This is a genomic window from Peribacillus sp. NPDC046944, assembly GCF_050272735.1.
In the GTDB taxonomy this organism is placed as follows: Bacteria; Bacillota; Bacilli; order Bacillales; family DSM-1321; genus Peribacillus.
In genome coordinates, this window is sequence record NZ_JBNNML010000002.1 from 392,846 (window position 1) to 508,188 (window position 115,343).

Genomic DNA, 115,343 nt, shown 5'->3' on the forward strand with positions numbered 1-115,343 from the left:
TACTTATTAAGGAAGACAGCTTGATCGGATGAAAAAACCAGGTTTCCATGAACTGTGCCCCATAAAATGGACAGTCTAAAAAAAGACCTATAGTTTAAACAGCTAAACGATGACTCCTGTATTGTGCAGGAGTCATTCTAAATTTAGCTCCATTGGTACGATTTGTATTGAAATTCCTCTAAGCATAACTCCTCAATTTGAACAACTATAAGTGCTAACTGTGATCTAGAATGAAGGAATTATCGACTAAAGGGAAGTTTACTGGCATGGATCTCGACTCTCTCTTTTATTGTTCAACAGTTAGATATGGAGGATGAAGATATTGGGCCCGTTCATGATCCAGATATTGTGTATCTAAAAAGATAAGGGCTTTTTGATTTTTCAAAAGTAATCTCTCCGATGGATACCTTGAAGAAAAACTGAAGAGCATAAGGGATTTTTGCTATCACCGAGGGTGCTAGGTTAGGCAAAGCCTAACAAAACCGTGATAGCACGAAAATCGCATGTGCAATACGTTTGCAATACACAAGCAATACATTTGTAATACACTTTTCCCTTACGTGCAATACATTTGCAAGCATGCTTGCAAATGTATTGCAGCGATATAAATGACCTTAAAATTCAAGAATACATAAACCGATAAGTTGAATTATGTTAACTAGACGGTCATTTTGCCCTCTCTTCCACTAACGGGGCAGGTTAGTTGTAGAAGACGATAGAATATAACGTTGAGGTTAATTCTAAAGAGGGGGGAGTAATATGAAAAAAAAGATATTGATATTGATAATGTTAGTTTTTATATTCGTTATAGGATTTAATATGTTTTATAATGGGTTTTCGAAAATTGAAAGTATAACAATACAAAAATATGATGAAGCATTTGAAGATGGAAAAACTACAACTGATAAAGGAAAGATAGCTACTATTAGAGGTATCTTGAATAGAGCAAATCACCTAAATGCTGAGTACAAAATTGCAACTGAACCAAGATACAAGATTCAACTAACCTACAAAGATAAATCTACGGAGGTTATTGACGTCTTCGAAGAATTTGGTAAGAACAAGACTCTTCTAAGCAGTAATAAGAATGGTTATTATGAAATAAATGATAAACAAACGAAAAAAATATTTGAACTCTTGTTGAACTAACGGGTGCGTTAGTTGAACAAGGAGACATCTTAAAGGTCCAAAAAGTGGTCCTTTTTTCTTTGTTAACGAACAACATGAATGAATTTGAGTCTTAGTGAAAGACACTAAAGGTTCTCAAGACATTATGCGTTTCTTCTTCGATAATACCGATAATAGAGGTTTATGTGAACTAGCTGTTTACTTTTGAAGTAGCATTGAATTTTATCCACGAACTAACTCTGACTCACAATAAATACCTTATTTTGCAAGTTTATATAATTACATAAATGTAATATACTTCTTAAAATAGATACTATTTAACTATAAAGGAGCCACTTACTTTGTGCGAAATTAAATTATATAGAGATTTAGAACTAAAAATAAAACATCTTAGAAATATCCTTATTGAAACTGGTGTTCAAAAAGGTCTAAATCATAGGGAAACACTGACATGTAGTCAAAGGCTGGACAAGTTGATTTTGAAACAATTTCTAATAAGTAAGCAATAATTAGTGAAAGACACTAAATGTTTTCAATACGTTATTCATTTCTTCTTCCGTAATGCCGATATAACGCAGGGTGACAGAAGGGTGAGAATGATGTAGGATTCGCTGCAACATGGCAATGTCCTTCGTTGCTTTGTAAAACCAGTAGCCAAACGTTTTCCGTAACGTATGATTGCCGACATGCTCCACTCCAGCGAACTCTGCCGCCTTGTTTAGCTGCCTATAGGTACTTTGCTACTGGAGGGGAATCATTTAAGCCAGAACCAGAAAAGAAAGCCGGGGAATTGATTGCGGAAGAATTAAAAATCATACGTGAAGAAATGGCGGCATTTAGGAAAGAAAATAAACAAATGAAAGAACAGTTGGATAACCAAGAAACTTTTAATAAAGAGTTTGTTATCCCAGGTATCCAACAAATAAAAGGTGAAGTATCTAGCATTAGAGGAAGTATAGAACGAGATAAAGAACTGGATGAATCCAATAGGGCAGCAAAGGAAGCTAAACAATTAATAGCAGCAGCCAATGAAAATCCGGATACTAACCTGGATAAACAAAAAAAGGGCTTCTTTGCTCGACTTTTCGGAAAGTGAACAAAGAAACTCAGTTTAGACCTCCGCGTCACCACGAACACCCTTGTCTTAAAACTAACCGTTACTAAAACCGGAGAAGAGGTTTTAATAAAAAAATTATTTAGTACGCTTATTCATTCTCTTAATTTTGATGATTTTGTATATAAGAAATCCTATTGCAACTACAAGAGCTACAAAACCAATTTGATATACCGTATCAAACCAATTAATACTAGACTCTGTGGTACCCATACTAATTCCCCTTTCTTAATGCTAATATTTAATAGTGTATGTTACTGACTTTTGATAACCAACAGGTTGTCCAACAACATTTACTCCATATAACTTTGAACCCTTTGCATAAGCTTTTCCACCTGTTTTAGTTGAATTCATTTCATAATAAGAAGCATTATCATTAGGAGTATATGTAATCCCCATGAGAACGCCTGTTTGCTCACTCTATATCTTCACGCCAGATACTTTTTTAGTAGACTTATTTTTTGTAAACCTAACATTAGATGTAATTTTACCAAAACCACTTTTTTCTACGTAACTATTTGTTAACGTCTCGGTAGTTGCAAATAAAGAAATTTTGTTAGTTTCATCCTCAATCATAACATTTTCATCTTCAAAAGTACTTGGATCTTCCTGAATGAATTTTTCAAATTCTTCTATTGTATCAAAATTCAATCTTTGATTTTCAGGAATCAAATTAGGATCAACTAGTTCTAAATTGTTATTTTCAATAATATCCTCGATTTCAGACATAGTATCTTCATTGTTTGTTGCAGCTGAAACTTTAAAACCATTAAATCCAAAAGATACAAATGAAACCAGTAAAACAAAACTAATTAAATACATCAATTTTTTACTCATTAAAAATCCCCCAATATTCATATTCAGTGTCCAATATGGGGCTTTAGCTCAACAAGGATTTCAATAATAACCAACCTATTTACAACACAACGGGTCCCCGAATAGTTATTAACCGATGCATACGAAAAATCCACTCTTAGGTAATAGAGTGGATTTTTCGTATGCATCTATTTCTCGTCTTTTACATTCAGCAGGTGTAACAGACGCATTATTGTCTTGTTTATTTCACCCAGTTCCTTTTTACTCATACCAGAAGCGTCGAATAAGGATTGAGGAACGCACGATGCCTTCTCCTGTAGAGCTTTGCCTGCTTTAGTAATGAGAATGTTCACGACGCGTTCGTCCACTGTGTCACGGCGACGCTCGATGAGACCGGCAGCTTCCATACGTTTGAGTAGAGGAGTCAGTGTACCGGTATCAAGATTAAGCGCTTCACCTAGCTCTTTAATTGTGCTTTGTTGCTTCTCCCACAACGTAACTAAGACCAGATATTGAGGGTAAGTGAGTTGAAGTTCATCTAGGTAAGGGCGATAAAGTCGTAATATAGCCCTTGAACAGGCATACAACGAGAAACATAAGTGATCCTCTAAGTTAAGATTATGCGGGTTAGTCTCCATGGTTGCACCTCGAATAATCAGTATTTTCTTCATTAATATTTTAACATAACTCGTGGACAATAAAAAATGTTTTGCAAAATTAAATTGTTGACAATATTTTGTAAAAAGACTATGATAAATTCACAAATTATATTTTGCAAAATATAATTTTGTAAAATATAAAATACTGATAATGGAGGAATTTATAATGAGTAATATTACAGTTGGATTTGAAAATGGTGCACCTATTGAGCTTCACTACGAGGATGTAGGATCTGGAAAGCCGGTCGTGTTGATTCATGGTTGGCCACTCAGTGGAAGATCTTGGGAAAAGCAAGTTCCTGCACTTGTGGAGGCTGGTCACCGAGTTATTACGTATGATCGACGAGGGTTCGGACAGTCTTCTCAGCCCTGGAATGGTTATGAGTACAATACGTTTGCGGCTGATCTGCACAAACTGCTGGAGCATCTTGATCTTCATGACGTGACTTTGGTTGGATTCTCAATGGGTGGCGGTGAGGTGGCTCGTTACATTGGCACCTACGGAACGGATCGTGTATCGAAGGCTGTGTTAGCGGGGGCAGTTCCACCATACCTTTACAAGGCTACAGATAACCCCGATGGAGGATTTGATGATGCAGTGATCAAAGGCTTACAAGATGGGGTTAAGGCGGATCGACTTTCGTTCCTCGATACGTTTACAACTAACTTCTTCGCCTCCGGGGACAGAACGGATCTAGTGAGCGAAGAATTCCGGTTATACAATCGTGGCATTGCAGCATTCGCGTCTCCAAAGGGCACGCTTGACTGTATCTCAGCGTTTAGTCAAACAGATTTCCGAGGTGATCTAGATAAGTTCGACTTGCCGACACTTATTCTTCATGGGGATGCGGATGCAATCGTTCCGGTCGAAATCAGTGGCCAGAAGGCACATGAGCGCATTCCTAACAGCCAGCTTGTGGTGATTAAAGGTGGTCCGCATGGATTTAATGTGACGCATGCTGAGGAGTTCAACGCGGAACTCATTCAATTCTTGAATACTACTGAATCAGATTCTATATAACTGCTATTCTTAAAGCAAACAAGGAAGGCACCCAATTGTTAAATTAAGATATTAAATCATAGGATAGTTAGTCCATTCTGAGGGCTAATTATCCTTTTTTATTTACATATTGTATTAAGAAAATAAAGGTACTCAACAAATGATTGCTAACGCTGTATATTATGCAATTAAATCAGCAGATTGGTTGTTTCTATGAGCTTTATAGATATTTCTAACATAAATGAAGAGATTCGTAGTGTTATTTACGAAATTCTTGCCACTTATAACCTAATATTACTTGATAGAGGCGTGAGCCCTTACTGGATGTAATAAGAAAAGATTATAGACATATGGAAATTCTGGATTTGAATGATAAAGAATTGTAAAGCAAGTTATCATCTTTATTTAAAATCCAATGGGATGTTTCGTTAGAAGAGGTCATTAAAGAATGTAAGAGGATGACGTATTATCAGAGATTACTAACACTCCAACTTTTCGTCTTATATTTAATCATTAAAATCTTCTTCAACTGACTGTCCTTTAGTAGTTTAAGTACAATCCACCACAATGTTATCTATGCTTTAATATTTGCTTACCTTAAAAAGTTACTCCATTAAATGGCCCGTTTGTGTAATAAAAAAATCCTATATATCAACAAAGGATTTTTATCAAATTTTTTTATAAACATCGGAAGTTTATTACAAATCTACATCTATGGGACATTATCATCTGCCTATCGTTCAGTATTTCGAGAAAAGAGGATATCTGTTAATCATTATGAATCCACTCATTTCTTACAAAGCGAAAAGTTCCAGTTTACGCAAAGTCAAAGCAGACATAATTGATGCCCACCTTCTCTGCGAGCTATATTATAAAGAGGATTTACAACCCTATAAAAAGCGTAGAATCCAGCTTTTGAACTTGCGTAATCTGATGAGACAGCACGATAATATACGGACTCACAAAGGGTTCCAGAGGCAGGTCAGCTTTTCTTCACTGCTACTATAAAAAAGTAGCACAAACCATGGCCTAGGTTTGTACTACTGATGTTAGTATGTTTTGTATGTATCAGTTAAATAGCTATTCAGGTATTCGCTGGGTTGTGAAAATTTTGGCTATTTCTCTTAGTTTAAAAAGAAAACGGAAAAACTCATGTTAATCAGCTCTAGCCCCAGCGTGCCGGTTTTGTTCCACTACTTTTCTTAGCAAATACCATTATCAGGATTTTCTTATTAATTGTTTTAGGAACGATTATTCTTTATCAAATGATCTTCCTTTAGTGCTTTTTGCACCGGTTCCATTACTTATGGCATTGAAGCCACGGCAAAGTAAATATCGTGGCATGCGATACAGATCCGATCAGGCAATCGGCGTTCCATTTTTGACAGTTTCATCCGGTTTTAAAAGCACGACATCGCCTTCTTCCGGCACACCTCCGATTACCAATACTTCTGATTCAAAACCAGCGATTCGCCGAACGGGAAAGTTTATTACTGCAGCAACTTGACGGCCGATAAGCTGCTGAGGTTCATACCTTCTCGTAATTTGAGCGGAAGAGCGTTTGATGCCCATCTCGCCAAAATCAATCTCTAACTTTAATGCAGGTTTTCGAGCTTCCGGAAACGGTTCTGCCGTTATTACAGTACCGACCCGAATGTCCAACTTCAAAAAATCTTCAATTGTTGTCACAGTAATCCCCCGTTTCAATTGTTCATACCAAATTGTTTTAAATAATAAATATTATACCATTTTTCTCCAGATCAATGAGCGATGCGTTACATGAAAAAATGGACCCTTATAAGGGAGGACCCTGAAAAATATACGTTTTACGTGAAGCAGCGTCTCCGTTTGCAACTAACCTACTTGCCCACTCACGCTCGCTCTTCAAATTGTGCCCGACAACCCGAACGCGCCCGGTATGCGGCGATTTTTTTGCCCCCACTCTATGATTTCGAGCCGCGGATATTCCACGCCCAGCAAGAGAATCGGGTCGAATAAAATTTTAAGAAGAATGCTCCAGACAACGGATTAAAGCCGTCCAATCCATTTCATCATAACCATGGTTCATTCCTTCAGCAATAGTTATGGATCAGTTGGCCCACAGGCAGAGGAGCATAGACGGACTGCGCAACCTTTATAGTCAGTTCAATGTTTTAAAACCGGTCGGTCCAAAACGTGTTCTGTCATTATCGATTCATAGTTCTGATTTACCGGAGATTGAAAAAGAGCATCCACGACACGCTAAGACTTCCCAATCGCAGACTTAGGATAGAAACTCTTTTCCCCATACTCTTATAGAATCGATGATGCTCGACAATTTATTTCCTTGTTCAGTGAGGAAGTATTCTGTTTTGGGTGGCACAGTGTCATCTACCACCCTCTTCACAATTCCATCCGCCTCGAGTTCCCTGAGCTGTAATGTCAGCATTCGTTGTGAAATCCCCGGTATTAAGCGTCTAAATTCATTAAATCTGACCGATTTTTTGGATAGAATGTCGATAATGATTCCCTTCCATTTGCCTCCTATCATATGTAAAACTATTTCAACAGGGCAGGCCCTTATAACCTCTTCACTACAATCGCCATAATTTTTTAATCCATATCCCATATTTCCACTCCATTCTTTAAGTTACAAAAATGTGCCTACTTACAATTATCAATTTTTTCCATTATATTAATTATATCAAAAATGAAAGGAGTTCATATCATGATTACATGTACATATAAAAGGCCGGGACAAAGATAAGAAGTAAATATGTACTCGTAAGTACAGGTTTTAGAAAAATAGACTAGGGAGGCAATTTTATGAATAAATCCAAGATCGTATTAATTACAGGTGGAAACAAAGGTATTGGTTTTGAGACAGCAAGACAATTGGGAAACATGGGGTATGAGATTTTAATAGGAGCAAGAAACGAAAAAAAGGGACATGAGGCCGTAACGTTATTGGAAACGGAGAAAATTAAAGCTAAAACAGTGCTTCTTGATGTCACGAACCCCAGCTCTCTTCTCTCCGCAGCAGATTGGATTGAACAAGAATATGGATTGCTTGATATCTTGATTAATAATGCAGGCGTGTTTTCGGAAGGTAACATACCTCCAAGTGAACTGGAACTGTCCGTTCTAAAGAGCACATATGAAACAAACGTTTTCGGCGTATTTTCTGTTACTAAAGCAATGCTTCCATTGCTCAGAAATTCTTCTTCTGGAAGAATTGTTAATCTTTCCAGCGGATTAGGTTCCTTAACCTTGAATTCAGACCCAGCTTCGGAATTTTATAATGTGAATTCGCTCGCCTACAATAGCTCCAAAACGGCTGTGAATGCTTTAACTGTTTTCTTTGCTAAAGAATTAAACAATTCTCCTATTAAAATCAACTCAGTTTGCCCTGGATTTACAGCTACCGATTTAAATGGTAATAGTGGCTATCGTTCAGTCGAACAAGCAGCTTCCATTGTAGTGAAGCTTGCCACAATAAATAGTGATGGTCCAACTGGTGGCTTTTTTGATGACAATGGAGTTGTGCCTTGGTAAAACTGAAGGAATAAGTTAGCTTTAATGTCCAAAGCATCTGGATAAAAAATATTTCCTCATACATTATCTTATCCATTTTCTGCACGAGTGAAATACTACTATATATTTTAGCAGTTATATCCATTTTCTATGGATATAACTGCTAACTCTGTTACTTCTTACACTTCCCTACACTCTTGTTTTTCAACCTCATAGATGAGTTGATAATCCCCTTTCGTATTCTCTTTAAGATTTATTATACTTGTTTTTTTCTTTATAGACCCCAAGATTTACGTTCATTTTAATCAATTGTTACATGTAGATCGCCATAATCCACTTTTCCTGACGACCTACCGTGTGAGGAGTTCTGACCAAAGCTATTCAGCGTTTTGACTATCTATTTAGCAACAACAAGTATCAGATTTTGGTTCGGATACGGAATATGTGAATCAGGAGTAATTGGGCGAATAAACCATATTGTGGAACAGTCCCCAAGTGGTCGGTTTCTTAAAGAAACGGATGGATTTCGGGGAAATACGTCAAAGCGGGTTCGCCCATAGCATAGTATAATTACTTATATGAATAATTGGAAAGGGGCGCTTACAGTGGCAAGAACGAAGGCCTTTGATTCGAAAGAGATTCTGCATAAAGCCATGTATATCTTCGGGAATCGTGGCTATGAAGGCACCTCGTTGCCTGATTTAATCAATGGGCTGGGCATTGCCCGCCAAAGTATATATGATACTTATGGAACGAAATGGGATCTGTTTTTTACAGCTGTCCAACATTATATGGAACAGAAAAATCAAGAGTTGAAGAGACTTTGCGATGGGCCGGGAACGGTAGTTGACAAGGTAGAACTAGTATTTACTACAATTGTTAAAGTCCTTATAGACCCTGAGCTGCGTCTAGAGTGCTTCATTATTAGCAGCGCTATTGAGCAGGCGCCTCACAATGAGGAGCTGGCAGCTTATCTGCAGACGAACACCGAACTGTCGGAGCAAATCTTTTACAATATGCTGGAACGCGCGGTGAAAGAAGGGGCAATAGGCCCGGAGGTGAATATCCGAGATCTGGCCCGGTTCCTGGTACATGAGCGAATCGCCCTGATCACGTCAGCCAAGTTGGGAATGGATGAGCCGAGGCTGTTTGCCATCTCAAATATGGTACTAACGGTCTTTCGGACTATACAGGGCAGCCAAGCGAAAGATTTCATATAAATGTGGACATCAAAAGGCTCTCCTATGGTCATCTTAAACGGTGATGACTGGAGAGCCTTTTATCTTAAAGTACCTCTTAGTTAATTAGACGGAAACCATGTTTATGCTGCAAAATGAATTGCTCTAGGTAACGCGGCTCTCGGCCGGCTACTCGAAATACCGTGTCTGTTATCTGATTCTCCATTCCTTCGAGACAAATACGAACATCCATTCCGGCTAGGTATTCGGCATAGTTATCCGGCAAGCCGGCTGCCTTATGCCTCTCTGTAAGTTGCTCCGGTGTAACACGAATATGCTTGGCTTCCAGGCCGGTAACGCTGCGGATCACTCCGGCCACATCATCATAAGTGAGGGATTCTGGGCCAGTAATGATATGCTCCCGGTTATGGGGCTCCTTGTCGGTCAGGGCATGAAAGCCGACAGCTGCAATATCATCTGCGTCGACGAAGCCTACCTTGCCGTCTCCTGCAGCAGTATAGATGTGCCCGCTGTGGCGTAAGGAGTGCCCGTGACCATGGCTGGGCTCCGTGAAGTTCTGCATGAAATAGGAAGGGCGCAGGACGGCCCATTCGGGGGCATGGTCATGCAGGTAACGGTGAACTCCCCCGAAGACGGGGCCATCCTCCGGAATCGAGGCACTGGATAACAGGACGAAGCGCCTAACTGAAGCGTCAAGTGCTCTGCGGATAAAAGGAATCATGGCTTCTTCAGGATGCAGACTTGCAGGTGCAACCAAATATACGGCATGGACGTCCTGCAGGACGTCATCATGGTTAGAGTCATCGAACCAGTCGAATGGTATGTGTTCACCGACTTGTTCATCCCCGGGCTTGGGAAAACTGCGTCCGGCTCTCCGAATCAGATAGCCCTGATCTTGTAGCAACTGTGCAATGCGGGAGGAGGTCTTGCCCTGTCCTCCGGTTAGTAGAATACGAGTAGAGGATTGATTTTGCATACGATTATCTCCTTTAGTTCTTATTTATGTCATGTTTTAAGTTGACTGCTAATGGTTTCCAGTAGTCCTGATAGCGGATAATCCTACCATTTTGAACTTCTGAACTTCGACTACGGATATATAGCTTTGTTCGTAAGATCCGCCTGTGACTAGGATTTTTCCACTTGCTTTGAACTGAGCGAAGAACACGGGGGCATCGGCTGCTATATGAATGACCGGTGTGGTGAATGAAGTGATTTTAAGCACATCCTCTAATTCTTCCAGATATTGCTACAGCACCGCCTTCCCATCCAGTCGTTTTGGATTTGTTTCCTGGGCATAAGGAAATTCGAAGACGATATCGGCAGCAAACAAATCTAGAAATGTAGCATACTCCTTACGAATATAACGGTCTGAGAAAAGTTGAATGAGCTGCTCAACTTGATCATAAGACAAGGTACTCATTTCAGTTGCCTCGCTTTCTTGAGAGAATGGATGGATGGAAAATGGTGGAATTTCTAAGACTACTATATCACTTTTCGGACCGAACAGGGGTCATCTTTTTTAGGTTCCATTGGTGTCTATAGTAATGTAAGCTTCATCCTTAAAGTGGCCAAAGAAGGCCTCCTGAGGGGCATTATCCCAACCGTTTCCTCGTCTAGACATCGATTGATGTAATCCTAATTTCTTCACTAACTTTTGAAAGTCGGGGTGTGTGTAGTGGGTACCTTGATCCGAGTGTAATAAGGCACTTTCTGCTTTTTTATATCATCGATTCTTCTTTAGCTTCAGAAGGGTGTCTATAGCTAAATCCATGGTGATTTGGTCTGATACGTGGTAGGCCAAGATTTCATTGGTCGAGCCATCTTTAATGGTAGACAAATAGGCTTTGTGGCCCGTTCCGTAAAATAAATATGTGATATCGGTTAGGAGTACTTTTCCGGGGATATCTTGCTTAAATTGTCGCTTTAATAGGTTTGGCATGACCCTATGTTCTTGGGTTACTTTCATCATTCTCCGATAGGGATTTGCTTTTCTAATGGGGCAGACAATCCCATACTTCTTCATTATTCTTCGGATCTAATCCCCTTTCGGCTAATCCCCTTAACATAAGGATTCTTTGATAAGGCCTTCATTTCTTATTCTGTAAAAGTCTTGTTACTCATTTTGATGTATCTCCAATCCCATGTATCTTCTTTATACATAAAAGTACCCTACAGAGAGACTTTTTTTAAGTGTCTACTCTATAGGGTACATTCTACCATTATAGGAACCTGGTTTTTTCTTTATCGTTTTAAAGGTACGGGATGTACGAGTGTTCGAGACTTCTTTTGAGGTGTGGTATTTTGACGGTGTAGAATCGCATTGATTTCGCCGCCGAGCATTAAGATCAAACCGGTCAGGTACAGCCATAACATTAAAACGATGACGCCCCCTAAACTGCCGTACGTGGACGAATAATTAGCGAAATTGCTGACATAAAAGGAAAAACCGATGGAGATGACAAACCAGAGTATTGTGGCCGTAATTGCACCCGGAATGACGTGTTTGAACGGGAAGTTCTTATTCGGTGCGTAACGGTATAGAATGGCTAGCACGAAAGAGATAACCGCAACGGCGATCACCCATCGCAATATACTGAATAGACTTTGTGTTTCTTCTGGAAGGGACACGACTTGTTCCATTAAATCGATGAGTACTTTCCCAAAAACGGGAAGAACCAGCATCACGATAAATGCAAAGACCAATCCTAATGTTAACAGGATGGAAATGAGGCGAGCCTTGATGAAGCTGCGCGTTTCTTCCACATCATAGGCAATGTTCATCGAATGAATAAATGCATTCATTCCATTCGAAGCGGACCAGATGGTACCAAGGATACCAAAGGTCAGCAAGCCGCCATTCCGTTCATTCAATATCTTGATGATATTCTCTTCGATGGTTTTCATCGTTTCCGATGGCATGAATGTCTTTAACGTATCCAAAGCTGTTTGCGTATCGATGTTCAAGTATGGCAAAATCGACAGCAATAAAATGAGCAAAGGGAATAGTGCGAGGAGGTAATAGTATGCTTGTTCAGCTGCCAATCCTGTGACACGATCCTCCTTGACTTCCTTGATGAGTTTCTTGCTAAAATCAATCGACTTATTCAATCGGCATCACTCCTGAAAAGTTTCTTCGTTTATCTGCTTCTTTTCCCTCAGATCGGGTACCTTAACCCTCCTGAGAGGAAATATTGTAAAGCAGTTACCCATTTACTATTCGAAAATCTCTTCCAACATGTCGATGGGATGGAAAATAAGAAGGGATGACTGGGTGGAAGGAGACACATATAGCAGGCTATCAATCTAAGTAACTCTGAGAATATCGAAAAAGGTCCAGACGTAGGTGTCTGGACCTTTTTCGATTAGCCTTCTTTTTGTTGTTCTTTTTGGACTTTTGGCGGCGTCCATTTGAAGATTTTATTGAGGATATTATATATATGCTTGGATTCTTTCGTAAGGACTGGTCCAAGAATCGCTAATGTCAGCACATATAATGCCGCAAACGGGGTTAGGATAGGCATCAAACCGCCGGCAATGCCTAGGTTTGCGAGAATGATGGAGAATTCACCGCGTGAAACGATCGTCAAGCCGATATTGGCTGAGGCTTTATGTGACAAACCGGATTTACGTCCAGCAATCATACCAGCAACGAAGTTACCGATAATGGTAATGATGACGGCTCCAAGAACCATCCAGACTGCTCCACCAAGCGTCGTCGGATCGATACTCAATCCAAAGCTGAAGAAGAATATGGCTCCAAAGAAGTCCCTGAAAGGAATGACAAGTTTTTCGATGCGGTCACTATGTTCCGTTTCAGAAAAGACGAGTCCGAGCAGTAATGCGCCGATTGCTTCTGCAACATGAATCGTTTCAGAGAAACCTGCGATAAAGAACAGTAAGGCGAATACGACAATGATGAAAATCTCATCAGAGGTAATATTGAATAATTTGTTGAGGAAACCGGATGCTTTTCGAGCGATGACGAAAAATAATAGCATATATCCGATTGCGATAAACGTAGATAATAATGTTCCCCAGACTGAACCGGATGAGCTTAATACCAATCCTGATACGACGGATAAATAAACGGCAAGGAATATATCTTCAAACATGATGATTCCCAGGATAAGCTCCGTTTCGTTATTACCGGTCCTTCTTAAATCAACAAGTACTTTGGCTACAATGGCACTTGATGAAAAGCTGATGATCCCGGTTAAAATGAGGACTTCTTTCAGTGGAAGACCCATGAGGAAACCATAAGCCATCGCTAAACCAACGTTTATGACAATATAGATGGATCCGCCTGTCACGATGTTTTTTCCGGATTTCATCAATTTTTTAACGGAAAATTCAAGTCCTAAATAGAATAGAAGGAAAAGAATACCGACTCTTCCGAGGAAGGCAATGATCTCTTCACTTTCGATGAAGCGTAAATCAATCATTCCAAAATGCGGGGCATGAGGTCCTACCAACATGCCGACGATAATTAAGATGGGTACATTCGATATTTTGAATTTCCCTGCTATGAGAGCTGCGGCTGCAACCAATAATAGGGCCGTTCCTACTTCGAAGACTAAGTGATCCATATGTACTTAGTCACTCCTTTCGTCGGTCAGTAATTCTCTAATCAGATTTTTGATGTCTTTTCTTTCACCAGAGATGACCAGCGTGTCGCCTGCAGCAATGATTGAATCAGGACCTGGGTTATTCAGTTGTTTTTTCCCTTTTTTCGAATGGGCGATAACCGTCACGTTGTAATTGTTACGAATGTCAATGTCGCCAATCGTTTGGTTGATCGCTTTGGAACCTGGTTCCACTTTGAACCATTCGATGACCAAGTCACCTAATGACATTTCGATTGTTTCGAGTGCCTGTGGTTTATAAATCATACCGCCGATGATGGACGCCATTTGACGCGCTTCCTGATCATTGAGTGTGATGCTTGAAATAACATCCTCATGATCGGTATCAAAGTGGTATAACTCCCTACGGCCATCATCGTGAATGACAATCACTAATTTTTCATCATTTCTCGTGATAATCTCGAATTTCTGGCCTATACCAGGAAGTTCGCTTTCTCTAATTTTCACTTGAATTCCTCCTTAAAATGGTGGTTTGAGATTACAAAAGATAGAAATATGCTATAAATTCACGTCGATGATCGTCTTGAATTTACTCTCCTTGGAGATGCCAATGTACTTCAGTGTCTCGGATGGACTAGAATGATGGTAATGCTTTTGGATCAAGGCGAGGGAGACCCCTTGCTTATAGGCGTGATATCCAAATGTCTTACGCATTGAACTGGCCCCATATTTACCAATCAATCCGGCACCTTCCACGGCATCATGGATGATTCGGTGTGCCTGTTGGCGTGTGATCGGTTTTTTTGTCTTAGGTGATAAAAACAAAAATTGGCCTTCCATCACTTTCGAGTCTTTGATGTATTCTTGTAAAGCTGTCCGGACTTTCTGATTCAAATAGATTTGAGTGGCCTCGTCATTTTCCAAGCGGTGCTCATAAAACTCTTTAACTTTACCCGTTTCATCGAGAACGCTTGCCACGGTCACTTCCAACATCTCATTGATTTTCATTCCCGTATTGATTCCTAAAACAAATAACAAATAATCGCGGCTGGAGTGAGATCTCAAGTAACTTTTGATCTTGCTGATTTCATTGACATCCTTAAAGGCTTCTACATATTCCATAATTCTTCTCCTCTTACCAATGTAACTTAATTATATTATAACACAAGTTATGTTACATTGCATCCAATGATGCTTGTTACTAAAACTCTGTTTTTTGGCGTTGCCCTTCATGGTCTTGAAAATGCTTCGTGGCAAGTAGTGAAATCAGGAGGATGAGTTCAAATCCGTTCATGTACGCATCGCTTTTGATGGGGAGAGGAACGGCGCTACCGATGGTCATGATGACCGTACCTAGCAAATACCATATCCATTTTTGTTTTCGCCAGATCAAGAACCCCGAAATAATCAGTACGAGGGAGATGATCAATACCATGATGGGCGGTCCGCTCGTCGGCTCTGAACTGGTATAACTTAAAACCTCATACTTCCAATCGGCCTCCAGTTTAAGCCCAAGCGTTTCAGTGAATAATTCAAAGCATATTAGGGCGATCACCAATACGTAACTGATATACTTGGCAAGTTTTCTTTGGGCCCACGCGATGTCGGCCTTTTTCAGGGAATCCCAAGCAAAGAGAACTAATGTGGGCGTGAAGAGGGCATGTCCCCAAAAGCGGGCATAGCTGATTGATTCCAGAAAGTGCCCCGTTCCGATATACCGTCCGAGTGCGAGCAGGGTGTTATCCACGATTAGCCCGAAAATCACGAGTAAGAGAACGTTGGAAGCAGAGAGCCATCCGTATTTATTAGCGAGGGTGATTCCCCAAATGAAAAGGGCCACATATCCGGCTAGATAGAAGAAGTAAAGAAAAGTATCCAAATTCTGGCCTCCTTTTTTTATGTATTCTTTACTGAATGGAAAAGAAATATATCTGGCATGGCTAAATAGCTTTTTAGGCATGAAAAAGAGGGAACCCCCTAATAAGGATTCCCTCTCGCATACTATCAATAAACGGCTTTTTGTAATTTGGTAATGATCTCGAGTGAACGACCTGTCCCAATGGCAACAGATTCAAGCGGACTATCGGCAAGCTCGACGGGCACGATGAGTTCTTTCATCAACCAATCTTGCATCCCGCTAAGCAAGGCTCCGCCCCCGGAAAGGACCACGCCTTGGTCGACGATGTCCCCACTTAATTCAGGAGGGCATTCTTCCAACGTGGAACGGATGGCTTCTAAAATATGAAGCAAGGATTCTTGAATGGCTTCCTGAACTTCCAAGGACGTAATCGTAATGGGCTTTGGAAGACCCGTCACGAGGTCACGCCCCCTGACTTCCATGGTCAATGGAGAATGGTCGATGAGCGCGTAGCCGATTTCCATTTTTATTTGTTCGGCAGTTCGTTCCCCAATCAATATGTTATGTTTTTTTCTTACATATTGACAGATATCCTCATCCAGTTGATCGCCACCGATACGGACCGAATTACATGAAACGACTCCACCATACGAGATGATCGCTACCTCAGTCGTACCGCCACCAATGTCGACGATGACATTCGCGACCGGTTCTTCTACAGGAAGTCCAGCTCCTATGGCAGCAGCAACGGGCTCTTCGATCAGATGAACCTGTTTGGCTCCGCAATTTTTAACCGCATCCTGAATGGCCCTTCTTTCAACGGATGTGGAACCGGATGGCGTACATACGACCACATTCGGTTTACGGATCGATAAGCCGATCGCCTTGCTAGCTTTTTTCATGATTTCTTTAAGCATTTGTGCGGTCACATCGAAATCCGCAATGACCCCGTCTTTCAATGGGCGGATGGCGACGATATGGCCAGGTGTCTTCCCAATCATATTCTTCGCTTCCAGGCCGACTGCCAACACTTTATTAGTCACTATATCTATGGCCACTACAGATGGCTCATTGAATATGATTCCTTTGTTTTTACTGTAAACGAGTGTATTTGCCGTTCCTAAGTCTATACCAATTTCTGTATTTAACATCTAGTCACCCCTCCATAAGAGTTTTGACCCCTATATAATGATTCTACCTCTAATGGTAAGTTTATGGGGGTAGGAAATGGAGTTAGATTATGGAATCTGGACTTTCGCCTTTTCATACAGGGAAAACATGATGAAATATAGAACGGCACTCAAGACGGCCAGCATACTGATCATGAGGAATGTCCCATTATATCCAATCCACCCTGTCATCGGTATGGCTAGTGGAGCAAGCATTCTACCGATGGTGAAACGTAAGCTTGATGCAGCGAAATACTGGCCACGCATATGTGCTGGGGCCAATTTCGAAACAAATCCTTGCTGGATGCCGGCCGTTAATAGCTCGGCGATGGAAAATAGGGCGATGGCGATGAATAATCCCCAAACCCATTGGGTCGCACCAAATAAAATCATGGAAAAACTGTATATCAGAGAAGAGATGATGAATATATTTCTTTCTTTATACATGGATGCCCATTTCGTGACGGTGATGGTTAAGAGGGCCACGAATAATCCATTTTCCGCAAGCAAGAACCCGAAAATCTGCTCTTCCTGCAGTGTGATCGAAAATATGGATTGCGGATCGACCATTTCATTAATATAGACAGGGAACAAAAGGTCGAGTTGCATGAACGTTTGATAGACCAAGACGCCTGCGATGATGAAAAGTAGAAACACCTTATCACGGAAAATGACTTGATAGTCTCGTAGTTGGTTCAGTAAAAAAGAGAATCCGTTAACCCTTTTTCCCAATCCCTTTTCCTGAATGGATAGGAGAGCCGTTTCTTTGACCCATGTTTGCAGGATGAAACCTAACAGGATATTGATGATGGCAGCAAGGGCTAACAGTTCGAAACGGTGGGTCGCATAAAAAATCCCTCCCAAAATCGGACCTATGACCACGGCAATATTGATGGATGTATAAAATACGGCGAAGACGCCACTGCGGTCTTTTTCTGGAATCACATCAGCGACCATTGCCTGGCTGGCAGGGTTATAAAAGGCGCTGAATATGCTGACGGCGGTGAAGCTGATAAACCCGATGCTGGGCGAATCCAGCCAAGGGGAGCTCGCCCATGCAAAGAATATGTAGGCAATGCCTTGGCCGAAGGTGGAAATGACCATCATCCGCTTTCTTCCGAATCGATCAGCACAATATCCCCCGAATAAATTGGCCACAACCGCAAAGAACTGCGAGAAAATCAGCAGTAATCCAGCAGTTGTTTTCCCGAATGATTCGGAGAAGTAAATCGCAAGGAACGGAAAAAACATCCAAAATGATATATTGACGACAGATTCCCCGGCAAGGCGAATCTTTAAGTTCGTATCCCAATCTCGTAAACGCATAGTAGAATTCCCATACTTTCTGTTATTTTCCCCATCATACTCTGAGTTTGAAATGAAGACAAGACAAGGGATAAATTCCGTCAAATAAGTTATGGTACTATGTAAGTGGAATTTTTATAGATAAGAAGGTTATGGAATTGAAGACATTCATATCGGATCATAAGAGTTTAAGAATGACTTTCACAGCTTTACTGGCGTTTCTAGGAGGGTACCTGTTCGACAAACTTGGCATCTATTTACCATGGATGCTCGGACCGTTATTTGTGGTGATGATCGCAAAAATCAAATGGGGACACTCGATGTTGTGGTCGAGAACGCTAAGGAGCACAGGACTGATCATCCTCGGCTTACAACTGGGCAGTTCATTTACGAAACGATCGTTACATGAAATGAGCGAATATTTGCCCGTCATGCTTTTTACCACGGTGGTGCTGATTTTGTTCACCGTAGTAACAGGCTTGTTCGTAGGAAAAAGAATGAACTTATCGATGAGCACCTCGCTTCTTGGAAGCTTCCCAGGAGGCCTGTCTCAAATGGTGATCCTGAGCGAAGAAATGAAAGATAGTGACGAAACGGTTGTCGGCTTCATGCAGACGCTTCGGGTCATTCTCGTCATATCGATCGTACCTTGGCTCGTCACCCATGTCATGTCTGTGGATTCCGAAGCAACGGCGACGATGGCAAAAGGGCCGTTCTTTATGTTTGATTATGACGGGACCTTGGCACTCCTACTGATTGCAGCTCTGGCGTTATTCATTTTCATTGCCATAAAGGTTCATTTCCCACTTCCTTTCCTTTTAGGCCCACTCATTGCGGCGGCTCTGTTCAATTTGACAGGATCTGAAGCACCACATATTCCTGGCTTCTGGTTGAACTTGTCCCAGGTTCTGATTGGTGCCCATCTGGGATTCACATTGAAAGTCGATAATCCACGGCTTTTCAGGAAGATGTTCGCGGTGGTTTTCGTGAGTAATGTTTTGCTAATCGGTTTTTGTTACTATCTTGCGGCTTACTTTTCACCAGTCCTATCCTTGCCGGCCAATGAATTGTTTTTAAGCATGGCCCCCGGTGGTGTGGCAGAAATGGCGGTCACGGCCATGTCCGTTTCCGTTGATGTATCCGTGGTCACAAGCTTTCACTTATTCAGGATTTTATTCATCTTGTTTTTAGTGTCGCCACTCATCAAAGTGCTGGATCGGAGACAGGGAAGACAGAAAAGGCGGGAGTGAGGGCTCCGGTCTTTTCCGTCTGCCTCAATGAAAAAGTTATCATCCATTGGTTTTAATTTCGTAAACGTCATGTGTTCATGATAAGATAAAAAAATTACATACTGGTAAGGTAGGATGTAGTCAGCCAAACCTGCCGCCATCTTTCCTTTTGGCCACCTGATATATGGAGATTTTTTTTTGAACATTATCACAAATACAGTTAAAAAAATCGGTTACAAGAAAGTTTGGGTGTACATCATCATTGCCCTTTGTTTTGTCGCTTCCGTTTTCTTTGTGACTCACAATTATTCTTTCTATGAAGGCCCTATAGCCAAAGTCATCAAGACAAATCTGGAAAGTACAACGGAAATGGATGATATGTATCTCAATGAAGATCGGCTATTTACACAGAGTATCGTAGCCCAATTGCAAAATGGAGAAGAAAAAGGGCAGCTTATTACGTTAAAGAATGAATATTCCTCATCTGGTGCCTATGATCAAGAATACAAAGTTGGAAATGATTTATTCGTTTCGATCGACGCAAAAGATGGAGAGGGCCCGGAATTAGCCGGAACGATTAAAGATGTCAAACGTGATAAATATGTGGTGATTGTGGCATGGGTGTTTATTTTTACCCTCCTGATCGTTGGTAAAAAGCAGGGGCTGCTTTCCGTTATAAGTTTGGTGGTCAATGCCGTTTTGTTGTCCTATGCCCTGGACTTTTATATGAGTACATCAGGCATCAGCCTGGTCTGGATATGCGGCATAGCGATCATTCTATTTACGGTTCTTTCCCTCTTACTCGTTAACGGTTTTAATGAAAAGACATACGCAGCCATCATTGCGACGCTCCTAGGGACTTTTTCCTCGTTGTTCATTACCTATCTTGCTATGTGGGTAACGGGAGAAAGTGGCCTCCGATATGAAGAAATGCAATTTCTCACCAGGCCTTATAAAATGGTGTTTTATGCAGGCTTGTTTATCGGATCTTTAGGAGCTGTGATGGATATAGGGATTACCATGTCTTCTTCGATCTTTGGGTTGTATGAAAAGAATAATGACATATCCGTAAAAGCCCTGAAAGCCTCTGGATTGGAAATAGGGAAAGATATTATGGGAACCATGACGAATATTTTGTTTTTTGCCTACATAAGCGGTTCCATCCCCGTGATTCTTTTGTATTTGAAGAATGCTTCCACGTTGGGATTCACCCTTTCCATGAACCTATCATTAGAATTGGCCCGTGCCCTTGCCGGGGGGATTGGCATCGTGTTAACGATTCCGATAGGTTTATATATTTCGATCTATTTCGTTAATCGAAGGAAGGGAAGAACATGAATGTATTGGTATTACTAGCAAGCATATTATTTATCTTGATGATCTCGATCGGTGGTAAAAAAGGAGCACGTTCATTTTTTGCTTTATTCTTGAACTTTGGTGTGTTGCTTTTTGCCATCTTCTTTATGAAAAATCCACATAATGATCCGTATATCGTCACATTGATTGCATGTACGGTGATTAGTTATATCACGTTGTTCTTTATTAATGAAGTAAACAGTACGACCAAGACAGCCTTCGTTTCTACGCTCATCACGATTGTCATCGTCCTCTTTTTTATCGTCGTGGTGACGGAACGTGCGATGATCCAGGGGTTTGGTGAAGAAGAAATTGAAGAGCTTAGCATCTTTTCCCTTTATATAGGTGTGGACTTTTTGAAGGTAGGCGTTTCAGTCATTATCATGAGTACGATTGGCGCCATTATCGACACAGCCATGGCCATTTCGTCTCCCATGCGGGAAATGTTTCTCCACCATCCATCCAGCACCAGGAAAGATTTATTTAAATTTGGAATGAGCATTGGGAGGGACATCCTGGGAACCAGTACGAATACATTGTTCTTTGCTTTCTTTGGTGGCTATCTGGCATTGCTTATCTGGTTTAAGGACTTAGCTTATTCTGTTGGAGAAATCGTCAATTCGAAAATATTCAGTGCTGAAATGATCACGATATTTTGTGCGGGAACGGGTGTAGCCCTTGTGATTCCTATTACAGCATTGATAACGGCTTACTACTTAGTGAAAAAAAGGGGGAAGGTAAAGGTCGTGTAGTTTCCTAGGGTCCTAATGAAAAACGAATAGAGTGGAGAAGGCCGCCAATCTCAACGGGTGGCCTTTTTGCTGTTGTGACGGCTCCAGAAAGGGCATATGACAATCCTTATTCATCATACCTATAGAAAAAAAGATGAAAGTATGTGATTGGTTGACTACAAAAAAACAACATCAAATTGTATTCTATAGCATCAAAGGATCATCCATCAAAAACTTTTTAATCATCGATCTCATAACGGGTACTGGGATTTTTTACGCGGTCAAAATTATTTCTGCCAGCGTAATAATGGGGATGGTAGGAAGTGTCATTGGAACGGAGGGCATCAAATGGGTACCTAAACTTTGGAGAAACAAGTGAACTCATCCAAAGGGAAGGGATAAACACGACTGTTTAAAATAACCGTTTCTTCCCTTTTTGTCATAAATTGTCCCTATATTGCGAAATATGCGATAGAATGGTTGCTGTATAAGGATGAATATAGGGAGACTTTGTGAAAAAAGATAGAATTTTTACATTCAATCTATCGGAATAGTAAAATAATCCTCACTTTTTCCGAACTTTATCCGATATAAGGAGCAGACGAGATTTTATATGAATGGGTGAGTATGATGGATATAACATCGGTTGTAGGTATAGTTCTTGGTATAGTGGCTATTTTAGTGGGAATGGTTCTGAAAGGCGTAAGCGTAACGGCGCTGATTAACCCGGCAGCTATCATGATTATCATTGTGGGAACAGTGGCTGCGGTTGTAACGGCTTTTCCTTTATCTGAATTGAAAAGATTGCCAAAAATATTGAAGATCCTTTTCCTTGAACAAAAGCTGACAAAGCCTGAAGAATTGATTAAAACCTTTTCCGAATGGGCGGTCATCGCCAGGAAAGAAGGGTTATTGGCCTTGGAAACCATATCGGATCAGGTGGATAACACCTTTTTGAAAAATGGGTTGAACCTTGCAGTGGAAGGTCAGAGTGCTGATTATATTCGAGATATATTGGCTGAAGAAATAGAGGCAATGGAAGAACGTCACCACAGTGGAGCGGCCATCTTTAGCCAGGCAGGCACCTATGCCCCGACGCTTGGCGTGTTGGGTGCTGTTATCGGGCTGATTGCGGCATTGGGTAACATGGCTGATAGCGAGGCATTGGGGCATGCGATATCTGCCGCTTTCGTTGCGACCCTTATGGGGATTTACACAGGATATGTGTTATGGCATCCCTTTGCGAATAAGCTGAAACGGAAATCGCAACAGGAAGTCCGCATCAAGGAAATGATGATTGAAGGGATTTTGTCGATCATCGAAGGAGAAGCGCCAAGGACGATTGAACAAAAACTAACATCTTATTTGCCTGCTGGAGATCGTAAAAAGTGGTTAGAAGGCGATGTGAGAGAAGATGGCTAGGCGGAAAAAGAAACAAAAGCATGACGAACATATTGATGAATCTTGGTTGGTCCCCTATGCGGATATATTGACGCTGCTTCTGGCTCTTTTCATCGTTCTATTTGCATCAAGTTCGGTGGATGCAGTCAAATTCCAACAATTGTCCAATGTGTTTAACCAAGTGTTCACGAGCGGAACGGGATTCATGGAATACCCGAGTGACTCCCCCAGTAATAATCCCACGTCCCCTGAACAAATGACAGGGATTAAAGGGACGAAGGGGCAGGGTAAGAGCGAGGAACAACAACTTATGGAAGTACAGAAACGGGTTAATGCCTATATTCAGGAAAATGATTTAGTGGACGAGCTTGATACGAACCTTACGGATGAAGGCATGTTGATTTCCATCAGGGATAATGTGCTGTTCGAATCGGGAGTATCGGAAGTGAGAATTGAAGATCGCAGGATTGCCAAGGAGATTTCGAGTCTGCTTGTTATGGACTTGCCTCGGGGCATTGTCATAAGCGGCCACACCGACAATGTTCCCATCAAGACGTATCGCTATGATTCGAATTGGGATTTAAGCGTCATGCGTGCAGTGAACTTCATGAAGCTGCTTCTTGAGAATACGAACTTGGATCCTGAAATGTTCAGTGCTAAAGGCTACGGGGAATTTAAGCCGGTCGCATCCAATAAGACGGCACAAGGCCGGGCTAAAAATCGACGGGTTGAGATTTTGATCGTTCCACGTACCCCGATAAATGAGTGAGAACCTGTCTGGAATGGACAGGTTTTTCTTTACGAAGGAGTTTTTATGGAAAGAGAATTTACTAATGTGATGGAAGAAATCGTAGTCGCTTGGGTCCAGATACTAATGGCCGGTACGGATTATCAAACATTTTGTCCATGTAATAAATGCAAGAATGATATCATCACCATTTCGTTGAACGCCCTTCCCACTTATTATGTAACGACGGATGAAGGGCGGAGGATCGTATTCGAGAGGTTGAATACAGAAGAAAACCGGAAATGGATCAACAAGAGAATTATCAGTGCGATTCATGTGGTGGGCAAATACCCGAAGCACCAACTATAGACGACAACATGTGATAAGAGATCAGGACTCTTATCTTTTTTTATTTAAAAGGATTATAGTAGTACATGCTACTGAAGGGGTGCTTTTGTAAAAACAAGTTTTAAGAAGCAAGCATTCGATAGGGACTACCATGGGAGACTTCTATGAAGAGGGCAATTTATGTGTTTAATCCTGTCCAATCAGGGAATATAAATAAAGTAAGTTCATTCGATCAAAATTGAGGAGATGAATTTTTTTATGAGTAAGAAAATAGCATGTGTAGTAACTGATATGGTTGAGGATTCAGAGTATAGTGAACCGGTCAAAGCTTTTAAAGAAGCGGGTCACACGGTAACGGCGATTGAGATGGAAAAAGGTAAAACGGTTAAAGGGAAACAAGGTGACGTTGAAATCACAATCGATGAAAGCATAGATTCTGTGAAAGCGGAAGACTTTGATGCGTTGCTTATCCCAGGTGGATTTTCACCGGATATTCTACGGGCGGACGAACGCTTTGTAACATTCACCAAGGCATTCATGGATGCCAAGAAACCCGTGTTTGCCATCTGTCATGGACCACAGCTGTTAATTACGGCTAAAGCCCTTGAAGGACGCCATGCAACAGGGTATACATCCATCAAGGTGGATATGGAATATGCAGGTGCAACATACTTGGACAAAGAAGTCGTCGTGTGCGGCGACCAACTTGTTACAAGTAGGACACCTGAGGATCTTCCAGCGTTCAATCGGGAATCACTCAAGTTATTAAAATAATAAAAAAATCCTGGCAGCCGTCAGGATTTTTTTATTTATAAGGTTTTTGGATTCATATACTTCTATCTTTGCAGTAAAATAAAAGAAGAATGAAAAAAGGAAGTGTAACGATTGATCGTAATAAAGTCTGAACGTGAAATTCAAGCGATGCATGAATCAGGGAAGATTTTAGCTGCTTGTCATAGGGAAATTGCAAAACTAATCGCACCAGGTGTGACAACATGGGAAATCGAAGAATTCGTGGAAGGATTCTTGAAGAAACATGGCGCCAAACCTGAACAAAAGGGCTACAAGGGATATGAATACGCGACATGTGCAAGCATCAACGAAGAAATCTGTCATGGTTTTCCCCGCAAAAAGCCATTGAAGAATGGAGATATCGTCACCATTGATATGGTCGTGAATTATAATGGGGCACTTTCGGATTCAGCCTGGACGTATACAGTCGGCAAGGTTTCCAAAGAAACGGAACATTTAGTGGAGGTAACGAAGGAATCCCTATATAAGGCCATTGAAGTATCTATCGCTGGTAATCGTATTGGGGACATTGGGCATGCCATCCAATCTTATGTGGAGGCGGAAGGTTTCTCTGTCGTCCGTGATTTTATCGGCCACGGAATTGGGAATGTTATACACGAAGAACCGCAAGTTCCTCATTATGGGTTGCCTCATAAAGGTCCACGCCTTAAGGAAGGCATGGTCTTCACGATTGAACCGATGGTGAACGTAGGTACATATAAGGCTACTCGAGATCCGAATGGATGGACGGCTTCGACTGCCGATGGGAAGTACTCGGCACAATTCGAGCACACGATTGCCATCACAAAGAATGGCCCGCTAATTTTGACGGAACAATAAGCAATAAAGGCAAGAGGCACCCTTCATTATAGGATGCCTCTTGCCTTTATTCGCGTTTTTTTACCTGCTTGATGAACCATTCAGCAAAACGTTCGGAATCCAGTGGGAACACGGGAACCTCTGCCAAGCTTGTTGCTTGTTCAAGGCAGGCGGGCCAAGCCACCACGGCCTGAATATTGGTGAGCTGTTTCAGTAATGAAAAGTCCTCTTCCTCTTTAACGAGGATGACCTTAGGAAAGTCCTCCCGCTTATATCCCTCAATCAAAATCACGTCGGGGTGGAAAATCTCCAATAAGTGAAGCAACTCCGGGAGCGTGGCCCCAGATTTGAAATTCCCCAGCAACTCAATGGAACCGTCTCCTTCCACGAGTGAAGCAGCCGCTCCAGCCTGAAAGTGCTTAGTGGAGTCTTTCTCACCTGTATTGTCCGGCTTGCCACCATGGCCATGATGCTTCAAGACGGCCGTCTCCAGATTTTCTATCCGAAGCTCTTGAATCAGTTTGGTAATGAACGTCGTTTTCCCTCTATTTTGGTAACCGACTACTTGAAATAGGAACGGTCTCACCAAGGCCAGATTGATCCTTCTTGATCATCAAGAAGCAGGACATCCACGCTATCCCCCGTTTTAAATCCGCGTGTTCCGCCAGGGAGTACCGTAAGCGAATTCGCCCCAGCTAGGCTTGTGGTGATATTCGATTTATCGACGCCGCTAGGGACGACACGAAGCTGTCCGTTTTCATAATACATGCGTGTACGAAGGAGGCGGGAGAATGGGTTGGCCTTCAGGAAATCTTCAGCCAGCACAGCTTGTTCCTTCCGTAAATGCGGTTGTCCGGAAAACAGCATGGTACGGATGATTGGCCGGGCAAACAATTCAAAACCGACATAGCTTGCAGATGGATTACCGGATAAGCCGAATAAAAACTTGTTCTCGTGAACGGCTACCGTCGTCACGCTACCAGGACGCATGGCTACTTTATTGAATAAAACGTCAGCACCGAGCTTCTTATAGATGTCAGGAAGAAGGTCAAAATCTCCGACAGACACGCCGCCTGTTGTGATAAGGAGGTCGACTTCTTCCAAGGCAGTGGAAATGGCCTCGTAGCTTATGTCAAACTCGTCCTTGAGCTTCCCGTAGAAACGGACTTCCCCACCTGCTCTTTGGATTTGGGCGGAGATGGCATGAGAGTTACTATTCCGGATTTTTCCAGGTTGCAAGGGTTCATTGACATCAAGCAGTTCAGATCCAGTCGCGAATAGGCCCACGACGGGCTTCTTCGCAACAGGAACTTCGGCATACCCGAAAGTAGCAAGCAACCCGATGATGCCAGGATTGATCATCGTGCCTTTTTTGACTAGGATATCGCCTTTCTTCGCGTCTTCCCCTTTAATGGACACGTTTTCGCCATGCTTCAGAGAACGTTTGAAAGAAATATATTTCTTTCCGTCTTTTTCAAATTCTTTCGTTAGCTCGAGCATGATGACGGCGTCACATTCCGTCGGCATCTGGGCGCCGGTCATGATGCGGGCCACTTGGTTTTTCTGTACAGGAATGGTCGAGACCATTCCGGCGGCCAACTCTTCAATGACCTCGAACTCCAGCGGATTATCTAGGGATCCTTCGGCTGTATCCGCGGAACGTAGTGCAAATCCATCATAAGGTGAGCGGTTGAAGTGGGGAACATCATTTGTGGCGACAATATCCTGCGCCAAATAGCGGTAGTGGCAGTCCTCAAGAGGGACCATCTCCATTTGTCCTTCCAATGCATGTTTCATGATCTTATCTAGCGCTTCACTCAGCTTGATGGGTGTTCTTCTTTCTACCATACTTATCGCTCCTATCTGAAATCGTTACTATGTATTGTTATTCAAGTATAGCAAAAAAATAAAAAAATCCTCACAAGGAAGGGAGGATTTCAAAGATTTATTTATTGCGTAATTTTCCAAGTTCTTCTGCAATGGCTTCCATTTCACGGACACTGAAATTTGTTTTCTTCATGACCAAAGTATAAATATCATGAAGTTCTTCATACATTTCGATATCGAAATGGGTGGATTTTATCGCACCAAAGTTCATTACTCTTAATTTGTCCTTTATTGCTTCGACCATGTACTCGACGCTCTCTGCCGTATTTTGTGATAAATCCAATTCTATCATCCTTCCACACATTTCTAAATTATTTTTATCTTTGCATGATTGCCCTTATAAGTCAATGGGAATTCATGCAGATATATCTTGTGACTTCCTGCTTGGAAACGTTTTAAAGCGCTCTGGTTTGGGAAAAGATAAAAAAACTAGGTAGTAAAATAGTATAATGGAAATATACATTAATTAAAATATGCCAAGGAGGAGAATATATGAGCACTGGACGAGAAGAATATAGGAGCGAAAAGAAAAGTAAGTTTATGCAAGCTGTTTTGATTGGGGCTTTGGCCGGTGCCGCGGTAAGTCTTTTTGATAAAAACACAAGAAAAACGGTGATCTCCAATAGTAAAAATGGTTTGACATGCATGAAGGAAATGATTCAGAACCCTTCTAACTTGTTAACGCAAGTACAGGAAACATCTTCGGAATTCCGTTCCACTGTCGAGAAGATTTCCAATGACGTCTCCTTCATTTCGAAAAGGGTCGAGGAAATGAAGAATATTCCCTCACAGGTTGCCAATGTCGTCATGGAAACGAAGGAAGCTTTTACTTCGGAAGATATGCACACGACGGCTGGTAAACAAGATTCAGAAAGACGGAATCCTTTAAATTAGAATTGAGGTGAAGGGATGGCCAATAAAAAGGAATGGCTGAAATGGTCTTTCTATAGAAAGTTTATCAAGCAACTTCAGATAGATGAGGTAACGGGGCTTGCTGCCCAGCTATCCTTTTACTTTTTACTTTCCCTGTTTCCCTTACTTATTTTCCTTTTTACTTTATTGGCCTACCTGCCGTTTACTCAGGAGGATATTCTGAATCTGGTACGTTCTTACACGCCTGATGATTCCATGACGATCATCGAGGATACTTTGGGTGATGTGATGCAAACAAATGGCACGTTATTGTCGTTTGGTGTCATCGGGACGATTTGGTCGGCTTCTAACGGGATGAATGCCATTATTAAAGCCTTTAACCATGCTTATAGGGTAAAAGAAAACCGCCCCTTTTATATTTCCCGGGGAATGTCGATTCTTCTCACGTTTGCGATGATTTTCGTTTTTATTGTCGCATTATTGCTTCCTGTGTTCGGAAAACAGATTGGAATCTTCTTATTCGATGGAATGGGCCTTTCTGAGGAATTTTTGTCGATTTGGAATAGCCTCCGTTGGGTGATCAGTACGATCGTATTATTCATTGTGTTCACCATGTTGTATTGGCTGGCGCCAAACAAGCGGTTGAAATGTTTGACGGTCCTTCCAGGTTCCATTTTCACCACGGCTGGCTGGGCACTCGTTTCGTTGCTGTTTTCTTACTATGTAGAGAACTTCGGCAACTATACAGCTACATATGGCAGCCTTGGAGGCATCATCGTCCTGATGATCTGGTTTTACTTATCCGGGCTCATCATCATCGTCGGCGGAGAAATCAATGCTTTCCTCAGTAAAAAGGATCCAGGTTGTGATTGAACGTCCTTGAACCATTTAGGCGGCGAATCCGACGTTCATCTGGATATTTTGACTTTGGACGGGATAATCCGACGGTGAGCATGAATAATTCGACATTCAGAAGAATAATCCGACATTCAACCACATACGGCAATAGTTACCGGACTAGCTCAAGAACCTTCGACACACACTAATGATGAACACATCTTGTAAGTGGGGAGGGTTCATTCATGAGTAAGAAAGGGAAGCATAAAGGCAAAAAAGGGAACCACAAAACGTCAGGTTCCGCTAATGGAAAGAATGGCTATCACTAACTAGTTACAGGATACAAAACAAAAAAAGGAAGCCTTCGTCGGGCTTCCTTTTCTTTAGTTCCTTAGTAACCGTAAGCTGTTTAGGATGACGAGAATCGTACTTCCTTCATGACCGATGACGCCAAATGGTAGATCAAGGAATTGCAGGAAGTTGGATAAAATCAGAATCATGATGACCGAAATCGAGAAAATCACGTTCTGTTTGATGATTCGATTCATTTTCTTCGATAACTTAACGGCTTCCGCAATACGCGGAAGGTCATTCTTCATTAGTACGACATCTGCCGTTTCCAAGGCAACGTCGGTTCCTTCACCCATGGCGATCCCGACAGAAGCGGTAGCTAGTGCAGGTGCATCATTGATTCCATCTCCGACCATCGCAACTGTGCCGTATTGTTCTTTAAGTTTTTTCACTTCATTTACTTTCGTTTCAGGCAGGCATTCCGCAATATAATCATCGATATGGCTTTCGGAGGCAATCGCTTTTGCCGTATTGTGACTATCGCCAGTCAGCATGATGGTATGGATGCCTTCTTCTTTCAAGGCTTCGATTGCTTTAATCGTTTCTTCACGGACCACGTCTTTCAATGTAAGGATGCCGGCAATCCCTTTATCATCACGTGCATACACAACGGTCTTTCCTTGTTCAGCCAGTGTCAGCGCAATACCATTCTGGAATCGTTCAGCTTCATTACGGCCGACGAAATCGGCTTTTCCGACTTGCCAAAGGACCCCGTTGAAATAGGCTTGCACGCCGTTACCAGAGATATCTTCCATGTCCTCGGGTTTGATGATTTCTCTTTCAATCTTCGTTTTAGCATAGCGGACAATGGAAGTCGCCAATGGATGGTTCGAATAATTTTCAACCGATGCAATATGGAATAGGAATTCTTCTTCGTTCAAATCTTCACGGATGATGACATCCGTCACTTCAGGTTTTCCTTTCGTCAAGGTACCCGTTTTATCCAAGGCGATGGCCTTCAGGTTACCTAAGTTCTCCAGGTGAACGCCACCTTTAAACAAGATGCCATGACGTGCGCCATTCGAAATGGCGGAAAGTGTGGCCGGCATGATAGAGGCGACCAGGGCACAAGGTGATGCGACAACAAGTAAGATCATGGCCCGGTAAAAGGTTTCGGTCCAGCTCCAACCGAGTGCGAAATGAGGAACGAACATCATCAAGGCTACGATGGTTAAGACGATTTTTACATATTTCCCTTCAAATTGTTCGATGAATAGTTGGGAAGGGGACTTTTCACTTTGGGCCGATTGAACAAGCGTAATGATTTTTTGAAAGAGCGTTTCGCTTGTTGGCTTCGTAATCTCCACATTGATCGTTCCACGCAGGTTCACGGTTCCGGCGAATACCTCATCGTCGATGGATTTACTGACGGGGATGGATTCACCTGTGATGGCTGCTTCATCGAGATTCGTACGCCCATCCGTGATTTTTCCGTCTGATGGCACTCTTTCACCTGGTTTAACCAAAATGGTATCGCCGACCGTCAAGTCAGAAATGGCCACGATTTCTTCATATCCATTCGTGATGCGGAGTGCTTCTTCCGGCTGCAGGTCCATGAGGGCCGAGATTTCCTTATGGCTTTTATTCATGGTGTAGGTTTCAAGCGCCCCGCTTAAGGCGAAGATGAAGATGAGAATCGCGCCTTCTGTCCAGTAGCCAATGATGGCGGATCCGATGGCTGCAAAGATCATCAACATTTCCACGTTCAGTTCTTTATCCGCGATGGTATCTTCAATGCCTTCCTTTGCTTTTGCATATCCACCGATCACAAAGGAGGCCAAATAGATGATGATGGATGGTGTTTCCATTCCGTTTTTAGATAACAGCCAACCTACCAGGATCAATACACCGCTTAGTAGGGCGGCAATCAGTTCAAGATGTGGCTTTGTTTTCTCGAGCCAAGAGGTGTTGCATTCAGTTGGCTGGGTCAATTGTTTAGTGTCTGTTGTCATTATGTTCCTCCTGTAATCTTCTCTCTATTGTTCGTAACTGATATTAATTATCATTTATAGGATATCTAATTGAGAAAGATAATCAGCGTCATCTTTCGGGTCGATATTTAGGGTCAATCAATGAATTGGTGATGAAATCAACGTTTTTTAAGCGTTTTTTATCATCTATTTCGTATGGTAGTATTATCTTAACACATATATTAGGAAAAAATAAAGAAGAATGATTCTAATCTAGGAAAAAATATAAATAAACAGTAAAGCTAATTTTAGGATATGTAAAGAGAATGAACCTGAATAATATAAGAGGGAATCAAGATACTACAAAACAATTAGATCCCGGTGGCAGACTGTTTTTCTTTGAAAAACATCAGCGCAAAGAAGATGAGCACTAGCATGATGCTGATTAGATAGAAAAAGCTTCCGCCTGGTAAGTGTTCGATGGCCAATCCACCGAAGTAGGGACCGGCGATGCTGCCCACGCTATAGAAAATGCTGCATAATAAATTTCCGGCCGGCATAAGATGGCGAGGCAGGATATCAGCCATATAGCTGATGCCAAGAGAGAACGTCGATCCTACCATCATTCCTCCCAACAAAAAACAGAAGAAGAGGCCGCTGACCAAAGGAGTAAGAAGCCCAGCCGCAGTAAAGATAAGGGACCCGGAAAAAATAATGACCAGCAAGATGTTCCTCCGACCGAAGCGATCACTCAACATACCCAAGGGAATCTGTGTGAGCAATGTACCGGCCGAGAAAGCAGGAATGATAATCGCTACGGCGGTCAGACTAATGCCGGAACGCAATGCAAAGACTGGAAAGTTGCTATTAAGAGATGCTTCAAGCACGCCAAAGGTGAATGGCAGTAAGAAGGCAACCCAGGCGATCCGGCTCACTTTCCAAAATCGCTTGAGCGTATCGAGGAAAGAGGTACTTTCGGTATCATCGTGTTCGGGAATTTCGTTCTTAATCAGGAAAACGGACATCCACGTAAGCAGGCTAAGAATGGAAGTGATGATGAAGGGCAAGGCTTGATTCACATCAAGCAACTTCGTCATAAGCGGTCCAATCATGAAGCCAAGGCTGAAAAATAAACCGTATATCGCGATATTCCTGCCCCTTTTCGCCAGGGGCGAAATGGCCGTTATCCATGTTTGGGTCGCAAAGTGTAACGTATGATCGCCGATTCCAATGAAAAATCGCAATATAAACCAAAACCAGAACGATTTCCAAAGCGGAAATAAGGCAAGCGAGAGAATGACCGTCAATCCACCAAACAAAATCAATGGTTTATAACCGAATCTACGGAGAGGCGCTTCCATAAAAGGTGAAATTAAAAGGATTCCAATATACAGGGAAGCGGCATGCAGTCCATTTAAAGAGGAGCTGAGTCCATCATGTTCGAAAATGACGGCGATGATCGGAAGAAGCATACCTTGTGAGAAACCGGATATGCCGACCATGAAGATTAATACAGGAATAAGCAGTTTTTGATTCATATTTTTCGTCTCCTATTTTATGTATACTAGTTGATGTTACATGGAAAGAAGAGGATTAAGCAATAGAAAATCGGGTAAATATGGACATGAAGAGGATTTAGAAAAAATTTATCTTTTTCATTTAAATAAAGAAATGTATGATTACTTTTGTTACATAATAAAATGGACATGAGAAGTGAGGGGAAGTTTCTTGGATAAAATATTTTTGGGGCTCGTCGTATTAGGGGTGCCTCTATCGTTCATTGGGTCTTTTCTCCATTGGCCTAGCGTCGTGATGTTCATCGTCTATTGCTTAACGATCATCGCGCTTGCAGGATTCATGGGCCGGGCGACAGAAAGCCTGGCGATTGTGATGGGACCGAGGATTGGCGGTTTACTGAACGCAACCTTTGGTAACGCCGTCGAGTTGATCATTTCGATCTTCTCATTAAAGGCTGGGTTGATTGGCGTCGTATTAGCATCTTTGACAGGATCGGTTTTAGGAAATTTATTGCTGGTCGCTGGACTATCTTTCTTTATCGGTGGGACGAAATACAAGCGTCAGAAATTCAATGTATTTGATGCGAGGCATAACGCAGGATTATTGATTTTTGCCGTCGTTGTCGCTTTTGTTATTCCTGAAGTGTTCTCTCAGAATATGAACGAAACAAGCACGATGTCGTTAAGTGTCGGGATTTCCGTTATTTTAATTTTATTATACTTAGCTGCCCTATTCTTTAAATTGGTGACACACCGCGGTGTATACCAACCAGCGGAAAAAAGAGAAGGGGAAGAACCCCATGAGGAAGAAGTTCCGGAATGGAGCAAGAAAAAGGCAATCATGGTTCTTGCCTTGGCCACCGTTGCAGTTGCTTTCGTATCGGAAAAACTGGTTCATACCTTCAGTGAAGTCGGGGAAACCTTCGGATGGACTGAATTATTCATCGGGGTCATTATCGTGGCCATCGTAGGAAATGCGGCTGAGCATGCATCCGCCGTCATCATGGCCTACAAAAACAAAATGGATGTTGCCGTCGAGATCGCCGTCGGTTCGACCTTGCAGGTAGCGATGTTCGTCGCACCGGTTCTTGTGTTGATCTCGTTAATGTTCTCAACGAATATGCCACTTGTCTTCACCTTGCCAGAGTTGATTTCAATGGTGACCGCTGTTCTCTTGATGATCATGATTTCGAATGATGGAGAGACGAACTGGTTTGAAGGGCTTACCCTATTGGCCGCTTATTTCATAATGGGAATTGGGTTTTATCTATTATAAACGTGGAAGGTCTTCCGTATCGGGAGGCCTTTTATTCATAAAAAGGCATACAAAAATGACTCTGCTGTGATTGAGACGTAGCAGAGTCATTTTTATAAAGGTATAGTACAATCCATAGATTCATCCAAAATCTTTCATCATGCTTCTGTTAAAGTAAAAAGATACTTCTGTTAAAGTTGTGAAATATTCTAGAGTGTTACACCGTCCTTTCGCATAGTGAATTTAAGTAGTGGCGAATACGTTTTCTGTCATCCTTTTAAAGGGCATCGTAGATTGAATCGATAAGCATACCTCCTGAATGGTATTAGGTATGAACGTTTTCGCCTCCTTTTTATAAGGTAGGTTAAGTATACTCCATCTTTAAAGAAAAGTAAATATTCAGAACTTTACAAATATGTTACAAAATAGACTTCCACCCACCATGTATAGAATGTTGAATAGAAACAAAATCTATAAACAAAAGATGGAACCCTTTAAAGGAGACGACAGCATGAGACGACTTATTCTTATCACATTGATTACAGTAGTGGCTTTCATTCAGACGAATGCAGGAGCGGAAGACAAACAAACTCGGAACAAGGTGAATATCCCGCCTTCCGTTTTAAATGTCGCCAAGGAAAATACGTATCCGAACCCGACTCAAGATCTGCCAATGCTTCAGGCAAGCAAATTTGCCCAACAATTGATTGATTCATCGGATATAAAAATTGAAAATCCAGAACTCATTCATATGCTGAATGAATCAGCGATAGCGAAAGCGCCACTTGCCTTTGGATATAGAGCGACGATTTACCTTGGCCATTGGGCATTGAATTATGAATCGTTGGAGACATCCCCTAATTGGGAGTATCAAAAGATCAACATGAACTACTATGATAATCGCGGCGGCGAGGTTCCATACCGGATCCGCTATGTCCAAGAAAGTCAAAAGGAAGTGACCGGGGGCTTGACCGCGAAAATTCCAAAGGCTGAAGATGTCCAGAAAATGATGCTGCTAAAAGCAACGGAAAAGACGAATTTGCCACTCGCTTTTAAAACCATCATCGGAGCCGGGACAAAAAAGGATGAAGTATACAATATTGCTTCCAACCGGATTGGTTATTTATCCAGCTATGCATCTGCCGTCAATGAAAAAGGGAAGGTCACCTATGGGGAAGTGTATCTGAACTTGAGGGGGAATAAGCGCACGATTGTGATTAAAAACATCACCTCGCAAGGCATCGGTGCATGGATACCCGTTCAGGACCACGTATCCTTCAGCTTTACGGTTACACAACAGCCAAGATAAAAAAAACTCGCCGGTTTGGCGAGTTTCTTTTTATATAAGGGACTTTCTCGTTTTGAAGTCCTCTTTTGGATAGTAGGCATTTTTGACAAGGACGTTAGGTCCAAGGCATTTGACCGCCGGACAGTGGCAATTCAATTCATTGGCCAGTTTTGAATTCATCCATGTTTCATACGATTCAGTCAGTGGCTGATCTTGGATGTTCCCCAATGTTGGAGCATCGCCGAAGTCGGTCACGATGACCTCCCCGGTAAAGATGTTGACGTTCAGGCGGGATCGTCCATCCGGGTCATTGCGAACTGTCACTTTTTTTGAGCTATAAAGGCGCTTTAAAAGTTCAAGGTCTTCTGGATGGGCATTACAAGGATAGAATGGTAGCGTTCCGAACAGCATCCAGACATTTTCGTCCCGGATATCAAGCAGATGATGAATGGCTTCGCGCATTTTTTCCAATGATAATGTTTCAAGGGCCGAAGCAAAATCACTAGGGTACATCGGATGGATTTCGTGGCGCTGACAGCCCATTTCCTCGACAATCTGTTTATGGATATGCGCAAGATGGGGCAGTGTGCTTTTATTCAGCATCGTTTCAGCCGAAACCAACACACCGGCCTTTGTAAGGGCACGGGAATTTTCAATCATTTTATCGAATAATTTCTTCCGCTGTTCACGGGTAGGTTTACGATCCATCATGGCAAAGCCGACATCAATGAATTCATCAATCGTTCCCCAGTTATGTGAAATGTGAAGGACATCCAAATACGGGATGATTTCTTCATATCTTTCCAAGTCAAGCGTCAAGTTGGAATTCATTTGGGTGCGAACGCCACGGCTACGCGCATATTTCAATAGAGGCAAGACATAATTCTTCACTTGTTTTCTTGAAAGCATCGGTTCGCCGCCTGTTATGCTAAGCGAGCGGAGCGATGGGATTTCGTCAAGGCGCTGAATCAATAATTCCAAAGGAAGAGCATCGGGATCTTTCGGTTGCAGTGTGTAACCGACTGCACAATGTTCACAACGCATGTTGCAAAGGGTTGTGGTTGTGAATTCCACATTGGTAAGAGTGAGCTTTCCATATTGATCGACGTCCATATATGCTTCCCAAGGATCATACTTGGGTGTAATTGGTGTTAAGAGATCTTGCTTCAGTATAGACATGTTTAAAACTCCTTACGTAATAATGCACTAACCCATTATGAACAATGGGAACAAAAATTGTCAAATGGCGAACCCCGGACAATAGCTTACCATTGCACTTTGGAGCATTTTTCGTTACGATGGAAGGAAGAACAGAAGGAGAGTGCCTCATGGGAAAATCCATTACAGATAAAAACGACCAATTATCCTATCTTAAGGAACGCCTAACGATGTTCGTGGAGGTTCTGGACCATATCGAACCCGAGAGTACAGACCTGGAAGACATCGACCGTCTAATCGGCATGCTAGATGATCTTGAAGATAAAGTGCAACAATTCAAAACTCGTTCAGAAGAATAATACCTGTAGGATACTATGATTTTTTAAATATGAATATGCTCAAAAGGGATGACGGGATAAATCGTCGTCCCTTTTTATATGCCAATTTTTATGAAGGAAAATGAATTACTTGTTTTCGAAAGATTATGGAAGATGTATAATAAAACGGGTGTCAAGTCATGACTACTTTTGTCGTGATATATCTAGGGGATTAAGAGGGGGAAGAGAAATTTGGATATTCAGAAATTCCAAGAAAGCATGTACAGTCTTATCGTTGAAACTTCAACGAATCTTCCAAAGGATGTTCGTCGTGCGGTCAAGAGCGCGAAACAACGTGAAAATGCAGGTACGCGTTCAGCATTGAGCCTAGCGACCATCACGAACAATATTACAATGGCTGACGACAATGTATCTCCGATTTGCCAGGATACAGGTCTACCGACTTTTAAAATAAAAACTCCTGTTGGTGTGAACCAACTTGAAATAAAAGAAGCAATCCGCAATGCCCTTATTTTAGCGACAAAGGCCGGCAAGCTTCGTCCAAATGCTGTCGACTCTTTGACAGGCAAAAACAGCGGGGACAACCTTGGGGAAGGTCTACCTGTCATGAAATTCGATCAATGGGAAGAAGATTACATTGATGTGCGCCTGATCTTGAAAGGTGGCGGCTGCGAAAATAAAAATATCCAATATAGCCTACCAATGGAGCTTGAAGGATTAGGGAAAGCGGGCCGTGATTTGGACGGAATCCGTAAATGCATCCTTCATTCTGTCTATCAAGCACAAGGTCAAGGCTGCAGTGCCGGGTTCATCGGTGTCGGTATCGGGGGAGACCGTTCATCCGGATATGACTTGGCTAAAGCGCAACTTTTCCGTAGCAATGAAGATGTGAACCCGAATGAAGATCTTCGCAAGCTAGAAGAGTATATTATGGAAAAAGCGAATGAACTTGGAATCGGAACAATGGGCTTCGGCGGCGAAACGACATTACTTGGCTGTAAAATCGGCGTCATGCATCGCATTCCTGCAAGCTTCTTCGTATCTGTTGCATACAACTGTTGGGCTTTCCGCCGCTTAGGTGTGAAAGTAAACCCGGAAACAGGTGCAATCAACGAATGGTTGTATCAAGAAGGCGAGAAAATCGACTTTGCTCGTGAAGCTGAAAAAGCAGCACGTGAAGAAGTGGCCGTCTCTATCGAAACAGACGTGGAAGCACCACGTGAAATCACACTTCAAGCACCAATCACGGAAGAGCAGATCCGTGAGCTTCAAGTCGGTGACGTCGTCCACATTAACGGCAGAATGTACACAGGCCGTGACGCCATCCATAAGCACTTGTCTGAAAACCCTTCACCAATTGATCTTGATGGCCAGATCATCTACCATTGCGGACCGGTTATGCTGAAGGATGAAGAAGGCAAATGGCACGTGAAAGCAGCTGGTCCGACAACAAGTATCCGTGAAGAACCGTACCAAGGCGATATCATGAAACGTTTCGGTATCCGCGCGGTCATCGGGAAAGGCGGCATGGGACCAAAAACGTTGGAAGCCTTGAGTGAACATGGCGGCGTTTACCTTAACGCAATCGGCGGAGCGGCTCAATACTACGCAGACTGCATTAAATCGGTCGAAGGCGTGAACTTCACTGAATTCGGCATTCCTGAAGCCATGTGGCATCTTAACGTCGAAGGCTTCACTGCCGTCGTGACGATGGATTCACACGGAAACAGCCTACACAAAGATGTTCAACAATCATCATTGGACAAACTGTCTCAATTCATAGAACCTGTATTCAAGTAATTAAAAAGACGCTCGCCAATTTGGCTGAGCGTCTTTTTAATTACTCTTCCTTTCTGGGATTGGCATCAGACGTTAACTCTGGTTCTAGTTCAGTGGCAGATTCAAGCTCCGGTTCCGTTATGGAAGCAGATTCTTGAAAAGACTCAGATTCCGTTTCAGGTTCTGGAAAGGGATCGATTCGTGAAATGTCACTCGAATCAAACCCGCTTCTCACAAAATAGACGAACACTCCTGCACCAAGCGCGAGACAACCGACAAACCCCATCGTAATCAACCATTCCAGCATGACATACGCCCCCCTTTTCTTATGTATATGAAAAAAAGGGCGATTATTACCTGAAAGGAGTACAAACTAACGGAATTTACGGAACATATATTAGAAGGGAAAGGAGGGGATTTTATGCAGAACAATTACTTCCTATACTTCATCGCCTTGTTGACAGGTTTTGCGTTCATTCTTCTTCCTGTGGCAGGCACGATTTTCTCCGGTCTAGGAACATTTCTAGTCGTTATCGGAATCGTCATCGTCCTTGTTTTTGCCATCGCCATCATTTGGCAGGCAGCACAGGCATTATTTAAAGGATAAACAGACTTCGGGGGCCTATCCCAACTTGGGACAGGCCCTTTTTTGCGAGGATTTTATACATACGGAGTGGGAATTCGACTGTTCCGACGATTAATTCGACGGTGGGCAAGCGGAATTCGACTTTCAGGGAGATAATTCGACCGTCAACCGAGATAAATTGACGTTTACCTCATTTGAAGCTGACCACCGGTGCAGGAATTCGACTGTTAGACGATTAATTCGACGGTGGGCATGCGGAATTCGACTTTCAGGGAGATAATTCGACCGTCAACCGAGATAAATCGACGTTTACCTCATTTGAAGCTGACCATCGGTGCGAGAATTCGACCACGCGGGTAGATAATTCAACCACGGCGAGCCATAATTCGACCACGAGCAAGAATTATTCAACCACAAACTAGAATAATTCAACCACACACAAAATCGTGCATATAAATCCTTCCGTTTCAAACACTAAGAAAAAGGAAAATGGGGGACGATTCAATGAAAAAGATGGCGATGATGTCGGCTATTCTCTGTATACTCTGGTCTTTGGCGGGCCCGGCTTTTGCAGAGTCCTATAATTGGGGCTTCAATAAAGGGAAAAACGGAACTCCGGCGGATGCGGGTAAAAATTTCAATGAGATGCTGCCTAAATATGAAGCGATTTATAAAGGAGATACCTCGAAAAAGGATATTTACCTAACATTCGATAATGGTTATGAAAATGGCTATACGGCGCAGATTTTAGATGTGCTAAAAAAACATAAGGCACCGGGTGCTTTTTTCGTCACCGGCCATTATTTAAAGACGGCGCCTGAACTTGTCGTCCGGATGGCGAATGAAGGCCATATTGTCGGAAACCATTCATGGAACCACCCAGACATGACGAGCGTGACAGACGGAGTCATTCGCACCGAATTACTTCGGGTCAAGGATGCGACGGAAAAATTGACGGGGCAAAAAGGGATGAATTATTTACGGCCGCCGCGTGGGGTTTTTAACGAACGGACGATGAAAATTGCCCAACAAGAAGGCTACTACCATATTTTTTGGTCACTTGCTTACAAGGACTGGGTCGTCGACGAACAGCGTGGAGCGGCTTTCGCCCATGATGAAGTCATGAAACAGATCCATCCGGGAGCGATTTTACTGTTGCATACGGTTTCAAAAGATAATGCTGAAGCACTCGATTCGATTCTGACGGATCTTGAGAAACAAGGGTACACATTCAAAAGCCTGGATGATTTAATGATAGAAAAACAACTGCCGAACAGGATGTTGTATTAACATGAAAGGCGGAACCTGACTAGGAAAATCAGGTTCCGCTTTTTGCCATTATCCTCAATAACAAGTAATATTTTCGAAAACATGCTATAATACCTGGAAAACTGCTAAAAGGATGGATCGCTTGTGTGGACGGAAAAAGTAGATGTCCAAGGACCCTATAATTTTGATCTTGTACTCGAACGATTATCGTTAGACCCACTTCAAGTAGTTGATTTTATGAACAGGACGGTAAAAGTTCCATTATATATAGAAAAAGTACCAACCGTTATACACGTACAGGCAATCGGTGACACCGAAGACCCGGTCTTCGTCATCAAAGGCCAATCAGAGGAAAACAAACCAAAGGCGCTGCAACGCTTGAAAAAGGTTTTCCACTGGCATGAGCCATTGGCTGCCGTTTCCCAGCACTTCCTGGAGTCAGATTTACGGGACATTTTCGAAGAGCACCGTGGCACGGCCATTGTCCTTGACTTCGATTACTATAGTTGCCTCGTCAAATGCATCATTCACCAGCAATTGAACCTGGCTTTTGCTCATACATTAACGGAACGATTCGTTAAAACATTTGGCTACCAGATCGATGGAGCCTGGTTTTACCCGACACCGGAAACGACTGCGCAGCTTCAGGTCGAACAGCTGAGGGCGATTCAATTCAGCGGCCGAAAAGCGGAATACGTCATCGGTTTATCGCAGCAAATCGTCCAGGGTCACCTTGATGTAGATCAGCTGGACAAGCTATCCGATCAAGAGATTATGGATACACTTATAAAAATACGCGGAATCGGCAGATGGACGGCGGAAAACTTCCTGCTATTTGGCTTAGGGCGACCGAACCTTTTCCCAAAAGCCGATATTGGCATCCAAAATGCCCTGAAACAATTATATGGCTTACCGCAAAAGCCGACCCAAGAAGAAATGGAAACCTACAGTGTGAAGTGGGCCCCATATCTAAGCTACGCTTCCCTCTATTTGTGGAGAAGCATCGAAAAACGGAGTGAAAAGAAATGACAAACTTTCAAGATACAACCCTAGAAGTAAACCAAACCTTACCCTTAACGATTAAACGCCTTGGCATCAACGGAGAGGGAGTCGGCTATTTCAAGAAGAAAGTCGTCTTCGTCCCAGGTGCCCTTCCTGGTGAAGAAATCGTTGCGATGATCACAAAAGTTCAGCCGAATTTTTCCGAAGCAAAAATCAAAACGATCCGGAAAGAATCACCGCACCGCATTGCCGCACCATGTCCGGTCTACGAACAATGTGGTGGCTGCCAGCTGCAACATTTAAGCTATGACCAACAATTGGTGGAGAAACGCGATATGGTCATTCAAGCGATGGAACGCCATACGGATTTCCCGATTGATTCATTGGATATCCAAGAAACGATCGGCATGGAAGATCCTTGGAACTACCGCAACAAAAGCCAATATCAAGTCGGCCAGAAAGATGGCAAGCTGATTGCCGGGCTTTACGGCTTGAATTCCCATACATTGATTGATATACCGAACTGCCTTGTACAGCATAAGGCAACGAATAAAATCACCCGTACGGTGAAAAAGATCCTGAAGAACCTGAACATCTCGATCTATAATGAGAGAAAAAGAAAAGGCGTCATCCGTACGATCATCACACGCGTTGGATTTGAAACGGGCGAAGTGCAAGTGGTCTTAGTAACGGGAGCGGAAGAGATTCCACAAAAAGATCAATTGCTTAAACAAATCCGTGACCAATTGCCAGAAGTGAAATCGGTCGTTCAAAACGTCAATAACCAAAACACATCGCTGATCTTCGGCGAAAAAACGATCCACCTTGCTGGTGAAAAAGTCATCAACGAAACATTGGGTGACCTATCGTATGAACTATCGGCGCGCACGTTCTTCCAATTGAACCCGGTTCAAACGGTTCGCATGTATGAAGAAGTGAAAAAAGCGGCAGCCCTAACAGGTACAGAAAAAGTCGTCGATGCTTATTGCGGCGTAGGGACAATCGGACTTTGGTTATCGGAAGATGCAAAAGAAGTACGCGGCATGGACGTCATCAAGGAATCGATCGAAGACGCCAAGAAAAATGCCATCAAACATAAACGCACCAACATGCACTATGAAACAGGAAAAGCCGAAAACATCCTGCCACGCTGGATCAGAGAAGGCTGGAAACCAGACGTACTCGTCGTCGATCCACCAAGAACCGGCCTGGACCAATCCTTATTGCAAACAATCCTGAAGGTCAAACCAAAAACCATTGTGTATGTATCATGTAACCCATCCACATTGGCAAAAGACCTGCATGAATTGAGTGCTCTATATAACGTAGAAACCATGCAACCTGTGGATATGTTCCCGCAGACAAGTCATGTTGAAGTGGTCACGAAATTGACGTTGAAAAAGTAATCCAGATAAATAAAGATGTCCCATTCAGTCTCGGTTTTCGGTTCACTAACATGACCGAATTCCGGGCCTTTTTCATGGCGGCCCATGGCTGGACTTTTAGAAGGCAAAGAAGATTTTAAAATAGTGGGAAACTGGTTCACATAGCCTGGTAACCCTTAATGAGAGGACTTGGATCTAAAGATGAAAGATAATTTTTGGCGTGATTTACCACGACCATTTTTTGTACTGGCACCAATGGAAGAAGTGACGGATGTTGTGTTTCGCCATGTAGTGGCTGAAGCAGGCAGACCCGATGTATTTTTTACAGAGTTTACAAATTCGGAAAGTTATTGTCATCCTGAGGGGAGACAAAGTGTGCGTGGGCGATTGACCTTTACGGAAGATGAACAACCAATGGTTGCCCATATATGGGGAGATAGACCTGAAAACTTCAGGGAAATGAGCATTGGTCTGGCAGAGCAAGGGTTTAAGGGGATCGATATCAATATGGGCTGTCCTGTACCTAATGTGGCAGGGAATGGGAAGGGAAGCGGCCTTATTTGTCGTCCCGACGTTGCAGCTGAACTAATCCAAGCAGCTAAAGCAGGCGGATTGCCTGTTAGTGTGAAGACAAGGCTTGGTTACACGGAAGTGGACGAATGGCGCGACTGGTTAACACACATCTTGAAACAAGACATTGCGAACCTTTCCATCCATCTACGTACAAGGAAAGAAATGAGCAAAGTCGACGCTCATTGGGAACTGATTCCGGAGATCAAGAAACTTCGTGATGAAGTGGCACCAAATACCCTCCTGACGATCAATGGGGATATCCCTGACCGCGAAATGGGCTTGGAACTTGCTGAAAAATATGGCGTCGATGGAGTCATGATTGGACGTGGCATTTTCCACAATCCATTTGCCTTCGAAAAAGAGCCGAAAGAGCATACAAGTAGGGAATTGCTTGATCTCTTAAGATTGCATATGGACCTTCACGATAAGTATTCAGAAATCGTACCACGTTCGTTCAAGCCCCTACCTCGCTTTTTCAAGATCTATGTCCGTGGATTCAGAGGGGCAAGTGAACTGAGAAACCAATTGATGAACGCAAAATCAACTGATGAAGTACGCGCATTGCTTGATGCTTTTGAACATCCTGAAGTGGTAGAGGAACAGTAGGAACTTTCCTATTCGAAGTAGCATAAAGTTGTCATAACCTTTTTTGAAGGATTTCAGAGAAGATTATAAGCTGAGAAATGTAAATTGGATATATAAACAAGGCAGCGATTCGATAAGAGTCGCTGCTTTGTTCAATTTAGACTCCTGTCCAAACATCTTGTGTGAATTTTTCAATACTTTTTCTGGTATTAACACTTTTTCACAATCATTATCAAGACCCCTATCTTCGATTAGCTATAGTGTTTTCTTCAGTCTAGCCTTGTATAAGGAGCGAATTATTATGATAGAATGAGCGTAATCCATAGTCTATTTTCAGTAGACTAAATGTTTTAGACGGCTTTTATAAGAAACAGATGGGGGCTTTCAAATGATACATATTGTTTTCGGTGCATCTGCTTCAGGGAGCGTAAAGTTCTTTTTAAGGGAATTGGGTCTGGATAAAAGGGAGAAGGTTATTTCTTTTTGGGACATGTTTTCAATCGGGCCTGTGTGGCAGCTGCATGAGGAAAAGGGGATTCAAGCTAGATTTGAGTGGATGAAGGCGTACACACATGACGAATTTGATGAATGTCCCGATTATGAACAGAAATTTGAAAAGACGATCAAACAAATACAGTCTATTCCTGAAGGAAGTCATCTAGCCATTTGGACTTCTTCTAATGCACATGAACAGACAGGATTGAGGTTGATTGTTTATCTTTTAAAGGGAAAAAATCTGGATATTAGCCTTATTAACACGACAGAAGCGTACGAAGAACTGTTTCAGGTGAAAAAGGTGAAATATACACCACTTCATACAGGTGAAATTCCCTCTGAAAAGCTTCAATACATATATGAACAGGGTAAAAGAAAGTTATGTACTGACCATGATCGAGAAGATTTAGAAAAAGAGTGGCAATCCCTTTCAGATAACCAAGAAACGTTACGAATATGGAAAAATGGAAGGATTCAGAGCGTTCCTGAAGATTATTATGATGCATTCATTATGAAGAAAGCTAAAATGCTACATAGTCAACAAAAGACTAAGGATTTTATGATATCCGCAAGGCTCATTGGTGAGGTGTTGGGGCATTTAGATCAGTATGTAGGGGATGCGTTTCTTGAATGTCGACTGAAAAAGCTGATTGAACAAGGGGCATTTGAAACGGAAGGTCATCTTGAAGGTATGAGATTTTATAAGATTAGATTAAAACAGGATAGCTGAGAAAGAGAATAGGAACGGATCTCTTTTATTGAATTCAGGGGGGAAAAGAATGAAGCGAATGAAATGGCTCGCGATTCCTTTAATGGGATTGATCCTTGCAGGATGTGTGGATTCCACAGCGCGGGTTGAAATAAATAAAGATAAAAGTGCGGATATCTCGCTTGAAGCTGCCATGGACGGTGATATGTATGAGCTGTCCGGTCCCTATATTGAAAAGGCACTGAAGGGGACGGATTACAAGCTGGAACAAGGCGAGAATGCCATCAAGGTGTTTAAACATTACCCTTCTCTTGAAGCGCTGAGCTCAATCCAGGACGGATCAGGTGAGAGTAAGATTTCCGTGGATGAGAAGGACTCTTTGTTTTATACAGCCTATGATGTGAAGGCATCCGTTGATTTACAAAGCCAGCTTAACCGGTACATAGGGGAGGTAACCAGCAACACCTTCATACAATCCATCATTCTTCAAAAGTTGGACCAATCGGATCTTAAACTGGAAGTAGCCCTTCCGTATAAGCTCTTTGGATCAAATAATGCCGATGAGGAGAATGGCAAAACTCTATCCTGGGACATCTCGACAGCTACTGAAACGCCTGTCGAGTTTGAAGTGATTGTTCCGAAGGTTAAAACAATCGCCACTACGGCGGGAATTGTGGTTGTTTTCATTATCGTAGCCGTCATCTTGATTGTGAAAGGCAAGAGAAAGGGGAAACAATAGAGGGGAGACTTTCATGTAGCATGTTAATAAATGAGGGGAGTGGAAAGAAATGAAATTTAAAATAAAGTTATATCTAAGTGCAGCAGCTTTAGTTGTTTTGATGAGTATCTTTTTAGTTGCCACTAAGTCTTATTTTAATAATCAAGAAATAAATGAAGCGAGTGATCAGTGTTATGAAAAAGGGGGGTAACCGAATGTTAGTATGACTGCCCTTACTCTTAATTATTCTTTTTCTTGTGAAAGTGAACAATAATTACCTTAATAAAAGTGTAACTTATATGACATCTATGAATCTGACAAGTTTTTTTTCTTGTCGGGTTTTCTTTAGTGTATGGGTCGTCTCTATTTACTGGATAACTCCTTCACCATTAATACATGTGGGATTCCGTCTTCCATAAATAGATCGGATGAAGTCAGATACCCGAGGTTCTCATAAAAGCCTTCTGCCTGTTTTTGTCCATGCAATTTAACTTTGGATCCTTCATTTTTTTCTGCTATTTCTTCTAATGCTTTTATGATTATTTTTCCATAACCCAATTTACGGTAAGGTTTTAGGATGCAAATTCTTTCTAGCTTACCAAATCCATCAACGGTTCTTATTCTTCCTGTCCCAACTGGTTGTTCATTGTGATAAGCCAAAATGTGTTCGCATTGACCATCAAGTGTATCGAATTCGTCAAATTCATCTTCTAATGGAACGCCCTGTTCTTCTACAAATACCTTGCTTCTAATATGGAATGCCTGTTTTAGCTCATTCTCTTCGATTATCTTTTTTACTTTCACTTTTCTTCGTCCCTTTCTCAACTGTTTCAAGTTATATCGTACAATATTTTTTGTTGCAAATGCAACAAAAATCCATTAATATTTGTATTAGCAATTACGAGTTATTGGGGTGTTGAACATATGAAGGAAGTTCTTCGTGAGATTGGAATGGTAGCAAGGGCATTGGATTCTATTAGCAATATAGAGTTTAAAGAATATGACCTTACAAAAGGGCAGTATTTGTACCTTGTGCGCATATGCGAGAATCCAGGAATCATTCAAGAACGGCTAGCAGAAATGATAAAAGTAGACCGAACCACGGCAGCTCGTGCAATAAAGAAATTGGAGATACAAGGTTTCATTGAAAAGAGAGAGGATACACATAACCAAAAAATCAAAAAGCTTTTCCCAACTGTAAAAGGTGAAAGTGTGTATCCTTTCATAAAAAGAGAACATGATTATTCCAATGCAGTCGCATTAGCTGGATTATCCGAAGAAGAAGAAGAAACCCTTTTTCGTCTTCTGCAAAAAGTGAGAAAAAATATAGAAATAGACTGGGAATATGTGAAAAAGGGAAACAAGAGAAATTATTGATAAGTAGAGGAGCGGAATATTGAAATGACGATACATATACGAAAGTGTGACCTTGAAGATTTGCCACAACTCCAAGAGGTTGGGCGTGAAACATTTAATGAGACCTTTAAGGATCTGAATTCCCCCGAAAATATGAAAGTTTATTTGAAAGGGGCCTTTAATTTAACCCAATTAGGAACGGAATTATCCAATCCCTCTTCGGAATTCTTTTTTATCTATTGTAATGCAGAAGCCGCAGGGTATTTAAAGGTGAATGTCGATGAAGCCCAGACAGAAAAGGAGGGTGATGAGTCACTTGAAATTGAGAGGATTTATATAAGAAAGGAATTTCAAGGGCGGGGATTAGGTCATCATCTAATAAATAAAGGAATAGAATTGGCGAAAGACCAGAGAAAGAAGAAAGTCTGGTTAGGCGTTTGGGAAAAAAATGAGGGGGCCATCAAATTTTATGGAAAAATGGGCTTTACTCAGAGTGGAACGCATTCCTTTCACATGGGAGATGAAAAACAAACCGATCTTGTTATGACTAAAATACTTATGTGAATTGATGATTTATATATAGTTAGTTAAGGGGATTGTGTGTCCACTTAAATTATGACAAACTCAGAGTATCATTGATAACAATATAGTCACCTCCACTTAAACCTGATAGTATGCTGTCAGGTTTTTCTGTTTTGAAAGTGTGTTTTTTGACAAGAATTCAGCAATTTCAACCTCCGGATATTTACAGTTTTAAATCCCACCCACGGGGTAAAGTATAAGAGAGTTAGGGTATTTTATCCTAAGAGAAAATATACGAGAATAGTGCCGGTTACCCGGTTCTTATTCATTACAACGGAGGTTTTTTCATGACAACTAAGAATAAAGTAGCGATTATCACAGGAGCAGGAAGCGGATTAGGACAAGCTACAGCGGTTCGAATGGCTGAAGAAGGAGTCACTATCGTTGTAGTGGACGTTAATGAAAAGGGTGGGAACGAAACGGTTGAAATGGTGAAAAAATTAGGAGTCGATTCTTTTTTCATCAAAACTGATGTTTCCAAAGCAGAAGAAGTGAAGAACTATGTGGATAAAACAGTAGAGAAATATGGCCAAATCGATTATTTCTTTAACAATGCAGGGATTTCTGGTAGCGGTAAGTATTTCTTGGATACGGACGTGGAAGAAATTGAAAAGATTGTCCAAATCAATTTAATGGGTGCTTTATATGGCGTTCGTTATGTAGCTGAGGTCATGCTGAAAAATGGCAGTGGATCGATTGTTAATACAGCTTCAAGCGCGGGTGTGATTGGACAAGATTCAGTAGTGACATATTCCGCTACGAAACATGCTATTGCAGGGTTAACGAAGTCCATGGTGGCTGAATACGCAAAAGAAGGTCTGCGTGTGAATGCAATTGCACCAGGACCTACTGAGACACCGATGGTCAAGGCTTTCTACGAAGCTAATCCAGCCATGAAAGAGAACGCAACGAAGGGAATCCCTCAAAAAAGGTTGGGAACTCCGGAAGAGGTTGCGGAACTTGTAACCTTCCTATTAACGTCTAAAGCAGAATATATCAATGGAGAAGTTATTCGCATAGATGGTGGATTTACTAATACAAAATAATCATAGATCAGCAAAAAGCCTGTTTCGATTGGAACAGGCTTTTTGTATGCTCACTTAAGTCACCCCCTCAAATAAAGGCTGCTGCTAATTGATTATTTAAACTGGAAAACTCTACGGAGCGTTTGTTGCCGGATCGGGCCATACCTCTTATGATGTAATGAGTAGGGGGTGAATCAATGGATACTAGAAAAGTGGGCCATCTGATTTTACGATTGCGGAGGGAAAAAGGGTTCACGCAAAAGGAATTGGCCGACAGGATGAACCTTTCTGACCGGACCATTTCAAAATGGGAGCGTGGCCAAGGGTGTCCGGATATCTCCCTGTTACCGGAATTGTCCTCCCTCCTAGGTGTAAACATTGAACATATTCTGGAGGGCGAACTCGCTTCCAATGATTTTGTAGGAGGAAATATGAAACGGTCAAACTATTTTGTGTGTCCATCTTGTGGGAATATTACCTTAAGCACCGGTAACGCAGCTGTTTCTTGTTGTGGAAGAAAGTTGGAGGCACTTGTGCCGAAGAAAGCGACGGAAGAAGAAAAGCTGGAAGTTACACAGGTTGAAGAGGATTGGTTCATTTCAAGCAACCATCCTATGACCAAAGAGCATTATATTTCATTTATTGCCTTTGCTACAGGAGATCAGGTGCAACTTATCAAACAGTATCCGGAATGGGGACTGCAAACCCGCATTCCGAAGCGGAAACACGGCATGTTGCTCTGGTACTGCACGCAGCATGGTTTGTTTTATCAGTTGATTTAAGGAGAAAAAAAGCCATCAATCTATAAAATAGTTCTACCAACAGGCAGTCAGCCCTTTGATAGGGGTCCTGCCTTTTTACTGTGGATAAGTGAATTGGAAATTTGAGAAGTATTCACATGATAATGTATGATGAATGATAGGATCTTTTTTTATGATAAGAACGGAAACATGGTATGTAAACCATACATAGAGGGGGAAGGGCAATGGAAATTGGGTTGACGACATTTGTGGAAACAACGCCGGATGTAGGGACGGGTAAGGTACTTAGCCATGCCGAACGTATACGTGAGGTAGTGGAGGAAATAGTATTGGCGGATGAGGTGGGGCTTGATGTCTATGGAGTGGGCGAGCATCATCGGAGGGATTATGCGGCTTCCTCACCAGCCGTCGTATTGGCCGCCGCTGCTTCACGGACAAAACGGATCCGTCTTACCAGTGCTGTGACGGTGTTGTCTTCAGACGACCCGGTAAGAGTATTCCAGCAATTTTCGACACTTGACGCGATTTCGAATGGACGTGCGGAAATCATGGCGGGCCGGGGTTCTTTCATCGAGTCCTTTCCGTTATTCGGGTATGATTTGGACGATTACAATGAATTGTTCGATGAGAAGTTGGATCTGCTGTTGAAAATCCAGCAGTCCGAAAAGGTGACGTGGAGTGGCAAGCATCGTCCGGCCATTCAAAACCGTGGGATCTATCCCATTCCTGTTCAGGATCCTTTACCTGTTTGGATTGCGAGCGGTGGTACTCCCCAATCTGTCGTTCGTGCAGGCATGCTAGGACTGCCACTCGTTCTCGCGATTATCGGCGGAAGCCCGAGACAGTTTGCAGGGCTCGTCCAACTGTATAAAAGGGCGGCCAAAGAGGCAGGGCATGATCCAAGCAAGTTGCCGGTTGCCTCCCATTCACACGGATTCATTGCCGAGAGCACCAATCTTGCAGCAGAGAAATTTTTCCCTTCCACTCAGAAAGCGATGAACGTGTTAGGAAGAGAACGTGGGTGGGGAGAATACACCCGTGAAACCTTCGATTCGGCACGTAGTTTAGAAGGTGCTCTATATGTAGGTGACGCGGAGACCGTGGCGAAAAAAATCATTCACCTTCGTAAAACCGTGGGAATCACGCGTTTCATGCTACATGTTCCCGTCGGATCGATGCCACATGATGATGTGATGAAAGCCATCGAACTATTGGGTAAAGAGGTGGCCCCAATAGTACGGGAGGAAATTGCGAGATGGGAAGCAGAGGGCGGCGAGGAATCATAAGCCTTTGAAGCGATTCACCCAAACTTAATGTCGGATCCATCTTTTTTAGGTATAATAAAACATACAGTACACTTACAGCATCCGGGAATCTGTAAACGATTTCCGGATTTTTAGTTGCCTTCGTTTTTAGTATTGGAAGAATTTACTCGGGCAATGATAATGAGGAAGCTACTGAAAAGGGTGCGAATATAGGAGGTTTATGGATGCATAATCATGATATTTTAATCAGAGTACGATATGCTCTCGATATAAAAAATAAAGATATGGTAGAGATTTTCAAACTTGGCGGCGTGAACGTGACACAAGAAGAAGTGATGGAGATGCTGACCAAGCCAAAAGAAGACGACTATGACGAATACGACGATGATGATGTCGACTTTTACGAATATGAAGACGAAGAAGATACAATCAAATGCAATAACAAGATGATGGAGTCCTTCTTGAATGGCCTGATCATTTTCAAAAGAGGGAAACAAGAGCCAAAACCGGGACAACCAGAGAGCCCGGCACCAACTGGCAAGGAAAGTGTGAACAACGTCCTACTGAAGAAATTGAAAATCGCGCTCACGCTAACAAGCGAGGATATGATTGAAATCCTGGGAGACGCAGGAGTCAACATAACCAAAGGGGAGCTAGGCGCCATTCTACGAAAAGAAGGCCACCGGAATTATAAACAGTGCGGAGACCGTTATGCTCGTAACTTCTTAAAAGGGTTAACTTTGAAGTATCGGGGATAAGTAAAACGCATCTGATTGTTTCAAGTTGTGCATAAGATGTGGATGAAGGCTTGAGTGATGAGGAGAGATTCTTGTTGCTTGAGCCTTTTTGTGTATAACTTTATTGGGTTAAATGTGTTAGAACACAATACTGTATTTTACATGAGCATTATAAAAGGTCTTCTGCACAGACAGCAAAATATAGCCAGATCAAAACGAATAATGAAGGCAGTCAGCCCTGAAATTAAAGAGCTCTGCCTTTTTTTATTTCCATATAAGTTCTGCATTGGAACCTTAGTGTACAATGATATAAAGTAGAGAAAAGATTGTGGAACTACAAGGGAAAAGGTGTGTCAGGGATGATTATATATGAGGCGATTAAAAGTGAATTTCTTCAAGATGTTTTTGAAGATAAATTAATAGATAATATCGTAAATAATTACGCGGAGAAAGTTGGCCGGATTAATAAAAGTGAATTAAGATCTTGGGATAATTCGATGAAATACATGCATCTTGTTCTGTTAGATAAGGAAATACCTGATGACGCTGGTGTCGCTATAGAATTCAAGATTCCTTATACATCAAAGCGTGTCGACTTCTTGATATCTGGCAGTAATGATACGAATCAATCTATTGTAATTGTTGAGCTTAAGCAATGGCAGGATATTGAGAAAGTGGATGGAAAAGAAGCGATTGTTAAGACATTCCTTGGTGGTGGAGTGAGGGAAACCACTCACCCATCTTATCAGGCATGGTCGTACGCGGCGCTAATTGAGGACTACAATGAAAATGTCCAGGATAATCAGATGGAGTTGTATCCATGTGCTTATTTGCATAACTATATTAAAGTGGATGACGATCCTATTATTGATGAAGGCTATCAATATTATGTGGAGAAGGCTCCCGTTTTTCGAAAAGGTGATGCGGCTAAGCTTCGAGAATTCATCAAGACTCATATTAAATTCGGGGATAATAAGGAAAACCTATACAAAATCGAGAATGGCAGGATCCGTCCCTCTAAATCTTTGCAGGATTCCCTCCTTAATATGTTGAAGGGAAATCAAGAATTCGTCATGATTGATGACCAGAAGGTTGTGTACGAAGCAGCAAAGATGCTGGCCAAAGAAGCGCAGAGATCGAATAAAAAGCAAGTGTTGATTGTCAAAGGCGGACCGGGCACCGGAAAATCCGTGTTGGCCATCAACCTCCTAGTGGAGTTGACGGCTCAAAACATGGTTTGCCAGTATGTGACCAAGAATGCCGCACCACGGGCCATCTATGCTAAAAAGCTAAAGAAGGATTTCCGTAAGGGCCATATTGATAACCTCTTTAAAGGGTCTGGGAGTTATATTGATGTTCCGGAAAACACATTCGATGTCTTGATTGTGGACGAGGCGCATCGTTTAAATGAAAAATCCGGGATGTTTAATCATCTTGGTGAGAACCAGATGAAGGAAATCATTGCTGCTTCTAATTTTTCCATCTTTTTCATTGACGAGCGCCAGCGTGTGACGTTAAAGGATGCTGGGAGCATTGAGACGATTCAACAATTTGCAGACCAATATAATGCCAGTGTATCGACTGCCTTATTGGATTCACAGTTCCGGTGCAACGGCTCGGATGGATATCTTGCATGGATTGATGATGTTCTTCAAATACGGAAAACAGCAAATGAAAGCTATATCGGCAGCAACTATGATTTTCGTGTATATAGTGATCCAGTCGAGATGAGGGATGAAATTTTCAGGCTGAATAAGGTGAATAACAAAGCCCGATTGTTAGCCGGTTATTGCTGGGATTGGAAGAAGGAAGGCAAGAACAACTCACAGATCCATGATATTGAACTGTCGGATCAATTCAGTATGAGCTGGAATCTCGGTAATTCAGACAGCTGGGCAATTGATGAAAACTCGGTTCAAGAAGTGGGCTGTATTCATACATCTCAAGGGCTGGAATTCGATTATGTGGGCGTGATTATTGGAGATGACATGTACTTCAGTGAAGAAAGAATTCAAACGGATTTTACAAAGAGAGCCAAAACCGACAGTTCTTTAAAAGGCATCAAGAAGCTATCAAAAGAAGAACCGGAGAAAGCGATGCAACTGGCTGATGAGATTATCCGGAATACCTATAGGACACTTCTAACTAGAGGGCAAAAAGGGTGTTTTGTCTACTGTACAGATAAGGATTTGGAAAACTATTTACTGAAGCGGCTTAGAGAAATCCAAGTACAGTACCAACCTAATGAGTTTTTCGAAAGGAAGACGACTGTAGCTGAGGAACCGGAGTCTTATGAGTGATGGATGCTTGGAATTCAATAAGGGGAACCGTATCATAAGTAAGTGCAGTATCTGAAAAGAATCACCTAGAACGTTAAAGTAAAGCGTTTCAGGTGGTTCTGTTATGATATACTCCGTAGTATCCACTTTAAAGATAAGGAAAACCCGACCTTGTTTAAAATTTTTGTTTGCATAATGTGTGAATGAAGGCTTGAGTGATAAGGATAAATTCTTATAGCTTGAGCCTTTTTGTGTATAAATTTTTTTATTTTGTTCCATTTTTTAAGAAGTAAAGCCTTTTCGCGTAAGGACAGTCGTACCTTTTGCTTTATACACGCTGTCACTACTTATACGTCTACAATATAAATGGAAGAATTACATCAAAGGACAACCTCCCGTTCATACTAATGTTGGGAGGTATACCAACTTATGATACATATATGGATGACTGGTCTTTTATTATTTGCTCAACCTGTTGAGCTTTCTGACAGCTTAACAGTGACCCAACAAGGGCAACCCATAGCTAGTGTTAACCGTGAAAATTTCACACTGCCCCTTCCTGGTACGCCAATGATTGATGATGAAAAATTTGGTACATTCATCGATAAGCTTGATCAACGAATCTACAGGGCCCCTATAGATGCTAGAATCAACAGTCAGGGGAAAATCGTCCCAGGACAGGTAGGGTATAAACTATATCGACAGGCATTAAAGGAGCAGTTTTATGCCTATTTCTTTGGTAAAGGTTCTTCCAAGATAGAGGTACCAAAAATGGATGTTTATCCAAAAGTGGATAGTGAGTTACTTGCTAACATACGGATACAAAAGATTGGTCAGTACGTGACTTATTTTAATTCTAACAATAAAAGTCGTTCGCAAAATATCTCACTTGCCGCAAAAGCAATTGACAATCACGTTGTTTTTCCTAATGAGACGTTCTCCTTTAACCAAGTTGTAGGGAAGAGGTCTAAAGGCAAGGGGTACATGAGTGCTCCCATTATCGTTAGAGGTGAATTGTCTGAAGGGGTTGGTGGAGGGATTTGTCAGGTGTCATCAACCTTGTATAATGCTGTCGACCGTGCAGGGCTACGAATTGTCGAGCGGTATTCCCATAGCAGGCATGTACCATATGTTCCATCCGGCCGGGATGCTACGGTAAGCTGGTATGGACCTGACTTTCGCTTTCAAAACAAGTATAACCAACCAGTTTTGATTAGGGCTAAACGATATGGAGGAAGTATGATTGTTACACTTTACTCCTCTGACGTGATTAATAACGAGCAAAAAGAAGTTCCCAAGGCTCCAGTTAAGTTACCGAAAGAAATCAAAATCGATCCATAATAAAGAAATCAATGAGGGAGCGATTGCTTGATGATGAGCAGTCGCTTTTTAACTTGTCGGATCCGAGGGTTCTATTTCAGGTTGCTTTTAATTGTATTATGAAAAGGAGTGGTATCATTAGCGACGAATTATTAATAAGAAGACATAATTATCGGAGGACAGCAGAGATGAATTGGCATGAACTGAAAGAGGAATCGGATATTAAGGATTTGCTGGAGCGATTCGGTTATTTTCATGATGGATGCTTGAGGGAAATGCATATGTGGACAGAAACTTATGTAGATGAAGATCTTTCAATGTCTGTTCCGGGAAAATTAGATACAAATGTAAAAATGTTATTTCAACGTCAATACAGCAATCCATCTGCAATTGAATTGCTTTTCGAAAGTGTAACGGGTATTCATATTATCCCGACGCCAGAAAATTATGATTCAATTATCAGAGATGCCACTATTTTAAAATGTAACCACAATTTTTATTGGGCAGATGACTCTAATTTTCACCCTGCAAAAGGAATGGAAAATAGCGTGAGTTGGATTGCAGCAAAAAAGCTTAAGTGGAGAGAAGCAAACGATTGGATGGGCAAGCAAAATCGATATGGGGATAATGAATAAGAAAGAGTAGAGTTTTAGATATCAATAGAGTATTGATAAGATTTATTATTTTCAGTTCTGATAGTTACTATAACTTTACATTGATTTGACCAAATACTTAATTTGGTACTCATATTTAGCCCCCAGTTCGATGACGGTTTAACTGTAGTGTTACCTAAGTTTTTGAGAGCTTCTTTAGAAAATTTTTTATATAGAGATTCTTTTTTATATATTTGAACTTGCTCAATAGACACATTTTCCTTGGTTTCTAAATTAAGAAGGGTTATTGATAAACTATTAATTACATTTAATAGTAGAAGAGCTAGATTTATATAAATATAAATTTGGACGATCCGATATTGTTACTTTTCTTGAGGTACTAATTCCTTCAATTGTTGCTGTTATTGTAATTGTACCTTCTGATAAACTATTTAATACACCATTTTTATCAATTGTAGCGACTGATTCATCAGAACTATTCCAGACTACGTTTTGATTAGTGGCGTTCTCTGGATGTATATTAGCTGTTGATTCTTTGCGTTTTTAATAGAAACAGGGGCAATAATTTCAATTTTTGAGACAGCAATTTTTTCTACAGGGACTGCTCGTCGTACTTCTATTGTGTTTCCACTTGCGTCTACTACTTCATATGTTACTAAGTATTTTCCTTCAAAGTTTGTATCTACTGAACCACTTGTTTTAATAGTTTCAGTAATGTCACCGTCATTATTGTCAGAAGCACTAATACCTGTTAAGGGATTAAATTCGTCATTAAAATTGATTTGTGTGTTCTGAACACCAGAGATATTAGGCTAGATTATATCAATAACGGTAATTGTACGAGTAACTGTTACTTTATTCTTTACTTTATCGGTAACAGAATAAGTGAGCTTATAGGTACCAGCCTTTTTGGTATTCACAATACCAGAAACAGAGATACAGCTTAAGATTTAACTTTTTTGTGTCCAAAATATTGACTCAATCCATATTTAGTTTTATTAATCTGCTTCTTTTGTATAAAGTTTCTTCCAAATAGAAAATTATTATATTACTATTTTCCTTCCCAAAAAAAATGAAATAGTATATATTAATGAAATAATTGGTAGTGAGGTAAGAGAAAGGAAGAAATCTTATAATGGAATATTGTACCCAATGCGGTCACAAACTAGAATTTGGTCAAGCTTTTTGTACAAATTGCGGAACAAGGCCTGAAAATCAAGCAAATTCAATGCCTAATTCTTCAATAAAGCTAAAGGAAGAAAGGTCAATAGTAAGGAAGAACAACATACTAACTAATAAGAAAACAAAAGTTGTCACTTTTTCAATTATCGGTATGGTATTGCTTTTCGTTATTGCATACTTTGTTGTGAATGCTTTAAAGGAGCCGGAAATGGCTGTTGAAAGTTCAAGTGAGAAGTCTAATGAGGAAGGTCCCAATCCCCATTTAGACGATGAAGAGGAAAATGGAGAAAAAATAGCGAATAATGATGAAGAGGTAATGTTAGAACGTTATACAAAGCAATTAGAAAGACTAAGAATCGTTAGTGAAGGACAGGACATCACGGTCGGTGACTGGGATATTAATCATAATAACAATACATTATACTTTGAAGCTAAAAATATCCCATCAGAAGACTTGGAAAGTATTTTTTCTCTTTATGATGATGGCGACATAGATCCTACAAACACATGGGCAAAAGAAGTAGTTAGCATAGTTGAAGAGCTTGCTGGTGAATTACATACAGATTGGAATATAGAAGTAGGGAATAATTGTGTAACTCAATACCCAAATAAGCTTTCTTCATCAGATTTAATGGGTTACTCCGGTTCATGTGGTTACTCTATTCCGGTATTAACAGGATCAGATAAAGCTAGCTTAGCATTAATTGTTAACGATGAAGTATTTTCTTCTCCTGCAAGTGCTGATTCTGAATCGAATAACGAAACATCTTCAGGTACAGAAGCTGATAATGCAAGTGAGGTTGGCTCTTTTATTAAAAAATATATAGAGGCCAGTGTTACGGCAATTAATCGGAAAGAGTTTTCGCTTGTAGAACCGTACATTGATCCGAGTGGAAAGACATATAAAGAACAAAAAGAGTATACAACCCATTTAAACAAAAAAAATATTACAGAAGAACTTATGAATCTTGAGGTGGAAAAGATATCAAAGGTAGATGAATCCACTTATGAAGTAGCAACATATGCAGCGTATAAAATAATAGGCAGCGATAACTCAATACAGTATAAGAATTTTAATAGTGTTCATAAGGTAAAGTTTTTGGAGGATGGAGAGTTAGCTGTAAATGAGCTTCTTAGTTCAACCGAAGTCAAAAGAGACTAATATAGTTATGCAATACGACCTTTTTAAGTAAAACGACGGAAAATTGAAGAGGCAGAAATGTTATTAAATCAACATTTCTGCCTCTTCAATTTTTATATTGTTATTGAAAAATCCACCTTTTCACTCTATTAATATCTTATCTGTAAAAGATAGTATTTTATGAGCATTTATTCTTTTGTAGATTGCAAAGTATACTAAATTAGAGTTTAATAGAAAAGTGGTTAAATCTTAATGCGTATTTTGTACTATCATTACAGTGTTAATAAAGAAAAGGGGTTTGTTTTTTTGTGTTTACTGTGTTCCTGAGAGAAGCTAACCAAGAATCGCTACTGGAAGTTGGGTCTAAAGCATTACACTTGGCGAACATCATAAATGAGGGGGTTCATATCCCCAATGGATTTGTTCTCAAAGCAGGTGCTTTAAAAAGATTTATGAAAGAAAATGCTTTACATAATCAAGTACATAAAGAGGAATTCATTGATGTATTCATGGAGGCGCCTCTTCCGAAAGATATAGAAAAGGAAGTATTATCTTCCTATGAAAAGTTGAAGGAACTAACAGGTTCCAAAGAATTGGCAGTGGCTGTTAGGTCATCATCTTCTGCGGAAGATTTAAAGGACGCTTCCTTCGCAGGTCAATATGAGACAATCTTGAACGTTTGTGATGAAGAACAATTGCTTTATGCAGTCAAACAATGCTGGGCATCCCTGTTCTCCGATCGTGTTCGTGAATATGCGACACAAAAAGATATTTCTTTAGATGCTTTTCCGATGGGGATTTTAATTCAGCAAATGGTGTATCCCGATGTGTCCGGAGTGATCTTTAGTCTGAACCCCATTACTCAAGATACGAATGAAATCATTATTAATGCGAGTTATGGCTTGGGTGAAGCCATTGTTTCAGGAATTGTGACCCCCGACACTTTCATCGTGAATAAAGAAACGAAGTCTATTATGAAAGATTTAGGTCTTAAAGAAGTGAAGATATTGCCTCTTGATAATCAAATCATTGAAGTGGAAACGACACCGGAAGAAAGTGACGCCTACTGTCTTAATGAAGAGAGCATTTTATCTTTAGAGTCTGTAACAAGTAAACTAGAGGCATTTTATGAATTTCCTGTTGATATAGAGTTTGCCATTAAAGATGACATGATTTTCGTTCTTCAATCTAGACCCATTACATCTTAGAATTAAGGAGAGTGCGAAAAATATGTTGAATACTGAAAATTTTCGAAGTGAATTAATGCTTAACGAAGAGGATAAACAAAATGGATTTTGGTTTCTAGATGAATTGCATCTACCCGGTTCTTTAACCCCCCTGTTTGCGTCTTACATGGCACCAGCCGTTACAGAAGGGACAAAAAAAGCTTATGAAACATTGAAACTTCCCATCCATCAATTCCAAATCAAGATTTCTGATTCTCACTATTATCAGAATACCGTTTCATATCAAGGGGATATTGCAAAACGGTTGGAAGAAAATGCAATGGCTATAGAAGCATTGTTGCCAAACTTAAGTGATATATTCTGGAATTATATGAATCAAGAGTTAATACCGTACTTTAACACACTGGACCAATACCGTAAAAATGGCTTTACTTTGGCAGAAGCAAAGGGAATCCTTATAGAATTATTTGAATTTTTCAAACGCGCATGGGAGATTCACTTCGAGGTCGTTATGCCTAGAGGCTCTGTTGGTTTACTTTTAGAAGATGCCTATAAGAATTTAACGGGTGATACGAATACGACCTATGTGTATGATCTCCTTGAAGGTGTGATGAACAAATCATTAGAAACGGATCGAGTTTTATGGAAGCTTGCGAAGGTGGCTATTGCGTCACCTGAAGTATCGAACTGTTTTGCTTCAGTTCCTAATGAAGATTTAGTGATGGAGCTTACAGCATCTCCTCAAGGCCAAACTTTCCTGAAACAAGTCCAAGATGCTTTAGAAATTTACGGATGGCGCATCGCGAATTCCCATGAGTTTTCTGATGAAACATGGGTCGAGAATCCTGAATATGCCTTAGCTGTCATTTCTGAATATATGAAGAAAGACTTCGACTTTGATGAAGAATTTGCACGTGTTGTAGCGGAACGAGAACATAAAGTGTCCGCTCTGTTAGAGAAGTATCCGGAGAGTGAAGCAAAAGCAAGGTTCAAGCAGATCCATGACTGGGCGTTAGCCTATTGGGGTGTTGATGAAGATCATCACTTCTACATTGATGCCATGCTTCCGGCTAAAGCTCGAATGGTTTTATTGGAAGTGGGAGCACTCTTAGTTGAAGCAAAGGCAATCAAAGAGAATTGCGATATCTTCTTTTTATACCTGGATGAGTTAGTGGAGTTAGTGAATAACCCAAGAGATATGACCACCAAAATTGTTGAGCGTAAGGCTGAACATGAGCAAAATTCGAAGAAAGAGATTCCTCAGACATACGGTGTGCCCCCACAAGAGGAAGCTGCGCCTGTTATCGAAAGAATCTTTGGAACAAGAGCGGCGGAAGTGGATGAACAAGAACAAAGCTTTAAAGGATATGCGGCCTCAAAAGGAGTCCATACGGGTACGGTGAAAATCGTTCGGGATCAGAATGATTTTTCTAAAGTTCAGAAGGGGGATGTACTCGTTTGTAAAACCACACTCCCACCATGGACCGTGCTATTTTCTATATCCGGGGCTGTTGTCACGGATGCAGGTGGAATCCTGTCCCACGCCGGAACGGTTGCCCGTGAATACAAGCTTCCAGCCGTTTTAGGTACAAAAGTGGCAACGCAAATGTTAGAAGACGGTGATATCGTACGTGTGGATGGAACAAATGGAGTCGTGTACATTGTTAAAGAAAAGTAACAATATTCCTTTGCTTGCGATTTTAACGGGGGCTTTTCTAGTCCCGTTGAATTCTACAATGATAACGATAGGTTTATCTACTATCATGGACGCCTTTCAGACGAATGTAGCAAATGTCTCCTGGATTGTGACGGTGTATCTCATTATCATGATCGTAGCCCAACCAATAGCAGGAAAACTCGGGGATATGTATGGAACACGCAAATTGTTCTTACTGGGATTGCTTTTATTTCTAGTGGCTTCGTTAGTATGTGTCTATGCACCTAATTTACTGGTATTGATCATTGGTAGAGGCATTCAAGCTTTGGGCGGGGCTTTGATTACGCCGAATGGCACGGCGATCATTCGCCTTATCACACCTAAGTCAAAGTTAACCAAGGCATTCGGTGTGTTTGGGTTTGCGATGTCCATTGGGGCGGCACTCGGCCCACTCATTGGGGCCATGCTAATTAGTGGATGGGGTTGGCATGCCACCTTTTGGATAAACATTCCTTTAGCTGTTTTATCATTCTTTATCGCTTATATATTCTTACCGGATATCGAACCGAAAAGTCGTACTGCATTAGATATACATGGTTCACTTCTATTAGGTACATTCTTAACGGTTCTTGTCCTGATCGTGACAAATGGATGGTACAGGAATGGTTGGCTATGGTTGGTCTTCATATTATCTTTCGTTCTATTTGTATATAGAGAGAAGCGATATGGCAATCCAATCATTGATTTTTCACTCTTTAAAGACGCCAGTTTTACAAGTGCAAATCTATCGATCCTACTGAACAATGCCATCATGTATTGCACCATTTTAATAATGCCGATGGTGCTAGAAAGAGATGCCGGATACTCTATCGGTTCGATAGGACTTCTTTTGTTTGTATTCTCGTTAGCTATCTCGATCGCATCATGGCTAGGTGGATATGTAGAAGGCAAGATTGGAAAGGGTAGGACCGTTGGAATATCTTTTGGCCTATTAATTCTGGCATTAGGATTGTATGTTATCCTTCCAACGATTGATACATTAGTCTTTGCTGGTTTGATTTTATTTCTAGGTGGAATTGGCTCGGGATTGGGCGTTCCTTCCATGCAAGCGGCGTCTCTTGAATCCGTTGCGAAGGAATTAACAGGGGTAGCTTCCGGTATTTATTCCATGTTTCGCTACTTCGGTTCAATAGCCGCATCGGTCATTATCAGCCTACAAATTCATTACTCAGTGACTATGTATATTTTGATTGCATTTTCGATATTAGGCTTGATTGTATCGAAAGGCATGTTCATCCGTGTGAAAAAAGAAGAAAAGAATGCAAACACACACATCTCATAGCTTTTTGCTGTGTTCAGAAAGTAGACAAACCTGAAAATCGGTTTGTCTACTTTTTTTATGGTTTGTACCATATGGACGTTGATTTCCACTCCAGGCACTCGCTTTCCGCGGGCGGTCCGCGAGCCTCCTCGGCTTACGCCTGCGGTGTCTCTCGTAGACGCGCTTTGCCCGCAGGAGTCTCGTGCCTTCCATTCCAATCAACTATGTTTTATCTCGTAGATCGAACCTTTTTCCTAAAGTCATGAATGTTGAATATGAGGACGTTGATTTCCACTCCAGGCACTCGCTTTCCGCGGGCGGTCCGCGAGCCTCCTCGGCTTACGCCTGCGGGGTCTCCCGTAGACACGCTTTGCCCGCAGGAGTCTCGTACCTTCCGTTCCAATCAACTAAGTTTTACCTCGTAGATCGAAGCCTGTTTTCCTAAAGTCATGAATGTTGCATATAAGGAGTAGATTTCCACTCCAGGCACTCGCTTTCCGCGGGCGGTCCGCGAGCCTCCTTGGCTTACGCCTGCGGTGTCTCCCGTAGACGCGCGTTTCCCGCAGGAGTCTCGTGCCTTCCGTTCCACTCAACTATTTGTTACCTCATAGATATAATCCTTATCCCTGACCTGAATCTTAAACGCACGCTCCTTATCCAGAAACAAAAACTAAATATGTATATCATTGACAGTTATATCGGCCGCTGATACAATAAGTGTATCAACAGTCGATATAACGTTAGACGATAGGTGGGGGAATGATGGAAGATAAGGCTCCTTTGACAGAGGGTGTTTATTACATCCTTTTATCTTTATATGAACCAAGGCATGGGTATGGGATTATGCAATTTGTTTCCGAACTTAGCGATGCTCGTGTTGAGCTTGGTCCTGGAACGATTTATGGTGCGATTAAGACATTGGTGAAGCGAAAATGGATTGTTGCATTAGATGAGGATGGACGAAAAAAGGAATATGTTATTACGGATGCTGGGAAGCTGATGGTGGAAAGTGAAATGAAACGACTCCATGAGTTGTATCATAACGGTTTACTCATTACGAAAGGGGAGAACCAGCTGTGAAGAAAGTAAGGTATCGCTTTTACTTGGATTACGAAAAAGAATAAAAAGTGGATCAATGAGATGGCTACGCACGGTTGGCACCTTGAGAAGTTTTCTTTGGGTCGGTTCACCTTTACAAAGGGGGAGCCTGGTGCTTTCCTTTACCGCAATGAATTTATCATGGGAAAGTCTAAAAGTGAGATGAAGGATTATTTTGACTTGCTTGAAGACAGTGGAATCACTATTATTCATGAATTTGGTGGCTGGGTGTACATGAAAAAAGTAGCATCTGAAGGTCCGTTTGAACTATATACAGATACACAATCAAGGATCGATTATTATAAGCGCATGTTGAATATTTTTCTTTTACTCTTTTTTATAAATGTCTGGTCGGGTATTGTGAACGTAGGTATTTTAGGGGAACAATCACTGCCGGAATTCTTTAACTCAGCTGTTGGTATTCTTAACATTGCCGTAGCATTGCTTATCGCCATTCCCATTATAAAAATCATTCAACGGAAAAGGGCATTGAAGAAAAGCCAGCAGTTTTTTGAATGAGCTAACACATCCATTGAATTCAAGGAGAAAGTAAAAAAGGTCTGAGTCCGATGAATAATCGAACGCAGACCTATCTATTTAATCAAGGAGTTACTTTACATATTCCTGTTTTAGTCATTTTGTTTAGGTGTTGGTTTGAAAATAGACAGCAGGTAAATCACTAAACCGACAATACCGATTCCTGCAATCGTGATGAACGATCCACCAGTGTAGAAGCCACTACCGAAGTAGAAGATTTCACGTAATCCTTCAGACGCAAAGCGGATTGGAACCCAAGGGCGTATGAAGTTCACGAAGAAATCGGGTAGCATTTCTAGTGGTGTCATTAATACACCCATACCTAGAAGCATGACAACCATGAATAACGTGATGGCTGGTTTACCGATCCATGCCGTAATGGCTGATACTAATAGGAAGAAACAGAATGCTGCAAACGATACGAAGAATGCAACTAGTAAGTAACTTGGCATGTTAATACCGGCGATGGACGCTAATGTCGAAACTGTAAAGCCAGAGAATAGGGCGATGATCACGCCGAATAATACTTGACCACCCATTAAGCGTAATGTTTGTTTGCGTGTTAAGTTTTCTTTCTTAGTGATGTTTGATATGGCTAAGAATAGGATGAAACCGCCGATTAAGGCACCTACCCAAGCAGGTACGGCCATTAATGTTGGTGCACTACCATTTGCCGTTGAGGCTGTGATTTCATTAAACACTTTTTCTTCGGAAACGATTGGGTTCACTAATACAGCTGCTTGGGCTGCATCAATTTGTTGACCATCCATTTGCTTGATGAAATTTGTAGAATATTGATTATTTAATTGGGTAACTAAGCCGTTTAATGCAGTTTTCGCAAAGTTAGCACCCGTCATGTTATATCCTTGATTAATATAAATTTTCAACTGTGCTGATTTGTTATACTTCACGGCATTTTGTAAGCTATCGTTATAGCCTTCAGGAATGACCAATGCGGCATAGTACTGTTTATCATCGAATAGATCTTCAATATTTTCTTCTTTTTCCTTTGTAAAAGCTAACATCGGTTCTTCGCCATCCGTGCCTTTACTCATTTGTTCAACGGCTGATTGGACAGCGTCTACATGTGCTCCTTCATCGTTGACAATAAGGGCAACCGGTAAATTTCTTACTTTCGGGTTACCTTGGGCGAATAAGTTTACCGAAAATAGAGCGATAATTAATATAACCGCGATGGGAGCAGCCCATGCTAGTTTATTTTTAAATAGTCTCAATGTATATCATCCTTTCTCAATTTTCAACATGTTGTTCAGTGGTATGTATATATCTTATAGTTTTTAGGACCATATAAGCAATGAACAAAAGTGAACAGATTGTTCAATTTTAGGACGGAGGTGATGATGATGAGCATGTATGCAGAGAAAAATCGAAAAACTAAACAGCTCATTCAAACGTCGTTTATACATATCTTAGAAGAAAAGTCCTTTGATTCAATTACGGTAGGGGACATTACGAAAACGGCACAAATTAACCGTGGAACATTTTATTTGCACTATCAAGATAAGTTCGATTTGCTAGATCGAATCGAACAGCAGTTGTTTGAGGACTTAGGCAATCATATTGATGAATTGCAATCGCGCTATTCATCGACTCATACGTTTGAAAAAGGACAGGAGCAATTAGCGGCTGCCTTATTTAGCTCCATTAAAATGCATGCGCCCTTATTGAAGATATTTTTAAGCAATCATGGGAGAACAGGTTTCCACCTTCGATTTCGAGATGCCTTTTCCGAAAAAGTGCGTGTTAATTTAGAGAAAAATGAAAGCTTCCATGCATCCAATTTAAAAGTGCCCATGGACTACTTTCTATCCTTCATTACGTCTGCTTTTTTAGGATTGATCGAGCAATGGGTACAAAATGATTTAGATAAACCCCCTCAGGAAATGACCGAATTATATATTGATATCATTTCCTATATTCAAAAGAAATAACCAGATACGAAGACTCGAAACAAATTGCATACTGATGGTGTTTCACAAGGATATTGAAGAAAATTTGGGGATCTGAGTTAACTTTACTGAAAAAATAAGACGGCTTAAGCTCATATCAAAGAGCTCAAGCCGTTTTATTAGTTATAAAAGCGATTTGCAGAGGGATTAATAAAGGATGTTGGGATAATGATTTTTGGTTCCATTAGCAAATCTTTACCACTGGCAAAGGATTTTTTTGAATCCAGAAGAAATAAGCAAATCTTGCCTGTGGGGTCCTAAAATATAATCAGTACATCGGTTTCTAACTTATAAAATTCAAAGCATTGAAGTTAAATGTTAGAAAGTACAAGGTACTCCAGCCTTCATCACCATTCCATCAAGATTGTGTTCGATTTCTTTTTCTAACCAAAGGGCTAGGGAAATTAGCTTTTCTAGCTCGATATTAGTGTTGATTTCCATTTCATGAAACATATTTACCATATCTTCTGTACAAACATTACCTACGGCTTTTGGCGCAAAAGGACAACCCCCTAATCCACCAATAGAGGAGTCAAAATGACGAACTCCCGCTTGGTAGCCCGCTAGAGTATTTGCAAGTCCAAGCCCTCTTGTATTATGAAAATGAAGAGCAAGACGAGTAGAGACTCCGAAGCTCTTATAAAAGTATCCAATTAGTTCATCAACTTGTTTTGGATTTGCCATTCCGGTTGTATCGGCTAACGTAATTTCTTTACAGCCTGCTTCTAGAAATTTTTCTGCTATACTAATTACTCTTTCTTTTGGAACAACTCCATCATAGGGACAGCCAAACGCAGTTCCTATCACTCCAATCATTTCGATACCGGCTTCTACCCCGGTACGAATCACCCTAGAAAGTTCACTTATGGATTCTTCAACTGTTCTTTTAGAATTTTTTTGATTAAATGTATTACTTGATGCTATTGCTACATTTAAAAAGTCTACATTTGACTTCAGTGATCGGTCTAATCCTGATTGACTAAGAACCAATCCTCCATATAATACTTCTTTAACTCTTGTAATTTGTTCCATAACTTCTTCTGCATCTGCCATTTGCTTTATAATTTTAGGATTTACAAATGAAACACATTCAATTTTCTTTACACCGGTTGTGGCAAGTTGGTTAATAAGTTCTACCTTCTTATTAGTTGATAATATTTTTTTTTCATTTTGTAAACCGTCGCGTGGACCAACTTCACTGATAAAAATCATTTATACGCCTCCTTTAGTTTTTACTTTTCTAAAAATATTTAATAAAATTGTATACAATTTTTCATTTTTTGTAAATATTTTCATTGGATTTTGAGATAAAGTAGAAAAATGTATACAAAAAGCAAGGTGTAATCATACACCTTGCTTTTTGGAAATCTGAATATTATTTAATTTACTGTAATGCACAACACGATCTCGGCCGTGGTATAAGTGGCTGGCCATTATTACTCTGGCTTGCTCTGCATCACCATTCTTTATCGCTATAATCAGGCTATTATGATGCTGAATCGAAGTTTTTAAATCGTCTTCGTCAAACCAGTAAAATCCTCGATATAAAACAGGAATGGCTACTAATGTACTTAAAATATTTTTTACATAACTGCTTTTGGACATTGATACAATGATTTCGTGAAATTGACTATTCGATTGTAAAATAGCATCAGTTTCTTTTTTTTTGACTTTAATACCATGTTCAATGGCGGTTCTGTACTTCGTATTCGCTTCTTCCAATCTGGTTATTTGCTGGCTTTCTCTATTTAATGCCGCTAAAGAGGCGGTATATCCTTCTACAACTGCACGTAAATTATAGGCGTCTATAATGTCTTCGAGTGTGTAATTTCTGACTGTTACACCACGATTGGGAGTGTGAATTAACAGTCCTTCTACCGTTAATCTACGTATTGCCTCTCTGAGCGGTGTACGACTTACATGAAGTGTACTTGCTAGTTTTTCTTCTCCGAGTTTCTCTCCAGGTGCTAAAACCCCATTAAGGATATCTTCTCGAATCTTAGCATAAACATCCATAACTGTAATTCTCCTTTGAGGGTAAAGATTTTAAATTAATTAAAAACTAGATTACTTTTAAAAATACTCTATTAGATTATATCAAAAAATTAAATTTTGTATACAATCTAAAAAAAGAAGATGATAAACTTATCAGAATTTTTAGAAATATTATTGACGATTGCTCTAGTAGTCTGTAATATATCAATTAAATATAAAAAAACACTTACAAAATTTAACTTTAATTGTATACAAAATGAGCGGGGTGCTATTTATGAGTGAAGTGAACGAAAGCTTACCTTTACAGGGAATACGTGTATTGGAACTAGGTACACTTTTAGCCGGTCCATTCACTGGACGTCTTTTGGGGGACTTTGGAGCTGAGGTAATTAAGGTTGAGCCGCCTGATAAAGCGGATCCAATGAGACAGTGGGGAAAACAAAAGGATGGACATGGTCTATGGTGGCCGATTCAATCTCGAAATAAAAAGTCAGTCACCTTGAACTTACGTGTGGAACAGGGACAGGAGATATTTAAGGATCTTGTTAAAGATGCAGATGTTGTTATTGAGAATTTCCGTCCAGGTACGATGGAAAAATGGGGATTATCCTATGAGGAATTATCTGAGATAAATCCTGGAATCATTATGGTTAGGACTTCGGGGTTTGGACAAACAGGACCATATAAGGGCCGTGCTGGTTTCGGGAGTGTTGGTGAAGCAATGGGTGGTCTGCGTTATGTAACTGGCTTCCCAGATCGGGCTCCAGCACGAATTGGGATATCAATAGGAGATACATTAGCTGCTTTATTCGCTACGATAGGATGTTTAACGGCTTTAAATGAAAGACACTCATCCGGTAGGGGCCAAGTGGTTGATACCGCCCTATATGAGTCTGTCTTTTCGGTAATGGAAAGTATCATTCCGGATTATCTACTAGCTGATTATGTACGTGAAAGAATGGGTAATATCTTACCTGGTGTTGCACCTTCTAACATATACAAAACGGAGGATGAGACCTACATTGTCATTGGAGCAAATGCAGATGGGGTATTTAAGCGTCTCTGCCTAGCTATGCAACAACCTGAGTTATTTGAAAATTCAAAGTATTCGACTCATCATGCTAGAAGTGAAAATATGGCTGAGCTCGATAAAATTATTGAATCGTGGACGAGGACTTTATCAGCGAAAGATTGTTTAGAAATACTTGAAGTAAACGGGGTTCCAAGTGGCCTCATTTATTCCGCTAAAGAAATTATTGAAGATCCACAATATAAAGAGAGGGAAATGATCATTCATGTTAAACATGAGGAGTTAGGTGAATTTCCAATGCCAGGGGTTGTTCCAAAATTAAGCCGGACACCTGGTAAGGTCAAGCATGTAGGTGCAATCTCTATGGGGCAGCATAATCAAGAAGTCTATAGCGATCTATTGGGCTATGATCAAGCAAAAGTAGAAGACTTGAAAAAAAATAATATTATCTAATGGCAGCCATTTGATGGCTTCGTGCAAGGGGTCGAAAAGTAAAACGTTCAGACAGAAATTTAGGAACTTTGGACCAAAGTATTCCAAATATATCTAAGGATTTTGAGTTGAATACTCTGCCCAATATGCTATTTGAAGAAAAGGTACAGCTCTTTTTGAAGGAAGTTTATGATAATTTTTAAATTAGATGCTTACCGCAGAGATATGTTGTTCAAGGGTCTTGATGAGATTGGTATGACTATTGAATATTCTAATAAAATAGAAGCATTTGAAGATAAACATTCCATTTTTTATCAAATTCATTTTAATTTTATTAGAGGAGTGATTGGATGTCTCAATCTTTCGAAGGGTTCGGCGATTCTTCTGGTTTCGGTTCAAGGCCAGCCATTATTGTTGTCGACTTTATCAAAGGATTTACAGATACTGCTTCTGCATTGGGATCTGATTTAACGAGCCAGTTGGAAGCAACGAAAAAGCTACTATACCATGCTAGAAGTAAGGCAATTCCCATTGTATTCACAACGGTCAACTACGAACCTCATTTTCGTGATGGTGGATATTTTATAAAAAAAGTGCCTGCATTAAAACTACTAACGGCAGATAGCAAGTGGGTAAATGTTGATGAAAAGCTAGAACGAGATGAAAAATCAGAGCCTCTTATTGTAAAAAAATTCGCTAGTTCCTTTTTTGGAACTCATCTTCATTCATTCTTAACGAGTGAAAGAGTAGATACCGCCATTATCGTAGGCTGTACGACATCAGGTTGTGTGCGTGCAACTGCAGTCGATGCATTACAGTATGGCTTCAGGGTAGTGGTACCAGAGGCATGTGTTGGTGACAGGTCGATTGAAGCGCATAAAGCCAATTTGTACGATATTCAAACTAAATATGGTGATGTGACATCCTTAGAAGTTGTAATAGATTATATAAGTCAATTAAATTAAGGGGGGAACAAAAATGTATCGTGTAGCTGTTGATGTTGGAGGAACTTTTACGGATATTGTTCTACAAAATGAGGATACTGGTAGTATTTATGTATCAAAAGTACCTTCTACCACCTCTGATCAATCGATTGGACTCATGCATGGAATTAAAAAGGTTTGTAAGGAAGTCGGAATCGAACTTGCACAAATCAAAACTATTATCCACGGAACTACTGTAGCAACGAATGCTGTGCTAGAAGGAAAAGGTGCAAAAGTAGGGTTACTAACTACAGCTGGATTTGAGCAAGTTCTTCATGTTGCACGTTCTTGGACGCCAGCGCCAATTAGCGCCTGGATTGGATTTCTAAAACCAGAACCACTAGCGGACCTAGTTAATACTCGCGGGGTGAGAGAACGAGTTTCAGCTTCCGGTGATGTTCTGCATGAGTTAGATGAAGATGATATTAAGGAACAAATAATAGATTTATATAATCAGGGCATAGAGAGTTTAACGATAAGTTTAATAAACTCTTATTCCAATCCTGTGCACGAAAATCGTATTAAGGAGATTGCTCAGAGCATTAACCCAGACATTCCGGTTACAATATCTTATGATATTTTACCGGAATTTCGTGAATATGAAAGAACCCTTACGACGGTTATGAATTCCTACGTTCGCCCTCCTATGCAAAGATATCTAACTAATATTGAGGATAAGGTTAAAGCTGAAAAGATGGATAGTCGTGTTAGTATTGTTCGCTCAGACGGTGGATTAATGAGTATACCGGGAGCTGCCACTCGGCCAGTACATACTATGTTATCTGGACCCTCAGGCGGAGTAACTGCTTCTGCAATGATTGGTAATCAGATTGGGCATAAAAATGTTATTTCATTTGATATGGGTGGGACCTCAACGGATGTTTCATTAACATATAACGGAATTCCAAAGGTTGCCCGCGAAACGAAGGTTGGCGTATTTCCAGTAAAAGCTCCATCGCTTGAGGTTGAGACAGTGGGTGCAGGAGGTGGATCAATCTCACACGTGCCACCAACTGGGGCACTTCGTGTCGGACCGCAAAGTGCGGGGTCAGAACCTGGTCCTGCATGTTATGGCCGAGGAGGCATAGAACCTACTGTTACTGATGCCAATGTTGTCCTAGGCTACTTACCGCCAAGTTTAGTCGGGGGAGAAATGAGTTTGGATATAGAGGCATCTAAACAAGCAGTAAACAAGGTGGCCCAGAATTTAGGAATTGATCTATACCGTGCAGCTAAAGGTATATATGACATTGTTAATGAGAATATGTATGGAGCGATTAGAGTCGTTTCCGTGGAAAAAGGTCATGATCCTCGTCAATTTGCATTAGTAGCATTAGGGGGAGCTGGACCTCTTCATGGTAATGCGTTAGGGAATTTATCTGGGACGTTCCCAGTCATTGTTCCTCCAACTCCAGGCGTATTATCAGCATTAGGATTCTTACAATCTGACATAAGAAATGAATATTCTAAGACATTCATTAGGATATTAAGCGAAGTAGATACAGAAACAATTGTAGATGAATTGGAAAGTCTAGGCAGTGATGCGAGACAATGGCTTCATGATGAAGGAGTTACTGCAGAAAACCAAATAGTTAATCATGAAGTCGATGTAAAGTACTACCGTCAAGGTCATGAGATTGCTTTGCGTGTAGACCTTCAAGAGTTATTAGAATCTGGTTTAAATCTGATTAAAAATAAGTTTGACGAAATTCATGAGACTATTTATGGATTTAAAATGGATATTGATATTGAGGTTGTGAATTTGCGAGCGGTAGCAATCGGGAAAATATCCTCACTATCTATTCCTGCTAGTGAGTCAAGTGATTCAAATGCCAGTCATGCGGTAATTGAGCCAAACCATGAGGCATACTTCGATGGGGAATTTGTAAAGACTCCATTGTATGATAGAGAATTACTTAAACCGAATAATGTGTTGTATGGACCTGCAATCGTCACACAAAAGGATAGTACCACCTTAGTTTTACCTGGATTTGTAGCAACAGTGGATAAGTATATGAATCTATTAATCTCTAAGGAGGTCGAAAGTGATGAATGTCAAAACAAGAGTTGATTCTATAACCGTTGATATTATTGAAAATGCTTTGAAGAATATTAAGGAAGAAATGGATGTTATTCTTTTTCGCTCTGCCATGTCACCTGTTATTCGAGAGCAGCATGATTGTTTTCCAATGATTACAGATCCTGAAGGGAAAATGGTTGTTGGTAATTTTGGATCACATGTCCCAGAAGTTATTGCCCATTTCCCTGAAGGTGTTCACGAAGGAGATGTCATCTTCTTGAGTGATCCATATAGCTGCGGAGGGTCTGTTTCACACGTAAACGATTGGATGGTAATTATCCCTATTTTCCACAAACAGAAAATTGTAGGGTATGCGTCCATGTTTGGCCATGTAATGGATGTGGGTGGACCAATTCCATCTAGTATGCCTGTAGCAGCAACCTCTATTTTTGGTGAAGGCGTTCGTTTTCCTCCGGTAAAATTATATGATCAAGGAAAATTAAACGATGCAATAATAAAGATTCTTAAAACAAACAGTCGTACTCCAATAGAAAATTATAGTGACTTAATGGGAATTGTCGCTTCGTGTCGTACAGCTGAAAAAAGAGTGAAAGAAGTTTGTGATCGTTTTGGTTCTGACGTGTATCTTTATGCTTTGGACCATTTGTTAGACCGGACAAAGATTATGATGGAGCACTTAATCACCAATTTTTTACCTGAAAAACCTGTTTCTTTTGAAGATTATATTGATAGTGATGGATTAGGAAATGGTCCATTTAAGATGAAGTTAACCATCTGGCGAGAGGGTGAACAAGCCTACTTTGACTGGACTGGAACCGATTCTCAGGCACCCGGACCTATTAATTATTATTTAAGCGAAAATATGTTTAAAATGTTCATTGGGGCATTCTTAATATCTGTGTTTGATCCTGCAATCATGTTTAATGATGGCTTTTATGACAATCTTCATATCAAAACACCTGAAGGGAGCCTATTACGTCCAGAATATCCCGCAGCATTAGGGTGTCGTACACATGCTCTAAGTCGTCTCTTCGATGTTTTAAGTGGTGCACTCTCTCTGAATTCTCCTGAAAGCAACCCGGCTGCAGGATATGGAACAAGTCCTTACTTTATCTATTCTGGTCGTGATGAAAAAAATAGAGATTTCCATCTGATGGAGGTTATGTACGGAGGTTTGCCAGGAAGACCAATTGGAGATGGCCTGGACGGACATTCATGGTGGCCGGCATTCGTTAATATTCCTACAGAATATTTGGAAACTTACTATCCACTACGAGTGGAATATTATCGAACAGGTAAGGATTCGGGAGGTGCTGGATTACATCGTGGAGGAAATTGTAACGAAAAGCTATATACTTTCTTATCGTCAGGAACAGTGTCGATACATGATGATCGTGCCAATATACAGCCATGGGGAATAAATGGCGGTGAGCCAGGTTCATCCTCATACAAAATACTAATTAAAAATGACGGGCAGGAAAAAATAGTGTTAGAGTCAAAAGTAGACAATATTGAGGTCGTGAAAGGAGACCAACTTTTATTTGTTACAGGTGGGAGTGGAGGTTGGGGGGATCCATTATCCAGGGATTCTGAAAAAGTTAGATTGGATGTTATCCGTCAATTAGCAAGTATAGAGAAGGCAAAAGAATCCTATGGTGTGGTATTGGATCCTCAAACCTATGAAATTCACCAAGTACAGACAGAGGCATTACGTCAAGAAATTCGCAACTCACGTGGAGAACTAAAAAGCTTTGATTATGGAAATCGTGATGAAGTTGTAGCAAATAGTCAAATATAGAATTAGATATTTCTAATTAAATAATGTTTAGTCCTCTATTGGAGGGCTGATTTTTTTGTGGCTCTTTACCAATTACGGTGAACGAGATTGCTATTTCCTAGAAAAAACAGTGAGCAGTCAACTTGTCATTTCAAACAAACGCATCCAAAAGCAATGGCAGGAAGCACCACAAAAAAGAGACGGTCAGGAAGAGGAAGAGTTGCGTTTAAAGCTAGAAAATGAAAGACAAGAAGTGTTGGGGAAGTTAAGTTTCATGATGCCAAAAGATCAAGCATATACGGAGCTGGACCTGAAATTTAAAGAGTTAACGAAACAAATAAAGGAGCTTCGTTAACGAATAGCTACATTTAATCAAAAAAGCAGAAGGTGCTTGGGGACACCTTCTGCTTTTCAACCTTTAACCTTTTAAGAAATCAGCTTTAGCGAAAGCAGGGTTCGGGTATTTATAGAAGCCTTCTCCTGCTGCTCTGCCTGTTTTCCCTTTGTCGATGTATTCCGTTTTCAAGAGGTTAGCCAATTTCACGAAATGTGGATCGCCTGCTTGAGCCTTTGCATTGGCAATGTTATAGGCGGTGGTGATTCCCACTACGTCCAAGATGGCGAAAGGTCCGAGTGGAGCTCCTGTTGCAATCATCCATGTCTTGTCGATGGTTGCAGGGTCGGCGACTTCATTCAATAGGAGTCCTTGGCCTGCTTCCAAGAACGGAACCAATAAAGAGTTCAAGATATAGCCGGGTTGCTCTTTATGTAATGGGAGGGCAACCATTCCGATCGCTTTTGCGAAATCAATCACTTCATCAAAAAACTGGTCATTTGTCCCAGGGTGCTTCATGACTTCAGCGGTATTGTTTTTCCAGATTTCATTCGCAAAGTGTAAGGCGAGGAATTTCTCGGGACGGCCTGTCGCTTCTGCAAATTGACTTGGCAATAATGTCGAAGAGTTCGTTGCAAAAACGGTTTTCTCAGGCGCAACTTTTCCTAATTCCGTATAAAAATCAGTTTTAATCTGAACGACTTCTGGAATCGCTTCAATCACAAGATCCGCATCCGCTACAGCTTTTGCAAGATCGGAGTGGAAAGTAAGACGGTCATAAGCGACGTTTAAATCTTCGTCTGTTGCCCCTAAATCTTCTTTATAATACGGCTTCAAGTTCGTGATTCTTTCTTTGGCACGTTCTAAAGCATCGTCGTTAATGTCATATATCGTTACATTGAATTTTCCTACGTAAGCAGTTTGGAAGGCTATCTGACTTCCTAAAACGCCGCTTCCGGCAACTGTGATTTTTTTGTAATTCATCATCGTAAAAACCCCTTTTTCGTTAGTTATCCTCGTTTGTTTAAGCTTTCATGAATGAAATGCAGGGATAGACTTGATGTTTTTAAGTATTCCCGTAAACGACCTTAATAAACGCAAAGACAAATCCGGACGCATGTCTAAAGTTCTATTTAATTTTAACAAAAAAAGGGGAATAAAGTCCTTTTGGAAACCTTGTTATCCCTTTTTTTACTCCCTGACTTATTTGTCTTTTGCCCCTGGGAAAAGCGTTATTTTATTTAGGTCTATAGCAACGGGGAAGAAGAAATAATAGAGAATATCGATAGGAGGAATAGTAGATGACTAAAACGATTTTCATCACGGGAGCAGGCAGTGGGCTTGGGAGAGGAACGGCATTAGGATTAGCGAAGAGAGGGCACCACGTGATTGCGACGACCGAAATCACATCCCAGAAAACGGATCTAATGCGAGAAGCACAGGAGCAAGGCCTGAATATGGACGTGCTCAAATTGGATATCACGAATGAACGGGACAGAGCTCTGATTGATGTGTATGATTTTGACGTGTTTGTGGCCAATGCTGCTATCAACGAAGGCGGTGCACTAGGGGAAGTGCCGATGGATCGGTTCCGGGCGATTTTCGAAGTGAATGTGTTTGCGACACTTGAATCCGTTCAACATGCAGCAAGGAAGCTTGTCAAGAAAGGAAGCGGAAAAATCGTGTTCTTGAGTTCGATGGCCGGAATTATCACGACACCATTCGGAGGTCCCTATGCGACAACCAAACATGCCATCGAGGGTATGGCGTTAACCTTGAAGGATGAGCTTGAGCCATTTGGGGTCCAGGTGGCGACCATTAATCCGGGTGCCTATAATACGGGCTTCAACGACAGGGCTGCAGAGGAGAAATGGAAGTGGTTCGATGAGGCACGCAACTTTACACGGAAGGAAGACATGGAGAAACAGGATGCCGGATTAAAGAACCAACTTGATCCGGAAGACATGATTTGAGAAGATGATTGAAATCATCCCGGCCGACCACCATAAATTCCGTACAGCCTATCCGGAAAAAACGGAAAAACAAATGAAGCAAACCGAACAGGATCGTTGGGATATGGAGATTTGATGAAACGAATAAAAAGCACTCATTTTGAGCCATTCAAAATGAGTGCTTTTTTATGCGGTCTTTAGGCATGCCTGTACCGCCAGATAGAAGAGCCCTACTACCTACAAAAAATCCAAAGTCAATCAAAAGTGGGTTTCATGCCCTATTACTTATTGCTTTTTTCAAAATACTCTGTTTAGAGTAAGCTGAACATACGTGCAAATGTAGAAGGCAGAGAATCTTTAGATGTTTTGAAGGAGGAATATGACTTAATGAACAAAGAAGTGATTCCTATTAAAGAAATTACGAATTTTCAATCACGTGCTGATGAGTTTTTCCCGATTGAATGGTACAAAGAAATGCTTCACGATCATCCTGTCTATTTCCATGAGGGAACGAATACGTGGAATGTGTTTAAATATGAACATGTTAAACAGGTGTTAAGTAACTATAAGGTTTTTTCAAGTGAAGGACCTAGAAGTGCTATTTTCGTTGGAGCGGGTAAGAAGGCAGAAAAACCTTCTTCCATAACGAATCTTACATTGGTGGATCCACCTGCACATCGGAAGAGCCGCTCCTTGTTAGCAGCCGCTTTCACCCCGCGCAGTTTGAAAGAATGGGAACCTCGTATTCACCAAATTATTAGCGACCTTGTAGATGACATTCCAGCTGACTCAACGGTCGATATTATAAAAACATTCTCTGGCCCTTTACCTGCTATGGTTATCGCGGATTTATTCGGGGTGCCGATTCAAGATCAACACCAGTTCAAAGAATGGGTGGATATCCTGTTCCAACCTTATGACGAAGCAAGGTTGGAAGATATCATGCGTAAAAAGGAACAGGCGGCAAAGGAATATTTCCAATACCTATATCCGATTGTCGTTCAGAAACGTTCGAATCTGTCAGATGATATTATCTGTGACTTAATCCGGGCAGAAGTGGATGGGGAAAGGTTTACGGATGAAGAGATCGTGCAGGCGACGATGCTCCTATTAGGCGCGGGTGTCGAAACGACTAGCCATGCGATCGCGAATTCTTTCTATTCATTACTTTATGATGATCCGTCAATCTATGGAGAACTCCGGAATGAGCCTGAATTGATTCCGAATGCAGTCGAGGAAATGCTACGGTATCGGTTCCACAGCTCCAGACGAGATCGCACGGTTAAAGAAGATAATGATTTATTAGGGGTTCCGTTAAAAAAAGGGGATACCGTCATCGCTTGGATGAGCGGCTGCAATCTGGATGAAGATATGTTTGAGAATCCTTTCAAAGTAGACATCCACCGTCCAACTAATAAGAAGCATTTGACCTTTGGAAGCGGGCCACATTTCTGCTTAGGTGCACCGCTTGCACGATTGGAAATGAAACTGGCTTTGGAGCTTTTCACAAAGAAATTCTCTCGTATCGAACCTGTCGAAGGGTTTGATTTAGAACAAAACTTAACCGAATCCGCCACTGGACAGTCCTTAACGTATTTACCGGTCAAGGTCTATAAGTAAGAGAGGAAATTGCAATGCTTTAGGGACATCAGAATACTCTGATGTCAGAGTTTAGACAAAAGGGGGTCGGAATTATTAAGTTCCGATCCCCTTTTGAAATTCCTTTCGAATCTTCGCCTAAACTTGCCGTATCCAATTTGCCATCTTCTATACATTCAGGGCAGGCTCCATTTTAAGAACTAATAATTCTATTGTAAAACAATCATGACTTAGGAAATAGGGTTTTATCTATGAGTTAAAACAAAGTTGATAGGAACGGAAGGTACGAGACTCCTGCGGGAAAAGCGTGTCTACGGGAGACCCCGCAGGCGAAAGCCGAGGAGGCTCGCGGACCGCCCGCGGAAAGCGAGTACCTGGAGTGGAAATCAACGTCCACATTGTACAAGCCATACAAACTCGATTTTTATAGAGTTTGTCTACAGTCTGGCATCAGAATACTTCTGATGTTCTTTTTGCCATTATTTTCAGCGGGAGAATCAACGATCAGTAAACTTTCTTAATGCTGTGGTGTGCTCGAAATAGTCATGAATGATTCCTTTAAATTGTTTGCATAGCAAGAGAGCATTAAGAATATAAAACAAATTTTACGAAAACCTAATCAAGAAAATACTTATAGATAGATTCTGCAAAAGACCAAGCAGGCTTTTAGGAATATCCAATCCAAAATAGTATAATAGAACGTATATGAAAGTTGATTTAGAAAGGGGCTAACTATTATGGCACAATCATTAAAAAATAAAGTAGCAATTGTTACCGGTGGGGCAAGAGGAATCGGGAAAGCAACGGCTATCGCACTAGCTAAAGAAGGAGTAAACGTCGGTTTACTTGCAAGAACAGAGGCAACTCTAAAAGAGGCGGCTACCGAAATTGAAGGGTTAGGCGTTAAAGTGGCCTATGCAGCGGCTGATGTTTCATCAAAGGAACAAGTGGAAGCAGCGATTGAATCTTTAACAAAAGAGTTAGGGAATGCAGATATTCTAATTAATAGCGCGGGTATCGGAACATTCGGTACGGTTATGGAAATGGATCCAGAAGAATGGAAACAAATCATTGATACAAACTTAATGGGCACCTATTATGTAACACATGCTGTACTGCCTCAATTAATCGAGAAAAATGGTGGGGACATCATCAATGTGTCTTCCACAAATGGATTGAGTGGAGCCGCTACATCAAGTGCATACAGTGCATCCAAGTTTGCCGTGATTGGTTTTACAGAATCCTTGGCACAAGAAGTTCGCCGCAACAATATTCGCGTGTCTGCTTTGACACCAAGTACGGTGGCAACAGATCTTGCGCTTGACCTAAGCTTAATTAAGGAAAATAACGATACAAAATTCATCCAACCTGAAGATATTGCAGAATTCATCGTGGACCAATTAAAGATCAATCCACGTATGTATGTCAAAACAGCAAGCTTCATCGCAACGAACCCATTTTAATGCCGTTTATTTTCAATAAATAAAGAACTAAAAGAGTTAGTTATCCAAAAGGATAATTGACTCTTTTTTTGTTATGAAGGCATCTAAGTTAATGAGAATAATTTCTGGTTTTCTGGAGAAATTTATCAATTATAGGTTTTCTTTTTTCAAAACGAAGGTATAGAAGAAGTATTGTCTAATTAGTTAGTAAACGACTTTTAAGAAATTAAGGGACGGCCCCTAATAGATAGATGAGCGGTTATCTAGTAATCCTCACTACTGAGAATATACGATATTTATTGAGAAAGAAAAGTGTAATTCATTTTACGTGCATTCTTTACGTGCATACGCTATAATAGTTTTGTATTGATTATAATAATTATCATTTAATATTTAATATAAATGATAATTCCCCTTATAAACTGGAATACTAGTGAAGTAAGGGCCACTATTTTTAAGGAGGTTTTCATTTTGGCAGAGAACAAAGATATGAATGCTCCAAAAGGACAGGATCAAGAAAAAGATGTGAAACGCGATACGTTGACCACGCGTCAAGGTCACCCTGTGACGGATAACCAGAATATCCGAACAGTAGGTAATCGCGGTCCCGCTACACTTGAGAATTATCATTTCATCGAAAAGATTTCCCACTTTGACCGGGAGGAAGTGCCGGAGCGTGTGGTTCACGCACGTGGTGCTGGAGCATTTGGCTATTTTGAAGCATATGGAAAAGTCGGAGATGAACCTCCAGAAAAATATACACGGGCGAAAGTATTTTCGGGTGCTGGGAAGCGAACACCACTCATGGTCCGTTTCTCTACCGTGGCAGGATCGAAGGATTCGCCAGAAACAGCACGGGATCCACGCGGTTTTGCCGTGAAAATGTATACGGAAGATGGTAACTGGGATCTTGTCGGTAACAACCTGAAAATTTTCTTTATCCGTGATGCGATGAAGTTTCCTGATATGATTCATGCATTCAAGGTGGATCCAGCATCGAACGTGGCGAATCCTGAGCAGATGTTCGACTTTGTTTCCCGTTCACCTGAAGCTACGCATATGATTACATTCCTATTTTCTCCATGGGGCATTCCAGCTACATACCGCCATATGCAGGGTTCTGGAGTGAATACTTATAAATGGGTGAATGACAAAGGCGAAGCTGTGCTTGTAAAGTATCATTGGGAGCCTAAGCAAGGCATCCGCAACTTAACCCAAGAAGAAGCAGACGCTATTCAAGCGAAGACCGTCGCCCATGCGACACAGGATTTATATGAATCCATCGAGCGTGGCGAGTATCCGGAATGGGAACTCTATGTGCAAATCATGGAGGATGACTACCATCCAGAACTTGATTTCGATCCGCTAGATGATACAAAACTCTGGCCGGAAGATAAATTCCCATGGTTGCCAGTCGGTCGTATGGTCCTTGATCGCAATCCGGTGGATTACCATGCGGAAATCGAGCAGGCCGCCTTCGGTACAGGGGTCCTTGTCGACGGAATGGATTTCTCCGATGATAAAATGCTCCAAGGCCGTACGTTCTCCTACTCTGATACGCAACGCTATCGTGTAGGTCCGAACTATCTGAAATTGCCTGTGAATGCTCCGAAAGTGCCTGTCCGTACGAATCAGCATCGTGGTCAAATGGATATTCGTGACCCGAAAGAGAATGGTGAAAATCCATCGATTAACTATGAACCTTCGATGATCGGCGGGTACAAGGAAGCAAGCAAAGAAGAGCGTCCACAGCACCGTCCGAGCTATAATGCGGCGGTAATGAGCGAGCCGATTGACCGTCCTAATAACTATGGTCAAGCGGGCGAAACATATCGCAGCTTTGAGGACTGGGAACGTGATGAATTAATCAACAACCTATCCAATGCACTTGCAATATGTGACAAACGTATTCAAGATGCCATGGTTGAGCACTTTACACAAGCCGATGAAGAATATGGCCGCCGTGTGAAGGAAGGCATCGAAATGAAAATGAAAGAAATCAAGGAAAAACAGGAAGAAGGCAAGATTCCAGGCCGTGAATCAGGTAAGTCGAAATATGGCCAAGGTACATTAGCGGCTAATGAAGCGACTAAAGATGCCGTGAAGAAAAGCCACGAAGCCGACCCTTATTAAGAGGCAATAAAACAAAGCAGCTGTCCCGAAGTCGGTGAAAACTGACGGGCGGGCAGCTTTTTTTTAGTCTTTGGTTAAAGAGTTCTTGTTATTTCGGTGTCCCCTTTATTGGTACCAATAAATGCCGGAAATTGGATAAAATATGTTAAAATATAAGGGGATTATAATCTCCTGATCAATATGTAAAAGAAATAACGAATAGGGAAATGGGGAATGAAAATGGATGTGAGATTTCCAATTGGGGAATTACAAGTACCTGAACAAGTAACACTAGAAAACATTCAAGAATGGTTAAAGGATATCGAAACATACACCGTTCAATTAAGAGAAACTGTTGACTCATTAAGTGATGACGAATTAAGGAAAACATATCGTGAGGGTAGCTGGAATATTCGTCAGCTTGTTCATCACATTGCAGATTCCCAGTTGAACATGTATCAACGTTTGAAGCTGGCTTTGACAGAAGAGAACCCAACGGTACCAGGTTTTGACCAAGAAAAGTGGGCCATTCAACCGGACACTGAACTTCCCATAGAAAGTTCCATTAAAATGCTAGAGGGGATAAATGAGCGTATCGTTGCTTTAGGGCATAGTTTAACCGAAGAGCAAGTACGTCGGACTTTCACTCACCAGGAAAATGGTGAAATAACAGTGGCAAAAAAAATCGCAAAATTAGCTTGGCACGAAAAGCACCACTTAGCCCATATAAAAATTGCCTTATCGAAATAACAATTGAATAGAATGGGCTTATCGAATGTCGATAAGCCATTTTTTAAAACAGGTATCCACTAAAGGGTGTAGCAAATCAGCTAAATGTCTTCAATTTCTTGATTGAAAAATTGTCCTCTAATAAAGCCCAGTTTTGGGGGTAAGGGAAACCTAGTGCCCAGTAGCTGATACCGCGGAGCTTATATTGCTTTGCGAGTTCAAACTTGGCTTGGGCGCTCCGTGCATCTTCAAACCATACTTCATGCGTTTTCCCTTTTTCGTCTGAATAGCGGAAAAAGGGTGATTGGGCGACCGGATCATATTGAATGGGTGCTCCGTGCTTAACGGCCCTTCTTACGGCTTCTTGTGGGCTGAATGTCTCGGCTTCCTGGCCTTTAACATGTGGGAGGAGCCAATCCCGTGCATATATTTGGAACCCTAAAAAGATCTTTTCTGCAGGAATCACCGTCAAGGCATACTCCACGACCTTCCTCATTTGGTCGAGGGGAGAGATGGCTTGAGGAGGACCCATCCGATATCCCCATTCATACGTCATGAGCACGACGAAATCGACAATCCGTCCATGCGCTTCATAATCATGTGCTTCATATAACACACCAGCTTGCTCTTCGCTCGTCTTGGGCGCAAGGGCAGTGGAAACCAAATAGCCTCTAGCATGAAGGCGCTCAACGGCCAGTTGCAGGAATCGGTTGTAATCCTCGCGATTCTCGGGCAATACATTTTCAAAATCGATGTTTAGTGCGGTATAGCCTTTGTCATCCATCACTTCAAGCACATTCCTGATGACCTTTTCCCTTAATGAAGAGTTGGACAAAATGACTTGGGCTAGGTTGGATCCGGCTTCCGTTGAAGTGAAGTTCGTAATCGACATCATGGGGACGATGCTTTTTGAAATCGCGGCGTCGACCATATCTTCATCATTCAGTCCTTCTAATGTGCCATCTTCCTTGATTTTATAAGCAAAAGGGCTGAGGTAAGTAAGTAGTTGGCCGATATCTTGGATGGATTGGACGGCTGCATCACTTGATTGATAGGTATAAGCATTCACTTCTATCGCTCGTTTCGACCTTGGGATGATGAGGTTCATTCCTACATAAATCGTGTTTGGGTCTTCGATTTGATTGACACTCAAGATGGCCTGAACGGTCGTGCCATACCAAACGGAAATGTCCCATAACGTTTGTCCCGACTGAACGACGTGTGTAATGGGCGGGATATATAGAACACTGCCTTGGTAAAGTACGTTTGGGTCGGTAAGTTGATTGGCTTGCATGAGTGCTTGAATGGTCAGTCCATATTGCTGGGCAATCGACCATAAGGTTTCTCCGGCTTCAACGATGTGAGAGGTCCCGATGTGAGGAATAACCAATGACTGGCCAAGCGTTAATTGGCTTGGGTCGGATAATGCATTTAATTTAACAATTGAATCGATCGTTACTCCATAGCGGTTTGCAATTTTCCATAACGAATCGCCACTGCTTACTACATAGATAATCAACAGAACTCCCCCTTAAGTCATTTCATTCATGCATTCTATGTAATAGCCGTTTAAATGTGTATTTACCTATGGAGTTTTTCAAACGCGATTGCTTAAAAAGGGTCATCTTGATGTGGAAACGGTATAATAAATGGGCATATGCAGACATTAAAAACGTGCATAAGGACCATGCAAATGACTATTTTTGTTTTAAATATGAGGAAAAACCAGTACAGACATGACTAAAGAAAAAGGGGGATTCTATGACAAAAAATAATGAAACAGGATGGAACTTCGAAAATAGCTATGCTGGACTTCCAAAAGCTCTTTTCACCCTTACCGACCCGATTCCAGTAAGTGCACCAGAATTGATCATTCTCAATGAAAAGCTGGCTGCTACTTTAGGGCTGTCCGCGAAAGAATTAGAAAGCGATGAGGGTGTGGAAGTACTTGCTGGAAACGAGATTCCTGAAGGAGCCTTGCCCCTTTCCCAAGCATACGCGGGTCACCAATTCGGTCATTTCACAATGCTAGGAGACGGGCGAGCGGTGCTCTTGGGTGAGCAGATTACGCCAGAGGGGGAAAGGCTGGACATCCAGCTTAAAGGCCCAGGAAGAACACCCTATTCACGCGGGGGGGATGGACGCGCGGCACTGGGTCCGATGTTACGTGAATATATCATCAGCGAAGCCATGCATGCGCTGGGGATTCCCACATCGCGTAGTTTGGCTGTCGTGAAGACAGGCGACCCGGTCTATCGGGAAACCGTGCTACCCGGTGCGGTTTTAACGCGAGTGGCTGCCAGCCATCTTCGTGTCGGAACTTTTCAATATGTTGCTAAGTGGAGGACAATCGAGGAACTGCAGGCCCTTGTCGACTATACCATCAAGCGTCATTTTCCAGAGGTGGAAGCTGCTGAAAACCGAGCTCAATCGATGCTAAGGCAGGTCATCAAACGACAGGCCAAGCTTATTTCAAAATGGCAGTTGGTTGGCTTCATACATGGGGTGATGAACACTGACAACATGACCATTAGCGGAGAAAGCATCGATTACGGCCCATGTGCCTTCATGGATACCTATGATCCGGAAACGGTATTCAGCTCCATTGACGTTCAAGGCCGTTATGCCTATGGAAATCAGCCGTACATTGCCGCTTGGAACCTAGCCCGATTGGCGGAAAGCCTACTGCCACTGTTGCATGATGATCAGGAACAGGCCATTCAACTGGCGCAGGATGAGATCTCGGAATTCAATAAGTTATATCATACACATTGGTTCAAGGGCATGAGGGCAAAGTTGGGCATCTTTGATGAAGAGGCAGAGGATGAAGCGCTGATCGAAGGACTCCTCGACATGATGAAGAAGCATCGGGCAGACTATACGAACACCTTCCGTGCCTTAACGTTTGAAACAAAAGGGGACGCAGCCCTTTTCGATTCTCCGGAGTTTGAAGAGTGGCATAAGTTGTGGCAGGAGCGAGTAGGGCGTCAACAGGAATCGAAAGAATCTTCGAAGAAGCTGATGCAAGAAAGTAATCCTGCGGTGATTCCACGAAACCACCGGGTGGAAGAAGCATTGGATGCTGCGGTGAAAAAAGGCGATTACAGTGTGTTGGAACGACTTCTGGAAGTACTCTCACACCCATACGCGCATACGAGAGATCAGGAAGCATACGCAACAGTACCTGAATCATGCGGCCCGTACCAGACTTTTTGTGGTACTTAATGAAAAAAATAACTCGAAAAGATGATTCCTATTGGAGTCATCTTTTTTTCTATAGGTATTCGGGTTGAAGAAGAATCGACCTCTGTTAAAAACTTTTTAGATACATTATCCTATCATTTTAGAATAAAAATATCTTGAATTGTTACTTTTGGTATATGGGTGACGAATAAAACTTTAGAAAATTAATAGATTTATAAGGCAAAGTATTTATTAAAGTGATAGATTTAACTTTGGATATAATTTATCGAATAATCTAATCAAGTTAATTTCGTAGTGTGAAAGTCTTTTCGATGAAATAGAGCACTTTTATATTATAATTTTGTGTTAAGAAAGTTGTTTGATGATGATTAGTCGTGAATAATGAAAAATTGAAAGAAGGTTTTGTATTTGAAAAGAAATATTTGGGTAAAAGTTATTTTCATGCTGATGTTAGCGTTATCGGTATCATTAGGCAGTACAGCTCAAGCGGAAAACACAGATTCATTAGTTGAGGAGAGTGTGGCTCCTCAAAGCATTACACTAAACAAATCAACTGTATCAATCAAGTTAAATAAAACGGCTCAGTTAACAGCGACTGTAAACCCCGCTGATGCTACTGATCAAAATATAAACTGGACGAGTGCAAACCCTAAAATTGCAGTAGTAGATGTAAATGGAAAAATTAAACCGGTTAATGCAGGTACTACAACTATTACTGCTACTGCAAATGGCAATCCATCTATTAAGAAAAGTATTACAGTAACTGTAATAAAAGTGCCAACAAGTTTGAAGTTGAGCAAAGCATCTTTAAATATCACAAAGAAACAAACAGTAAAAGTAACGGCGACCGTTGCTCCATCGGATGCTACAAATAAAACAGTTGTATGGAAAAGCTCCAACACTAAGGTGGCAAAAGTAGATTCAAAAGGTAATATCAAAGGAATCGCGAACGGTTCTGCTACCATTACGGCGACCGCAAAAGATAATAGTGACGTTGTGAAACAAGTAAAGGTGAAGGTCTCTACAAAAACTATAAAAGTAAATAAAACAAGCTTAACTGTAACAGCAGGTAAAGCAGGACAGCTTACCGCAACTGTTTCCCCATCCGATAGTATGGATAAAACAGTGAAATGGACAACCTCGAATAAAAAAATCGCAACGGTTAGCAGCAAAGGTAAGGTTACGGGCAAAGCGAAAGGAACCGCAACCATTACAGCAAATGTTAAAGATGCTAAAGCGGTTAAGGTGAAAGTAACGGTTAAATCACCAATTGTGGCAAAGTCTGTAAAGGTAAATAAGACTTCAGCTACAATCGTTCAAGGAAAGACATTAACCTTATCTGCAACAGTGAGCCCAAGTAATGCGGTAAACAAAACAGTGAAATGGTCGACTTCCAATAAAAAAGTTGCAACTGTCAGTAGTAAAGGGAAAGTCAAAGGCGTTGGTGTAGGGACAGTAAAAATTACCGCTACCACTACAAACGGCAAAAAGACTTCGGCAACGATCAAAGTGAAAGCGAAACCCTACGTGAAAAACTTAAGTGCCGGTACTTGGAAAGCAGGCAAGGATATTAAAGCAGGGCGATACAAGATCACGACAAATTCAGGAAGTGGAAACTTAGTTATTGGTATGGGCACAGATCGCTTTATAAATGAGGTCTTAACTAGTGAATATGATGATTTTGGAGTAAGAGTAGTTACAACGGATATAAAAGCTGGAGATAAAATTAAAATAAGTGGTTTGGACAGTGTAAAGTTTACACGTGTATCGAACGTTAAATCCAATACACTACATGCGGGATATTGGACAGTAGGTAAGGATATAAATGCCGGAAAATATAAAATGGTTACATCAGACGGAACAGGGAATTTAATCATTAAAAGAGGTAATAGCCTACTTGTAAACGAAATTCTCACAAGTGAATCTGATGGTTTTGGAGTTAAAAGTGTAACCAATACACTTAAATCTGGAGATCGTATTTATATTTCTGGTTTGAAAAAGGTTGTTTTTAAGAAAAAATAAATAAAATTGAACGAGATTTTCTAAGAAATAATCCAGTTGTTGATTGCAACTGGATTATTTTATACATGTATATCACTTTCAAACCTGTCAAAGAAACGAAGTAAATAATAATGAAAAGAGCATTCCCAATAGCCAAATTAGACTTTTGGGAATGCTCTTTAACATGCTATAAAACTTTTTTCACTTCTTGGTATTCTTCCTCTGAAAAAACCCGCGAGCGTGTGATGAAATGTTGGTCTTCCACGCTATCAAGTGAGAAATCCGGGCCTCGTCCTTCAGTTGCATCGATGATCAGTTGCGTGTGCTTCCAATAATCGTATTGGCTTTTATGCATGTAGAAGGGTACATCGCCAATCGCACCGAGATGGATGTCTGCATCCCCCAGTTGAAAATCTCCTTCTCTATAGCACATCGGAGAAGATCCATCACAACAGCCGCCGGATTGATAAAACATGATAGAGCCATGTATTTTTTTAATAGAGTCTATTAATGTAAGTGCTTCGTTCGTTGCAATAACACGTTCTACCATGTTTGATCGTATCCTTTCGATTTAGAAGAATCCTTGAGCGTCTTTAGCGTAGCTTACTAATAGACATTTTGTTTGTTGATAGTGATCAAGCATCATTAGGTGATTTTCACGGCCGATACCTGATAATTTGTATCCACCGAATGCTGCGCCAGCAGGATATTGGTGGTATGTGTTTGTCCAAACACGACCAGCTTCGATACCACGACCAGCACGGTAAGCGATATCTCCACTACGAGACCATACTCCAGCTCCTAAGCCGTAAAGAGTATCGTTTGCGATTTCCATTGCTTCATCGAAGTCTTTGAAAGTAGTAACAGCAAGTACTGGTCCAAAGATTTCTTCTTGGAAGATACGCATTTTATTGTTTCCTTTGAAAACAGTTGGTTTGATGTAGTTACCAGTTTCAAGTTCTCCATCAAATTTGTTTTCTTCTCCACCGATAAGTAATTCAGCGCCTTCTTCTTGTCCAAGCTTGATGTAAGAAAGGATTTTTTCTTTTTGTTGATTAGAAGCTTGAGCACCCATCATTACTTCAGTATCAAGTGGGTTACCAACTTTAATTTGTTTAACGCGTTCTAGTGCACGTTCCATGAATTTGTCATAGATTGATTCTTGGATAAGAGCACGTGAAGGACATGTACAGATTTCGCCTGAGTTCAATGCGAACATAACCATACCTTCGATTGCTTTATCTAGGTAAGCATCGTCTTTATCCATTACATCTTCAAAGAATACGTTAGGTGATTTACCACCAAGTTCAAGTGTTACAGGAATGATGTTTTCAGTTGCATATTGCATGATTTGGCGACCAACTGCAGTTGAACCAGTGAAAGCAATTTTAGCAATACGTGGGTTTGTAGCAAGTGGTTTACCAACTTCGATACCGAAACCATTAACGATGTTAAGAACACCAGCAGGGATGATATCTTGAATTAATTCAACCAACACCATGATAGAAGCTGGAGTTTGTTCAGCTGGTTTCATGACGATACAGTTACCTGCAGCTAGAGCTGGAGCAATTTTCCAAACAGCCATTAGAATTGGGAAATTCCAAGGGATGATTTGTCCAACAACACCAAGTGGCTCTTGGAAGTGGTATGCTACTGTATCATTATCTATTTGAGTTGTGCGGCCTTCTTGAGAACGAATGGCACTTGCAAAGTAACGGAAGTGATCGATTGCCAATGGAATATCGGCATTCAATGTTTCACGTACTGCTTTACCGTTGTCCCAAGTTTCAGCAACAGCGATCATTTCTAAGTTTTCTTCTATACGGTCAGCGATTTTGTTTAAAATGCGAGCGCGTTCAGCAGGAGTAGTTTTTCCCCAAGCAGCTTTTGCAGCATGTGCAGCATCTAATGCCAATTCGATATCTTCAACAGTAGAACGAGCAGCTTTTGTGAATACTTTACCAGTTACTGGTGATTTATTTTCGAAATATTGGCCTTTAACGGGTGCAACCCATTCTCCACCAATAAAGTTATCGTATTTTTCTTTGAATTGTACGACAGAACCTTCTGTATTAGGATTAGCATAAATCATAGTTGTATTTCTCCCCTTTAATTGGTTTAGAAAACTAACCCCGATGAACACGATTGTATTAACAATGATAGGGAAATCATCCAGGTCTGCTTTCTATCTCTATAATCGTCTTTTTTCGACAAAAACACAAGCAATAAGAACTAGAAAAATAGATTACTAATAGCATTTTTGTAAAAATGTGGCTAATTTCGAAAGGAAATCACCCTAATTATTCCATAATTTTCTCGATATTTCCTGTTCTTAGAAACACTGAAAAAAGAAAGTTATTTCGGAATATTTCCTATTATTCTTTTAAATGATAGTGGCCGATCAATTCTCCCGAAGGGGCTGTCCATTGTCATTAAATCAGAGCCATCTAACTAGGAAAGCATGGGAATTTCGGTAATAGTACCAGGAGCATTAGTGATTCCCATGAATGACAAATGGATTGAGTAGTAACCAACCGTCCTTTCCCTTAGCATTTCTTATCTGGAAGAAACCATACCGACAATAAGGAAACTTGAAACTAATCGAACTATCGTTAAAGATGTGAATTTCCCCTTAATTATAGGAATAGAAAAATACTTATACTGGATCAATACTTTTCTTATATAATGTTAAAGTGATTTGAAATGATTTTTTTACTTGAAGAATTATGATCGATCATACATATATAGGAGGGATACGGTATGAAGAAATTTGGGTTTATCTTTTTAATGGTAATGATGGCGTTGCTTGCAGCCTGCTCATCTGAAGGTGCATCGAAAAAAGATGAAGAGGGGGCATTGAAGGTCGATAAAGGCCTTCTAAATGTAGAAGTGACATTGCCTGCTTCATTCTTTGAAGGTGAGGACATCGATAGCGTCATTGCTGAAGCCAAAAAAGATGGTGTAAGTAAAGTGACGAAAAACGAGGACGGATCATTAACGTATAAAATGCCGAAGTCTAAGCATAAGGAAATGATGAAAGACTTAGAAAAGAATGCGGAAGAGACAATGGAAGAGATGAAGAATGGCAAAGATTATCCATCCATTAAAGAGGTCTCTCATAACAAGGCGTTTTCAAAGTTTACTTTAGAAGTGGATAAAGAAACATATGAGAATGGTTTCGACGGTTTTGCCGCCATGGGACTAGGGATAACTGGCATGTACTATCAAGTTTTTAATGGAGCAAGCCCGGATGAGTATAAAGTTACGATATCGGTTAAAGATACGGCGACTCAAAAAGTCTTTGACGAAGTCGTCTACCCGGATGATTTAGAGGGTGAGGAAGAAGCCAAGTAACTTCCTGCGTGTTAAAAAAGTATGATATGAAGATAAGAGGCATGAGAGTACAGGAGAAATCCATACATCTCATGCCTTTTTACATATACAAAGGCTAATATCCGTATTTTTATATGAGGTCACCTAATTGATAATTTTTTGATTATTCACTTTTTGGTCAATATCAGCTAAATGTTGGATTTGCAACAAGCTGATAAAATTGATGGTTTGTTTAGTTAATCAATCATTTTATACTAAGTTTCACAACAGTTGTTGTAAATTTAAAAGAATTAGAGGTAATTATTATGACTAAGGTGTTATTCATTACAGCAAATCCAAATGATGAAAATCGTTCGGCTAGTATGGCAGCAGGAAAAGCATTTATTGAAACATATAAAGATACAAACCCAACGGATGAAATCGTGACCGTGGATTTATTTAAGGAAGAAATTCCAAATTTGGACGCAGATGTTTTCAGTGGTTGGGGAAAACTTCGTGCAGGACAGCCAATGGACGCTCTTTCAACTGAGGAATTAGCGAAAGTTAGTCGCTTAAACGAAATTCTCGATCAATTTGTTTCAGCAGATAAAATGATATTCGTAACGCCGTTATGGAATTACTTATTCCCAGCAGTTCTGAAAGCATACATTGATGCCGTAGCTGTACCTGGTAAAACGTTTAAATATACAGAAAAAGGTTCTGAAGGCTTACTTCAAGGTAAGAAAGTGCTTCACATTCAAGCCCGTGGTGATTTTTATTCAGAAGGTCATCCTTTAGCACATTTAGAGCTTGGCAATCGCTATTTAAAACAATTGATGGCGATCATGGGTATTACTGAATTTGAAGGTTTATTTATTGAAGGACATGATGCAATGCGAAATAAAGCGGAGGAAATTAAAGCAGCAGGCATCGAGCGTGCGAAGCAATTAGCCCAAACCTTCTAATCGTTTATAATCTTTATATTGCAATTCGTGGTCCATTTGAATGGACCACGAATTGCTTATTTTTTTTTTGAAAATTTTTCTGTTATAATCGGGTCATTCATTTAATCCAACAAATGTTAGAAATTATAGTGTTTTGAGAAGGTGGGTACGCATGAAAAAACAAGATCCACGAATCCAACGGACAAGGCAAAGTATCATGAATGGTTTTATGAGACTGATTAAACAAAAGGAATTTAGTGATATTACCATTGCTGATATTACACAAGAAGCAGAGATTAACCGTTCAACGTTTTACTATCATTTTATGGATAAATACGATTTAATCGATGAGATTCAAAGAGAAGTTCTTACGAAAGAAATTTTTAAAGAAGTAGCATTACAAGAAGTCATCGATGAACAAACGATTATTATGTCGCTACAGGCTATTATGAGTTCTCAAATAGATTTATCCCTACAATGTCAACATGCTCTTGAAGAATTTAAATCGAAAATGGACCATGAAATTAAACAACGATTGACGGAAACTTTACAAGCTTTATTAGATAAAGAGTATGGTGTGAAGGAAGAACATTATTTACTTGCTACATTTTGGAGTTGGGGCATTTATGGTGTTGCAATGGCATGTGTAGAGGGGAAAGAAACTTTGCATACGGCGGTAAACCGTTTGACAACTATGATTTTAGGCTAGTGTGAAGGTCACCCATATAGAACGGGTTAAGAAAAGACAGAGGCAATCAAAAGATTCTTCAAGCCATCATTCACCGGATTTTCTCTTATGATGTTTTCTGATACAAAAAGAACTGTCCATGTCATGATGGGCAGTTCTTTTTGCATCATTCATAATTCCTTTCAATTACGAAATGGGAACGGTCTCCCCTGAAGTAGGTTTTGGAGTATTCGATGACGCTCTGGTCTACCTCGTACGTATGGGTTTCAAGCGAGAAACAGGGAGATCCATTGGGAATTTCCAGTTTTTCTGCAATGGACTCGTCGGCGAGGGCCAGTTCCAGATGTTCGATGGTCTTCAGGACTTTGAGATTAAACTGGTTTTTAAGCAGTCGGAAAAGGGATGTTTCACAGGCCTTCATATCAAGACCGGGTGTTTTATGCCACGGTAGGTAGGCGACTTCGTATTGAAGGGGGACGGAATCTACATAACGCACCCGAACGAGTTTATTGATTGGATCACCAATATCAAGGTCGAATCGTTTGGCAAGGGATGCGTTTGCTTCAATGACCGTTAAACCCAAGACCTTGGTGGAGGGGTTTTTGCCCTGCATCATCACCTGATCGGAAAAGTTTTCAACCGTGCTGGTAAGTGTTTGGCGTACTTTATTTTCTGAAACGAAGGTTCCCTTACCTTGAATCCGGTACACATACCCTTCCACGGTAAGTTGTTGGAGGGCTGTTCGGACGGTCGTCCTGCTCACTTCGAATGATTTACAGAATTCTGCTTCGGTCGGTAATTTAGTGTTTGGCTGATAATCCCCATTCTTTATCATTTGAACGATGGATTCCTTTACGGCAGAATGAAGGGCTGTCACTTTATTCGTGGTTTTCAACATGCTTCCTCCTAGACATTTTTCGCTACTTCTAGAGTATATCTTGTTACAACAAGAATCAACTATAAAGTTATTTGTAGTAACAAATTTAAAATTTGTATTGAAATTAGATATAAATGACTATACAATGGAATATATAGGTAATGACCAATGTTCCACTCAAAAAGGAGGAGATACATTCGTAAAAGGTGAAATAAGAAAAGGAAGCACCTATTTACATCAAAAATACAGAATATTTAGAAATGAAAAGGGGAGAAATCTATGAATATCTTATTATGTTGTTCTGCGGGAATGTCTACGAGTTTACTAGTGACGAAAATGGAGAAAAGTGCGAAGGAACAAGGCATAGATTGCCACATATGGGCAGTGTCTTCTACTGAGGTGGACAGAGAGATGGATAAGGCAGATGTCGTTTTACTAGGGCCACAGGTTAGGTTCCTGCTTTCTAAGATGAAGCAAGCAGGCACAGCAAAAGGCATTCCAGTCGATACAATCAATCCGATGTTCTATGGTTTGTGCAACGGGGAAGAAGTGCTCAAACAAGCTGTTACTTTGATAAAAGGAGAATAAGGATATGATGACTTTCATTGATAAGTACATTATGCCGGCTGCAGTCAAGTTGGGGAATAACCGACATCTGTTGGCCATTCGTGACACGTTGATTGGAATGATAGCGATTACAATTATCGGATCGTTCGCGGTTTTATTGAATAATCTAGGGCAAATCATCAAGCCATACGGAAGAATGATGGAAGCCATTTTCGGTCCTACCTGGACGACGCTTGGCAATGACATTTCATTCGGTACCTTTGCATTCATGACCATTTTTGCCGTTTTCGGTATATCTTATAAACTTGCTAAATCTTATGGAGACGATGGATTCGAGGCGATGCTCATTTCGGCGGCCTGTTTCTTCTTATTGCTTCCACAGATGGGATTGGTCTCGCTGACGGTTGATAACAAAGTCATATCAGGCGAGGCAGCTGGCTTCATCAGTACCAATTACTATAATGCAACCGCTCTCTTTACGGGAATTGCCGTTTCCCTTATTGCGACGGAGATTTTTGTAAGGCTTTCCAAACTCAAATTCTTGGTGATCAACATGCCGGAGGGTGTACCTCCTGCAGTAGGGCGCTCGTTTGCCAAATTGATCCCAGGTATGGCAACCATTTTCATCATCGGGGTGTTCGGCTTGCTTTTCCGTATCGCGACGAATGGCCAGATCGTGAATGACTGGTTAAGTAAAGTGATCGTATCTCCGATGCAAGGGGCCGTGGATTCACTTCCATTTGCCATCCTTCTTGTCTTTTTCGTCCATATTTTATGGATGGTGGGATTGCACGGACCGAACATCCTTGGTGGAATCACGACACCGCTTTTTGAAAGTTCAGGCGTAAAGAATATTGATCTGTATGCAAAAGGTATTACAGATATGGACCAATACGGCGTCTTGGCCGGCTCATTTCTTGATGCTTTTGTTTATCTAGGTGGATCAGGCGGAACGATGGGCTTGATCATTGCGATGATCATAGCCGGTAGAAGGCGGTATAAACAGATGATTGGGCTTGGTGGGGCCCCGGGACTTTTCCAAATCAACGAACCGATTCTTTTCGGGCTTCCCATCGTATTGAATCCAATCTGGTTGGTTCCATTTGTTTTAGGACCTATCATTACTACAGTCATTTCGTACTTAGCGGTGAGCAGCGGTCTGGTATTCCCGATTGTAGCCAAAATCCCATGGGTGACCCCGCCGATTGTCGGAGGATTTTTGGCAACAGGTGGCCATGTTTCGGGGGCTGTCCTGGCAGGAATCAATCTCGTCATTTCAACCGTAATCTACTTGCCATTCGTGTATGCCCAAGTGAAAATCGATTCGAAAAATAAAACGGAGCTTACTAAGGATTCGGAATCAGAATCAGTAAGTCTTTAAGAAAGAAGTGGGAACATGGAAAAAGAAGAATTATATCAGTTATCCTTCCAACTTGTTTTACACAGTGGAAATGCAAGGAGCTTTGCGATGGAAGCCTTGCAAGAAGCCAAGAAAAAAGATTTCGAAGCAGCCAGGCAGAAGATAGCGGAGGCGGAGACGGAATTATTGCAGGCGCATAAATTTCAGACCCAGTTGATTCATGCGGAAGCGGGTGGCGAGAAATTAGACATCCCGATTATCCTGATACACGCACAGGATCATTTGATGACGGCGATGACTTTGAAGGATTTGGCGGTTGAAATGATTGATATGAGAGAAGAGTTTCTTGGAGCCAACAAGATCAAGGAGGGGACAGCGGAATGAGTAAGGGGTTGAAAATCGTTACGATAGGTGGAGGTTCAAGTTATACGCCGGAACTGATTGAAGGATTCATTAAATATTACAAGGAGCTTCCTGTGAGAGAAATCTGGCTCGTTGATATAGAAGCTGGCAAGGAAAAGCTTGAAATCGTCGGCGGGCTGGCAAGACGGATGGTGGAAAAAGCGGGAGTGCCGATTGATATTCACTTAACGCTTGACCGAAAAAAAGCTCTAGAGGGTGCCGACTATGTCACGACCCAATTACGGGTCGGGCAGCTGGCTGCCAGGGCACTTGATGAGAAAATTCCGCTGAAGCATGGGGTCATCGGTCAGGAAACGAATGGACCAGGCGGGTTGTTCAAAGCATTTCGGACGATTCCTGTCATTCTTGACATCGCCCGGGAGATGGAAGAGATTTGCCCGAATGCCTGGTTGATCAATTTCACAAACCCTGCCGGCATGGTCACGGAAGCGGTTCTGCGTCATAGCAACATCACTAAAATCGTCGGTCTATGCAATGTGCCGATCGGGATGGAACGTGGTGTCGCCGAGTTGATGAAGGTGGAACCGGACCGGGTGCGAATTGATTTCGCCGGATTGAACCATATGGTATACGGGTTGGATGTATTCGTGGATGGAAAGAGCGTGAAAGAGGAAATTATCGATATGATTTCAGACCCGGATAAAGCGGTGACGATGAAGAATATCCATGCGATGGGATGGGAGCCAGAATTCCTTCGTGCATTGAATTTATTTCCTTGCCCATATCACAATTATTACTACAAAACGGGAGATATCCTGGCTCAAGAGCTGAAGGATGCAGAAAATGGGGAAACAAGGGCTGAGGTCGTACAAAAGCTGGAAACGGAACTATTTGAACTATATAAAGACGTCGATCTAGACATCAAGCCACCACAGCTTGAAGAACGGGGCGGCGCTTACTACAGTGACGCCGCGGTGCGGTTGATCCATTCCATGTATACGGATAAACGTGATATACAGGCGGTCAATACGATGAATTATGGTGCGATTGAAGGAATCCCGTACGATTCAGCCGTTGAAGTGAGCTGTGTGATTACGAAGGATGGTCCAAAACCGATCACGGTAGGTGAATTACCGGTAGCCGTTCGCGGACTCGTCCAGCAAATTAAGTCCTTTGAAAGGGTGGCTATCGAGGCTGCCGTAACAGGCAACTATGATACGGCCCTGCTTGCGATGACCATCAACCCACTAGTTCCAAGTGACCGGGTGGGGAAATTGATTCTGGATGAAATGCTCTTGGCGCATAAGGAATTTTTGCCGCAGTTCTTCGAGAATAAGGAATTACAAGGAAGTTTTCATGATTGAAGTGCTGGTCAATGCTGATGATTTCGGGTTTTCGCGGGCTGTGAATTACGGCATATTGAATAGCCACAAAAATGGAATAGTCAATTCGGCGACCATGATGATGAATGCAAAAGCGACCGATCATGCCATCAGAATTGCAAAAGATCATCGCACGCTTAAGGTGGGCATCCATCTTGTCCTGACATGGGGACGGCCGCTGCTACATGATGTGCCTAGCCTTGTAGACAGAGAGGGAAACTTCAAAAAGCAAGATGAGGTATATGGGAACCCGGGTAGTATTTCCTTGGAAGAGTTGGAGAGGGAATGGTCTGCCCAGATTGATAAATTCATCGATTTGGGGATGATGCCGACCCATTTTGACAGTCATCATCATGTCCATGCGATCCCGGCCTTTTGGCCGGTCGTGAAAAAGCTTTCCGCCCATTATGGGCTACCAGTCCGAAAAGCGGGACCCCATTTTCAGGACATTGAAACAGTGACCGATACATTCCTTGACGATTTTTATGGGGAAAAGGCGGCCGTCGATTACTTTCAAACCCTTAACGAGCGGATTAGTGAGGGCAAAAGCGTGGAGGTCATGACCCACCCAGCCTACCTGGATGATGATTTGCTCCAGCATTCCTCCTACAATCAAGAAAGGCTCAAGGAAACGGCCATCTTGATGAAAGCCACATTGCCGGAAGGATTCATTCTCCGGTAATGATCGGTTCAGGAAGGCCCATGAAGACAAAAAAAGCAATCGGATCTCAGTTTTCACTGAGGTCCGATTGCTTTTTTTTATACTTCTTTAACCACTACGGGTTTAACTTCGGCAACTACCAGCTTCTTGAATGCGAGGCTGACAACCATCATCACGATAAAGTTCACAGCCAAGGCGATGATTCCGACATTCAGATCCTTTGCCGCTTGAGGCAAGGATGGGAACAGGGTGCCGATTGTCGATTGGCTGATGGTGATGTAGGTAACGATGGCCAATCCACAGATGATACCCGCTATTGCCCCATATTTATTGATAAAGTTCTTCTTTTTCAGGCTGAATAACAGGGACGGGAATAGTTGTGTAATGAAGCTATATCCCATCAAGATCAAAGCAGACATCGTTTCTCCGCCGTTTAAGGTGAAGTAAACGGATATGAGTGCAATCACGGGAACGAGTAACTTGGCCAAACGTACCACATGCCGGTCTGATGCTCCAGGATGGAGTTCCTTATAGACATTTTTCGCAAGGAGCGTAGAGACGCTCATCAACAGCATCGATCCTGGTACTAATGCCGTCAACATGCCAGCTGCACCGATGACTCCTATAAACCATGGATCAAAGGTCTGTATCGCAAGGCGCAATAAGGAAAGGTCCGCATCGGCGCCTTCCAGTCCCGGCACTTTCAAAATCGCTGCAAATCCTACAAAAAAGACAAATAGTAACATGAGCGTATACAGTGGACTGATGATGGCATTTTTACGAAATGTTTTTCCGCTCCGGGCCGTATAGACGGCACTGAATACTTGGGGCCACATGTAAAAACCAAATACGAGCAAGATGACGGTCGAGATGAACCACGAAACGCTAAGACCTTGTTCGGGCAGCGTCAGGAAACCTGGTTTGGCGGCATTTATGGTTTCGAACATCGGTTGAAGACCACCAAAGTAATGAATTGGAAGATAAATGCCCAGGAATGCGATGATGACGATCATCATGATGTCCTTGATGACGGCTGTCCAGGCTGATCCGTGAATGCCTGAAATCATGACATAAATGGTCAGGCTGATAGCTCCAAGCCACACAGCGGTGGACATGGAAATGGCGCCATATGATGCTTCGGAAACAATGATCCCTAAGCCTTTGAGCTGTACGACGACGACCGGAATCATCGATACCACGCCGACAAGGGCAGCAAGAATCCCTAGAGTTGGGCTCTTGTATTTGCTTACGAAGAAATCGGATTGTGACATAAGCCGATTTTCTTTTGCGTATTTCCAAATGGCCGGAAGTAGCCAATAGGATAAAACATAAGACAAGGTAATATAAATGAGGACGTATAAAGCGGGCGCACCCTTTCCATAAGCCCAGCCGCTTCCTCCAAGGAAGGAGAAGGTTGTGTAAATTTCCCCTGCCATCAATAGAAAGACGAATATGGCGCCAAAACCGCGGCCGCCCACCGTCCATTGTTCCAGGTTCATGTCTTTTCCTTTTGTCGAACGGATCCCAAGAAAAATCGATAAAAGTAAAAATGCTAAAATAATGATAAGAGCAATATTCATTCTTCTTCACCTTCCCGGTTCCTAGGATCCAACTTATACATGACGGCTAGAGTGACGGAAGTGAGCACGACCCACATCGCCATCCAAAACATATAAAAAGGCATCCCCAATACATAAGGTTCTACTTTATTAACAAAAGGAAGAAACCCTAATATGCCGATAAAAGGAACGAGTGTAAGAATATATAATACTTTCATGAAGCAACCCCTCCATTCTAAATATGTTTCACAGATTATGATGTTTTTCTAAAAAAATGTTTCCGTAATACCTAGTACCTTACACTAATTCGATAAAAAAATTAATAGTGTGGCAGAAAAAAATATTCGTCACGCTTCATTTTACTCTCTCATTTAATCACAGGAAAATGGGATAGGAAGGTAGACTTCCGTATCCCAAAATTCCTCGTTCATTTTTTTCGATAGTTATATATGACAACTAAAAGAATGAACCAAAGCGGTGTCAGCAATAATGACGGCCTGGTCGCCTCAGCAAACAGCATGACGATCAAGATGAAGACAAACAGCCCTAAGATTACATAGTTGATGAAAGGTGTTAAGGGAGCCCTGAAAGTGGACGTAGCCCTTAAGTCCGGCCGTTTTTTCGTATACCGGATATGGGAAATCAAGATGATGCTCCAGACCCATAGGAAGCAGATCGCACTAATCGTTGTCACGATGGTGAAAGCTTGCTCCGGTATGATTTTACTTAATAATGCCCCAATGGAGACGACGATGGTGGACGTAACCAATGCATTGCTCGGAACAGCACGTTTATTTAATTTCTTAAGTTTAGCAGGTGCTTCGTTATTGTTGCTCAAGGTATAAAGCATGCGGCTTGTTGAAAACAATCCACTATTCCCGGCAGAAGCGGCAGATGTCAACACGACGAAATTGATAATCCCTGCAGCAACCGGAATCCCGATCAAGGCGAAGACCTCCACGAATGGGCTGCTTGCGGCATCGAGCTGTGTCCATGGATTGACGCAAAGGATGACGGTGATGGCACCGATATAGAAAAGTAATATCCGGACAGGGATCTTATTGATCGCTGACGGGATATTTTTTTTCGGATTGGCGGTTTCGGCCGCTGTCACCCCAATGATTTCGACACCAACAAAGGAGAAGACGACTAGCTGTAGGGAAAGCAAAAAGCCGGATGCGCCGTTCGGGAACATGCCCCCATGACTCCAAAGGTTGTTGAGGGAAACGGTTCCTGTATCGGTTTGGAAACCAATGATGAGTAAGACAATTCCCACAACGATCAAGGCGACGATCGTGATGACTTTAATGAGGGAGAACCAGAACTCCAATTCTCCGAATAGCTTCACGGTCAACAAATTCAATCCTAGTAGAATCACCAAGCAGGCAAGTGCAGGGATCCATTGCGGAATGTCGAACCAATATTGCATATAGACCCCGACAGCGATGATATCGGCCATGGCCGTCATGATCCAACAGAACCAGTAGGTCCAGCCAGTCACGAAACCAGCCCACGGTCCGATGTATTCCGTGGCGAATTCGGTGAATGAGGAATATCCCGCGTTGGACAACAACAATTCCCCTAAAGCCCTCATGACGAAAAACAAGGCAATCCCGATAATCAGATACGAAAAGATAATGGAGGGTCCCGCCAACTGTATGGCTTTTCCGGATCCCAAAAATAACCCGGTCCCGATGGTTCCTCCTATGGCGATGAGTTGTACATGTCGATTTTTCAAATCCCTTTTCAATTCTTGTTTAGCCAATTTGTGCGCCCCCGTTGTTATAATTCTTGAATGTGAAGTACATGGTCCGTTGATTCCAATCGATCACCAGGGCAATGAATCTGTCCAGTTTAGTAGCGATTTCACTTCGTTTTTTTAGTGATGATTGAAAAAAGACAATAAAAAAAGAGATTGGAAGCTACCAATCTCGAAAGGTTAAAGAATAACAAATATTCGTTACTCTTCTGTCCTTTTGCCTGAGATTGTGAATCCTTCGGCGCTGCACGTGTGTACAGTCTCTCCAGAAGCTGCTCCTGCTATAGTGTGATCCATAGCATTCATCGCTTGCTTAGTATGTGGTTGTCAATAAATGATCGCTGTGAAAGATGAAATTCTTTTTGGCAACTCATTTATTCTTTTAAAATAATAATGGAATTCTATCACTATTTTGATTTTGGGTCAAAGGGATATATTGTAAATGTGGTGGGGGTGAATCTATATGACCAGTTTGATGCCCAAAAACGATGCGAACCCCGAATCAGTTTGATAAGAACATTTTTTCATAGTCCCTTTTAAGAATGGCCATGATGATCTCGTCCGAATATTTTCCGTTGAAATATAAAGACTCTCGTAAAATCCCCTCTTTGATAAAGCCAACTTTTTCATAGGCTCTAATTCCACGTAAATTATGGCTGAATACTTCCAGTTGCAGACGATTTAAAGATAATTCTTCAAAAACAAATGCTAAAACAAGTCGGATAGCTTCTGTACCATACCCTTTGCCCGTTAATTCAATGGCATTCATCGAAATTCTAAATCCTGCCTTTTTGTCCTCTTCGTCCATATCAGAGATGGATAATTCCCCGATCATCCGATCGCTTTCGTTTAAGCAAATGGCTAGATCATGGCGTGATGGATCTTCACGTACATTCTTTATATGACATTGAAGCTGCTCTAAAGTGAATATAGATTTTGTTCCTGTCATATACCGTATCTCCTCATCCTTTGTATTTTCTAAAAGGATAGGTGCATCCGATTCTTTTAAATAGCGGAGATAGATTCTTTCTCCTATTAATTTCATTGTCTTTCCTCCTCTCATTAACGTCGATACTTACTTTCAATAGTACATAGGATTTCTTCACACGTATAGGGAGAGAACCATTACCAATCATGTCCTCCTATCCATTGCTTCTAGACGGCCAAAAGTGTTTTTCCTAAAAGTACATTTGTATTTCTACGGAATATTTATTATTATAAGATAAGGAAATGCTTTTGTGGGTAGAGTTCTTTAGGAAGCATTGTAAATCTATTAAATTACTTATCTTAAATAAGGATTAGAGAATCGTCATTTTATGCTTGTACATCTGGGGGAGTTATCATGTCAAATAAAGAATTAACTAGAGGGCTAGAGGCACGTCATATTCAGATGATTGCCTTGGGCGGTACGATCGGTGTTGGGTTATTTATGGGATCTGCCAGCACAATTAAGTGGACCGGCCCCTCTGTCATGCTGGCGTATGCCATCGCGGGACTTTTTATCTTTTTTATCATGCGTTCGATGGGGGAAATGCTGTACCTGGAGCCTACTACGGGCTCATTCGCAACGTTTGCGAGTGATTATATCCATCCATTGGCAGGATTTGTAACTGCTTGGAGCAACTGGTTCCTATGGGTGTTGGTCGGCATGTCTGAAATCATTGCCGTAGGATTATATATGAACTTTTGGTTCCCTGAACTGCCGGCTTGGATTCCGGGAGTGGTGGCCATGGTCATCCTTGGCGCCGCTAACCTCATTTCCGTCAAATCCTTCGGTGAATTCGAATTCTGGTTTGCACTGATCAAGATCGTTACCATCATCTTGATGATCATTGCCGGTCTAGGTCTTATCTTTTTCGGGATAGGGAATGGTGGGGAGGCAATCGGCCTTTCCAATCTATGGGCTAATGGCGGTTTCTTTACAGGGGGATGGAAAGGTTTCTTCTTTGCCCTTTCCCTTGTTGTGGCATCTTATCAAGGCGTTGAACTTATCGGGATCACTGCAGGTGAAGCAAAGGATCCGAAGAGGACCATTACTAAAGCAATCCAAACGATCATTTGGCGTATATTAATCTTCTATATCGGCGCGATTTTTGTCATCGTCACGGTATTTCCTTGGAATCAATTAGATGAACTTGGAAGCCCGTTTGTATCGACCTTTGCCAAAATAGGCATTACCGCAGCCGCGGGCATCATCAACTTTGTCGTGATCACGGCGGCGATGTCAGGATGCAATAGTGGGATTTTCAGTGCAGGGCGCATGCTTTATACCCTTGCGCTGAACGGGCAAGCGCCAAAGATCTTTGCAAAAATATCGAAAAGCGGAGTGCCGGCCTATTGTACAATCGCTGTCATGTTGGGCTTGGCCATTGGTGTTGTCCTGAACTACCTGGCTCCACCGGAAATATTCCTGTATGTGTACAGTGCCAGTGTACTGCCGGGGATGATTCCATGGTTCGTGATTCTTATTAGTGAGCTTAGGTTCAGGAAGGTACGAGCTGAGGAAATGAAAAACCATCCATTCAAAATGCCTTTTGCACCGTATACCAACTATGCAACGATTGCATTCTTACTATTAGTATTGGTCGGCATGTGGTTTAACCCGAGTACGCGACTTTCCTTGATTGTGGGCATCGTTTTCCTAGCAATCGTTGTAGCCTGTTACTACCTACTGAAAATGGATAAGCGGGTACCGTTAGACGTGAAGGCGAAAGAGGATGTATCTGCGTAATATAGAGTGTCGGAAAAAGTTATGCTTCGTGCATAGCTTTTTTTGTTTGACCGATATAGTGAGGGGATTGACCGATAAAAGTGGCCATTTGACCGATAAACCTTCCAACTTGACCGATAAAATGAGAAATTGACTGATATATGTAATTTATTGTAATGTTGGGCGCTTGAATATAAGATGAAGAGAAGAAATATACATAAAAGAAGGTGATTCGATTGAGAAAAGTGGAGAGGATTTTTAGCATTAACTCTCTGGTTAAGGAATTATGGGAAAGCCAGCCGGATATGAGATTCCTTCAATTGTTGGATTGGATAGAATCGGAATACTCGAAACAGAATGGGGGCTTTGGGCAAGGAAATTTGTTCAAACGGGATTCATATCAAGCCGAGGAGCCTTTTTCTTATATCGATTTATTTTATCTTGAGGACGAGCTGTTAGAGAAGTTTTTATTGCAGTTGGTAAAGGATACTCAAACTAGGCTTAGGCTTGAGAAGGTTCAGGCTGAAAAAGGGAGTAAACATTGGATTCAGCAATTCGTAAATAACAGGCAAGGGGAATTGAACCATCTTATTTTGATGAGTTCGCCTTCCTTGCTGACTTTCCTTGCCAAAGAGCGGACCATCCAGTGGAAGTCCCCATTGCGGGAAACGGGTTACCAAGAATACAGAAATGAATTTTTGGAGCTTGAAAGTGTGAGAAGGGGCAGACGAATCGAGCTGGAGAAATATTGGCCAAGGATGGGTCCGCAATGGGATGGATATGCCACGGTGGCAGGGAAAGATGGTCAAAAAGGGTTTTTGCTAGTAGAAGCGAAGGCCCATTTGAAAGAAATGGCTTCATCGATACGGGCAAGGGATCTGGACAGTAGATTCCTGATAGAGAGTACCATGAAGGAAACAATGGAGGCGATGGGTTCCCGGGCCCCTATGGAAGTCTGGCTGAACCGTTATTATCAGTTGGCGAATCGTTTGGCTTTTTTATATATATTGAATGAGAAAATGGGGATTCCAACGTGGCTGGTCCTTGTGAATTTTCTTGAAGATGACACCCATATACCTACCGGTTCTGTGGAATGGGTAGAACATTACCAAGAAGTTTTTAGCGAAATGGACATTACATCCGAATCGAACCCATTATTTGATAAGATCGTCACGGTCTATCCAAGTTGTAATTGATGTGTGGGAAAACTTAGGGAGAGCATAATCATCGGCTCTCCCTTTGTTAATTGGTACTTATTGACAATGGTAAAAATATGAATTATACTTTTAATTAACCAGTGGTCAACAAGGAGGATATCATGTCACCTAGAAAATCCGTTACACAGGAATTAACACGGGAAATGATAATGGACGCAGCACGGAATCTCTTTGTGGCGAAAGGGTATCAGCATGTTTCCATGAGGCAGATTGCGAAAGAACTAGGGTACAGCCATGGCGCTCTTTACTATCATTTCAAGAATAAAGCGGAGTTGTTTTACGCGTTAGTGGAAGAACATTTCGCCATGCTCGATCAAAAACTGGATGATGTGATGCACCAAGCCATCCCAAATGGGGAAAAGCTAGAGAACATTCTTTTGGGCTTCATTGAATTCGGGCTGACCCATCAAAGCCATTATGAAATCATGTTTTTGATCAAGGACGAAGAAGTACAGAACTTCATCAATCAAGGGCCACACAAAACCTATGAAAAATTCGCCCAGATTATTTTCACTTTATGTGAGAACAAAGTTTCCATCCAGCATATTTACAGCATCTTTTTATCCTTGCATGGTTTTGTCACGCATTATTGCCGTCATGTCACGACGTATGAGGAAGTAAAGAATCTAGCTGTGTTGCACGTGAAATTTTTAACAAAATCAATTAGCTGATTTTTTTTTAACACGTATTGACCAGTGGTTAAATAAAAGGGAGGGCGTCCATTATGAAAAAAGCATTGGTAGTAGGAGCTTCGGGAGGAATGGGGTATTCAATCGTCAAGGAATTATCAAACAGGGGGATCTCGGTGACGGCCTTTGCACGCACCCGCAGTAAGCTGGAAAAACTTTTCGGAAATGATTCGAGTGTGACGATCCATACCGGAGATCTATTTCAAGTGGAGGATTTAGAAAGAGCAGCCCAAGGTGTTGACGTCATATTCCAATCAGCGAACATTCCCTATTCAGAATGGGATGAGAAGTTAGTGGTCATGATGTCCAATATTATGGAAGTGGCAAAAAAGAATGAAGCGAAACTTGCCTTTGTCGACAATATTTATGCCTATGGACGCAGTTCAGGGAAAAGCGTGACTGAAATGACGGTTAAACATCCCCACACGAAAAAAGGAAGCATCCGCCTGAATGTCGAAAACCTGATTAAGGAATCAAACATTCCTGCAATCATTGTTCACTTTCCTGATTTCTATGGTCCCAATGCGGAAAGTTCTTTACTGCATTATACGCTTAATCATGTCATTAAAAATAAGAAGGCCAGTTATGTGGGCGACCAAAGCATTGCCAGGGAATTCATATACACCCCGGACGGAGCAAAAGCCATCGTTGAATTGTCCCTTAACGAAGAAGCGTACGGTCAGAACTGGAATATACCCGGTCATGATGTGATTACTGGAAAAGAACTAATCAAGATCATTCGCGACATAACGGATTATCAAAAAGGAGTATCCACCATTTCAAAGAAGATGATTCAATTCTTGGGGATCTTCAACTCCCAGATGCGTGAAGCGGTCGAGATGTATTATTTGAATGAAGAACCGGTTGTGTTGAACGGGGAAAAATACGAAAAGCTGATTGGACCGGTGCCTCGGACTTCTTATCGTGAAGGGTTGATCGAGACGGTGGAGTATATGAAAAGCCATGCATGAAAAAAACACGGCGTAAGAACGCCGTGTCGGTAATCCCTATAATCAACCTTTCCCAGCTTCGAATCCAGGGTATTTGGTCATGCCGCCATCCGCATATAGTGTCAAGCCGGTGACGTAGCTGGATTCTTCGGATGCGAGCCAAACCGCACATGCAGCGATTTGTTCCGGTTTTCCGATATAGCCCATCGGAATCAGGTCGATGACTTCTTGTGTCGCCTTTGGATCATTGAATTTCTCGGCGTTAATCGGTGTATCGATCGCTCCAGGGGAAATGTTATTCACGCGGATTCCTTTTGGCGCATATTCAAGGGCAAGTGTTTCGGTCATCATTTTGACGCCACCTTTACTTGCTGCATAGTGAACAAAATGTGGCCATGGAATTCTGTCATGAACCGAAGACATATTGATGATGTTTCCTTTAATATCATGTTCTAACATATAACTGATTGCATCCCGACTTGCTAAAAACATGCCGGTAAGGTTGACGTCGATGACCTTTTGCCAATCTTCTAGCGTCAGTTTTTCGCTTGGCACTTCATTTTCAATGCCGGCATTGTTGATCATGATGTCGATGGTACCGAATGTATCCACTGCAAACTGAATTAATTTCTTCACATCTTCTTCTTTTGTAACATCGCCTTGAATGGCTGCGGCCTTCCCGCCTGAAGCTTCAATCGTTTGAATGATTTCCTTATAGTCGTTCTCTTCCGAATGATAATTTAAGACAACTCGTGCTTTTTCCTTTCCGAAGCGTTCCGCCATTGCTTTACCTAATCCTGTTGCGGCCCCTGTGATTACGACTACCTTGTTCTCTAAATCTGTATACATACTATATCCTCTCCCTTATTTATTCTTTTGTGAATCCAATCATGACGCCACCGGCGATGACTAAGATACAACCGATGATGACATAGGTCATTTGTTTCTTTGATTTTTTCTCTCCTAATAGGAAGATGCCGCCTAAAGTGGAAATGACGATACCCATTTGCGAGAATGAAAAGGCAATGGCAACGCCCACTTTTGGATTAGCGAGAAGGAGACCGATATTCCCGGTCGCCCACATGATCCCAGTTAAGATGTTGCGTCCGGCATATTTGTTGAATGGTTTATGTTTAATGGATAGAAGGAAAGCTGCAATAAACATTCCGATCGCTTGTGGCAAGATAGCCGACCACCCGTCAATGTCAAACCATCTGACGACGATGACATAGGTGACAAAACCAAGAGTGGAGACGATCAAGTAAAGGATTCCTTTTTTCATGCTGCCTTCATTTTTCCCTTTACTACCTTCATAGCTTGTCAGCAATACACCCGCAATCAAGAAAATGATGGCAATCACGCCAAGGATGATCGTCGAAGTGGTGTTCCACTCCTTAAAGACGATAACCGCAAAAAATGTATTTCCTAGTATTTGCAATCCGGTTGAAATGGGAACGGTTTTGGAAACGCCCATTTCCTTGACACTGTTGAACTGAAAAAGTTGACCGAACGCCCAGCCAATCCCTGAAATGATTCCGACAATCCAGATGAGGCTCGTCCATTCGGGAGGATTGATGACCGACATCACGATGGCAAACAATAAAGAGCCGATGGTGATACCGAGTGTTTGGTTATATGAGTTGCCCCCGAGTTTTTCGGAAACAAGTACCAAGCTTCCCCACGTTAATGCGGGGATAAGTGCATAGAGAAAACCTTCCACAAAATCCATCTCCTAAGTTACAAACATTTGTATTAATGAAAAGTACTAGTTATTTAGTTAGCTACTAATAAATTTCCCTTGTTTTCTAAAATGAAAACATTTTTTTAATATATTAATTTAGTTACATGATTCGTTTCTCCCGAATCAATGGGCTGAAAAATAAACCGGTTTATGGTATTTTTAATTAAAATTAGTTAGGAGTGGGAACATGACGACATTACATGAATGGTTTGAAAAGGGGATACCTGCAAAGGAATTTGTGGAGTCGATGAAAGTGAATAAGGAAGGCTTGCAATCCGTATACGAGCGTTTTTCCATTTCGGAAGAAGACCGTGCATTTTTCGAAGAAGTAAAAGGGAAAGAGCTGAGAGCGATTGTCATTACAGAAGATTGGTGTGGCGACGCGATGATGAATATCCCAATCCTTTTGAACATCGCACAGGCAGCGAATATTGATACGCGGATGATTCTGCGGGATCAAAACCTTGAGCTGATGGATCAGTATTTAACGAATGGAACGGCACGATCGATTCCCATCTTTATTTTCATCGATAATCAAGGGAAGGAAAAAGCGGTTTGGGGCCCTCGAGCACCTAAAGTACAGGAGTTCGTAATGGAATTGCGCAAGGATTTACCAGCTAAGGAAGACGAACATTTTGAAGCGGCACAAAAGGAGCTTTTTAAGAAAATCGGGGAATCTTATGCCCAAAACGAACAGCTTTGGCAAGAAGTGTACAGCAGTATTAAAGAAACATTGACGAAGGCGTAAACCACTTGCATCCCCGTTTTTAGCGGGGATGTTTTTTTCTTAACCTTACAAAGTTTTGATTCTTTCCTCTTTATTTTCAGTATGTGATGCGACCGACATGCCCAAAGCCGGGATAGCTGCCAGGGCAACGGTGATAGCGGATAAACTAAAAACCGTGAATAGCGAAGTTATTTTCAGCAATGGACCCGAAGAAGCCGTTCCAATTAAGAGAAATAGAATGAAGATGGGCGTGATGATGCCATTTGTTCTGCCGATGAATTTTTCTTCCACAAGTTTAATCATCATGGTGCTTAAGAGTATTTGCATGAACGCCATCATGAAGGCGGTGATGAATCTCATCGATGCCGTTAAAATAAAGGAAGTGGACAGTACTTCGATAACGGTGGAAAGGGCTAACAATAAAAACGTACCAACAAACGTCACCCTCACATGAAGACGATTAACTAAAGTGGCCGCGATGATTCCCCCAATCAGTAAACCAGCCCCTGCTGCAGCGGATAACCATTGAAGGGCTTCTTTTGGCAATTGTAGCCTATCCGTGATCAGAAAAACCTCGAGCGGTTGTACGAGGCCTGCTCCAAGACCCAAGAAACAAAAGGTCAGGGCGATTCTTTTCAAATTGTGATTATGGAGTACATAGTGAAAGCCTTGTCTAATTTCTGTAACAATCGTCGAGTCATCCTGTTTTTGCTTTTTGGCATCCTTCGGTAAAAAGAGCGTGATGACCGTGGATAATCCAAATGTAAGAATTAACAAGGAAAGGGAAACCGAAATGCCAAAATTCGAATAGACGGCCGTACCGATGATGGGTCCTAGAATCAAGAACAGGGAACCTAGGCTTTGCACGATGCCTATCGCCGAACCGACTTGATCTTCAGGGATGTGCCGTTTGAAAATCTTCGCGGAAGAAGGTTGTGAAAATTGAGAGACGATTGCTGACACGAATGTGGCAAAGAAAACGGCTTCCCACATCCCGAATGAGATGAAACCTAAAATGATCAGAATCGAAACGATGCTGAGCAGCCCGCCGCTAATGATCGTCTTCTTTGGATTCCAACGGTCGGCAAAGGTTCCGCCTATAAAGGAAAATAAGAAGATGGGGGCGTACTCGATGACAGTGATAAGGGATATCGCGACCGGATCCTGATTCGTTTTTTCGATAATGTAAAACAAAACGGCCATATTTCGAATCCATATGCTGATTTGATCAAGCATATCCGAACTCAACATGATCCAGAAAACCTTATTTTTCAATAATTGGTTCATCCACAGGCAGCTCCTTCTTAATTAATCTGACCGTTCGGTTTAATAAATTCCTAAAAAAATGGTTCTACAGGATTATCGTTAAATAATCGAGGAACATCCTTTCTTGGGAAAAGGATAAGAAAGGGATGTTTGTTTCTCTAGTGTTTCGAAATGCCTTTTAAAAAGACGTCCACGCTTTTGTGATATAGTCTCCTGATTTCAGGAAATTCCATCTCGTAATAGGTGGCATGTAATCCGGCATGCATGCCAAAGAGAATGTACATAAGGTCTTTGGGATTATCTTCGGTGAACGCCCCTTCATTAATTCCCTGGTCAATGACGGCTTCATACGTGTCATAATACTGACTGCGATAAATTTCTAAAATATGCGCAAAAATCTCAGGGTCAGCCGTTTCACTTCCGCCAAATTCCTCAGCGGCTTTAATTAAAGGACTTTGCAGATCTTCAAGATAATGGTCTGCCAATGCATATAATTTCTCTACACTCGTGCGGTAGTTCTTTTGCTTGATGTTCCAGGCGCGCTTCCACTCGTCGGCGTTATTCTCGACGATGTACAAGAAAAGTTTTTCCTTGCTTTTGAAATGATAATAAATGCTCCCTTTACTGCTTTCGGAGACGTTTGTGATGTCTTCCATTGACGTAGCGGCGTATCCCTTTTGGGCAAACAATTTTTCTGCTTCTTTAGCTATCTTAAGCTTAGTGGGAGAGGGGGTACTTTGTTGTTTCATGTCAGATAAGCCTCCAATGATAAACTGAACGTTCGGTCTATAATTAAATTATCGTAATTACCTATAATTGTCAATGGTGTTTTGTTATTCAAAAAAGCCAGTGCGCATTAAATGGATGCGCACTGGCTTAAGTTATACGGATCAAATCAAAAACATCGCCACGATCGTCGTCACGAATAAACCGATGCATACCGGAAGCAAGTTTCGGCGGGCGAGTTCAAATGGACTGACGTTACAAATGGCGGCCGCTGGGATGAGTGCCCATGGAATCAAGGTACCGCCTCCGACCCAGATTGCCGTGATTTGGCCGAGGGCAGTCAACGTCGCAGTACCGCTTCCAATCGCCGTCCCGAATAGATTTGCGACCGAACCGGCCAGGGAAATACCTGAAAACCCGGAACCATCCAAGCCGGTAATCGCACCGATGCCTGTCAGTGTGACGGCAGCTATCTCTTTCGTCAATGGAACCGAGGCGGCGAGTGCTGCACCCAAATCGTTGACGATGCCGAGAGAGGCTTTCGGTAAGTAGTCCCCGATGATTTTAGTGAAGCCGGAATCGCCTAAATAGAAGAAAGCGGCAATCGGGATGACCGGACCGAAAACCTTGAAGCCAAATTGGAACCCTTGAATCAAGTAGCTCGTTGATTTTTCAAGGCCAGGATGGCCATGGGCCACGAGAGATAAGATCAGCAAGATAAAAACGGCGGTTCCGCCAACCAATGCTGTTGCTTCGCCGCCTTGTAATTTCAGAAGCCAAAGAGCGACGACATCCAGTAAAAAGGCCAATGGGATGAATATCGCAAAAAACCTCTTCTGTCCCATCGTAAGTAACTCTTCATTCATCCCATCCTGGTCTTCGTCGATTGCTTCTTGTACGGTAGGTTGAATGCGACCAAGCCGCATATCCCGCTTCAAGAAGATGAACGCAGAAACCGTAGTCACGACGCCCATTGTGATGACGAGCGGGATGCTGGCTGAAATGACGTCACCGACCGGAATCGAAGCCGCATCAGCCGTGAGTTTTGGTGCCGCTTGAATGACAAAATCACCCGAAAGCGCAATGCCGTGGCCAAATAAATTCATCGCCATCGCTACGCCTAGTGCAGGCAATCCGGCCCGCAATGCGACCGGTAGCAGCACGGCACCAAGCAAAGCGACGGCAGGAGATGGCCAGAAAAACCAGGAGATGCCCATCATGACGATTCCAATCACCCAAAAAGCGAGTGTGGGGTTTTTAATGAATCTAGCAAAAGGTGCGATCATGACATCATTGATACCGGACTTCGTCAAGACCGTACTCATGGCAACAATGATGGAGATGATCAAAATGGTCGACATTAACTCGGTGATGGCGAAAGCGAAACTATTGAATACGCCACTGATGGAGGAAGCCAAACTGCCTGTAGAGACGAGCGCCAAAATGAAGATGCCAACGATGCAAATGAGGGTGGTATCCCGACGCTTTACCATAAACCCGATGATCAACACGATAAAAAATACATAAATCCAATGGAGAGCCGTCAATCCCATCCCATAATCCATCTCCCTCAAAATCTTCCTGATACAGATTATGAAGGGGAGCCCAAATGGTGAGTTGTTTTATGAATTTAAAGTACACTAGAGCTAACTGAGAGTTTAAATAAAAAGTACACTGAAGTAACACATGGAGTAAAAATAGAGAAAGTTTTAGAGAAAAAAGATATAGGTTATGTTATGAAAAACAATTCTAAAATCAAGAATAGAAGGTAATAGAGTTTAATTAATAATTCAACTGTACAGGAATTTAATAGAAACAGAGAAGGTTTTCTTTCGTTACCCTATTGATAATGAAAGTGAAGAGGATAAAAGATTATATCGTTTTGTTAAACAAGGTAAGTACAGACAATGCAGCTATATCAGACTCTATGGGGAATTTAGACGTAAAATTGATTGGGAAAATAAATGGCCAGGATCCAATCAAAAAATGTTTATAGAGAAAAGGCTATTTTAGACATGGGGAGTTGATGTCAGAATTAAGGTGCTCATCTATTTGAGTGCTTTTTTATTCCGATAATTTGTCACCATGACTTGTAATCATTTTCTAGAACCTTTTCAAGTATGAAAGGTGGAATACACATGAAAATACTTGTAGTCGATAAAGCCAAAGCAGAGATTGAGAAACTTCAGCATTTTGTGAACTTAGCAGAGTCTTATCACCCATAACGCTGGAACAGATGGCAATTCACTAATATGCTTACATCGGTATTGTTAAGAAAGTAGCTGGGAAGTTAAATGAGTTAGGGTGTAATATGGATGGTAGAAAAATTGAATCAACTGATATTTCTAATATCATTAAAAGAAGACCAAAAGACGAGTTACATTCTTTCATAAAGAAAAGTTATACGGTTAAGGAGAAAAGTTCTACTGGTAGGTTTAATTGAGTAGCTTACGAGTTTTATCTTATTTTTGCAGGAAATAATCTCTTTTTGTCGAATGGATTATATATCAAAAGAAGGTGGGGATAATATGTCTTATTTTGAAGATGAAGTACCTAAAACACTGGAGTTAGGAAATGAATATTCCTCCCGAGAAATTTATCTCTATATGATAGAAAATAGGGATGTAATTATTTTAAGTGAATCAGTTCACTTGGACTATAATAGCAGTACTCTTAAATATAAAGTAACTGATGTTAAAGAGAACTTTATACACAAACAAGCTGATACAGGATATAGAACTCATATGATTCCTAATCGCAAAACAAAAATTTATGAGATTAAAAGAGCTTAGAGCCATATTAGCGATATCAAGAAATTAAATTTGTATCATCTTAAGCACTCAAAAAGCACTCAACAAAGAGTGCTTTTTACTTTGGAAAAATAGGGAAATCATGAAGTTTAATCTAGAGGTTAATGGTATAATTTTCTAAAAAAAGGATTGGTATAATGCCTTATGCTTTTGAATTGAAAATTGATTTTAAAAGAGATTGGACATCTTTCCTAAAAAGAATGCTTATCAATGCAGGTTATAAACATGAAGACTTAACTACTGATGTATGTTTTCAATATTTTAATTATGCTAGAAGGCTTATTTCGCCACTGCCAAGAAAGGTGTTGATTTCGAAAGAATTCCATTGTCCTGAAGACTTAAAGGAAGGTCTGGATTTAATTATTGGAAAAATAAAAAAAGGTATGGATCTAAAACCACATTTAAGTAAAGGTATCTTGAATTTAAATTACCATGATGATTTATTAAATGATTGGGGTATTCACCACCTACACCTTGGAGTAAAAATAGATAAGACGGGATTTTCCAATAGGACTGGACCTGTTTTGTTTGTTCGATTTGATAATAAGCACGCTTATATTATCAATGTTATGAAACATGGAAGTTGGACTAATCAAGAGATGATACGAATTATACATAATAATTGGCCTAAATCAATAGAAAGGTTTCAATTAAACGGTGTAACTGCTGCATCTCCAGCATTAACAGATGAACAATACAAGAAAGCTAGACAGTCACACTCTATAGTTCTTGTGGAAGCAGAAAAAGGAGCTGTATATGGACCACTTGGTATGGGCTATGCTACTTCTGGTCATAGTATTGAAGTAACTAGAACTTGTGATTTCTTTGCTATTAGATTAAGGGAATACGAGAAATATATCAAAGAAAACACTGGTTCGTTGGTAAAGCAAATGAGAGCAACAGGGGTTGAAGTTGGAAAGAAACTTAATTTCCTTTTAGGTATTGAAAATGATGTAGTTTATGCTTTAGAGGTAAATAACAGAGTTTTTATCAAACTTGGTCCATTATTATAGATTATCTCCACATAACCAAAGAGTGTTTGCAATGAAAAGCAAGTGATATATGAAACCATACGCCAAGAAGTTCTATAAATCTAAAGCCTGGAGAGAT

Annotated in this window: 115 protein-coding genes, 5 pseudogenes and 1 riboswitch (1 of these 121 cut by a window edge); of the genes and pseudogenes, 74 read left to right on the plus strand and 46 right to left on the minus strand. The window is 41.4% G+C overall.

Going from position 1 to position 115,343, the window contains the following annotated elements; genetic code table 11:
• The 3 genes from ACQKIC_RS04855 to ACQKIC_RS04865 all read left to right on the plus strand — a co-directional run.
• On the plus strand, positions 1-24 hold the 3' portion of the coding sequence (locus ACQKIC_RS04855; RefSeq protein WP_402872311.1) for a FecCD family ABC transporter permease. Its footprint begins 951 nt before the window's first position; only the last 24 of its 975 coding nucleotides appear in the window; its start codon lies beyond the left edge, outside the window; the stop codon is at positions 22-24.
• 735 nt (positions 25-759) lie between these two features.
• Positions 760-1,149, plus strand: coding sequence for a hypothetical protein (locus tag ACQKIC_RS04860; protein ID WP_402871853.1), 390 nt, complete (start codon positions 760-762; stop codon positions 1,147-1,149).
• A 320-nt stretch (positions 1,150-1,469) separates the two neighbouring features.
• Positions 1,470-1,637, plus strand: a complete 168-nt coding sequence (locus ACQKIC_RS04865) for an aspartyl-phosphate phosphatase Spo0E family protein (protein ID WP_403079936.1) — start codon at positions 1,470-1,472, stop codon at positions 1,635-1,637.
• Here the strand turns inward: ACQKIC_RS04865 and ACQKIC_RS04870 are convergent.
• Positions 1,638-1,859 (minus strand): annotated as a pseudogene (locus ACQKIC_RS04870) (tyrosine-type recombinase/integrase); the annotation flags it as partial.
• Between ACQKIC_RS04870 and ACQKIC_RS04875 the strand changes: the two are divergent.
• Positions 1,763-2,224: a hypothetical protein gene (locus ACQKIC_RS04875; RefSeq protein WP_427668540.1), complete on the plus strand. Its 462-nt coding sequence runs from the start codon at positions 1,763-1,765 to the stop codon at positions 2,222-2,224. The pseudogene ACQKIC_RS04870 and the gene ACQKIC_RS04875 overlap by 97 nt on opposite strands.
• A gap of 438 nt (positions 2,225-2,662) precedes the next feature.
• On the opposite strand, the gene ACQKIC_RS04880 is transcribed toward ACQKIC_RS04875, so the two are convergent.
• Both ACQKIC_RS04880 and ACQKIC_RS04885 read right to left on the minus strand, forming a co-directional pair.
• The gene (locus tag ACQKIC_RS04880; RefSeq protein WP_427591604.1) at positions 2,663-3,079 is read right to left on the minus strand and encodes a hypothetical protein; all 417 of its coding nucleotides are present in this window, start codon (positions 3,077-3,079) and stop codon (positions 2,663-2,665) included.
• Positions 3,080-3,246: 167 nt separating this feature from the next.
• Entirely contained in the window at positions 3,247-3,696 is a 450-nt protein-coding gene (locus ACQKIC_RS04885) for a MarR family winged helix-turn-helix transcriptional regulator (protein WP_402958890.1), read from the minus strand.
• 187 nt (positions 3,697-3,883) lie between these two features.
• On the opposite strand from ACQKIC_RS04885, the gene ACQKIC_RS04890 reads away from it, so the two are divergent.
• Positions 3,884-4,738 (plus strand): alpha/beta fold hydrolase, encoded by an 855-nt coding sequence (locus tag ACQKIC_RS04890; RefSeq protein WP_427591603.1) that lies wholly within the window; start codon positions 3,884-3,886, stop codon positions 4,736-4,738.
• Positions 4,739-5,434: 696 nt separating this feature from the next.
• A pseudogene (locus tag ACQKIC_RS04895) lies at positions 5,435-5,719 on the plus strand (IS110 family transposase); the annotation flags it as partial.
• Positions 5,720-6,076: 357 nt separating this feature from the next.
• Here ACQKIC_RS04895 and csaA read toward each other — a convergent pair.
• Positions 6,077-6,406 carry a chaperone CsaA gene (gene csaA, locus ACQKIC_RS04900; RefSeq protein WP_402871847.1) on the minus strand — a complete coding sequence of 110 codons (330 nt, stop codon included), beginning with the start codon at positions 6,404-6,406 and terminating at the stop codon, positions 6,077-6,079.
• Between the two features lie 574 nt (positions 6,407-6,980).
• A complete protein-coding gene (locus ACQKIC_RS04905) occupies positions 6,981-7,325 on the minus strand; it encodes a winged helix-turn-helix transcriptional regulator (protein ID WP_402871844.1) in 345 nt (114 codons plus the stop codon).
• Between the two features lie 197 nt (positions 7,326-7,522).
• Between ACQKIC_RS04905 and ACQKIC_RS04910 the strand changes: the two genes are divergently transcribed.
• Together ACQKIC_RS04910 and ACQKIC_RS04915 are read left to right on the plus strand one after the other, a co-directional pair.
• A complete protein-coding gene (locus tag ACQKIC_RS04910; protein WP_402871841.1) occupies positions 7,523-8,251 on the plus strand; it encodes an SDR family oxidoreductase in 729 nt (242 codons plus the stop codon).
• Between the two features lie 584 nt (positions 8,252-8,835).
• A complete protein-coding gene (locus ACQKIC_RS04915; RefSeq protein ID WP_427591602.1) occupies positions 8,836-9,450 on the plus strand; it encodes a TetR/AcrR family transcriptional regulator in 615 nt (204 codons plus the stop codon).
• Positions 9,451-9,526: 76 nt separating this feature from the next.
• Here ACQKIC_RS04915 and ACQKIC_RS04920 read toward each other — a convergent pair whose 3' ends face one another.
• The 11 genes and pseudogenes from ACQKIC_RS04920 to ACQKIC_RS04970 form a co-directional block, all read right to left on the minus strand.
• On the minus strand, positions 9,527-10,405 hold the full coding sequence (locus ACQKIC_RS04920) for an ergot alkaloid biosynthesis protein (RefSeq protein ID WP_427591601.1): 879 nt from the start codon (positions 10,403-10,405) through the stop codon (positions 9,527-9,529).
• Between the two features lie 48 nt (positions 10,406-10,453).
• Positions 10,454-10,651, minus strand: coding sequence for a hypothetical protein (locus tag ACQKIC_RS04925; RefSeq protein WP_403079922.1), 198 nt, complete (start codon positions 10,649-10,651; stop codon positions 10,454-10,456).
• 24 nt (positions 10,652-10,675) lie between these two features.
• Positions 10,676-10,849, minus strand: coding sequence for a hypothetical protein (locus ACQKIC_RS04930; protein ID WP_403079921.1), 174 nt, complete (start codon positions 10,847-10,849; stop codon positions 10,676-10,678).
• A gap of 67 nt (positions 10,850-10,916) precedes the next feature.
• A pseudogene (locus ACQKIC_RS04935) lies at positions 10,917-11,464 on the minus strand (IS3 family transposase); the annotation flags it as partial.
• 206 nt (positions 11,465-11,670) lie between these two features.
• The gene (locus ACQKIC_RS04940; RefSeq protein WP_402871831.1) at positions 11,671-12,537 is read right to left on the minus strand and encodes a YihY/virulence factor BrkB family protein; all 867 of its coding nucleotides are present in this window, start codon (positions 12,535-12,537) and stop codon (positions 11,671-11,673) included.
• A 254-nt stretch (positions 12,538-12,791) separates the two neighbouring features.
• Positions 12,792-14,015 (minus strand): cation:proton antiporter, encoded by a 1,224-nt coding sequence (locus ACQKIC_RS04945; protein ID WP_402871828.1) that lies wholly within the window; start codon positions 14,013-14,015, stop codon positions 12,792-12,794.
• Between the two features lie 6 nt (positions 14,016-14,021).
• Positions 14,022-14,519, minus strand: a complete 498-nt coding sequence (locus tag ACQKIC_RS04950; RefSeq protein ID WP_402871825.1) for a cation:proton antiporter regulatory subunit — start codon at positions 14,517-14,519, stop codon at positions 14,022-14,024.
• Between the two features lie 51 nt (positions 14,520-14,570).
• On the minus strand, positions 14,571-15,134 hold the full coding sequence (locus tag ACQKIC_RS04955) for a tyrosine-type recombinase/integrase (protein ID WP_427591600.1): 564 nt from the start codon (positions 15,132-15,134) through the stop codon (positions 14,571-14,573).
• Positions 15,135-15,213: 79 nt separating this feature from the next.
• On the minus strand, positions 15,214-15,891 hold the full coding sequence (locus ACQKIC_RS04960; protein WP_427591599.1) for a hypothetical protein: 678 nt from the start codon (positions 15,889-15,891) through the stop codon (positions 15,214-15,216).
• A gap of 125 nt (positions 15,892-16,016) precedes the next feature.
• Positions 16,017-17,021: a rod-share determining protein MreBH gene (gene mreBH, locus ACQKIC_RS04965; protein WP_402958904.1), complete on the minus strand. Its 1,005-nt coding sequence runs from the start codon at positions 17,019-17,021 to the stop codon at positions 16,017-16,019.
• A gap of 87 nt (positions 17,022-17,108) precedes the next feature.
• On the minus strand, positions 17,109-18,365 hold the full coding sequence (locus tag ACQKIC_RS04970; RefSeq protein ID WP_402989145.1) for an MDR family MFS transporter: 1,257 nt from the start codon (positions 18,363-18,365) through the stop codon (positions 17,109-17,111).
• Between the two features lie 137 nt (positions 18,366-18,502).
• On the opposite strand from ACQKIC_RS04970, the gene ACQKIC_RS04975 reads away from it, so the two are divergent.
• The 9 genes from ACQKIC_RS04975 to map all read left to right on the plus strand — a co-directional run bounded on the left by ACQKIC_RS04975 (position 18,503) and on the right by map (position 25,768).
• Positions 18,503-19,594 (plus strand): AbrB family transcriptional regulator, encoded by a 1,092-nt coding sequence (locus ACQKIC_RS04975; RefSeq protein ID WP_402989142.1) that lies wholly within the window; start codon positions 18,503-18,505, stop codon positions 19,592-19,594.
• A gap of 177 nt (positions 19,595-19,771) precedes the next feature.
• Positions 19,772-20,911 (plus strand): YibE/F family protein, encoded by a 1,140-nt coding sequence (locus ACQKIC_RS04980; RefSeq protein ID WP_427591598.1) that lies wholly within the window; start codon positions 19,772-19,774, stop codon positions 20,909-20,911.
• The gene (locus ACQKIC_RS04985) at positions 20,908-21,681 is read left to right on the plus strand and encodes a YibE/F family protein (RefSeq protein WP_427591597.1); all 774 of its coding nucleotides are present in this window, start codon (positions 20,908-20,910) and stop codon (positions 21,679-21,681) included. The genes ACQKIC_RS04980 and ACQKIC_RS04985 overlap by 4 nt, the downstream gene beginning before the upstream one ends.
• A 151-nt stretch (positions 21,682-21,832) precedes the next feature.
• Positions 21,833-22,039: a hypothetical protein gene (locus ACQKIC_RS04990; RefSeq protein ID WP_402989133.1), complete on the plus strand. Its 207-nt coding sequence runs from the start codon at positions 21,833-21,835 to the stop codon at positions 22,037-22,039.
• 251 nt (positions 22,040-22,290) lie between these two features.
• The gene (motA, locus tag ACQKIC_RS04995) at positions 22,291-23,082 is read left to right on the plus strand and encodes a flagellar motor stator protein MotA (protein WP_402871803.1); all 792 of its coding nucleotides are present in this window, start codon (positions 22,291-22,293) and stop codon (positions 23,080-23,082) included.
• Positions 23,075-23,830 (plus strand): flagellar motor protein MotB, encoded by a 756-nt coding sequence (gene motB, locus ACQKIC_RS05000; RefSeq protein ID WP_402958915.1) that lies wholly within the window; start codon positions 23,075-23,077, stop codon positions 23,828-23,830. The genes motA and motB overlap by 8 nt, the downstream gene beginning before the upstream one ends.
• A gap of 45 nt (positions 23,831-23,875) precedes the next feature.
• Positions 23,876-24,157 (plus strand): late competence development ComFB family protein, encoded by a 282-nt coding sequence (locus ACQKIC_RS05005; RefSeq protein WP_402871797.1) that lies wholly within the window; start codon positions 23,876-23,878, stop codon positions 24,155-24,157.
• A 237-nt stretch (positions 24,158-24,394) separates the two neighbouring features.
• Positions 24,395-24,910 (plus strand): type 1 glutamine amidotransferase domain-containing protein, encoded by a 516-nt coding sequence (locus tag ACQKIC_RS05010; RefSeq protein WP_427591596.1) that lies wholly within the window; start codon positions 24,395-24,397, stop codon positions 24,908-24,910.
• 111 nt (positions 24,911-25,021) lie between these two features.
• Positions 25,022-25,768 carry a type I methionyl aminopeptidase gene (map, locus tag ACQKIC_RS05015; RefSeq protein ID WP_427591595.1) on the plus strand — a complete coding sequence of 249 codons (747 nt, stop codon included), beginning with the start codon at positions 25,022-25,024 and terminating at the stop codon, positions 25,766-25,768.
• 46 nt (positions 25,769-25,814) lie between these two features.
• Here map and mobB read toward each other — a convergent pair whose 3' ends face one another.
• The 3 genes from mobB to ACQKIC_RS05030 form a co-directional block, all read right to left on the minus strand.
• Positions 25,815-26,333: a molybdopterin-guanine dinucleotide biosynthesis protein B gene (mobB, locus tag ACQKIC_RS05020; RefSeq protein WP_427591663.1), complete on the minus strand. Its 519-nt coding sequence runs from the start codon at positions 26,331-26,333 to the stop codon at positions 25,815-25,817.
• Positions 26,330-27,595 carry a molybdopterin molybdotransferase MoeA gene (locus tag ACQKIC_RS05025; RefSeq protein WP_402871788.1) on the minus strand — a complete coding sequence of 422 codons (1,266 nt, stop codon included), beginning with the start codon at positions 27,593-27,595 and terminating at the stop codon, positions 26,330-26,332. The genes mobB and ACQKIC_RS05025 overlap by 4 nt, the downstream gene beginning before the upstream one ends.
• A 97-nt stretch (positions 27,596-27,692) precedes the next feature.
• Positions 27,693-27,917, minus strand: a complete 225-nt coding sequence (locus tag ACQKIC_RS05030; protein WP_402871786.1) for a DUF1128 domain-containing protein — start codon at positions 27,915-27,917, stop codon at positions 27,693-27,695.
• Between the two features lie 209 nt (positions 27,918-28,126).
• Between ACQKIC_RS05030 and ACQKIC_RS05035 the strand changes: the two genes are divergently transcribed.
• Positions 28,127-28,528, plus strand: a complete 402-nt coding sequence (locus ACQKIC_RS05035; protein ID WP_427591594.1) for a YtxH domain-containing protein — start codon at positions 28,127-28,129, stop codon at positions 28,526-28,528.
• A gap of 15 nt (positions 28,529-28,543) precedes the next feature.
• The gene (locus ACQKIC_RS05040; protein WP_402871780.1) at positions 28,544-29,380 is read left to right on the plus strand and encodes a YihY/virulence factor BrkB family protein; all 837 of its coding nucleotides are present in this window, start codon (positions 28,544-28,546) and stop codon (positions 29,378-29,380) included.
• A 347-nt stretch (positions 29,381-29,727) separates the two neighbouring features.
• Here the strand turns inward: ACQKIC_RS05040 and ACQKIC_RS05045 are convergent, their stop codons facing one another.
• Both ACQKIC_RS05045 and ACQKIC_RS05050 read right to left on the minus strand, forming a co-directional pair.
• Complete coding sequence (locus tag ACQKIC_RS05045; protein WP_427591593.1) at positions 29,728-31,647, minus strand: heavy metal translocating P-type ATPase; 1,920 nt, start codon at positions 31,645-31,647, stop codon at positions 29,728-29,730.
• 329 nt (positions 31,648-31,976) lie between these two features.
• Positions 31,977-33,143, minus strand: a complete 1,167-nt coding sequence (locus ACQKIC_RS05050) for an MFS transporter (protein ID WP_402989121.1) — start codon at positions 33,141-33,143, stop codon at positions 31,977-31,979.
• Between the two features lie 190 nt (positions 33,144-33,333).
• Between ACQKIC_RS05050 and cax the strand changes: the two genes are divergently transcribed.
• Together cax and ACQKIC_RS05060 are read left to right on the plus strand one after the other, a co-directional pair.
• On the plus strand, positions 33,334-34,398 hold the full coding sequence (cax, locus tag ACQKIC_RS05055; RefSeq protein WP_402871770.1) for a calcium/proton exchanger: 1,065 nt from the start codon (positions 33,334-33,336) through the stop codon (positions 34,396-34,398).
• A 490-nt stretch (positions 34,399-34,888) separates the two neighbouring features.
• Positions 34,889-35,686, plus strand: coding sequence for a YfkD family protein (locus ACQKIC_RS05060; RefSeq protein ID WP_427591592.1), 798 nt, complete (start codon positions 34,889-34,891; stop codon positions 35,684-35,686).
• A gap of 30 nt (positions 35,687-35,716) precedes the next feature.
• On the opposite strand, the gene yfkAB is transcribed toward ACQKIC_RS05060, so the two are convergent.
• Positions 35,717-36,838 carry a radical SAM/CxCxxxxC motif protein YfkAB gene (gene yfkAB / locus ACQKIC_RS05065; protein WP_402872303.1) on the minus strand — a complete coding sequence of 374 codons (1,122 nt, stop codon included), beginning with the start codon at positions 36,836-36,838 and terminating at the stop codon, positions 35,717-35,719.
• 155 nt (positions 36,839-36,993) lie between these two features.
• Between yfkAB and ACQKIC_RS05070 the strand changes: the two genes are divergently transcribed.
• Together ACQKIC_RS05070 and ACQKIC_RS05075 are read left to right on the plus strand one after the other, a co-directional pair.
• Positions 36,994-37,182 (plus strand): SE1561 family protein, encoded by a 189-nt coding sequence (locus tag ACQKIC_RS05070; protein WP_402871764.1) that lies wholly within the window; start codon positions 36,994-36,996, stop codon positions 37,180-37,182.
• A gap of 210 nt (positions 37,183-37,392) precedes the next feature.
• Complete coding sequence (locus tag ACQKIC_RS05075) at positions 37,393-38,961, plus strand: fumarate hydratase (protein WP_427591591.1); 1,569 nt, start codon at positions 37,393-37,395, stop codon at positions 38,959-38,961.
• A gap of 40 nt (positions 38,962-39,001) precedes the next feature.
• Here ACQKIC_RS05075 and ACQKIC_RS05080 read toward each other — a convergent pair whose 3' ends face one another.
• On the minus strand, positions 39,002-39,247 hold the full coding sequence (locus ACQKIC_RS05080) for a hypothetical protein (RefSeq protein ID WP_403124589.1): 246 nt from the start codon (positions 39,245-39,247) through the stop codon (positions 39,002-39,004).
• 114 nt (positions 39,248-39,361) lie between these two features.
• On the opposite strand from ACQKIC_RS05080, the gene ACQKIC_RS05085 reads away from it, so the two are divergent.
• The 8 genes from ACQKIC_RS05085 (at position 39,362) to ACQKIC_RS05120 (ending at position 46,473) form a co-directional block, all read left to right on the plus strand.
• Positions 39,362-39,547 carry a hypothetical protein gene (locus ACQKIC_RS05085; protein WP_402871756.1) on the plus strand — a complete coding sequence of 62 codons (186 nt, stop codon included), beginning with the start codon at positions 39,362-39,364 and terminating at the stop codon, positions 39,545-39,547.
• Positions 39,548-40,030: 483 nt separating this feature from the next.
• Positions 40,031-40,816, plus strand: coding sequence for a delta-lactam-biosynthetic de-N-acetylase (pdaA, locus tag ACQKIC_RS05090; protein ID WP_402871753.1), 786 nt, complete (start codon positions 40,031-40,033; stop codon positions 40,814-40,816).
• Positions 40,817-40,939: 123 nt separating this feature from the next.
• Positions 40,940-41,824 (plus strand): DNA-3-methyladenine glycosylase family protein, encoded by an 885-nt coding sequence (locus tag ACQKIC_RS05095; protein ID WP_427591590.1) that lies wholly within the window; start codon positions 40,940-40,942, stop codon positions 41,822-41,824.
• Positions 41,821-43,203, plus strand: a complete 1,383-nt coding sequence (gene rlmD, locus ACQKIC_RS05100) for a 23S rRNA (uracil(1939)-C(5))-methyltransferase RlmD (protein WP_402871745.1) — start codon at positions 41,821-41,823, stop codon at positions 43,201-43,203. The genes ACQKIC_RS05095 and rlmD overlap by 4 nt, the downstream gene beginning before the upstream one ends.
• A 180-nt stretch (positions 43,204-43,383) precedes the next feature.
• Positions 43,384-44,361 (plus strand): tRNA dihydrouridine synthase, encoded by a 978-nt coding sequence (locus ACQKIC_RS05105; RefSeq protein ID WP_427591589.1) that lies wholly within the window; start codon positions 43,384-43,386, stop codon positions 44,359-44,361.
• A 367-nt stretch (positions 44,362-44,728) separates the two neighbouring features.
• A complete protein-coding gene (locus ACQKIC_RS05110; RefSeq protein ID WP_427591588.1) occupies positions 44,729-45,565 on the plus strand; it encodes a DUF1835 domain-containing protein in 837 nt (278 codons plus the stop codon).
• Positions 45,566-45,614: 49 nt separating this feature from the next.
• Positions 45,615-46,283, plus strand: a complete 669-nt coding sequence (locus ACQKIC_RS05115; protein WP_427591587.1) for a hypothetical protein — start codon at positions 45,615-45,617, stop codon at positions 46,281-46,283.
• Positions 46,284-46,332: 49 nt separating this feature from the next.
• Positions 46,333-46,473 (plus strand): hypothetical protein, encoded by a 141-nt coding sequence (locus ACQKIC_RS05120; RefSeq protein ID WP_427591586.1) that lies wholly within the window; start codon positions 46,333-46,335, stop codon positions 46,471-46,473.
• Positions 46,474-46,625: 152 nt separating this feature from the next.
• On the opposite strand, the gene ACQKIC_RS05125 is transcribed toward ACQKIC_RS05120, so the two are convergent.
• Positions 46,626-47,066: a GNAT family N-acetyltransferase gene (locus ACQKIC_RS05125; protein ID WP_427591584.1), complete on the minus strand. Its 441-nt coding sequence runs from the start codon at positions 47,064-47,066 to the stop codon at positions 46,626-46,628.
• Positions 47,067-47,186: 120 nt separating this feature from the next.
• Here ACQKIC_RS05125 and ACQKIC_RS05130 point away from each other — a divergent pair, with 120 nt between their 5' ends.
• The 9 genes from ACQKIC_RS05130 (at position 47,187) to ACQKIC_RS05170 (ending at position 56,222) form a co-directional block, all read left to right on the plus strand.
• The gene (locus tag ACQKIC_RS05130) at positions 47,187-47,639 is read left to right on the plus strand and encodes a MarR family winged helix-turn-helix transcriptional regulator (RefSeq protein ID WP_427591582.1); all 453 of its coding nucleotides are present in this window, start codon (positions 47,187-47,189) and stop codon (positions 47,637-47,639) included.
• Positions 47,640-47,663: 24 nt separating this feature from the next.
• Positions 47,664-48,182, plus strand: coding sequence for a GNAT family N-acetyltransferase (locus tag ACQKIC_RS05135; RefSeq protein WP_427591580.1), 519 nt, complete (start codon positions 47,664-47,666; stop codon positions 48,180-48,182).
• A 305-nt stretch (positions 48,183-48,487) separates the two neighbouring features.
• Positions 48,488-49,246, plus strand: a complete 759-nt coding sequence (locus ACQKIC_RS05140; RefSeq protein WP_427591578.1) for an SDR family NAD(P)-dependent oxidoreductase — start codon at positions 48,488-48,490, stop codon at positions 49,244-49,246.
• Positions 49,247-49,422: 176 nt separating this feature from the next.
• Positions 49,423-50,007, plus strand: a complete 585-nt coding sequence (locus tag ACQKIC_RS05145; protein ID WP_427591577.1) for a helix-turn-helix domain-containing protein — start codon at positions 49,423-49,425, stop codon at positions 50,005-50,007.
• Positions 50,008-50,210: 203 nt separating this feature from the next.
• Positions 50,211-51,272 (plus strand): LLM class flavin-dependent oxidoreductase, encoded by a 1,062-nt coding sequence (locus tag ACQKIC_RS05150; RefSeq protein WP_427591575.1) that lies wholly within the window; start codon positions 50,211-50,213, stop codon positions 51,270-51,272.
• A 203-nt stretch (positions 51,273-51,475) separates the two neighbouring features.
• The gene (locus ACQKIC_RS05155) at positions 51,476-52,009 is read left to right on the plus strand and encodes a DUF1456 family protein (RefSeq protein WP_427591573.1); all 534 of its coding nucleotides are present in this window, start codon (positions 51,476-51,478) and stop codon (positions 52,007-52,009) included.
• A 338-nt stretch (positions 52,010-52,347) separates the two neighbouring features.
• The gene (locus ACQKIC_RS05160) at positions 52,348-54,288 is read left to right on the plus strand and encodes a DNA/RNA helicase domain-containing protein (protein ID WP_427591571.1); all 1,941 of its coding nucleotides are present in this window, start codon (positions 52,348-52,350) and stop codon (positions 54,286-54,288) included.
• Positions 54,289-54,696: 408 nt separating this feature from the next.
• The gene (locus ACQKIC_RS05165) at positions 54,697-55,608 is read left to right on the plus strand and encodes a VanW family protein (protein WP_402989039.1); all 912 of its coding nucleotides are present in this window, start codon (positions 54,697-54,699) and stop codon (positions 55,606-55,608) included.
• A 167-nt stretch (positions 55,609-55,775) separates the two neighbouring features.
• Positions 55,776-56,222, plus strand: a complete 447-nt coding sequence (locus ACQKIC_RS05170) for a hypothetical protein (RefSeq protein ID WP_427668543.1) — start codon at positions 55,776-55,778, stop codon at positions 56,220-56,222.
• A 276-nt stretch (positions 56,223-56,498) separates the two neighbouring features.
• Here the strand turns inward: ACQKIC_RS05170 and ACQKIC_RS05175 are convergent, their stop codons facing one another.
• The 3 genes from ACQKIC_RS05175 to ACQKIC_RS05185 are packed head-to-tail and all read right to left on the minus strand — an operon-like array spanning position 56,499 to position 57,151.
• On the minus strand, positions 56,499-56,720 hold the full coding sequence (locus ACQKIC_RS05175; RefSeq protein ID WP_427591662.1) for an Ig-like domain-containing protein: 222 nt from the start codon (positions 56,718-56,720) through the stop codon (positions 56,499-56,501).
• On the minus strand, positions 56,687-57,007 hold the full coding sequence (locus ACQKIC_RS05180; protein ID WP_427591661.1) for an immunoglobulin-like domain-containing protein: 321 nt from the start codon (positions 57,005-57,007) through the stop codon (positions 56,687-56,689). The genes ACQKIC_RS05175 and ACQKIC_RS05180 overlap by 34 nt, the downstream gene beginning before the upstream one ends.
• Positions 57,008-57,013: 6 nt before the next feature.
• Positions 57,014-57,151 (minus strand): immunoglobulin-like domain-containing protein, encoded by a 138-nt coding sequence (locus tag ACQKIC_RS05185; RefSeq protein WP_427651390.1) that lies wholly within the window; start codon positions 57,149-57,151, stop codon positions 57,014-57,016.
• 185 nt (positions 57,152-57,336) lie between these two features.
• On the opposite strand from ACQKIC_RS05185, the gene ACQKIC_RS05190 reads away from it, so the two are divergent.
• The 4 genes from ACQKIC_RS05190 (at position 57,337) to ACQKIC_RS05205 (ending at position 62,710) form a co-directional block, all read left to right on the plus strand.
• Positions 57,337-58,545, plus strand: a complete 1,209-nt coding sequence (locus tag ACQKIC_RS05190; protein ID WP_427591567.1) for a TcaA NTF2-like domain-containing protein — start codon at positions 57,337-57,339, stop codon at positions 58,543-58,545.
• A 287-nt stretch (positions 58,546-58,832) separates the two neighbouring features.
• Positions 58,833-59,732, plus strand: coding sequence for a PEP/pyruvate-binding domain-containing protein (locus ACQKIC_RS05195; protein WP_427591563.1), 900 nt, complete (start codon positions 58,833-58,835; stop codon positions 59,730-59,732).
• 25 nt (positions 59,733-59,757) lie between these two features.
• The gene (locus ACQKIC_RS05200; RefSeq protein ID WP_427668545.1) at positions 59,758-61,389 is read left to right on the plus strand and encodes a PEP-utilizing enzyme; all 1,632 of its coding nucleotides are present in this window, start codon (positions 59,758-59,760) and stop codon (positions 61,387-61,389) included.
• The gene (locus ACQKIC_RS05205) at positions 61,373-62,710 is read left to right on the plus strand and encodes an MFS transporter (RefSeq protein ID WP_427591560.1); all 1,338 of its coding nucleotides are present in this window, start codon (positions 61,373-61,375) and stop codon (positions 62,708-62,710) included. The genes ACQKIC_RS05200 and ACQKIC_RS05205 overlap by 17 nt, the downstream gene beginning before the upstream one ends.
• A gap of 382 nt (positions 62,711-63,092) precedes the next feature.
• Here ACQKIC_RS05205 and ACQKIC_RS05210 read toward each other — a convergent pair whose 3' ends face one another.
• The gene (locus tag ACQKIC_RS05210; protein WP_427668547.1) at positions 63,093-63,278 is read right to left on the minus strand and encodes a hypothetical protein; all 186 of its coding nucleotides are present in this window, start codon (positions 63,276-63,278) and stop codon (positions 63,093-63,095) included.
• A 173-nt stretch (positions 63,279-63,451) separates the two neighbouring features.
• Here ACQKIC_RS05210 and ACQKIC_RS05215 point away from each other — a divergent pair, with 173 nt between their 5' ends.
• Positions 63,452-63,769 carry a PadR family transcriptional regulator gene (locus ACQKIC_RS05215; RefSeq protein WP_427651351.1) on the plus strand — a complete coding sequence of 106 codons (318 nt, stop codon included), beginning with the start codon at positions 63,452-63,454 and terminating at the stop codon, positions 63,767-63,769.
• A 27-nt stretch (positions 63,770-63,796) separates the two neighbouring features.
• Positions 63,797-64,306 carry a DUF2812 domain-containing protein gene (locus tag ACQKIC_RS05220; protein ID WP_427668564.1) on the plus strand — a complete coding sequence of 170 codons (510 nt, stop codon included), beginning with the start codon at positions 63,797-63,799 and terminating at the stop codon, positions 64,304-64,306.
• Positions 64,307-64,416: 110 nt separating this feature from the next.
• On the opposite strand, the gene ACQKIC_RS05225 is transcribed toward ACQKIC_RS05220, so the two are convergent.
• Complete coding sequence (locus ACQKIC_RS05225) at positions 64,417-65,559, minus strand: ABC transporter permease (RefSeq protein ID WP_427591557.1); 1,143 nt, start codon at positions 65,557-65,559, stop codon at positions 64,417-64,419.
• Positions 65,560-65,688: 129 nt separating this feature from the next.
• Between ACQKIC_RS05225 and ACQKIC_RS05230 the strand changes: the two genes are divergently transcribed.
• Positions 65,689-66,276 (plus strand): TetR/AcrR family transcriptional regulator, encoded by a 588-nt coding sequence (locus tag ACQKIC_RS05230; protein WP_402989021.1) that lies wholly within the window; start codon positions 65,689-65,691, stop codon positions 66,274-66,276.
• Positions 66,277-66,612: 336 nt separating this feature from the next.
• Here ACQKIC_RS05230 and ACQKIC_RS05235 read toward each other — a convergent pair whose 3' ends face one another.
• Both ACQKIC_RS05235 and ACQKIC_RS05240 read right to left on the minus strand, forming a co-directional pair.
• Positions 66,613-67,506 carry a hydroxymethylglutaryl-CoA lyase gene (locus ACQKIC_RS05235; protein WP_427591553.1) on the minus strand — a complete coding sequence of 298 codons (894 nt, stop codon included), beginning with the start codon at positions 67,504-67,506 and terminating at the stop codon, positions 66,613-66,615.
• 132 nt (positions 67,507-67,638) lie between these two features.
• Positions 67,639-68,310, minus strand: coding sequence for a GntR family transcriptional regulator (locus ACQKIC_RS05240; RefSeq protein WP_403124974.1), 672 nt, complete (start codon positions 68,308-68,310; stop codon positions 67,639-67,641).
• Between the two features lie 253 nt (positions 68,311-68,563).
• On the opposite strand from ACQKIC_RS05240, the gene ACQKIC_RS05245 reads away from it, so the two are divergent.
• The 5 genes and pseudogenes from ACQKIC_RS05245 to ACQKIC_RS05265 all read left to right on the plus strand — a co-directional run.
• Complete coding sequence (locus ACQKIC_RS05245) at positions 68,564-69,772, plus strand: CaiB/BaiF CoA transferase family protein (RefSeq protein ID WP_403124971.1); 1,209 nt, start codon at positions 68,564-68,566, stop codon at positions 69,770-69,772.
• A 329-nt stretch (positions 69,773-70,101) separates the two neighbouring features.
• Positions 70,102-70,716, plus strand: coding sequence for an isochorismatase family protein (locus ACQKIC_RS05250; RefSeq protein ID WP_403124968.1), 615 nt, complete (start codon positions 70,102-70,104; stop codon positions 70,714-70,716).
• A 13-nt stretch (positions 70,717-70,729) separates the two neighbouring features.
• Complete coding sequence (locus ACQKIC_RS05255) at positions 70,730-72,805, plus strand: hydantoinase/oxoprolinase family protein (RefSeq protein WP_403124965.1); 2,076 nt, start codon at positions 70,730-70,732, stop codon at positions 72,803-72,805.
• A complete protein-coding gene (locus ACQKIC_RS05260) occupies positions 72,783-74,573 on the plus strand; it encodes a hydantoinase B/oxoprolinase family protein (protein WP_427591551.1) in 1,791 nt (596 codons plus the stop codon). The genes ACQKIC_RS05255 and ACQKIC_RS05260 overlap by 23 nt, the downstream gene beginning before the upstream one ends.
• Positions 74,574-74,658: 85 nt before the next feature.
• A pseudogene (locus ACQKIC_RS05265) lies at positions 74,659-74,907 on the plus strand (ABC transporter ATP-binding protein); the annotation flags it as partial.
• Positions 74,908-74,970: 63 nt separating this feature from the next.
• Here the strand turns inward: ACQKIC_RS05265 and ACQKIC_RS05270 are convergent.
• Positions 74,971-75,870, minus strand: coding sequence for a 3-hydroxyacyl-CoA dehydrogenase (locus ACQKIC_RS05270; protein ID WP_427591659.1), 900 nt, complete (start codon positions 75,868-75,870; stop codon positions 74,971-74,973).
• Between the two features lie 317 nt (positions 75,871-76,187).
• Here ACQKIC_RS05270 and ACQKIC_RS05275 point away from each other — a divergent pair.
• The 5 genes and pseudogenes from ACQKIC_RS05275 (at position 76,188) to ACQKIC_RS05295 (ending at position 82,741) form a co-directional block, all read left to right on the plus strand.
• Positions 76,188-76,974: pseudogene (locus tag ACQKIC_RS05275) on the plus strand (SDR family oxidoreductase).
• 251 nt (positions 76,975-77,225) lie between these two features.
• The gene (locus ACQKIC_RS05280) at positions 77,226-78,458 is read left to right on the plus strand and encodes a cytochrome P450 (RefSeq protein ID WP_427591549.1); all 1,233 of its coding nucleotides are present in this window, start codon (positions 77,226-77,228) and stop codon (positions 78,456-78,458) included.
• 716 nt (positions 78,459-79,174) lie between these two features.
• A complete protein-coding gene (locus ACQKIC_RS05285; protein WP_402871658.1) occupies positions 79,175-79,900 on the plus strand; it encodes a 3-ketoacyl-ACP reductase in 726 nt (241 codons plus the stop codon).
• A gap of 450 nt (positions 79,901-80,350) precedes the next feature.
• Positions 80,351-82,012, plus strand: a complete 1,662-nt coding sequence (locus ACQKIC_RS05290) for a catalase (protein ID WP_402871656.1) — start codon at positions 80,351-80,353, stop codon at positions 82,010-82,012.
• A gap of 219 nt (positions 82,013-82,231) precedes the next feature.
• The gene (locus tag ACQKIC_RS05295) at positions 82,232-82,741 is read left to right on the plus strand and encodes a YfiT family bacillithiol transferase (RefSeq protein ID WP_427591547.1); all 510 of its coding nucleotides are present in this window, start codon (positions 82,232-82,234) and stop codon (positions 82,739-82,741) included.
• Positions 82,742-82,817: 76 nt separating this feature from the next.
• Here the strand turns inward: ACQKIC_RS05295 and ACQKIC_RS05300 are convergent, their stop codons facing one another.
• Positions 82,818-84,239, minus strand: coding sequence for a LysM peptidoglycan-binding domain-containing protein (locus tag ACQKIC_RS05300; RefSeq protein ID WP_402871650.1), 1,422 nt, complete (start codon positions 84,237-84,239; stop codon positions 82,818-82,820).
• A 242-nt stretch (positions 84,240-84,481) separates the two neighbouring features.
• Here ACQKIC_RS05300 and ACQKIC_RS05305 point away from each other — a divergent pair, with 242 nt between their 5' ends.
• Together ACQKIC_RS05305 and ACQKIC_RS05310 are read left to right on the plus strand one after the other, a co-directional pair.
• Positions 84,482-85,945 (plus strand): protein adenylyltransferase SelO, encoded by a 1,464-nt coding sequence (locus tag ACQKIC_RS05305; protein ID WP_427591546.1) that lies wholly within the window; start codon positions 84,482-84,484, stop codon positions 85,943-85,945.
• Between the two features lie 387 nt (positions 85,946-86,332).
• A complete protein-coding gene (locus tag ACQKIC_RS05310; RefSeq protein WP_427591545.1) occupies positions 86,333-87,946 on the plus strand; it encodes an Ig-like domain-containing protein in 1,614 nt (537 codons plus the stop codon).
• A 166-nt stretch (positions 87,947-88,112) separates the two neighbouring features.
• Here the strand turns inward: ACQKIC_RS05310 and ACQKIC_RS05315 are convergent, their stop codons facing one another.
• Positions 88,113-88,475, minus strand: coding sequence for a DUF779 domain-containing protein (locus ACQKIC_RS05315; protein WP_402871643.1), 363 nt, complete (start codon positions 88,473-88,475; stop codon positions 88,113-88,115).
• 21 nt (positions 88,476-88,496) lie between these two features.
• Complete coding sequence (exaC, locus tag ACQKIC_RS05320; RefSeq protein ID WP_402959024.1) at positions 88,497-90,017, minus strand: acetaldehyde dehydrogenase ExaC; 1,521 nt, start codon at positions 90,015-90,017, stop codon at positions 88,497-88,499.
• A 668-nt stretch (positions 90,018-90,685) separates the two neighbouring features.
• Between exaC and ACQKIC_RS05325 the strand changes: the two genes are divergently transcribed.
• The 3 genes from ACQKIC_RS05325 to ACQKIC_RS05335 all read left to right on the plus strand — a co-directional run bounded on the left by ACQKIC_RS05325 (position 90,686) and on the right by ACQKIC_RS05335 (position 92,890).
• Entirely contained in the window at positions 90,686-91,279 is a 594-nt protein-coding gene (locus ACQKIC_RS05325; protein WP_427591544.1) for a hypothetical protein, read from the plus strand.
• A 284-nt stretch (positions 91,280-91,563) separates the two neighbouring features.
• The gene (locus ACQKIC_RS05330) at positions 91,564-92,202 is read left to right on the plus strand and encodes an FMN-dependent NADH-azoreductase (RefSeq protein ID WP_427591543.1); all 639 of its coding nucleotides are present in this window, start codon (positions 91,564-91,566) and stop codon (positions 92,200-92,202) included.
• Positions 92,203-92,353: 151 nt separating this feature from the next.
• Positions 92,354-92,890 carry a TetR/AcrR family transcriptional regulator gene (locus ACQKIC_RS05335; protein WP_402959028.1) on the plus strand — a complete coding sequence of 179 codons (537 nt, stop codon included), beginning with the start codon at positions 92,354-92,356 and terminating at the stop codon, positions 92,888-92,890.
• 26 nt (positions 92,891-92,916) lie between these two features.
• On the opposite strand, the gene ACQKIC_RS05340 is transcribed toward ACQKIC_RS05335, so the two are convergent.
• A complete protein-coding gene (locus ACQKIC_RS05340; protein WP_427668549.1) occupies positions 92,917-93,039 on the minus strand; it encodes a hypothetical protein in 123 nt (40 codons plus the stop codon).
• Positions 93,036-93,764 carry a GntR family transcriptional regulator gene (locus tag ACQKIC_RS05345; protein WP_402988981.1) on the minus strand — a complete coding sequence of 243 codons (729 nt, stop codon included), beginning with the start codon at positions 93,762-93,764 and terminating at the stop codon, positions 93,036-93,038. Before ACQKIC_RS05345 ends, ACQKIC_RS05340 begins: the two co-directional genes overlap by 4 nt.
• Before the next feature lie 261 nt (positions 93,765-94,025).
• On the opposite strand from ACQKIC_RS05345, the gene ACQKIC_RS05350 reads away from it, so the two are divergent.
• The 5 genes from ACQKIC_RS05350 to chbG are packed head-to-tail and all read left to right on the plus strand — an operon-like array spanning position 94,026 to position 98,100.
• On the plus strand, positions 94,026-94,334 hold the full coding sequence (locus ACQKIC_RS05350) for a PTS sugar transporter subunit IIB (protein ID WP_402988978.1): 309 nt from the start codon (positions 94,026-94,028) through the stop codon (positions 94,332-94,334).
• A 4-nt stretch (positions 94,335-94,338) separates the two neighbouring features.
• Positions 94,339-95,694 (plus strand): PTS sugar transporter subunit IIC, encoded by a 1,356-nt coding sequence (locus ACQKIC_RS05355; RefSeq protein WP_427591541.1) that lies wholly within the window; start codon positions 94,339-94,341, stop codon positions 95,692-95,694.
• Positions 95,695-95,709: 15 nt separating this feature from the next.
• On the plus strand, positions 95,710-96,057 hold the full coding sequence (locus ACQKIC_RS05360) for a PTS lactose/cellobiose transporter subunit IIA (RefSeq protein WP_427591539.1): 348 nt from the start codon (positions 95,710-95,712) through the stop codon (positions 96,055-96,057).
• The gene (locus tag ACQKIC_RS05365) at positions 96,054-97,400 is read left to right on the plus strand and encodes a 6-phospho-beta-glucosidase (RefSeq protein WP_427591537.1); all 1,347 of its coding nucleotides are present in this window, start codon (positions 96,054-96,056) and stop codon (positions 97,398-97,400) included. The genes ACQKIC_RS05360 and ACQKIC_RS05365 overlap by 4 nt, the downstream gene beginning before the upstream one ends.
• On the plus strand, positions 97,393-98,100 hold the full coding sequence (gene chbG / locus ACQKIC_RS05370) for a chitin disaccharide deacetylase (RefSeq protein ID WP_402871614.1): 708 nt from the start codon (positions 97,393-97,395) through the stop codon (positions 98,098-98,100). Before ACQKIC_RS05365 ends, chbG begins: the two co-directional genes overlap by 8 nt.
• Positions 98,101-98,177: 77 nt before the next feature.
• Here the strand turns inward: chbG and ACQKIC_RS05375 are convergent, their stop codons facing one another.
• The 4 genes from ACQKIC_RS05375 to ACQKIC_RS05390 all read right to left on the minus strand — a co-directional run bounded on the left by ACQKIC_RS05375 (position 98,178) and on the right by ACQKIC_RS05390 (position 102,442).
• Positions 98,178-99,659, minus strand: a complete 1,482-nt coding sequence (locus ACQKIC_RS05375) for a sodium:solute symporter family protein (protein ID WP_403079904.1) — start codon at positions 99,657-99,659, stop codon at positions 98,178-98,180.
• Positions 99,656-99,856, minus strand: coding sequence for a DUF3311 domain-containing protein (locus tag ACQKIC_RS05380; RefSeq protein WP_402871609.1), 201 nt, complete (start codon positions 99,854-99,856; stop codon positions 99,656-99,658). Before ACQKIC_RS05380 ends, ACQKIC_RS05375 begins: the two co-directional genes overlap by 4 nt.
• A 209-nt stretch (positions 99,857-100,065) precedes the next feature.
• Positions 100,066-101,403 carry an amino acid permease gene (locus tag ACQKIC_RS05385; protein ID WP_403079902.1) on the minus strand — a complete coding sequence of 446 codons (1,338 nt, stop codon included), beginning with the start codon at positions 101,401-101,403 and terminating at the stop codon, positions 100,066-100,068.
• A 193-nt stretch (positions 101,404-101,596) separates the two neighbouring features.
• Positions 101,597-101,676, minus strand: a riboswitch (glycine riboswitch).
• Between the two features lie 223 nt (positions 101,677-101,899).
• Positions 101,900-102,442, minus strand: coding sequence for a GNAT family N-acetyltransferase (locus tag ACQKIC_RS05390; protein ID WP_427591535.1), 543 nt, complete (start codon positions 102,440-102,442; stop codon positions 101,900-101,902).
• A gap of 297 nt (positions 102,443-102,739) precedes the next feature.
• Here ACQKIC_RS05390 and ACQKIC_RS05395 point away from each other — a divergent pair, with 297 nt between their 5' ends.
• The 4 genes from ACQKIC_RS05395 to ACQKIC_RS05410 all read left to right on the plus strand — a co-directional run bounded on the left by ACQKIC_RS05395 (position 102,740) and on the right by ACQKIC_RS05410 (position 106,984).
• Positions 102,740-104,128, plus strand: coding sequence for an amino acid permease (locus tag ACQKIC_RS05395; RefSeq protein WP_427591534.1), 1,389 nt, complete (start codon positions 102,740-102,742; stop codon positions 104,126-104,128).
• A 206-nt stretch (positions 104,129-104,334) separates the two neighbouring features.
• Positions 104,335-105,303 (plus strand): hypothetical protein, encoded by a 969-nt coding sequence (locus ACQKIC_RS05400; protein ID WP_427668551.1) that lies wholly within the window; start codon positions 104,335-104,337, stop codon positions 105,301-105,303.
• Between the two features lie 122 nt (positions 105,304-105,425).
• A complete protein-coding gene (locus tag ACQKIC_RS05405) occupies positions 105,426-105,995 on the plus strand; it encodes a TetR/AcrR family transcriptional regulator (protein ID WP_402959044.1) in 570 nt (189 codons plus the stop codon).
• A 53-nt stretch (positions 105,996-106,048) separates the two neighbouring features.
• Complete coding sequence (locus tag ACQKIC_RS05410) at positions 106,049-106,984, plus strand: SDR family NAD(P)-dependent oxidoreductase (RefSeq protein WP_427591531.1); 936 nt, start codon at positions 106,049-106,051, stop codon at positions 106,982-106,984.
• 42 nt (positions 106,985-107,026) lie between these two features.
• On the opposite strand, the gene ACQKIC_RS05415 is transcribed toward ACQKIC_RS05410, so the two are convergent.
• The gene (locus tag ACQKIC_RS05415) at positions 107,027-107,812 is read right to left on the minus strand and encodes a glucose-1-dehydrogenase (RefSeq protein ID WP_402988958.1); all 786 of its coding nucleotides are present in this window, start codon (positions 107,810-107,812) and stop codon (positions 107,027-107,029) included.
• A gap of 19 nt (positions 107,813-107,831) precedes the next feature.
• Positions 107,832-108,683: a GRP family sugar transporter gene (locus tag ACQKIC_RS05420; protein WP_427668553.1), complete on the minus strand. Its 852-nt coding sequence runs from the start codon at positions 108,681-108,683 to the stop codon at positions 107,832-107,834.
• Positions 108,684-108,891: 208 nt separating this feature from the next.
• Here ACQKIC_RS05420 and ACQKIC_RS05425 point away from each other — a divergent pair, with 208 nt between their 5' ends.
• Complete coding sequence (locus ACQKIC_RS05425; protein ID WP_402871568.1) at positions 108,892-109,452, plus strand: thioredoxin family protein; 561 nt, start codon at positions 108,892-108,894, stop codon at positions 109,450-109,452.
• Between the two features lie 45 nt (positions 109,453-109,497).
• Here ACQKIC_RS05425 and ACQKIC_RS05430 read toward each other — a convergent pair whose 3' ends face one another.
• The 3 genes from ACQKIC_RS05430 to ACQKIC_RS05440 form a co-directional block, all read right to left on the minus strand.
• Positions 109,498-110,718 (minus strand): MFS transporter, encoded by a 1,221-nt coding sequence (locus ACQKIC_RS05430; RefSeq protein ID WP_403124937.1) that lies wholly within the window; start codon positions 110,716-110,718, stop codon positions 109,498-109,500.
• 137 nt (positions 110,719-110,855) lie between these two features.
• Positions 110,856-111,446 carry a TetR/AcrR family transcriptional regulator gene (locus ACQKIC_RS05435; protein WP_403124934.1) on the minus strand — a complete coding sequence of 197 codons (591 nt, stop codon included), beginning with the start codon at positions 111,444-111,446 and terminating at the stop codon, positions 110,856-110,858.
• Between the two features lie 141 nt (positions 111,447-111,587).
• Entirely contained in the window at positions 111,588-112,976 is a 1,389-nt protein-coding gene (locus tag ACQKIC_RS05440; protein WP_427668555.1) for a hypothetical protein, read from the minus strand.
• A 975-nt stretch (positions 112,977-113,951) separates the two neighbouring features.
• Between ACQKIC_RS05440 and ACQKIC_RS05445 the strand changes: the two genes are divergently transcribed.
• Positions 113,952-114,215: a hypothetical protein gene (locus ACQKIC_RS05445; RefSeq protein WP_427591528.1), complete on the plus strand. Its 264-nt coding sequence runs from the start codon at positions 113,952-113,954 to the stop codon at positions 114,213-114,215.
• Positions 114,216-114,370: 155 nt separating this feature from the next.
• Entirely contained in the window at positions 114,371-115,246 is an 876-nt protein-coding gene (locus ACQKIC_RS05450) for a hypothetical protein (protein ID WP_427591527.1), read from the plus strand.
• Positions 115,247-115,343 lie beyond the last annotated feature (97 nt).

Bases quoted from the DNA above. Each gene is read 5' to 3' on its own strand.
- ACQKIC_RS04860 (WP_402871853.1), top strand. From the start codon at position 760: ATGAAAAAAAAGATATTGATATTGATAATGTTAGTTTTTATATTCGTT.
- ACQKIC_RS04880 (WP_427591604.1), bottom strand. From the start codon at position 3,079: ATGAGTAAAAAATTGATGTATTTAATTAGTTTTGTTTTACTGGTTTCA.
- ACQKIC_RS04885 (WP_402958890.1), bottom strand. From the start codon at position 3,696: ATGGAGACTAACCCGCATAATCTTAACTTAGAGGATCACTTATGTTTC.
- ACQKIC_RS04890 (WP_427591603.1), top strand. From the start codon at position 3,884: ATGAGTAATATTACAGTTGGATTTGAAAATGGTGCACCTATTGAGCTT.
- ACQKIC_RS04905 (WP_402871844.1), bottom strand. From the start codon at position 7,325: ATGGGATATGGATTAAAAAATTATGGCGATTGTAGTGAAGAGGTTATA.
- ACQKIC_RS04910 (WP_402871841.1), top strand. From the start codon at position 7,523: ATGAATAAATCCAAGATCGTATTAATTACAGGTGGAAACAAAGGTATT.
- ACQKIC_RS04920 (WP_427591601.1), bottom strand. From the start codon at position 10,405: ATGCAAAATCAATCCTCTACTCGTATTCTACTAACCGGAGGACAGGGC.
- ACQKIC_RS04930 (WP_403079921.1), bottom strand. From the start codon at position 10,849: ATGAGTACCTTGTCTTATGATCAAGTTGAGCAGCTCATTCAACTTTTC.
- ACQKIC_RS04945 (WP_402871828.1), bottom strand. From the start codon at position 14,015: ATGGATCACTTAGTCTTCGAAGTAGGAACGGCCCTATTATTGGTTGCA.
- ACQKIC_RS04955 (WP_427591600.1), bottom strand. From the start codon at position 15,134: ATGGAATATGTAGAAGCCTTTAAGGATGTCAATGAAATCAGCAAGATC.
- mreBH (WP_402958904.1), bottom strand. From the start codon at position 17,021: ATGTTAAATACAGAAATTGGTATAGACTTAGGAACGGCAAATACACTC.
- ACQKIC_RS04970 (WP_402989145.1), bottom strand. From the start codon at position 18,365: ATGCGTTTACGAGATTGGGATACGAACTTAAAGATTCGCCTTGCCGGG.
- ACQKIC_RS04985 (WP_427591597.1), top strand. From the start codon at position 20,908: ATGAATGTATTGGTATTACTAGCAAGCATATTATTTATCTTGATGATC.
- motA (WP_402871803.1), top strand. From the start codon at position 22,291: ATGGATATAACATCGGTTGTAGGTATAGTTCTTGGTATAGTGGCTATT.
- motB (WP_402958915.1), top strand. From the start codon at position 23,075: ATGGCTAGGCGGAAAAAGAAACAAAAGCATGACGAACATATTGATGAA.
- ACQKIC_RS05005 (WP_402871797.1), top strand. From the start codon at position 23,876: ATGGAAAGAGAATTTACTAATGTGATGGAAGAAATCGTAGTCGCTTGG.
- ACQKIC_RS05010 (WP_427591596.1), top strand. From the start codon at position 24,395: ATGAGTAAGAAAATAGCATGTGTAGTAACTGATATGGTTGAGGATTCA.
- ACQKIC_RS05025 (WP_402871788.1), bottom strand. From the start codon at position 27,595: ATGGTAGAAAGAAGAACACCCATCAAGCTGAGTGAAGCGCTAGATAAG.
- ACQKIC_RS05035 (WP_427591594.1), top strand. From the start codon at position 28,127: ATGAGCACTGGACGAGAAGAATATAGGAGCGAAAAGAAAAGTAAGTTT.
- ACQKIC_RS05040 (WP_402871780.1), top strand. From the start codon at position 28,544: ATGGCCAATAAAAAGGAATGGCTGAAATGGTCTTTCTATAGAAAGTTT.
- ACQKIC_RS05045 (WP_427591593.1), bottom strand. From the start codon at position 31,647: ATGACAACAGACACTAAACAATTGACCCAGCCAACTGAATGCAACACC.
- ACQKIC_RS05050 (WP_402989121.1), bottom strand. From the start codon at position 33,143: ATGAATCAAAAACTGCTTATTCCTGTATTAATCTTCATGGTCGGCATA.
- ACQKIC_RS05060 (WP_427591592.1), top strand. From the start codon at position 34,889: ATGAGACGACTTATTCTTATCACATTGATTACAGTAGTGGCTTTCATT.
- ACQKIC_RS05070 (WP_402871764.1), top strand. From the start codon at position 36,994: ATGGGAAAATCCATTACAGATAAAAACGACCAATTATCCTATCTTAAG.
- ACQKIC_RS05080 (WP_403124589.1), bottom strand. From the start codon at position 39,247: ATGCTGGAATGGTTGATTACGATGGGGTTTGTCGGTTGTCTCGCGCTT.
- ACQKIC_RS05085 (WP_402871756.1), top strand. From the start codon at position 39,362: ATGCAGAACAATTACTTCCTATACTTCATCGCCTTGTTGACAGGTTTT.
- pdaA (WP_402871753.1), top strand. From the start codon at position 40,031: ATGAAAAAGATGGCGATGATGTCGGCTATTCTCTGTATACTCTGGTCT.
- rlmD (WP_402871745.1), top strand. From the start codon at position 41,821: ATGACAAACTTTCAAGATACAACCCTAGAAGTAAACCAAACCTTACCC.
- ACQKIC_RS05105 (WP_427591589.1), top strand. From the start codon at position 43,384: ATGAAAGATAATTTTTGGCGTGATTTACCACGACCATTTTTTGTACTG.
- ACQKIC_RS05110 (WP_427591588.1), top strand. From the start codon at position 44,729: ATGATACATATTGTTTTCGGTGCATCTGCTTCAGGGAGCGTAAAGTTC.
- ACQKIC_RS05115 (WP_427591587.1), top strand. From the start codon at position 45,615: ATGAAGCGAATGAAATGGCTCGCGATTCCTTTAATGGGATTGATCCTT.
- ACQKIC_RS05120 (WP_427591586.1), top strand. From the start codon at position 46,333: ATGAAATTTAAAATAAAGTTATATCTAAGTGCAGCAGCTTTAGTTGTT.
- ACQKIC_RS05130 (WP_427591582.1), top strand. From the start codon at position 47,187: ATGAAGGAAGTTCTTCGTGAGATTGGAATGGTAGCAAGGGCATTGGAT.
- ACQKIC_RS05135 (WP_427591580.1), top strand. From the start codon at position 47,664: ATGACGATACATATACGAAAGTGTGACCTTGAAGATTTGCCACAACTC.
- ACQKIC_RS05140 (WP_427591578.1), top strand. From the start codon at position 48,488: ATGACAACTAAGAATAAAGTAGCGATTATCACAGGAGCAGGAAGCGGA.
- ACQKIC_RS05145 (WP_427591577.1), top strand. From the start codon at position 49,423: ATGGATACTAGAAAAGTGGGCCATCTGATTTTACGATTGCGGAGGGAA.
- ACQKIC_RS05150 (WP_427591575.1), top strand. From the start codon at position 50,211: ATGGAAATTGGGTTGACGACATTTGTGGAAACAACGCCGGATGTAGGG.
- ACQKIC_RS05155 (WP_427591573.1), top strand. From the start codon at position 51,476: ATGCATAATCATGATATTTTAATCAGAGTACGATATGCTCTCGATATA.
- ACQKIC_RS05160 (WP_427591571.1), top strand. From the start codon at position 52,348: ATGATTATATATGAGGCGATTAAAAGTGAATTTCTTCAAGATGTTTTT.
- ACQKIC_RS05165 (WP_402989039.1), top strand. From the start codon at position 54,697: ATGATACATATATGGATGACTGGTCTTTTATTATTTGCTCAACCTGTT.
- ACQKIC_RS05170 (WP_427668543.1), top strand. From the start codon at position 55,776: ATGAATTGGCATGAACTGAAAGAGGAATCGGATATTAAGGATTTGCTG.
- ACQKIC_RS05190 (WP_427591567.1), top strand. From the start codon at position 57,337: ATGGAATATTGTACCCAATGCGGTCACAAACTAGAATTTGGTCAAGCT.
- ACQKIC_RS05215 (WP_427651351.1), top strand. From the start codon at position 63,452: ATGGAAGATAAGGCTCCTTTGACAGAGGGTGTTTATTACATCCTTTTA.
- ACQKIC_RS05230 (WP_402989021.1), top strand. From the start codon at position 65,689: ATGAGCATGTATGCAGAGAAAAATCGAAAAACTAAACAGCTCATTCAA.
- ACQKIC_RS05235 (WP_427591553.1), bottom strand. From the start codon at position 67,506: ATGATTTTTATCAGTGAAGTTGGTCCACGCGACGGTTTACAAAATGAA.
- ACQKIC_RS05240 (WP_403124974.1), bottom strand. From the start codon at position 68,310: ATGGATGTTTATGCTAAGATTCGAGAAGATATCCTTAATGGGGTTTTA.
- ACQKIC_RS05245 (WP_403124971.1), top strand. From the start codon at position 68,564: ATGAGTGAAGTGAACGAAAGCTTACCTTTACAGGGAATACGTGTATTG.
- ACQKIC_RS05250 (WP_403124968.1), top strand. From the start codon at position 70,102: ATGTCTCAATCTTTCGAAGGGTTCGGCGATTCTTCTGGTTTCGGTTCA.
- ACQKIC_RS05255 (WP_403124965.1), top strand. From the start codon at position 70,730: ATGTATCGTGTAGCTGTTGATGTTGGAGGAACTTTTACGGATATTGTT.
- ACQKIC_RS05260 (WP_427591551.1), top strand. From the start codon at position 72,783: ATGAATGTCAAAACAAGAGTTGATTCTATAACCGTTGATATTATTGAA.
- ACQKIC_RS05270 (WP_427591659.1), bottom strand. From the start codon at position 75,870: ATGAATTACAAAAAAATCACAGTTGCCGGAAGCGGCGTTTTAGGAAGT.
- ACQKIC_RS05280 (WP_427591549.1), top strand. From the start codon at position 77,226: ATGAACAAAGAAGTGATTCCTATTAAAGAAATTACGAATTTTCAATCA.
- ACQKIC_RS05285 (WP_402871658.1), top strand. From the start codon at position 79,175: ATGGCACAATCATTAAAAAATAAAGTAGCAATTGTTACCGGTGGGGCA.
- ACQKIC_RS05295 (WP_427591547.1), top strand. From the start codon at position 82,232: ATGGATGTGAGATTTCCAATTGGGGAATTACAAGTACCTGAACAAGTA.
- ACQKIC_RS05305 (WP_427591546.1), top strand. From the start codon at position 84,482: ATGACAAAAAATAATGAAACAGGATGGAACTTCGAAAATAGCTATGCT.
- ACQKIC_RS05315 (WP_402871643.1), bottom strand. From the start codon at position 88,475: ATGGTAGAACGTGTTATTGCAACGAACGAAGCACTTACATTAATAGAC.
- exaC (WP_402959024.1), bottom strand. From the start codon at position 90,017: ATGATTTATGCTAATCCTAATACAGAAGGTTCTGTCGTACAATTCAAA.
- ACQKIC_RS05325 (WP_427591544.1), top strand. From the start codon at position 90,686: ATGAAGAAATTTGGGTTTATCTTTTTAATGGTAATGATGGCGTTGCTT.
- ACQKIC_RS05330 (WP_427591543.1), top strand. From the start codon at position 91,564: ATGACTAAGGTGTTATTCATTACAGCAAATCCAAATGATGAAAATCGT.
- ACQKIC_RS05335 (WP_402959028.1), top strand. From the start codon at position 92,354: ATGAAAAAACAAGATCCACGAATCCAACGGACAAGGCAAAGTATCATG.
- ACQKIC_RS05340 (WP_427668549.1), bottom strand. From the start codon at position 93,039: ATGATGCAAAAAGAACTGCCCATCATGACATGGACAGTTCTTTTTGTA.
- ACQKIC_RS05350 (WP_402988978.1), top strand. From the start codon at position 94,026: ATGAATATCTTATTATGTTGTTCTGCGGGAATGTCTACGAGTTTACTA.
- ACQKIC_RS05355 (WP_427591541.1), top strand. From the start codon at position 94,339: ATGATGACTTTCATTGATAAGTACATTATGCCGGCTGCAGTCAAGTTG.
- ACQKIC_RS05360 (WP_427591539.1), top strand. From the start codon at position 95,710: ATGGAAAAAGAAGAATTATATCAGTTATCCTTCCAACTTGTTTTACAC.
- ACQKIC_RS05365 (WP_427591537.1), top strand. From the start codon at position 96,054: ATGAGTAAGGGGTTGAAAATCGTTACGATAGGTGGAGGTTCAAGTTAT.
- chbG (WP_402871614.1), top strand. From the start codon at position 97,393: ATGATTGAAGTGCTGGTCAATGCTGATGATTTCGGGTTTTCGCGGGCT.
- ACQKIC_RS05375 (WP_403079904.1), bottom strand. From the start codon at position 99,659: ATGAATATTGCTCTTATCATTATTTTAGCATTTTTACTTTTATCGATT.
- ACQKIC_RS05380 (WP_402871609.1), bottom strand. From the start codon at position 99,856: ATGAAAGTATTATATATTCTTACACTCGTTCCTTTTATCGGCATATTA.
- ACQKIC_RS05390 (WP_427591535.1), bottom strand. From the start codon at position 102,442: ATGAAATTAATAGGAGAAAGAATCTATCTCCGCTATTTAAAAGAATCG.
- ACQKIC_RS05395 (WP_427591534.1), top strand. From the start codon at position 102,740: ATGTCAAATAAAGAATTAACTAGAGGGCTAGAGGCACGTCATATTCAG.
- ACQKIC_RS05405 (WP_402959044.1), top strand. From the start codon at position 105,426: ATGTCACCTAGAAAATCCGTTACACAGGAATTAACACGGGAAATGATA.
- ACQKIC_RS05410 (WP_427591531.1), top strand. From the start codon at position 106,049: ATGAAAAAAGCATTGGTAGTAGGAGCTTCGGGAGGAATGGGGTATTCA.
- ACQKIC_RS05415 (WP_402988958.1), bottom strand. From the start codon at position 107,812: ATGTATACAGATTTAGAGAACAAGGTAGTCGTAATCACAGGGGCCGCA.
- ACQKIC_RS05425 (WP_402871568.1), top strand. From the start codon at position 108,892: ATGACGACATTACATGAATGGTTTGAAAAGGGGATACCTGCAAAGGAA.
- ACQKIC_RS05430 (WP_403124937.1), bottom strand. From the start codon at position 110,718: ATGAACCAATTATTGAAAAATAAGGTTTTCTGGATCATGTTGAGTTCG.
- ACQKIC_RS05435 (WP_403124934.1), bottom strand. From the start codon at position 111,446: ATGAAACAACAAAGTACCCCCTCTCCCACTAAGCTTAAGATAGCTAAA.
- ACQKIC_RS05440 (WP_427668555.1), bottom strand. From the start codon at position 112,976: ATGGGATTGACGGCTCTCCATTGGATTTATGTATTTTTTATCGTGTTG.
- ACQKIC_RS05445 (WP_427591528.1), top strand. From the start codon at position 113,952: ATGTCTTATTTTGAAGATGAAGTACCTAAAACACTGGAGTTAGGAAAT.
- ACQKIC_RS05450 (WP_427591527.1), top strand. From the start codon at position 114,371: ATGCCTTATGCTTTTGAATTGAAAATTGATTTTAAAAGAGATTGGACA.